The sequence below is a fragment of the Paraburkholderia sp. RAU6.4a genome (genome assembly GCF_050435625.1).
Lineage (GTDB): Bacteria > Pseudomonadota > Gammaproteobacteria > Burkholderiales > Burkholderiaceae > Paraburkholderia > Paraburkholderia tuberum.
This window is the reverse complement of sequence record NZ_JBNDKQ010000002.1, coordinates 1,267,460-1,382,802: the sequence shown is the minus strand read 5'-3', so window position 1 is coordinate 1,382,802 and position 115,343 is coordinate 1,267,460. Positions and strand designations below refer to the sequence as shown.

103 protein-coding genes, 6 tRNA genes and 1 pseudogene (2 of these 110 running past the window's edge) are annotated in these 115,343 nt (G+C 64.0%); 75 read left to right on the top strand and 35 right to left on the bottom strand.

Features of this window, described 5'->3' with window-relative positions; genetic code table 11:
• Positions 1-126: the 5' portion of a Maf-like protein gene (locus OKW40_RS11050; RefSeq protein WP_429489702.1), read on the bottom strand. Its footprint begins 492 nt before the window's first position; only the first 126 of its 618 coding nucleotides appear in the window; its start codon is at positions 124-126; its stop codon lies beyond the left edge, outside the window.
• A 308-nt stretch (positions 127-434) separates the two neighbouring features.
• On the opposite strand from OKW40_RS11050, the gene OKW40_RS11045 reads away from it, so the two are divergent.
• The 22 genes and pseudogenes from OKW40_RS11045 (at position 435) to nagZ (ending at position 20,813) form a co-directional block, all read left to right on the top strand.
• Positions 435-1,091, top strand: a complete 657-nt coding sequence (locus OKW40_RS11045) for a DUF177 domain-containing protein (RefSeq protein ID WP_187612377.1) — start codon at positions 435-437, stop codon at positions 1,089-1,091.
• Positions 1,092-1,193: 102 nt separating this feature from the next.
• On the top strand, positions 1,194-1,373 hold the full coding sequence (gene rpmF, locus OKW40_RS11040) for a 50S ribosomal protein L32 (RefSeq protein WP_027198353.1): 180 nt from the start codon (positions 1,194-1,196) through the stop codon (positions 1,371-1,373).
• Positions 1,374-1,496: 123 nt separating this feature from the next.
• Positions 1,497-2,603, top strand: coding sequence for a phosphate acyltransferase PlsX (gene plsX, locus OKW40_RS11035; RefSeq protein WP_090801179.1), 1,107 nt, complete (start codon positions 1,497-1,499; stop codon positions 2,601-2,603).
• Complete coding sequence (locus OKW40_RS11030) at positions 2,603-3,592, top strand: beta-ketoacyl-ACP synthase III (RefSeq protein WP_184028002.1); 990 nt, start codon at positions 2,603-2,605, stop codon at positions 3,590-3,592. Before plsX ends, OKW40_RS11030 begins: the two co-directional genes overlap by 1 nt.
• Positions 3,593-3,710: 118 nt before the next feature.
• Positions 3,711-4,646: an ACP S-malonyltransferase gene (fabD, locus tag OKW40_RS11025; RefSeq protein WP_184061405.1), complete on the top strand. Its 936-nt coding sequence runs from the start codon at positions 3,711-3,713 to the stop codon at positions 4,644-4,646.
• 114 nt (positions 4,647-4,760) lie between these two features.
• On the top strand, positions 4,761-5,510 hold the full coding sequence (gene fabG / locus OKW40_RS11020) for a 3-oxoacyl-ACP reductase FabG (protein WP_090801174.1): 750 nt from the start codon (positions 4,761-4,763) through the stop codon (positions 5,508-5,510).
• Between the two features lie 152 nt (positions 5,511-5,662).
• Entirely contained in the window at positions 5,663-5,902 is a 240-nt protein-coding gene (acpP, locus tag OKW40_RS11015) for an acyl carrier protein (RefSeq protein ID WP_004197638.1), read from the top strand.
• A gap of 256 nt (positions 5,903-6,158) precedes the next feature.
• Positions 6,159-7,415, top strand: coding sequence for a beta-ketoacyl-ACP synthase II (gene fabF, locus OKW40_RS11010; RefSeq protein WP_184061406.1), 1,257 nt, complete (start codon positions 6,159-6,161; stop codon positions 7,413-7,415).
• Between the two features lie 122 nt (positions 7,416-7,537).
• On the top strand, positions 7,538-7,933 hold the full coding sequence (locus tag OKW40_RS11005; RefSeq protein WP_429489700.1) for a hypothetical protein: 396 nt from the start codon (positions 7,538-7,540) through the stop codon (positions 7,931-7,933).
• Between the two features lie 106 nt (positions 7,934-8,039).
• Positions 8,040-8,639: an RNA polymerase sigma factor RpoE gene (gene rpoE / locus OKW40_RS11000; protein ID WP_006051939.1), complete on the top strand. Its 600-nt coding sequence runs from the start codon at positions 8,040-8,042 to the stop codon at positions 8,637-8,639.
• A gap of 93 nt (positions 8,640-8,732) precedes the next feature.
• Positions 8,733-9,347, top strand: coding sequence for a sigma-E factor negative regulatory protein (locus OKW40_RS10995; RefSeq protein WP_184061408.1), 615 nt, complete (start codon positions 8,733-8,735; stop codon positions 9,345-9,347).
• A 4-nt stretch (positions 9,348-9,351) separates the two neighbouring features.
• Entirely contained in the window at positions 9,352-10,392 is a 1,041-nt protein-coding gene (locus OKW40_RS10990; RefSeq protein WP_429489698.1) for a MucB/RseB C-terminal domain-containing protein, read from the top strand.
• Positions 10,393-10,429: 37 nt separating this feature from the next.
• Positions 10,430-11,941 carry a DegQ family serine endoprotease gene (locus tag OKW40_RS10985; RefSeq protein ID WP_184061410.1) on the top strand — a complete coding sequence of 504 codons (1,512 nt, stop codon included), beginning with the start codon at positions 10,430-10,432 and terminating at the stop codon, positions 11,939-11,941.
• Positions 11,938-12,210, top strand: a complete 273-nt coding sequence (locus OKW40_RS10980; protein ID WP_184061411.1) for a glutaredoxin family protein — start codon at positions 11,938-11,940, stop codon at positions 12,208-12,210. Before OKW40_RS10985 ends, OKW40_RS10980 begins: the two co-directional genes overlap by 4 nt.
• A 229-nt stretch (positions 12,211-12,439) precedes the next feature.
• The gene (lepA, locus tag OKW40_RS10975; protein WP_429355912.1) at positions 12,440-14,233 is read left to right on the top strand and encodes a translation elongation factor 4; all 1,794 of its coding nucleotides are present in this window, start codon (positions 12,440-12,442) and stop codon (positions 14,231-14,233) included.
• 18 nt (positions 14,234-14,251) lie between these two features.
• Positions 14,252-15,145, top strand: a complete 894-nt coding sequence (lepB, locus tag OKW40_RS10970) for a signal peptidase I (protein WP_184061413.1) — start codon at positions 14,252-14,254, stop codon at positions 15,143-15,145.
• 185 nt (positions 15,146-15,330) lie between these two features.
• Positions 15,331-16,611: a ribonuclease III gene (rnc, locus tag OKW40_RS10965; RefSeq protein WP_429489695.1), complete on the top strand. Its 1,281-nt coding sequence runs from the start codon at positions 15,331-15,333 to the stop codon at positions 16,609-16,611.
• Positions 16,612-16,665: 54 nt separating this feature from the next.
• The gene (gene era / locus OKW40_RS10960) at positions 16,666-17,565 is read left to right on the top strand and encodes a GTPase Era (protein WP_026225953.1); all 900 of its coding nucleotides are present in this window, start codon (positions 16,666-16,668) and stop codon (positions 17,563-17,565) included.
• The gene (gene recO, locus OKW40_RS10955; RefSeq protein WP_429489694.1) at positions 17,552-18,466 is read left to right on the top strand and encodes a DNA repair protein RecO; all 915 of its coding nucleotides are present in this window, start codon (positions 17,552-17,554) and stop codon (positions 18,464-18,466) included. The genes era and recO overlap by 14 nt, the downstream gene beginning before the upstream one ends.
• Positions 18,463-19,227, top strand: coding sequence for a pyridoxine 5'-phosphate synthase (gene pdxJ / locus OKW40_RS10950; protein WP_429335072.1), 765 nt, complete (start codon positions 18,463-18,465; stop codon positions 19,225-19,227). The genes recO and pdxJ overlap by 4 nt, the downstream gene beginning before the upstream one ends.
• Before the next feature lie 24 nt (positions 19,228-19,251).
• A pseudogene (acpS, locus tag OKW40_RS10945) lies at positions 19,252-19,720 on the top strand (holo-ACP synthase).
• Positions 19,721-19,784: 64 nt separating this feature from the next.
• Positions 19,785-20,813 (top strand): beta-N-acetylhexosaminidase, encoded by a 1,029-nt coding sequence (gene nagZ / locus OKW40_RS10940; protein WP_429489692.1) that lies wholly within the window; start codon positions 19,785-19,787, stop codon positions 20,811-20,813.
• A 110-nt stretch (positions 20,814-20,923) separates the two neighbouring features.
• Here nagZ and OKW40_RS10935 read toward each other — a convergent pair whose 3' ends face one another.
• The 4 genes from OKW40_RS10935 to earP all read right to left on the bottom strand — a co-directional run bounded on the left by OKW40_RS10935 (position 20,924) and on the right by earP (position 25,123).
• Complete coding sequence (locus tag OKW40_RS10935; RefSeq protein WP_184061420.1) at positions 20,924-22,306, bottom strand: sigma-54-dependent transcriptional regulator; 1,383 nt, start codon at positions 22,304-22,306, stop codon at positions 20,924-20,926.
• Between the two features lie 188 nt (positions 22,307-22,494).
• Positions 22,495-22,701 (bottom strand): CsbD family protein, encoded by a 207-nt coding sequence (locus OKW40_RS10930; protein ID WP_090801149.1) that lies wholly within the window; start codon positions 22,699-22,701, stop codon positions 22,495-22,497.
• Positions 22,702-22,975: 274 nt separating this feature from the next.
• Positions 22,976-23,533, bottom strand: a complete 558-nt coding sequence (gene efp, locus OKW40_RS10925) for an elongation factor P (RefSeq protein WP_094783325.1) — start codon at positions 23,531-23,533, stop codon at positions 22,976-22,978.
• A 396-nt stretch (positions 23,534-23,929) separates the two neighbouring features.
• Complete coding sequence (earP, locus tag OKW40_RS10920) at positions 23,930-25,123, bottom strand: elongation factor P maturation arginine rhamnosyltransferase EarP (RefSeq protein WP_429489689.1); 1,194 nt, start codon at positions 25,121-25,123, stop codon at positions 23,930-23,932.
• A 261-nt stretch (positions 25,124-25,384) separates the two neighbouring features.
• Between earP and uvrC the strand changes: the two genes are divergently transcribed.
• The 5 genes from uvrC (at position 25,385) to OKW40_RS10895 (ending at position 29,002) form a co-directional block, all read left to right on the top strand.
• Positions 25,385-27,652 (top strand): excinuclease ABC subunit UvrC, encoded by a 2,268-nt coding sequence (uvrC, locus tag OKW40_RS10915; protein WP_429489686.1) that lies wholly within the window; start codon positions 25,385-25,387, stop codon positions 27,650-27,652.
• 203 nt (positions 27,653-27,855) lie between these two features.
• Positions 27,856-28,449 (top strand): CDP-diacylglycerol--glycerol-3-phosphate 3-phosphatidyltransferase, encoded by a 594-nt coding sequence (gene pgsA, locus OKW40_RS10910; RefSeq protein ID WP_184061423.1) that lies wholly within the window; start codon positions 27,856-27,858, stop codon positions 28,447-28,449.
• 136 nt (positions 28,450-28,585) lie between these two features.
• Positions 28,586-28,661, top strand: a tRNA-Gly gene (locus tag OKW40_RS10905).
• Positions 28,662-28,722: 61 nt separating this feature from the next.
• A tRNA-Gly gene (locus OKW40_RS10900) sits at positions 28,723-28,800 on the top strand.
• Between the two features lie 128 nt (positions 28,801-28,928).
• Positions 28,929-29,002 (top strand) — tRNA-Cys (locus OKW40_RS10895).
• A gap of 142 nt (positions 29,003-29,144) precedes the next feature.
• On the opposite strand, the gene OKW40_RS10890 is transcribed toward OKW40_RS10895, so the two are convergent.
• Positions 29,145-29,345 carry a hypothetical protein gene (locus tag OKW40_RS10890; RefSeq protein ID WP_184061424.1) on the bottom strand — a complete coding sequence of 67 codons (201 nt, stop codon included), beginning with the start codon at positions 29,343-29,345 and terminating at the stop codon, positions 29,145-29,147.
• Positions 29,346-29,516: 171 nt separating this feature from the next.
• Between OKW40_RS10890 and OKW40_RS10885 the strand changes: the two genes are divergently transcribed.
• Positions 29,517-30,110 carry a TraB/GumN family protein gene (locus OKW40_RS10885; protein ID WP_429489684.1) on the top strand — a complete coding sequence of 198 codons (594 nt, stop codon included), beginning with the start codon at positions 29,517-29,519 and terminating at the stop codon, positions 30,108-30,110.
• Positions 30,111-30,249: 139 nt separating this feature from the next.
• Complete coding sequence (locus OKW40_RS10880) at positions 30,250-30,750, top strand: GNAT family N-acetyltransferase (protein WP_429489683.1); 501 nt, start codon at positions 30,250-30,252, stop codon at positions 30,748-30,750.
• An 11-nt stretch (positions 30,751-30,761) separates the two neighbouring features.
• Here OKW40_RS10880 and OKW40_RS10875 read toward each other — a convergent pair whose 3' ends face one another.
• The 3 genes from OKW40_RS10875 to OKW40_RS10865 are packed head-to-tail and all read right to left on the bottom strand — an operon-like array spanning position 30,762 to position 32,790.
• Positions 30,762-31,646, bottom strand: coding sequence for a cytochrome c oxidase assembly protein (locus tag OKW40_RS10875; protein ID WP_429355902.1), 885 nt, complete (start codon positions 31,644-31,646; stop codon positions 30,762-30,764).
• Positions 31,647-31,685: 39 nt separating this feature from the next.
• Positions 31,686-32,147 carry a copper chaperone PCu(A)C gene (locus tag OKW40_RS10870; protein WP_429355901.1) on the bottom strand — a complete coding sequence of 154 codons (462 nt, stop codon included), beginning with the start codon at positions 32,145-32,147 and terminating at the stop codon, positions 31,686-31,688.
• A 28-nt stretch (positions 32,148-32,175) separates the two neighbouring features.
• Positions 32,176-32,790, bottom strand: coding sequence for an SCO family protein (locus OKW40_RS10865; protein WP_429489681.1), 615 nt, complete (start codon positions 32,788-32,790; stop codon positions 32,176-32,178).
• Positions 32,791-32,994: 204 nt separating this feature from the next.
• On the opposite strand from OKW40_RS10865, the gene OKW40_RS10860 reads away from it, so the two are divergent.
• From OKW40_RS10860 to otsA, 3 genes are all read left to right on the top strand, one after another.
• Entirely contained in the window at positions 32,995-33,213 is a 219-nt protein-coding gene (locus OKW40_RS10860; RefSeq protein WP_429355899.1) for a hypothetical protein, read from the top strand.
• Positions 33,214-33,276: 63 nt separating this feature from the next.
• Positions 33,277-34,026 (top strand): trehalose-phosphatase, encoded by a 750-nt coding sequence (gene otsB / locus OKW40_RS10855; RefSeq protein ID WP_429355898.1) that lies wholly within the window; start codon positions 33,277-33,279, stop codon positions 34,024-34,026.
• 53 nt (positions 34,027-34,079) lie between these two features.
• Positions 34,080-35,558, top strand: a complete 1,479-nt coding sequence (otsA, locus tag OKW40_RS10850) for an alpha,alpha-trehalose-phosphate synthase (UDP-forming) (protein WP_429489679.1) — start codon at positions 34,080-34,082, stop codon at positions 35,556-35,558.
• Positions 35,559-35,648: 90 nt separating this feature from the next.
• Here otsA and OKW40_RS10845 read toward each other — a convergent pair whose 3' ends face one another.
• On the bottom strand, positions 35,649-37,484 hold the full coding sequence (locus tag OKW40_RS10845) for an ABC transporter ATP-binding protein (protein WP_184061429.1): 1,836 nt from the start codon (positions 37,482-37,484) through the stop codon (positions 35,649-35,651).
• Positions 37,485-37,554: 70 nt separating this feature from the next.
• Between OKW40_RS10845 and OKW40_RS10840 the strand changes: the two genes are divergently transcribed.
• From OKW40_RS10840 to OKW40_RS10825, 4 genes are all read left to right on the top strand, one after another.
• Entirely contained in the window at positions 37,555-37,716 is a 162-nt protein-coding gene (locus tag OKW40_RS10840) for a hypothetical protein (protein WP_429489677.1), read from the top strand.
• A 463-nt stretch (positions 37,717-38,179) separates the two neighbouring features.
• Complete coding sequence (locus OKW40_RS10835) at positions 38,180-39,244, top strand: glycosyltransferase family 4 protein (protein ID WP_090801132.1); 1,065 nt, start codon at positions 38,180-38,182, stop codon at positions 39,242-39,244.
• A 260-nt stretch (positions 39,245-39,504) separates the two neighbouring features.
• On the top strand, positions 39,505-40,353 hold the full coding sequence (locus OKW40_RS10830) for a hypothetical protein (RefSeq protein WP_429489675.1): 849 nt from the start codon (positions 39,505-39,507) through the stop codon (positions 40,351-40,353).
• 150 nt (positions 40,354-40,503) lie between these two features.
• A complete protein-coding gene (locus tag OKW40_RS10825) occupies positions 40,504-40,968 on the top strand; it encodes a DUF2214 family protein (protein WP_184006244.1) in 465 nt (154 codons plus the stop codon).
• Between the two features lie 84 nt (positions 40,969-41,052).
• Here the strand turns inward: OKW40_RS10825 and OKW40_RS10820 are convergent, their stop codons facing one another.
• The 5 genes from OKW40_RS10820 to OKW40_RS10800 form a co-directional block, all read right to left on the bottom strand.
• Positions 41,053-42,927, bottom strand: coding sequence for an ABC transporter ATP-binding protein (locus tag OKW40_RS10820; RefSeq protein ID WP_429489673.1), 1,875 nt, complete (start codon positions 42,925-42,927; stop codon positions 41,053-41,055).
• Between the two features lie 518 nt (positions 42,928-43,445).
• Positions 43,446-43,520: transfer RNA gene (locus OKW40_RS10815), tRNA-Val, on the bottom strand.
• A 48-nt stretch (positions 43,521-43,568) separates the two neighbouring features.
• On the bottom strand, positions 43,569-44,303 hold the full coding sequence (gene dnaQ, locus OKW40_RS10810; protein ID WP_184061433.1) for a DNA polymerase III subunit epsilon: 735 nt from the start codon (positions 44,301-44,303) through the stop codon (positions 43,569-43,571).
• Between the two features lie 83 nt (positions 44,304-44,386).
• Entirely contained in the window at positions 44,387-44,833 is a 447-nt protein-coding gene (gene rnhA, locus OKW40_RS10805) for a ribonuclease HI (RefSeq protein ID WP_184028269.1), read from the bottom strand.
• Positions 44,830-45,711, bottom strand: coding sequence for a class I SAM-dependent methyltransferase (locus tag OKW40_RS10800; RefSeq protein WP_429404949.1), 882 nt, complete (start codon positions 45,709-45,711; stop codon positions 44,830-44,832). Before OKW40_RS10800 ends, rnhA begins: the two co-directional genes overlap by 4 nt.
• 18 nt (positions 45,712-45,729) lie before the next feature.
• Here OKW40_RS10800 and gloB point away from each other — a divergent pair, with 18 nt between their 5' ends.
• The 7 genes from gloB (at position 45,730) to OKW40_RS10765 (ending at position 56,064) form a co-directional block, all read left to right on the top strand.
• Positions 45,730-46,521, top strand: coding sequence for a hydroxyacylglutathione hydrolase (gene gloB / locus OKW40_RS10795; RefSeq protein WP_090801121.1), 792 nt, complete (start codon positions 45,730-45,732; stop codon positions 46,519-46,521).
• A 157-nt stretch (positions 46,522-46,678) separates the two neighbouring features.
• The gene (locus OKW40_RS10790; protein ID WP_429489670.1) at positions 46,679-48,367 is read left to right on the top strand and encodes a transglycosylase SLT domain-containing protein; all 1,689 of its coding nucleotides are present in this window, start codon (positions 46,679-46,681) and stop codon (positions 48,365-48,367) included.
• A 263-nt stretch (positions 48,368-48,630) separates the two neighbouring features.
• On the top strand, positions 48,631-49,872 hold the full coding sequence (locus tag OKW40_RS10785) for an MFS transporter (RefSeq protein WP_429404955.1): 1,242 nt from the start codon (positions 48,631-48,633) through the stop codon (positions 49,870-49,872).
• A 464-nt stretch (positions 49,873-50,336) separates the two neighbouring features.
• A complete protein-coding gene (gene carA / locus OKW40_RS10780; protein WP_090801117.1) occupies positions 50,337-51,491 on the top strand; it encodes a glutamine-hydrolyzing carbamoyl-phosphate synthase small subunit in 1,155 nt (384 codons plus the stop codon).
• Positions 51,492-51,649: 158 nt separating this feature from the next.
• Complete coding sequence (gene carB, locus OKW40_RS10775; protein WP_429489668.1) at positions 51,650-54,904, top strand: carbamoyl-phosphate synthase large subunit; 3,255 nt, start codon at positions 51,650-51,652, stop codon at positions 54,902-54,904.
• A 153-nt stretch (positions 54,905-55,057) separates the two neighbouring features.
• Complete coding sequence (gene greA, locus OKW40_RS10770) at positions 55,058-55,534, top strand: transcription elongation factor GreA (protein ID WP_062127755.1); 477 nt, start codon at positions 55,058-55,060, stop codon at positions 55,532-55,534.
• A 20-nt stretch (positions 55,535-55,554) separates the two neighbouring features.
• Positions 55,555-56,064 (top strand): DUF4149 domain-containing protein, encoded by a 510-nt coding sequence (locus tag OKW40_RS10765; protein WP_026225946.1) that lies wholly within the window; start codon positions 55,555-55,557, stop codon positions 56,062-56,064.
• A gap of 201 nt (positions 56,065-56,265) precedes the next feature.
• On the opposite strand, the gene OKW40_RS10760 is transcribed toward OKW40_RS10765, so the two are convergent.
• Positions 56,266-56,793 (bottom strand): YhbY family RNA-binding protein, encoded by a 528-nt coding sequence (locus OKW40_RS10760; protein ID WP_026225945.1) that lies wholly within the window; start codon positions 56,791-56,793, stop codon positions 56,266-56,268.
• A gap of 197 nt (positions 56,794-56,990) precedes the next feature.
• Between OKW40_RS10760 and OKW40_RS10755 the strand changes: the two genes are divergently transcribed.
• The 11 genes from OKW40_RS10755 (at position 56,991) to phoR (ending at position 69,335) form a co-directional block, all read left to right on the top strand.
• Positions 56,991-57,653: an RlmE family RNA methyltransferase gene (locus OKW40_RS10755; RefSeq protein ID WP_184028328.1), complete on the top strand. Its 663-nt coding sequence runs from the start codon at positions 56,991-56,993 to the stop codon at positions 57,651-57,653.
• A gap of 190 nt (positions 57,654-57,843) precedes the next feature.
• On the top strand, positions 57,844-59,733 hold the full coding sequence (gene ftsH / locus OKW40_RS10750; protein WP_018421239.1) for an ATP-dependent zinc metalloprotease FtsH: 1,890 nt from the start codon (positions 57,844-57,846) through the stop codon (positions 59,731-59,733).
• An 83-nt stretch (positions 59,734-59,816) separates the two neighbouring features.
• Positions 59,817-60,716, top strand: a complete 900-nt coding sequence (gene folP, locus OKW40_RS10745) for a dihydropteroate synthase (RefSeq protein ID WP_409259409.1) — start codon at positions 59,817-59,819, stop codon at positions 60,714-60,716.
• Positions 60,717-60,745: 29 nt separating this feature from the next.
• Positions 60,746-62,104, top strand: a complete 1,359-nt coding sequence (gene glmM, locus OKW40_RS10740) for a phosphoglucosamine mutase (RefSeq protein WP_429489666.1) — start codon at positions 60,746-60,748, stop codon at positions 62,102-62,104.
• Between the two features lie 419 nt (positions 62,105-62,523).
• On the top strand, positions 62,524-63,555 hold the full coding sequence (gene pstS / locus OKW40_RS10735; RefSeq protein WP_184061442.1) for a phosphate ABC transporter substrate-binding protein PstS: 1,032 nt from the start codon (positions 62,524-62,526) through the stop codon (positions 63,553-63,555).
• Positions 63,556-63,715: 160 nt separating this feature from the next.
• The gene (gene pstC / locus OKW40_RS10730) at positions 63,716-64,717 is read left to right on the top strand and encodes a phosphate ABC transporter permease PstC (RefSeq protein WP_429489664.1); all 1,002 of its coding nucleotides are present in this window, start codon (positions 63,716-63,718) and stop codon (positions 64,715-64,717) included.
• Positions 64,714-65,610: a phosphate ABC transporter permease PstA gene (pstA, locus tag OKW40_RS10725; RefSeq protein WP_187610850.1), complete on the top strand. Its 897-nt coding sequence runs from the start codon at positions 64,714-64,716 to the stop codon at positions 65,608-65,610. The genes pstC and pstA overlap by 4 nt, the downstream gene beginning before the upstream one ends.
• A gap of 16 nt (positions 65,611-65,626) precedes the next feature.
• Entirely contained in the window at positions 65,627-66,475 is an 849-nt protein-coding gene (pstB, locus tag OKW40_RS10720; protein WP_184061444.1) for a phosphate ABC transporter ATP-binding protein PstB, read from the top strand.
• 28 nt (positions 66,476-66,503) lie between these two features.
• The gene (gene phoU, locus OKW40_RS10715; RefSeq protein ID WP_027198295.1) at positions 66,504-67,208 is read left to right on the top strand and encodes a phosphate signaling complex protein PhoU; all 705 of its coding nucleotides are present in this window, start codon (positions 66,504-66,506) and stop codon (positions 67,206-67,208) included.
• A 26-nt stretch (positions 67,209-67,234) separates the two neighbouring features.
• Positions 67,235-67,936: a phosphate regulon transcriptional regulator PhoB gene (gene phoB, locus OKW40_RS10710; RefSeq protein WP_085480866.1), complete on the top strand. Its 702-nt coding sequence runs from the start codon at positions 67,235-67,237 to the stop codon at positions 67,934-67,936.
• Positions 67,937-68,021: 85 nt separating this feature from the next.
• Positions 68,022-69,335, top strand: coding sequence for a phosphate regulon sensor histidine kinase PhoR (gene phoR / locus OKW40_RS10705; RefSeq protein WP_429489662.1), 1,314 nt, complete (start codon positions 68,022-68,024; stop codon positions 69,333-69,335).
• Positions 69,336-69,452: 117 nt separating this feature from the next.
• Here phoR and ppk1 read toward each other — a convergent pair whose 3' ends face one another.
• Positions 69,453-71,516: a polyphosphate kinase 1 gene (gene ppk1, locus OKW40_RS10700; RefSeq protein WP_090801097.1), complete on the bottom strand. Its 2,064-nt coding sequence runs from the start codon at positions 71,514-71,516 to the stop codon at positions 69,453-69,455.
• A gap of 204 nt (positions 71,517-71,720) precedes the next feature.
• Between ppk1 and ppx the strand changes: the two genes are divergently transcribed.
• Positions 71,721-73,373 (top strand): exopolyphosphatase, encoded by a 1,653-nt coding sequence (ppx, locus tag OKW40_RS10695; protein ID WP_184061446.1) that lies wholly within the window; start codon positions 71,721-71,723, stop codon positions 73,371-73,373.
• A gap of 93 nt (positions 73,374-73,466) precedes the next feature.
• On the opposite strand, the gene OKW40_RS10690 is transcribed toward ppx, so the two are convergent.
• The 5 genes from OKW40_RS10690 to OKW40_RS10670 all read right to left on the bottom strand — a co-directional run bounded on the left by OKW40_RS10690 (position 73,467) and on the right by OKW40_RS10670 (position 76,012).
• A complete protein-coding gene (locus OKW40_RS10690; protein ID WP_184028352.1) occupies positions 73,467-74,279 on the bottom strand; it encodes a GNAT family N-acetyltransferase in 813 nt (270 codons plus the stop codon).
• A gap of 155 nt (positions 74,280-74,434) precedes the next feature.
• A complete protein-coding gene (locus OKW40_RS10685) occupies positions 74,435-74,893 on the bottom strand; it encodes a SixA phosphatase family protein (RefSeq protein WP_184061447.1) in 459 nt (152 codons plus the stop codon).
• Between the two features lie 212 nt (positions 74,894-75,105).
• Positions 75,106-75,182: transfer RNA gene (locus OKW40_RS10680), tRNA-Pro, on the bottom strand.
• A gap of 110 nt (positions 75,183-75,292) precedes the next feature.
• Positions 75,293-75,451 (bottom strand): DUF3309 family protein, encoded by a 159-nt coding sequence (locus tag OKW40_RS10675; protein ID WP_090801093.1) that lies wholly within the window; start codon positions 75,449-75,451, stop codon positions 75,293-75,295.
• 384 nt (positions 75,452-75,835) lie between these two features.
• The gene (locus OKW40_RS10670) at positions 75,836-76,012 is read right to left on the bottom strand and encodes a hypothetical protein (RefSeq protein WP_018421224.1); all 177 of its coding nucleotides are present in this window, start codon (positions 76,010-76,012) and stop codon (positions 75,836-75,838) included.
• 178 nt (positions 76,013-76,190) lie between these two features.
• Here OKW40_RS10670 and OKW40_RS10665 point away from each other — a divergent pair, with 178 nt between their 5' ends.
• The gene (locus tag OKW40_RS10665; protein ID WP_167368601.1) at positions 76,191-76,358 is read left to right on the top strand and encodes a hypothetical protein; all 168 of its coding nucleotides are present in this window, start codon (positions 76,191-76,193) and stop codon (positions 76,356-76,358) included.
• Between the two features lie 213 nt (positions 76,359-76,571).
• Here OKW40_RS10665 and OKW40_RS10660 read toward each other — a convergent pair whose 3' ends face one another.
• The 5 genes from OKW40_RS10660 to OKW40_RS10640 all read right to left on the bottom strand — a co-directional run bounded on the left by OKW40_RS10660 (position 76,572) and on the right by OKW40_RS10640 (position 81,483).
• Positions 76,572-77,954: an MATE family efflux transporter gene (locus OKW40_RS10660; RefSeq protein ID WP_429491949.1), complete on the bottom strand. Its 1,383-nt coding sequence runs from the start codon at positions 77,952-77,954 to the stop codon at positions 76,572-76,574.
• A gap of 26 nt (positions 77,955-77,980) precedes the next feature.
• Positions 77,981-78,289, bottom strand: coding sequence for a DUF2288 domain-containing protein (locus tag OKW40_RS10655; protein WP_090801091.1), 309 nt, complete (start codon positions 78,287-78,289; stop codon positions 77,981-77,983).
• A 988-nt stretch (positions 78,290-79,277) separates the two neighbouring features.
• Positions 79,278-79,604 carry a hypothetical protein gene (locus OKW40_RS10650; RefSeq protein ID WP_018433468.1) on the bottom strand — a complete coding sequence of 109 codons (327 nt, stop codon included), beginning with the start codon at positions 79,602-79,604 and terminating at the stop codon, positions 79,278-79,280.
• A gap of 94 nt (positions 79,605-79,698) precedes the next feature.
• Positions 79,699-80,421, bottom strand: coding sequence for a peptidoglycan DD-metalloendopeptidase family protein (locus OKW40_RS10645; protein ID WP_090801087.1), 723 nt, complete (start codon positions 80,419-80,421; stop codon positions 79,699-79,701).
• Between the two features lie 153 nt (positions 80,422-80,574).
• Positions 80,575-81,483, bottom strand: coding sequence for an aldose epimerase (locus OKW40_RS10640; RefSeq protein WP_429489660.1), 909 nt, complete (start codon positions 81,481-81,483; stop codon positions 80,575-80,577).
• Positions 81,484-82,072: 589 nt separating this feature from the next.
• On the opposite strand from OKW40_RS10640, the gene OKW40_RS10635 reads away from it, so the two are divergent.
• The 7 genes from OKW40_RS10635 to OKW40_RS10605 all read left to right on the top strand — a co-directional run bounded on the left by OKW40_RS10635 (position 82,073) and on the right by OKW40_RS10605 (position 90,542).
• Positions 82,073-82,903, top strand: a complete 831-nt coding sequence (locus OKW40_RS10635; RefSeq protein ID WP_429355882.1) for an undecaprenyl-diphosphate phosphatase — start codon at positions 82,073-82,075, stop codon at positions 82,901-82,903.
• Between the two features lie 119 nt (positions 82,904-83,022).
• A tRNA-Arg gene (locus OKW40_RS10630) sits at positions 83,023-83,099 on the top strand.
• Positions 83,100-83,625: 526 nt separating this feature from the next.
• Positions 83,626-86,199, top strand: coding sequence for a cold shock domain-containing protein (locus OKW40_RS10625; RefSeq protein WP_429489659.1), 2,574 nt, complete (start codon positions 83,626-83,628; stop codon positions 86,197-86,199).
• The gene (locus OKW40_RS10620; RefSeq protein WP_429489657.1) at positions 86,192-87,751 is read left to right on the top strand and encodes a hypothetical protein; all 1,560 of its coding nucleotides are present in this window, start codon (positions 86,192-86,194) and stop codon (positions 87,749-87,751) included. The genes OKW40_RS10625 and OKW40_RS10620 overlap by 8 nt, the downstream gene beginning before the upstream one ends.
• A 231-nt stretch (positions 87,752-87,982) precedes the next feature.
• Positions 87,983-89,548 carry a methyl-accepting chemotaxis protein gene (locus tag OKW40_RS10615; protein WP_429489655.1) on the top strand — a complete coding sequence of 522 codons (1,566 nt, stop codon included), beginning with the start codon at positions 87,983-87,985 and terminating at the stop codon, positions 89,546-89,548.
• A gap of 114 nt (positions 89,549-89,662) precedes the next feature.
• Positions 89,663-90,046, top strand: coding sequence for an RT0821/Lpp0805 family surface protein (locus OKW40_RS10610; RefSeq protein ID WP_090801080.1), 384 nt, complete (start codon positions 89,663-89,665; stop codon positions 90,044-90,046).
• A 46-nt stretch (positions 90,047-90,092) separates the two neighbouring features.
• Positions 90,093-90,542, top strand: coding sequence for an NUDIX hydrolase (locus OKW40_RS10605; RefSeq protein ID WP_184061458.1), 450 nt, complete (start codon positions 90,093-90,095; stop codon positions 90,540-90,542).
• Positions 90,543-90,558: 16 nt separating this feature from the next.
• On the opposite strand, the gene OKW40_RS10600 is transcribed toward OKW40_RS10605, so the two are convergent.
• Positions 90,559-91,548, bottom strand: a complete 990-nt coding sequence (locus OKW40_RS10600; protein ID WP_429489653.1) for a transporter substrate-binding domain-containing protein — start codon at positions 91,546-91,548, stop codon at positions 90,559-90,561.
• A gap of 103 nt (positions 91,549-91,651) precedes the next feature.
• On the bottom strand, positions 91,652-93,361 hold the full coding sequence (locus tag OKW40_RS10595) for a glutamine--tRNA ligase/YqeY domain fusion protein (protein ID WP_429489651.1): 1,710 nt from the start codon (positions 93,359-93,361) through the stop codon (positions 91,652-91,654).
• Positions 93,362-93,711: 350 nt separating this feature from the next.
• On the opposite strand from OKW40_RS10595, the gene ggt reads away from it, so the two are divergent.
• A complete protein-coding gene (ggt, locus tag OKW40_RS10590) occupies positions 93,712-95,508 on the top strand; it encodes a gamma-glutamyltransferase (protein WP_429489649.1) in 1,797 nt (598 codons plus the stop codon).
• Positions 95,509-95,563: 55 nt separating this feature from the next.
• Positions 95,564-96,124, top strand: coding sequence for an RBBP9/YdeN family alpha/beta hydrolase (locus OKW40_RS10585; protein ID WP_429489647.1), 561 nt, complete (start codon positions 95,564-95,566; stop codon positions 96,122-96,124).
• An 18-nt stretch (positions 96,125-96,142) separates the two neighbouring features.
• On the opposite strand, the gene OKW40_RS10580 is transcribed toward OKW40_RS10585, so the two are convergent.
• Positions 96,143-97,363, bottom strand: coding sequence for a CaiB/BaiF CoA transferase family protein (locus OKW40_RS10580; protein ID WP_429491947.1), 1,221 nt, complete (start codon positions 97,361-97,363; stop codon positions 96,143-96,145).
• 289 nt (positions 97,364-97,652) lie between these two features.
• Here OKW40_RS10580 and alaS point away from each other — a divergent pair, with 289 nt between their 5' ends.
• The gene (gene alaS / locus OKW40_RS10575; protein WP_429489645.1) at positions 97,653-100,289 is read left to right on the top strand and encodes an alanine--tRNA ligase; all 2,637 of its coding nucleotides are present in this window, start codon (positions 97,653-97,655) and stop codon (positions 100,287-100,289) included.
• Between the two features lie 160 nt (positions 100,290-100,449).
• On the opposite strand, the gene OKW40_RS10570 is transcribed toward alaS, so the two are convergent.
• Positions 100,450-101,370, bottom strand: a complete 921-nt coding sequence (locus OKW40_RS10570; RefSeq protein ID WP_429489643.1) for a LysR family transcriptional regulator — start codon at positions 101,368-101,370, stop codon at positions 100,450-100,452.
• Between the two features lie 101 nt (positions 101,371-101,471).
• On the opposite strand from OKW40_RS10570, the gene OKW40_RS10565 reads away from it, so the two are divergent.
• The 9 genes from OKW40_RS10565 (at position 101,472) to OKW40_RS10525 (ending at position 110,179) form a co-directional block, all read left to right on the top strand.
• Complete coding sequence (locus tag OKW40_RS10565; protein ID WP_429489641.1) at positions 101,472-102,785, top strand: YbfB/YjiJ family MFS transporter; 1,314 nt, start codon at positions 101,472-101,474, stop codon at positions 102,783-102,785.
• Between the two features lie 87 nt (positions 102,786-102,872).
• Positions 102,873-103,904, top strand: a complete 1,032-nt coding sequence (locus OKW40_RS10560; protein ID WP_429355872.1) for a threonine aldolase family protein — start codon at positions 102,873-102,875, stop codon at positions 103,902-103,904.
• A 126-nt stretch (positions 103,905-104,030) separates the two neighbouring features.
• Positions 104,031-104,561: an NUDIX domain-containing protein gene (locus tag OKW40_RS10555; RefSeq protein ID WP_090801064.1), complete on the top strand. Its 531-nt coding sequence runs from the start codon at positions 104,031-104,033 to the stop codon at positions 104,559-104,561.
• A gap of 184 nt (positions 104,562-104,745) precedes the next feature.
• Entirely contained in the window at positions 104,746-105,894 is a 1,149-nt protein-coding gene (locus tag OKW40_RS10550) for an iron-containing alcohol dehydrogenase (RefSeq protein ID WP_429489639.1), read from the top strand.
• 28 nt (positions 105,895-105,922) lie between these two features.
• Positions 105,923-106,372, top strand: coding sequence for an acyl-CoA thioesterase (locus OKW40_RS10545; protein WP_429489637.1), 450 nt, complete (start codon positions 105,923-105,925; stop codon positions 106,370-106,372).
• Between the two features lie 4 nt (positions 106,373-106,376).
• Complete coding sequence (locus tag OKW40_RS10540) at positions 106,377-107,321, top strand: branched-chain amino acid ABC transporter permease (RefSeq protein ID WP_429489635.1); 945 nt, start codon at positions 106,377-106,379, stop codon at positions 107,319-107,321.
• Positions 107,314-108,660, top strand: a complete 1,347-nt coding sequence (locus OKW40_RS10535) for a branched-chain amino acid ABC transporter permease (RefSeq protein WP_429489633.1) — start codon at positions 107,314-107,316, stop codon at positions 108,658-108,660. Before OKW40_RS10540 ends, OKW40_RS10535 begins: the two co-directional genes overlap by 8 nt.
• A complete protein-coding gene (locus OKW40_RS10530) occupies positions 108,657-109,457 on the top strand; it encodes an ABC transporter ATP-binding protein (protein ID WP_429489631.1) in 801 nt (266 codons plus the stop codon). Before OKW40_RS10535 ends, OKW40_RS10530 begins: the two co-directional genes overlap by 4 nt.
• Positions 109,454-110,179 carry an ABC transporter ATP-binding protein gene (locus tag OKW40_RS10525; RefSeq protein ID WP_090801053.1) on the top strand — a complete coding sequence of 242 codons (726 nt, stop codon included), beginning with the start codon at positions 109,454-109,456 and terminating at the stop codon, positions 110,177-110,179. The genes OKW40_RS10530 and OKW40_RS10525 overlap by 4 nt, the downstream gene beginning before the upstream one ends.
• A 22-nt stretch (positions 110,180-110,201) precedes the next feature.
• Here the strand turns inward: OKW40_RS10525 and iolB are convergent, their stop codons facing one another.
• The 4 genes in view from iolB to OKW40_RS10505 are tightly spaced (at most 19 nt apart) and all read right to left on the bottom strand, a layout consistent with a single transcriptional unit that may run on beyond the window.
• Positions 110,202-111,002, bottom strand: a complete 801-nt coding sequence (gene iolB, locus OKW40_RS10520) for a 5-deoxy-glucuronate isomerase (RefSeq protein WP_429489630.1) — start codon at positions 111,000-111,002, stop codon at positions 110,202-110,204.
• Entirely contained in the window at positions 110,999-111,907 is a 909-nt protein-coding gene (gene iolE / locus OKW40_RS10515; RefSeq protein WP_429489628.1) for a myo-inosose-2 dehydratase, read from the bottom strand. Before iolE ends, iolB begins: the two co-directional genes overlap by 4 nt.
• A 19-nt stretch (positions 111,908-111,926) precedes the next feature.
• Entirely contained in the window at positions 111,927-113,906 is a 1,980-nt protein-coding gene (gene iolD / locus OKW40_RS10510) for a 3D-(3,5/4)-trihydroxycyclohexane-1,2-dione acylhydrolase (decyclizing) (RefSeq protein WP_429489626.1), read from the bottom strand.
• On the bottom strand, positions 113,903-115,343 hold the 3' portion of the coding sequence (locus OKW40_RS10505; RefSeq protein WP_429489625.1) for a bifunctional 5-dehydro-2-deoxygluconokinase/5-dehydro-2-deoxyphosphogluconate aldolase. The gene runs 584 nt beyond the window's last position; the window shows 1,441 of its 2,025 coding nt (coding positions 585-2,025); the start codon falls outside the window, past its right edge — the gene reads right to left on this strand; the stop codon is at positions 113,903-113,905. Before OKW40_RS10505 ends, iolD begins: the two co-directional genes overlap by 4 nt.

Sequence of the window (115,343 nt, the reverse complement as noted above, 5' to 3'; positions counted from 1 at the left end):
CGGGGTTTCGTCGATCGCAGGCACGACGACGTCGAACGGCACGCGCAGGCGTTCGAGCAACTCGCGGCGATACCGCGAACTCGACGCCAGAATCAGGCGTGGCGGGCGTTTGGAGGATTCAGGCATAGTTTGCGGGCAACGGGAGCGGCGGGTCGTACGGGGTCGCGCGAGGCTCCCGTACGTACGGGCTTAAGTGTTTGACTCGAAAAGACAAAACGGATATGATTTTGGGCTTTTCACGGTATGCTTGCACTTGAAGGGTCTCGGCGCGTTCAGCGGCTTTCGGCAGTCGGAAGGTTGAAGAAAGCCCGGCAGGGTGAACGCAACGGCCGCGGGCCCCACTGGCTGCCCCGCACACCGGATTATCTTCGCGGCGGATCTGATCATCCTTCGCGAATCACCCCGGCAACATGTTTGCCGACGCAGGAGCGCACATGACTCAACATCCTGGCAAACCTGCAGGTCTGTCCGACCCGCATGAACTCGATCTGTTCGAATTTGCGCGGAGCGGGCGTCAGGCCGCGGGTGTCGTGCGCGTCTCGCAACTGCCGCGCATGTTAAACGAAGTCCCGGCGGAAGCGCCAGATCGCGACACCGCGTTCACATGGCAGGCCGAAGGGACGATGCAGCCGGAATTGCAGGACGATGGCACCGAAGGTTCCCAGCCTTATCTGCGGCTGGCGATTCACGGTGCCGCGTGGCTCGAATGCCAGCGGTGCTTGACGCCGTATTCGCAGGCGTTCAACGTCGATGCAACTTACCGGATCGTCAATACGGAGGCGGAAGCCGAAGAGTTTCCGCTGGACGAGGATGAAGTCGAGGTGGTCGTCGGCTCGCGCCAGTTCGATCTCATCGACTTGATCGAAGAAGAGTTGCTGCTTTCCTTGCCGCTCGTGCCCAAACACGAGGTCTGTCCCGAAGTGCACGAGAGCCTTGTCTCGGGCACGGACGGTAGCGAAGGCGAGGGCGACGAAGCCGCGCAGGAAGAAGCTGGCGATGCCAGCAAGCCGGACCAGTCCAGCGAGCGGCGCAATCCGTTCGCGGCGCTCGAAAGTCTGAAACGCGACGAACCGGGCGGCAAGAAGCGCTAAACAGTTGCAGGGGGCGCGATGCGGGCGCATTGGCCATTCGGCCAGTGGTTAAGTCCGTGTCGGGCTGTGTTAGAATTCGGAAAATTTTTTGGAGTTTTAGTCATGGCAGTTCAACAAAACAAGAAGTCGCCGTCGAAGCGCGGCATGCACCGTTCGCACGATTTCCTGACGGCAGCGCCGATGGCCGTCGAGCCGAGCACGGGCGAAGTGCATCTACGTCACCACATTAGCCCGAACGGCTACTATCGCGGCAAGAAAGTCGTCAAGACGAAGAACGACTAATCGTTGACTGCGATGCGCCCTGTGGCGTTTCGCGTAGCGATCGGCTCGCTTGACATTTTCCCGGTTCGGCAAAAAGGCGGCATTCAACTGCCGCTTTTTTGTGTCTGAAATTCGTCGCACTCCATGACAGTAAAGCTCACGATAGATTGCATGGGAGGCGACCACGGCCCGTCCGTGACCGTTCCCGCTGCCGTCAACTTCGTTCGTTCGCATCCCGACGCGCAGTTGCTGCTCGTCGGCATTGAAAGTGCGATTCGTGCGCAGCTGAAGAAGCTCAAGGCTCAGGATCTGCCGGCGCTGACCGTCGTACCTGCTACCGAGGTCGTCGCGATGGACGACCCGGTCGAGGTCGCGCTGCGCAAGAAAAAAGATTCGTCGATGCGCGTGGCGCTGAACCGCGTCAAGGAAGGCGAGGCGCAAGCCTGCATTTCCGCCGGCAATACCGGCGCGTTGATGGCGGTCTCGCGCTATGTGCTGAAAACGCTGTCGGGCATCGAACGCCCGGCCATCGCGTTTGCCCTGCCTAATCCCACCGGCTATACGATGATGCTCGACCTGGGCGCCAACGTCGACTGCGAGCCGCAGCATCTGCTGCAGTTCGCCGAGATGGGGCACGCGCTCGTGTCCGCGCTCGAAGGAAAAGAGCGGCCCACCATCGGCCTGCTCAACATCGGCGAAGAAGTCATCAAGGGCAACGACATCATCAAGCGCGCCGGCGAACTGCTGCGTGCGAGTACACTCAACTTTCATGGCAATGTCGAAGGCGACGACATCTACAAGGGCACCGTCGACGTGATCGTCTGCGATGGCTTTGTCGGCAATGTCGCGCTGAAGACGTCGGAAGGCCTCGCGCAGATGCTGTCCAACATCATCAAGGAAGAGTTCGGCCGTTCGTGGCTGACCAAGGTGATGGCGGTGCTCGCGCTGCCGGTATTGATGCGCTTCAAGAAACGCGTCGATCATCGGCAATATAACGGCGCCGCGCTGCTCGGCTTGCGCGGTCTCGTGATCAAAAGCCACGGTTCAGCCGATGCCTACGCGTTTGAGTGGGCTATCAAACGCGGGTATGATGCCGTCAAAAACGGCGTGCTGGAGCGCCTTGCGCGAGCGATGGAAGAGAACGCGAGTTCTCTCGAACAGGCGGCGCGCGACGCAAGCGGTGCGGGTCACGCAAGCCCGATCGCAGGCCAGCCGGCCGAGCCCTACGCTGCGCAATCCTCGAAGGCATAATGGCTCAATCCACAATCTACTCCCGCGTGCTGGGCACCGGCAGCTGTCTGCCGCCCAACCGCGTCACCAATCAGGATCTGGCTGAGCGTCTCGCCAGGCAAGGCGTTGAAACGAGCGACGAATGGATCGTCGCGCGCACGGGCATCCATGCGCGTCACTTCGCCGAGCCGGACGTCACGACCAGCGACCTCGCGTTGATCGCCTCGCAGCGAGCGATCGAAGCGGCGGACATCGATCCGCAGTCCATCGACCTGATCGTCGTCGCCACCTCCACGCCGGACTTCGTGTTCCCGAGCACCGCCTGCCTGCTGCAGAACAAGCTCAGGATCAAGAATCACGGTGCCGCGTTCGACATACAGGCGGTCTGCTCCGGCTTCGCCTATGCGGTGGCGACGGTGGACGCCCTGATTCGCAGCGGCCAGCATCGCACGGCGCTCGTGGTCGGCGCGGAAACTTTCTCGCGCATTCTCGATTTCAACGACCGCACCACCTGCGTGCTGTTCGGCGACGGCGCCGGCGCAGTGATCCTGCAAGCGTCCGACGCACCGGGCGTGCTTTCGAGCGCGCTGCACGCGGACGGCAGCCATTCGAACATTCTGTGCACGCCGGGCAACGTGAATGGCGGCGTGGTCGCCGGCAGCGCCTTCCTGCACATGGACGGTCAGGCGGTGTTCAAGCTTGCCGTCAACGTGCTCGAGAAGGTCGCGATCGAAGCATTGGAAAAAGCCGATCTGAAGCCCGAGCAGATCGACTGGCTGATTCCGCATCAGGCCAACATCCGCATCATGCAAAGCACCTGCCGCAAGCTCGGCCTGCCGCAGGAGCGCATGGTCGTCACGGTGGGCGAGCACGGCAATACGTCGGCGGCGTCCATTCCGCTTGCACTCGACGTCGCGGTGCGCGACGGCCGCATCAAGCGTGGCCATAACGTGCTGATCGAAGGCGTCGGCGGCGGCTTCACGTGGGGCGCGTCGGTCATCCGCTACTGAGCGGGACGACGCATTCCGGGGCGTCGCTGGCGGCGCCCGTGCGGCCGGAATAACACCGCGCGCCATCTGGCAGCCGCGGCCGGCCGCCACATCCGATTAAACAGATTTTGGGGACGATATGAAATTCGCGTTCGTTTTTCCTGGGCAGGGTTCGCAGGCGGTCGGCATGCTCAACGCATTCGCCGATTACGCGATCGTGCGTGAGACGGTTCAGGAAGCCTCCGACGCACTCAACCAGGACCTCGGCAAGCTGATCGCCGAAGGCCCCGCCGAAGATCTCAATCTCACCACCAATACCCAGCCGGTCATGCTGACCGCGGCCTACGCTATCTATCGCGCGTGGCAGCAGGCGGGCGGCCCGGCGCCGGCGCTTGTCGCCGGCCATAGCCTTGGCGAATACACGGCGCTCGTCGCGGCCGGCGCGCTTGCGTTCCGCGACGCGGTGCCGCTCGTGCGTTTCCGTGCGCAGGCGATGCAAACCGCGGTACCGGTGGGCGAAGGCGGCATGGCCGCGATTCTCGGCCTCGACGACGACACGGTGCGCGCGGTCTGCGCGGAAGCGTCGGCGGCGGGCGTCGTCGAAGCGGTCAATTTCAATGCGCCGGCGCAAGTCGTGATCGCGGGCCACAAAGCCGCGGTCGAGAAAGCCTGCGAAGTCGCGAAGGCGAAGGGCGCGAAGCGCGCGCTACCGCTGCCGGTGTCGGCGCCGTTCCACTCGTCGCTGCTCAAGCCGGCGTCGGATCAATTGCGCGAATACCTCGCGAGCATCGACGTGCAGGTGCCGTCGATTCCCGTCATCAACAACGTCGACGTCGCCGTGGTCAACGAGCCGGCCAAAATCAAGGACGCGCTCGTGCGCCAGGCGGCTGGTGCGGTGCGCTGGGTCGAATGCGTACAGGCAATGGCAGCGCAGGGCGTCACGCACGTGATCGAATGCGGCCCGGGCAAGGTCCTTGCGGGTTTGACGAGGCGCATCGACGGCAATCTCGTCGGCGCGTCGGTGTTCGATCCGGCGTCGCTCGAAGAAACGCTGAAGCTCGTGACGGCAGACTGAGCGCGCATTCGCGAACGGGTATCGACAGAGCAATGCCGCGCTGGCGCGGCATCCCTCGACAGACGAATCAACAAGAATCAATGAGCCCTATTTGAAGGGCATCCGGACTGACAGATGGAAAAGACTCTCGACAAGCAGATCGCAATCGTGACGGGCGCATCGCGCGGCATCGGCCGTGCGATCGCGATGGAACTCGCGCGTCAGGGCGCGACGGTGATCGGCACCGCGACGAGCGAAAGCGGCGCGACGGCGATCACCGAAGCGTTCAAGGCGGCGGGCGTGAACGGCCGCGGCGCGGTGCTCGACGTCAACGACGCGGCCGCGGCCGAAGCGCTGATCGACGGCACCGTCAAGGAATTCGGCGCGCTGAACGTGCTGGTGAACAACGCCGGCATCACGCAGGATCAACTGGCGATGCGCATGAAGGACGACGACTGGGACGCCGTGGTCGACACCAACCTGAAGTCGGTGTTCCGTCTGTCGCGTGCGGTGCTGCGTCCGATGATGAAAGCGAAGGGCGGTCGGATTATCAATATTACGTCGGTGGTCGGCTCGGCCGGCAACCCGGGGCAGATCAACTACGCGGCCGCGAAGGCCGGCGTCGCGGGCATGACGCGCGCACTCGCGCGCGAGATCGGCAGCCGCGGCATCACGGTCAATTGCGTGGCACCTGGTTTCATCGATACCGACATGACGAAGGCGCTGCCCGAAGAGCAGCAGACCGCGCTGAAAACGCAGATTCCGCTCGGCCGTCTAGGCAGCCCGGAAGACATCGCGCACGCGGTCGCGTTCCTCGCGTCGCCGCAAGCGGGCTACATCACCGGCACGACGCTGCACGTGAACGGCGGCATGTATATGCAGTAACCAATTTCGGTTACTATCCGCGCCTTGATGCGTTTGCGGAAAGCACGAGGCGCATGCGTTGACAGGAACCCGATGCGCCGCTTTTTTGCCGGGTCAAACCTGATAAAATGCGCGCACCTGTATTTTTGAACTTCTTTTCCCTTGGAGGGGTAATGGACAATATCGAACAGCGCGTCAAGAAGATCGTCGCGGAACAACTGGGCGTTGCGGAAGCGGAAATCAAGAACGAAGCGTCGTTCGTGAACGATCTCGGCGCCGACTCGCTCGACACCGTTGAACTCGTGATGGCCCTCGAAGACGAATTCGGCATGGAAATTCCAGATGAAGAAGCCGAGAAGATCACCACCGTTCAGCAAGCGATCGACTACGCTCGCGCAAACGTCAAGGCCTAAGGTCATTCGCGCCTGCGTTTCTGCACGGGCCGCGCATGACGCCCTGCCGTGCCGCTTGCCGGCGCCAGCAGGGTCGACGCTATCGGGCGTGTCCATTGGCACACCATACGTCGCGCCGCTTGCCACGCAGGAGCCAGCGATGTTGACAGCGCAACTTTCCGCGCGATTGCCGACTTAAACAGCCACAGGGCACACAGGGCGATTCCTGTGGCCGCTGTGGCTTTTGCTTTTTGTCATCTATGAAAAAGGGGTTACCGTGAGCCGCCGTCGTGTTGTTGTTACAGGCCTGGGGCTGATTTCGCCTGTTGGCAATAATGTTGCCGATGGCTGGGCCAATCTGGTCGCCGGCAAGTCTGGGATTGCCAATATCACGAAGTTCGATGCGTCGAACTTCTCGACTCGTTTCGCCGGCGAGGTGAAGGGCTTCAATATCGAGGACTACATCCCCGGTAAGGAAGCGCGCCACATGGATACGTTCATCCATTACGGCGTGGCTGCGGGCATCCAGGCGATGCGGGACAGCGGCCTCGAAGTCACCGACGAGAATTCGGAGCGCATTGGCGTGGTGGTCGGTTCGGGCATCGGCGGTCTGCCGATGATCGAAATCACCCAAACCGAATTGCTCAATCGCGGCCCGCGTCGCATTTCGCCATTCTTCGTGCCGGCTTCGATCATCAACATGATCTCCGGCCACCTGTCGATCAAGTTCGGCATCAAGGGTCCGAATCTGTCGATCGTTACCGCGTGTACGACCGGTCTGCACTGCATCGGCGAGGCTTCGCGCCTGATCGAATATGGCGACGCCGACGTGATGATCGCGGGCGGCGCGGAATCGACCGTGTCGCCGCTCGGTATCGGCGGCTTTGCGGCGGCGCGCGCGCTGTCGCAACGCAATGACGATCCGGCTACCGCGAGCCGTCCGTGGGACATGGACCGCGACGGCTTCGTGCTGGGCGAAGGCGCCGGCGTAATGGTGCTCGAAGAATACGAGCACGCGAAGGCGCGTGGCGCGAAGATCTACGCGGAAATCGGCGGCTACGGCATGAGCGGCGATGCGTATCACATGACCGCGCCGCTCGAAGACGGTGACGGCGCACGCCGCTGCATGCTCGCAGCGCTGAAGAACGCGGGCATCAACGGCGATCAGGTGAGCTACCTGAACGCGCACGGCACGTCCACGCCACTCGGCGATCTGGCGGAAACGACCGGCATCAAGCGGGCGTTCGGCGACCACGCGAAGAACATGGTCGTCAACTCGACCAAGTCGATGACGGGTCACCTGCTGGGCGGCGCTGGCGGTCTGGAGTCGGTGTTCACGGTGCTCGCCGTGCATCACCAGGTGTCGCCTCCGACCATCAATATTTTCAACCAGGACCCGGCCTGTGATCTCGATTACTGCGCGAACACCGCGCGGGAAATGAAGATCGACGTCGCGCTGAAGAACTCGTTCGGGTTCGGCGGCACGAACGGCACGCTGGTGTTCAAGCGCGCCGGATCGCCTGATCTCGGGTGACGCGTCGGTTCACGACGCCGGCTTCGCCGGCGCTTTCCCCCGCACCGGCAACGTTGGGTAGGGCAGCGCAGCGGATCACGCTGCGTCGCTCCATCGCAATGCGTGCCGCGGTGGGAGCGTTCGTGCTGATTGCGACGTTAGCCGTTTATACCTGTCTCGCGCCGCGAGTGGGCGCTTGGCAGGCCGCTCCGTTGACGCTCGCCGTCGCAGCACTGCTCATGCTCTGCGCGGCGAGGCATGACGCGGCGCAGGCCATCGCGCTGCATGTCGCGATGGGCGAGATTTCCGCCTGGAACCACGCGGGTGAGTTGCTCGCGCGGGGCCGCATGGTCGGTTGCGCGCAGTGGAGCGGCCGTTTGCTGGTGCTTGAGCTCGATCCCGAGGGTGGTGGTCGAAGGCGCGGCCTCATACGCGCACCGACGGGTCGCAGGCGCTCCCTGCTGCTCGCCGCGGACGCGCTGCCGTCCACTGTTTTCCGCGAACTTTCCGTGCTGGGCCGGCGTGCGGCCGGCGCCTGACTGTAACGACTGTAACCGCTGTTACCGTAGTAACGTGCCCTCACGAGGGGGACGCTACAATGGTCCCCCGCCATGCGCCCTATAGTTAAGTTAACGGATTTATCAGGTGAGCGAAAAAGAAATTGATCAGGTGCTGGTCGAGCGCGTCCAGAAGGGCGACAAGGCCGCGTTCGAGCTTCTGGTCTCCAAATACCACCGCAAGATTCTCCGGCTGATCTCGCGTCTCGTGCGGGACCCCGCCGAAGTCGAAGACGTCGCGCAAGACGCTTTTATCAAGGCGTATCGCGCGTTGCCGCAGTTTCGCGGCGAGTCGGCGTTTTATACGTGGTTGTACCGGATTGCGGTCAATACCGCGAAGAACTACCTTGCCACCCAGGGCCGGCGCGCGCCGACCTCAACCGAAGCGGATGCTGAAGAAGCTGAAACTTTCTCCGATGCCGACCAACTAAGGGATATCAACACGCCTGAGTCGATGTTGATGAGCAAGCAGATCGCTGAGACGGTCAATGCTGCGATGGCGGTTTTACCGGAAGAATTGCGCACCGCCATTACTCTCCGAGAAATTGAGGGTTTGAGTTACGAGGAAATCGCCGAGATGATGGGTTGCCCGATTGGCACAGTCAGATCACGAATTTTCCGCGCTCGCGAAGCCATTGCGGCAAAATTGCGACCGTTGCTTGACACACCCGAAGGCAAGCGTTGGTAGACGTTTCCGAACGTCCAGCTGGCTTGGCGGGGCAGCGGTGCAATATCTGGATTAGTGGTGTCACTACGGGGTATTTGGAAGATGGGGAGCATCATGGGGTCGGTCTCGATGCAATCGCAAGCAGGCTCGCACGGCGAGCGTCTGTCCGCTTTCGTCGACGGTGAGTTGTTCGGCGAAGAGCATCTGAATCTGGACAAGTTTCTTGCGGAGCTGGGCGGCGATGATCGCGCTGCCTGGTCGAGCTACCACCTGATCGGCGACGCGCTACGTTCCGACGATCTGGCAGTCAGCCCCGCACGGAGCAGTGCCTTTCTGAGCGGGTTTGCCGTGCGTCTTGAAAGCGAGCCGCATGTGCTGGCGCCCGCCGCCGCGTCTGCATCGGTCGCGCGCCGCCTGCTCGGGCTGCGCCGCAGAGTCGTGCCGGCTCTTGCCGTCGCTGCCGCGGCCGCTACGCTGACCTGGATCGTCGTGCCGCAGCTGCAGGGCGTGCCGGGTGGTCCGGGTGCCCAGCTCGCTTCGCTCCAATCGCACGGCGACGCGGTGCAGCGTGTCGCCATGGCCTCGGTGCCCGCGCAAGACTCCAACATCATTCGCGACGCGAGCCTCGATCAGTACCTCGAAGCTCATCAGCAATTCGCGCAACAACCGGCGATGGCAGGCTCGATGCCGGTGATTCGCGCTGCCTCAGTCTCCACGCAGGGCCAATAGTTTGATGCAGACTCCGCGGTTCAATAAAACGACTATCTGGGGGCGGTTGCCAGCATTTCTGTTCTGCGCAGCCGTGTTGTTGTCCGCTGCACCGCGGGTCTTCGCACAAGACGATCCTGCCGTCGCCCGTCGCGCGGCCGCGGAACTGCTCGATCGCATCCATCAGGCCGCCCAGCAGCAGAACTACGAGGGCGCGTTCGTCTATCAGCGCGGCAGTTTCGTGCAGACGTCGCGCATCGCACATTACTCCACGCGTACGGACGGCGAGTTCGAGCAGCTCGAAAGCCTCGACGGCAAGCCGCGCAAAATGCTGCGTCACAACGACGACATGTACACGTTCTTGCCGGAGCGGCGTATCGTGGTCTTCGAAAAACGGCAGAACAAGGACTCATTCCCTGCGCTGCTGTCGGTGAACGGCGAGCAGGTGCTGTCCGTCTACGAGCCGAAGATGCTTGGCGACGACCGCGTCGCGGGCGTCGACAGCCTCGTGATGGAGCTCGAACCGAAAGACGCGTACCGGTTCGCGTACAAGCTGTGGGCCGACAAAAAGACCGGTCTGCTGTTGCGCGCGCAGACGCTCGACCCGAGCGGTCAGGTGCTCGAGCAGTTGTCGTTTTCGCAAGTCCGCATCGGCGTGCCGGTCGAAAAGACGGGCATCGTCAACGGCATCCGCAATCTCACGGGCTGGACGGTAGTGCGTCCGCCACTCGAGCCGGTCGACATGGCCGCGCAGGGTTGGCAAATCACGCCGTCGGTACCGGGCTTCCATCTGATCCGCCAGTTGCGTCGTCCGATGGCGTCGCGCGAGGCGGGGCAGCCTCCGATCCCGGTCGACCAGGCCGTGTTTTCCGACGGCCTCGCAGCGATTTCGGTGTTCGTCGAGCCCGTCGAGAAAAATACGCGTAAGGAAGGCACGGGCGATAGCGGCGCGACGCACGTACTGGTCAAGCGTCAGGGCGACTTCTGGATTACCCTGCTCGGTGAAGTGCCCCAAACCACATTGCAGCAGTTCGCGTCTGCCATAGAATACAAAGCTCCGAAGTAACCCTTCCGAATCCTGAAATCCCTCGGCTTGCTACGATATGACGACTTTCTCGGTGCGCAAATTCCTCGCGGCCGTAGTGGTGGCGGCGTGTTTGCCGCTTGTGCCGCATATGGCATCGGCGGCTCCCGCTGCCAACCTGCCCGACTTCACCGACCTCGTCGACAAGGTTGGCCCGGCGGTCGTCAACATTCGCACGACAACGCGCGTGTCGAACGGTAGTTCCCGCGGCGGCCTGCCGCCGGGTATGGACGACGGCGACATGTCGGAGTTCTTCCGGCGCTTCTTCGGGATTCCGTTGCCGCAGTCACCGCAATCGCCGCACGGGGGTGATAACGGGGGCGGCGGCGGCGGTAGTGGCGGCAGCCCGGATTCACCGGACAACTCGGACGCCGAACAGAACAGCGGGGTAGGCTCGGGCTTCATCCTGTCGGCGGACGGCTACGTGATGACCAACGCGCACGTCATCGACGACGCGGACACGATCTACGTGACGCTGACCGACAAGCGCGAATTCAAGGCGAAGCTGATCGGCGTCGACGACCGTACCGACGTCGCGGTCGTGAAGATCAACGCGTCGAACCTGCCGACCATCACGATCGGCGACTCGAACAAGGTGCGCGTCGGCGAATGGGTCGTCGCGATCGGTTCGCCGTTCGGTCTCGAAAACACGGTGACTGCCGGTATCGTCAGCGCGAAGGGACGCGACACCGGCGACTACCTGCCGTTCATCCAGACTGATGTGGCCGTCAATCCGGGCAATTCGGGCGGTCCGCTGATCAACATGCAGGGCGAGGTGATCGGCATCAATTCGCAGATCTATAGCCGCACCGGCGGGTTCATGGGCATTTCGTTCGCGATTCCGATCGACGAGGCGATGCGCGTGGCCGATCAGCTGAAGAGTTCGGGCAAGGTGGTGCGCGGCCGCATCGCGGTGGCGATTGGTGAAGTGACGAAGGACGTCGCCGAGTCGCTCGGTTTGCCGAAGGCGCAGGGCGCGCTTGTGAGCAGCGTGGAGCCGGGCGGACCCGCCGATAAGGCCGGCGTGCAGCCGGGCGACATCATCCTGAAGTTCAACGGTCATTCGGTCGACACGGCGACGGACCTGCCGCGCATGGTCGGCGATACGAAGCCGGGCACGAAGACGTCGATCACGATCTGGCGCAAGGGTCAAACGCGCGAACTGCCGGTCACGATCGCAGAAATGCAGCCGGACAAGGTCGCGAAGGCGGATCAGAAGAAGCCGCAAGCGCCGCAGCAGCGCGCGACCAACGCGCTCGGCATCGCGGTCAGCGACATTCCCGCCGATCAGCAGAAAGCGCTGAAGATTCAGAACGGCGTGCAGATCGACGCGGTCGACGGTCCGGCCGCGCGTGTCGGGCTCCAAAAGGGCGACATCATCCTGCGGATTGGCGATACGGATGTGACGAGCACGAAACAGTTCGACGAGCTGACCTCACACCTCGATTCGCAGAAGATGGTCGCGTTGCTGGTTCGTCGCGGCGACAACACGCAGTTCGTGCCGATTCGTCCGCGCAGCGCGCAGAAATGACGAAGACGGCATCGCTCACGCTCTATGGGCGCGCGTGGTGCCATCTGTGCGAGGACATGCGCGCTGCGCTCGAGCCAATGCTGGCCGAGTTCGGAGCGCAGCTGGCGGTGATCGACGTCGACAGCGATCCGTTGCTCGAAGCGCGTTACAACGAGTTGGTGCCGGTGCTGGTTTGCGATGGCGTCGAACTGTGCCACTATCATCTCGACGAAGCGCCCGTGCGGGCAGCATTGGCTGCACATGCGTCGCGTGTCGCGGCGGCATCCTGATACGCCCCCGCGGGGCATCTGGTTTCGCGCGATCCATGCGCATTTTTGCCGCGGCTCACTGCGATGCGCGCGGTAATTTTCTCGCATCCTCTACGCCGTCTTGAGGCCCGCGCTTCGCAAGATGCGCCGGCCGATGGGCTTTTCGGCTAAAATAGATAGGATTTTCACCTACTTACAAGGCGTGCTCCGCTATTGTCCGGGGCGCGCCTTTTCGCTTGATCGGCACTGAATGGATCATATTCGTAACTTCTCGATCATCGCGCACATCGACCATGGCAAGTCGACGCTCGCCGATCGCATCATCCAGATTTGTGGCGGTTTGTCCGACCGCGAGATGGAAGCTCAGGTGCTCGACTCGATGGATCTCGAGCGCGAGCGCGGCATTACTATCAAGGCGCAAACCGCCGCGTTGTCGTATCGCGCGCGCGATGGGCAGCTCTACAACCTGAACATGATCGACACCCCGGGGCACGTCGACTTCTCGTACGAAGTCAGCCGCTCGCTGTCCGCGTGCGAAGGCGCGCTGCTCGTCGTCGACGCGAGCCAGGGTGTGGAGGCGCAAACCGTCGCCAATTGCTACACGGCCATCGAACTCGGCGTCGAAGTGGTGCCGGTGTTGAACAAGATCGATCTGCCGGCGGCGAACCCCGAAAACGCGATCGCCGAGATCGAGGACGTGATCGGCATCGACGCGACCGACGCGACGCATTGCAGCGCGAAAACGGGCCTCGGCGTCGAAGACGTGCTCGAAGCGCTGATCGCGAAAGTGCCGCCGCCGAAGGGCGACCCGCAAGCGCCGCTGCAGGCTCTCATCATCGACTCGTGGTTCGACAACTACGTCGGCGTCGTGATGCTGGTGCGCATCGTCAACGGCACGCTGCGTCCGAAGGACAAGATCCGGCTGATGGTAACCGGCGCGCAGTATCCGGTTGAACATATCGGCGTGTTCACGCCGAAGTCGAAGGATCTCGAATCACTGTCGGCGGGGCAGGTGGGCTTCATCATCGCCGGCATCAAGGAACTCGCGGCGGCGAAGGTCGGCGACACGGTTACGCTCGTGAACCAGCCGGCGGCCGTGCCGCTGCCGGGTTTCAAGGAAGTGAAGCCGCAGGTGTTCGCGGGTCTGTATCCGGTCGAAGCGAATCAGTACGACGCGCTGCGCGATTCGCTCGAAAAGCTGAAGCTGAACGACGCGTCGCTGCAGTACGAACCGGAAGTGTCGCAGGCGCTCGGTTTCGGTTTCCGCTGCGGCTTCCTCGGTTTGTTGCACATGGAAATCGTGCAGGAACGTCTCGAACGTGAGTTCGACATGGACTTGATCACGACGGCGCCGACCGTGGTCTACGAAGTCCTGCAGCGCGACGGCACGACCCTGATGGTCGAGAATCCGGCCAAGATGCCGGAGCCGTCGAAGATCGAGGAAGTGCGCGAGCCGATCGTCACCGTGAACCTGTACATGCCGCAAGACTACGTCGGCGCGGTGATCACGTTGTGTACGCAGAAGCGCGGCAACCAGATCAACATGCAGTATCACGGTCGTCAGGTTCAGCTTACGTACGAAATTCCGATGGGTGAAGTCGTGCTCGATTTCTTCGACCGTCTGAAGTCGATTTCGCGCGGTTATGCGTCGATGGATTACGAGTTCAAGGAATACCGCGCGTCGGACGTCGTGAAGGTCGACATGCTGATCAACGGCGACAAGGTCGATGCGCTGTCGGTTATCGTGCACCGTTCGCAAAGCCAGTACCGCGGCCGCGAAGTGGCGGCGAAAATGCGCGAGCTGATTCCGCGTCAGATGTACGACGTAGCGGTTCAAGCCACGATCGGTTCGAATATCATTGCGCGCGAAAACATTAAAGCGTTGCGTAAGAACGTGCTGGCAAAATGCTACGGCGGTGATATCACGCGTAAGAAGAAGCTGCTTGAAAAGCAGAAGGCAGGCAAGAAGCGAATGAAGCAGGTGGGCTCGGTTGAAATCCCGCAAGAGGCTTTCCTCGCTATTCTGCGTGTCGAAGACAAATAAGTTGAATAACGGAACCCTATGAATTTTGCGTTGATTCTTTTTGTGCTCGTCGTTTTGACGGGTGTCGCATGGGTCGCGGACAAACTGGTTTTCCTGCCGAAACGGCGCCGCGAGGCGGAAGCCGCAGTCGCCGAATTCGATCGTCAGCAGGCACGCATCGGCGAGCGTTTCGCCGATGAAAACGCCGCGCAAACGCGCGCGCGTCTGCGCGACGACAAGCTGCGTCAGCCGTGGTGGCTCGAATATACGGCGAGCTTTTTTCCGGTGATTCTGGTGGTGTTCGCCGTGCGCTCGTTCGTGATCGAGCCGTTCAAGATCCCATCGGGCTCCATGGTGCCGACGCTGCTGGTGGGCGACTTCATCCTCGTCAATAAATTCGAATATGGTCTACGTTTGCCGATTACCAACACGAGGATCACGCAGGGCAGTCCGGTCCATCGCGGCGACGTGGTGGTGTTCCGTTATCCTAAAGACGAATCGGTCGACTACATCAAGCGCGTCATTGGTTTGCCCGGCGACGTGATCGAGTATCAGGACAAGAAACTCACGATCAACGGCAAGCCGGTGCCTGAAACGCCGTTGCCCGATTATCTCGACGAAGAGCGTCTCGGTTATGCGAAGCAGTTCCAGGAAGATATCGACGGCCGCAAGAACGCGATTCTGAATAATCCGGCGGTGCCGCCGTTCATCGTCGGTGCGGAAGATTATCCGTATCGCGACAACTGCCAGTACAACGCGCGTGGCGTGATCTGCAAAGTGCCGCCGGGCAATTTGTTCATGATGGGCGATAACCGCGACAACAGCGCGGATAGCCGGTACTGGGGTTTTGCGCCTGAACGCAATATCGTCGGCCGCGCATTTTTCATCTGGATGAACTTCAGCGATCTGCGGCGCATCGGCCCTTTCCAGTGAGTCGCGTGCATCGATCGCTTCCTGAGCGCTTCTCACACGCCGCGCGAATAACCGGCGCCCGGTTATCTCGGCCGCGGCGTGTTGTCATGCTACTTTAAGAACTCGCGGTAACGTCGTTTCACCACGCTTTTTCCGCTGGCGCCCCGTGTTTCCGCCGGGTCAGGCGCCCGCGTTATACTCTGCCCATGCCCCTATCTCCGTTGGAAAGCCGTTTGCGCTACGAATTTCGCAATGCGGAATTGCTGCGTCAGGCTCTAACACACCGCAGTCATAGCTCCACGCATAACGAACGGCTCGAATTTCTCGGCGACTCCGTTCTGAATTGCGCGGTGGCTGCGCTTTTGTTCCAACGTTTCGGCAAACTCGACGAAGGCGACCTGTCTCGCGTGCGCGCCAATCTGGTCAAACAGCAGTCCCTCTACGAGATTGCTCAGGCACTCAATATTTCTGAGGGCCTGCGCCTCGGCGAGGGCGAGTTGCGCAGCGGCGGCTTCCGCCGCCCGTCGATCCTCGCGGATACGCTCGAGGCGGTGCTCGGTGCGATATTTCTGGACGGCGGATTCGAGGCTGCGCAGACGGTCATCAAGCGCCTTTACGTACCGATTCTCGACCATATCGACCCGCGCACGCTTGGCAAGGACGCGAAGACGCTGCTGCAGGAGTATCTGCAAGGCCACAAGATCGCGTTGCCTACTTATACGGTCGTTGCCACGCATGGTGCGGCGCACAATCAGCAGTTCGAAGTGGAATGTACGGTGCCGAAGCTGGACGTCAAGGTGTCTGGCTCCGGCGCGAGCCGTCGCGCGGCGGAGCAGGCGGCCGCAAAGAAGGCGCTCGACGAAGTGATGGCCGCGGCGCCTGCCGTGGTCGCGAAGCCGAAGCGCTCGAAGGGCGCGCGTGCCGCGAAAAATGCCGAGCAGGAAATCGTGCCGGGCGTGACCGGCGTACAGGCCGCACTGGATTTGCGCACACCGGATCGCAAGAGCGCGCGCGGTGAAGGGCGCGCGCCTGTCGCGCTGGAGGCGCACGCCGACAAACCTTCCGTGGAAAAATCAGCCGCTGAAAGACCGGCGGCCGAGCGTGCCGCGCCGGGTCCCGCCGGTGCGCCGTTGGCTGTAATTCGTGCCGCGCATGTGGAGTACAGCGGACAGGACAAGCCGGAGCGCGCCGAAAAGTCCGAAAAGACGGAGAGGGCCGACAAGGTTTCGATCCACGCGGGCGAGAAACCTGTCGACAAGCCGGCCGAAAAACCCGCAGCGGACAAAACCCCCGACCTCAAAGCCGACACGTCGTCACACGCTCGCAGCACAGACCGTCAGCGCAGCCGCGAAGCCGCGCCGGGGACTGCTGCGTCGAGCGTGAGCGCCGCGCCCGCGTCGGTTGTCTCGGTGTCCCCGGCACCTGCCGAACACGAACCCGGCGTCGCCGACGCGGTGCAAACGCGCGTCGCCGATGCGGGCCATTGATTGCCATCGGCGTGCGCGTCGCGCGCGCCGAACTGAACCTGCCGTAGTCCGAATATGAACGCTCCCACTCCCACTGGTTTTCGCTGCGGCATGGTCGCGATCGTCGGCCGCCCGAATGTCGGCAAGTCCACGCTGATGAACGCGCTGGTCGGCCAGAAAGTCAGCATCACGTCGCGCAAGGCGCAGACCACGCGCCATCGCATTACCGGCATCAATACGCTCGAAGACGCCCAGTACATCTTCGTCGACACGCCCGGTTTTCAGACCAAACACAGCGGCGCCCTGAACCGCTCGCTGAATCGCGCCGTTACGTCGACGCTGACCTCGGTCGACGCGATCCTGTTCGTCATCGAAGCAGGCCGCTTCGGCCCTGACGACCAGAAGGTACTCGATCTGATCCCGGCGAAGGTCCCGACGCTGCTGATCGCGAACAAGCTCGATCGCGTGTCGGATAAAGACTCGCTGTTCCCGTTCATGCAGCAGATGAGCACGCTGCGCGAGTTCAACGAGATCGTGCCGCTGTCGGCGAAAAATTCCGACGACATCAAACGTCTGATGGCCACCGTCAAGCCGTTCCTGCCGGAAGGCGAGCCGATCTACGGCGAGGACGACCTGACCGATCGCAGCGAGCGCTTTCTTGCCGCCGAAATCCTGCGCGAGAAAGTCTTCCGCTGGACCGGCGACGAGCTGCCGTACACGAGCACCGTGCTGATCGAGAAGTTCGAAACCGAAGGGCGGCTGCGCCGTATCTTCGCGACGATCCTCGTCGATCGCGACATGCACAAGGCGATGATCATCGGCCAGAAGGGCGCGAAGCTGAAGCAGATCAGCACCGAGGCTCGCCTCGACATGGCAAAGCTGTTCGACGGGCCGGTGTACCTCGAAACCTTCGTCAAGGTGAAGAGCGGCTGGGCCGACAATGAAGCCGGGCTTCGTGCGTATGGGTACGAATGACGCGTGGATGACGCTCAATTCAGACGAGGCTTCGGATCAGCCGGAGCACGAACCGTCTCAGCCCGCGCGTAGCGCGAGGAAATCGTCGGCCGACGCAAAAAGCCCAAAAAGCGCGAAAAGCGCACCCGCCGACGATGGCGAGCCACGCAAAACGCCGGCACGCCGCGCGCCGCGCACCTCCACATCCGAATATCGGATCACCGAGCAGCCCGCGTTCGTGCTGCATAGCTATCCGTATCGCGAGACCAGCCTGATCATCGACGTGCTGTCGCGCGATCACGGCCGTCTCGCGCTGGTCGCAAAGGGCGCGAAGCGCCCGCACTCCGCGCTGCGGGGCGTGCTGCAAACGTTCCAGCCGCTGTCGCTCGCGTGGTCGGGCAAGTCCGAAATGCGCACGCTGACCGGCGCCGAATGGGTCGGCGGCATGCTGCCGCTGACCGGCGACGCGCTGCTGTGCGGTTTCTACGTCAACGAACTGCTGGTGCGCTTCTGCGCGCGCGAGGACCCGCATCCTCAGTTGTTCCATCACTACGTCGTCACGCTGACGCGGCTCGCGCACGATGAGCCGCCGGTGCAGGTGCTGCGCTCGTTCGAACGCGTGCTGCTACGCGAGACCGGTTACGCGATGGCGCTCGACCGCACGGTCGCACGCAAAGCGGTGCTCGCCGACGGCCGCTACGTGTTCGATCCCGAGCGCGGGGTACGCGAGGCATCGGACGAATGGCCCGCGCAGTGGCCGGTAGTGTCGGGACAAACCTTGCTCGATATGGAAAAGGACGATTACCATCGAGCGCAGACCGTCGCGCAAAGCAAAACGCTGATGCGCTTCCTGCTCAACACCTATCTCGGCGGCGCGCCGCTTGCTACCCGCCAGATCCTGATCGACCTGCAGAACCTATGAGCTTCTTCCTGACTTCGCCGACCGCGATCGACCTCGGCGTGAACATCGACCACGTCGCCACGCTGCGCAACGCGCGTGGCACGTCCTATCCCGATCCGATCCGCGCCGCGCTGATGGCCGAAGAAGCCGGCGCCGATGCGATCACGCTGCATCTACGCGAAGACCGCCGGCATATCGTCGACGCCGACGTACACAAGCTGCGTCCGCTGCTGAAAACTCGCATGAATCTCGAATGCGCGGTCACGCCGGAAATGCTCGACATCGCGTGCGAAGTGCAACCGCACGACGTCTGCCTCGTGCCGGAAAAGCGCGAGGAGCTGACGACCGAAGGCGGTCTTGACGTCGCCGGACAGTTCGAGGCGGTGCGCGCCGCGTGCAAGCAACTGGCGGACGCGAACTCGCGCGTGTCGCTCTTCATCGACCCCGAGGAGACGCAGATTCGCGCCGCGCACGAAGCCGGCGCGCCGGTGATCGAGCTGCACACAGGCCGTTACGCGGAAGCTCATGATCCCGCGGAACAGCAGCGCGAATACGAGCGCATCGTGCGAGCAGTCGAATTCGGCGCGACGCTCGGCCTCAAAGTGAACGCGGGCCACGGCCTGCACTACACGAACGTGCAGCAGATCGCGGCGATCGACGGCATCGTCGAACTCAACATCGGCCATGCGATCGTCGCGCATGCGATCTTCGCGGGCTGGGACAACGCGGTGCGCGAGATGAAGGCGATCATGGTCGCCGCGCGTCTCGGCGCGCGCGCGTAACGCAACCTGGCGACGGACGCACGCATGGCAATCTACGGAATCGGCACCGACATCGTTCAGGTCAGCGCGCGTAGCAGCGGTGATGACTCGCACCAATGGCCGTTTCGCGGAGAAGGTGCTCGGTCCCGACGAACTACGCGTGTACCACGCGCGCCACGCCCGTTCGGCGGCGCGCGGTCTCGCGTTTCTCGCGACGCGCTTCTCGGCGAAAGAGGCGTTCTCGAAGGCGATCGGCCTCGGCATGCACTGGCCGATGAGCTGGCGCGCGCTGCAAACGCTGAACCGGCCGAGCGGCGAGCCGATGGTGGTCGCCTCTGGCGAGCTGGCCGACTGGCTCGACGCGCGCGGCATCACGGCGCGCGTGACGATCAGCGACGAGCGCGACTACGCGGTGTCGTTCGTGATCGCGGAGACGCAGCGGCCGGGCGATACGGAAGGCTCGTTGGCGGCGTCGGCGTCGCGGGCTTCGTCCGCCCGTTCCGCCACAGAATGAAAAGGTTGAGAGCGGCCGCTGGCGGTCGCGTTTGTGTTGTCTCACAGTTTTCCCGCGGAATTCGATGAAAACCACACCCGGACCGGTGATGCTCGACGTGGTCGGCAAAACGCTGAACCGCGATGACAAAAGGCGTCTCGCTCACCCGATGACCGGCGGCGTGATCCTGTTCGCGCGCCACTACGAGAGCCGCGCGCAACTGGTCGGGCTGACCGCTGCCATCCGCGCGATTCGCCCGGATCTGCTGATCGCCGTCGATCACGAAGGCGGCCGCGTGCAGCGCTTTCGCACCGACGGCTTCACGGTGCTGCCGTCGATGGGTAAGCTCGGCGCGCTGTGGGACCAGGACGTGCTGCACGCGACCAAGGTGACGACCGCGGTCGGCTATATCCTCGCCGCGGAACTGCGCGCGTGCGGTATCGACATGAGCTTCACGCCGGTGCTCGACCTCGACTATGGACACTCGCAGGTGATCGGCGATCGCGCGTTCCATCGCGATGCGCGCGTGGTCGCGCTGCTCGCGAAGAGTTTGAACCACGGCCTCGCGCTCGCCGGCATGAGCAATTGCGGCAAGCATTTTCCAGGGCACGGATTCGCGCAGGCAGATTCGCACGTCGCAATGCCCGTCGACGAACGCCCGATCGAGGAAATCCTCGGCAACGACGTCGCGCCGTACGACTGGCTCGGTCTGTCGCTTGGCGCGGTGCTGCCCGCGCACGTCGTCTATCCGCGGGTCGATGCGAAGCCGGCCGGCTTCTCGCGCATCTGGTTGCAGGACATCCTGCGCGGCAAGCTTGGCTTCGAAGGCGCGATCTTCAGCGACGATCTGTCGATGGAAGCCGCGCGCCAGGGCGGCACGCTGACCGAAGGTGCGCAAGCGGCCCTGGAGGCCGGCTGCGACATGGTGCTGATCTGCAACCAGCCGGACGAAGCGGAGAAGGTGCTCGACGCGCTGCGCGTCACGCCGTCGAGGGAATCGCAGCGGCGGATGAAGCGCATGCGGCCGCGCGGTAAAGCGCTCACGTGGAGCAAGCTGATGGCCGAGCCACGGTACGCCGAAGCGCAGAGGCTGCTGCGCAGTACGTTTGCATAAAAGGAAATGGCGCCTTGAAGCAATTCAAGGCGCCATTTTTTATCAGCTTCGAACGGTGCGAGCCGCCGTCGAGCTCTGCTTGACAACCGCAGCACGCGCGATCCGATCGCTCAGTTCAAGCGCATGCGCTGCAACTTGTTGTACAGCGTCTTCGGGCTGATTCCGAGTAACGACGCCGCTCGATGCCGCGTGCCGCCGACCGCGTCGAGCGTCGCGCGGATCAGCATTTCTTCGACGTCCGCGAGGGGCGTACCGACGGTCACCTGCACGCGACTGCCGTTCAGATCGCGGCCGTTCGCCGTGCTGGCTTCGTCGGCGCGCAACGACTCGATCACGTCGCCCGATGCCTGATAAGCGCGCCGCACGCGCTCCTGCAGTTCGCGCACGTTGCCCGGCCAGTCGTACGTGAGGCATTCGCGCAGGAAATTCGGCGCCGCCTGCTTCGCGACCTCGGCCGTACCGCGCGCGGTCGCTTCCACATTCAGTTCGTCGACGGCTGCCTGCGCAATCAGCAGCGGATCTTCACCACGCTCGCGCAGCGGTGGCAGCATGACCGCGGCGGCTTCGAGGCGCAGCGAGAGGTCCTGATGCAGCGAGCCGTCCGCGACCGCCGCGCGCGGCGACTTGCGCGTCGACGCGATGAGCCGGAAGTCGGTCACGATCTGGCTGGTACCGCCCACGCGCATGAAGGTCTGCGAATCGAGCGCGCGCAACAGCGCTTCCTGCTGCGTGCGCGGCAGCTCGGTGATTTCGTTGATGAACAACGTGCCGCCGCTCGCCTGTTCGAAGAGGCCCGGCTCGCGCTGCTCGGCGCCGCCGAACGCTCCGCGTTCGTGACCGAGCAGCATGCTGTCGAGCGAGCGATTGAGCCCGCCCGCGGTCGCGCCGCGGCAATCGAACGTGACGAACGGGCCTTTGCGGCGGCGGCTCATGTCGTGCAGCGTGCGCGCGGCGATCTGCTTGCCGGTGCCAGCCTCGCCGGAGATCAGCACCGCGGCTTCTGTCGGCGCGAGACGCTCGATCGTGTCGTACACGTGCTGAATGGCGCCGCTGCGACCGAGCATCGAGCCGAAGCGCCCAAGCTGACGCAGCGCCGCGCGCAGCGCCTGGACCTCCTCGGTCAGCTCATAAGGCCGCGGAATGCGCGCGAGCAGGCTGCGCAGGCGCGGAATGTTGACCGGCTTCAGCAGATAGTCCCAGATACCGTGCCGCAAGCCCTCGATCGCACTCTCGACGGTCGCATTGCCGGTCATCACGATCACCGGAAGCGCGCCGCCCGGCGGATGCGCGGGCAGATGCTGCAACAGATCGAGGCCGCTGCCGTCCGGCAGATTCAGGTCGACGAGCACGACGTCGGGGATGAAGCGCGTCAATGCGCCGCGGGCCTCGGCGAGCGTGGTCGCGGTGTCGACTGAAAAGCCGTCGGCGGCGAGGATTGCCGACAGGCCGGACAGGCTATTGGGATCGTCTTCAACAATCAGGGCGTGTGGCATGGCGAGCGCAATTTTATGAATGGGTCGAATGCCCGGCGCGCCGCCAACGCTGATGGCGCGCACTCCGGGCTCTGAGGGCTCGATGACAGGGCTAAACCAACGGTCCTTGGGCGGTGAAAAAACGACAGCCGCCGGCACTGCGCCTTGAGTCGCGCGGGCCGGCGCCTGTAGTTCCTTCACTGGTCCTGTCAGAAATCCCGGTTGCTATCGAAAAACCGGCGCACTTCGAGTTCCGCCTGTTCACGGGTTTTGCCATAGCGTTCCTGAATCAGACCAGCGAGCTTGTCGGCCCGGCCTTCGGCCTTGGTCAACTCGTCGTCCGTCAGTTCGCCCCATGCGGTCTTCGCCTTGCCGATCATCTGTCTCCATTTACCTTCAGCGATGTCGTTGTTCATGGTGCCTCTCCCAGCAGTGGAAAATGAGCGATACTCGCGTAACTCTCTCCACCTAGCAGAGATCGTGCCAAAGAGCGTGGATGAAATCGATCAAGGGCTTGCCGCGCGCCCAACGCGAAATCCGGATGTCGCGATGGTAATTTTGAGAAATTTGCCGGTAAAGTTTTCCTAAACCATACACGGCGCGACAGAAAAGAAAAAGCGCCCAAAAATTGAGCGCTTTTTGTGCAGGCCGGCAGGGCGCCGGCGCTGGCGGGGTGACGCAGGCGGGCGCTTAGGCGCGGCTGCGGTATTCGTGCGTACGCGTGTCGATTTCGATCTTGTCGCCGATGTTGCAGAAGAGCGGCACTTGCAGTTCGAAGCCGGTGTTCAGCTTGGCGTTCTTCAGCACCTTGCCCGACGACGTATCGCCCTTGACGGCCGGTTCCGTGTAGATGATTTCGCGAACCAGCGTGGTCGGCAGTTCGACCGAGATCGCCTTCTCGTTGTAGAACACGACTTCGCAAGCCATGCCGTCTTCGAGGTAGTGCATCGCGTCGCCCATCATTTCGGCTTCGACTTCGTACTGGTTGTAGTCGGCGTCCATGAACACGTACATCGGGTCGGCGAAGTACGAGTACGTCACTTCCTTGCGCTCGAGCACGACGACGTCGAACTTGTCGTCCGCCTTGTACACGGATTCCATGCCTGCGCCGGTCAGCAGGTTCTTGAACTTCATCTTGACGACGGCGGAGTTACGGCCCGATTTGTTGTATTCGGCCTTTTGCACGACCATTGCGTCTGCGCCGATCATCACGACGTTGCCGGTGCGGAGTTCCTGTGCGGTCTTCATAAAACTGTCCTGTACGAGATAAATAGCTTAACTGTTGCTCAACGGCATACGGCGCAAGCGGCTTCGGCGTTTCGCCCACCGCCTGCCGCGCGCCGCGTGAAGCGGCCGCGCAGCCCGGATGCGTGAAACGGGATCGGCTCGCGGCGAAAACCCGGGAGCGTGATGCCTCGGCGTTCCACCTGTCCGTTACCTGATTTTTACCCTGTTCGGGCGTGTACACGAGGGGCGCCGATCTGCAACACGCCCAAACATACGTCCCTTTTTTGACATTCGCGTGCCCGACCGGAAGATTGGGGACGCGTGCTCTGTTTTTCGAGGGGACCGGTCAGACGGGCTTACCATGGGGTAGTTGGTCTAATCGGGCCGCGCTTGCGTCGTCGGCCGTTGGATAACCGCTTATTTTAACTGAGTTTTTGCGAACGAGGTCAGATTTCCGGCGAGATCGCCGACTTGCGCGAGTTCGACCGCCCAGCCGGCGGCGCGCCGTTTCAGGGCCGGATAGTGGCGCTGGAATTCCGCCCAGTCCGGCTGACCAGCGCCGTTCCACGCGTGCCAGAAGCGCTCGAGCGCGGCGCGCGCGTCAGCTGGGAGCGTGCGGGTGTAGTGCGCAAGTGCGGCGTCGAGCTTTGGCAGATGGGCGTCGTCGGCCTGCGGGTAGATGTGCCAGACGAACGGCTTGGCGGCCCACTGCGCGCGCACGAACGAGTCCTCGCCGCGGACGAAATTGACGTCGCTCGCCCAGAGCAGTGCGTCGTAGCCAGGCTGTTCGGTGAACGCGAGCGCGTGCGCGCTGAGGTTGCCGAGCGTCGCATGGGTGCCTGCTGCAAACGACGGTAGGCCGAAAAAGCGCGCCAGCGCGCCGGAAATGCGTCCTTCGGGCACCAGCAGCACGATCGGGCTTGCGTTGTCGCGCCATTGTTCGAGCAGGCTGTCGACGGCCGGGTTTTCGTAGGCGAACAGCGACACGACCGTCGCGTCGGCGGGCGGCGGCGCGTGGCCCGTGATGTTGCGCCACCAGTCGGTGCGCGCGGCGGGCGACGCTTCGAACGCGGCGCGCGTCGCGTCGAGATCGCGCTCCTTCAGGACACCTCCGGTGCCGGGGCCGAGTCCGGGGAAAAAGAAGGTCTTGCTGAGTGCGTAGCGCGGATGCGGCGATGGCCGCAGATGAAAATCGGCGATCCAGTCCTCGGCGCTCAGATATTCGAGGTTGAACCAGAGCGGCGCGCTCGCTCGCTCTGCCATCGCGGCGATATAGACGGGCGGCAGTTCGCAGGCGAACGCCTCGATCACGACGTCGGCGATTTCGAGCGCATCGCCAGCATGGGACGGCTCGTGCCAATGCTCGACGACGATGCCGTCGAGCGTCTGCCGCGCACGCTCCAGCTCGAGCGACGGGCACAGCCTCCTGAACGCATGCAGATCGTCGACGAACACGCGCACCTGCCAGCCGTGCTCGCGCGCGAGTTGGCGCGCAAGGCGCCAGCACACGCCGATGTCGCCGAAGTTGTCGATCACCGCGCAGAAGATATCGCAGGCGATCGGGTTGGCAGGGGCGGCGGGTGATCCGGAATCGGGCGCGACGGAGGACATGGCGGCTCGGCTGGCTCGGTGACTCCGGCGAACGGAGCGGTTCGAACGAATGCGGAATGTTCTAAACTGGCGATTCTAAAGCCTCGCTCGCGATCGCGCGCGCCCTTTGTCCGCCATGCGGGCCGCATCGGCGACGCGCGACATGACGCCCGGCGCACGATGCCGGGCACCCGGCGGCGCAATCGGTGCAATCAGTGCAACCGGTGCAATCGGTGCAAGCGGCGAGGCAGCGCGAGACAGTCCCACCCCAATCGATCCCGCATGACCGAACCCGAAGCCAGCGACGCCCCCGACACCTTCGAGCCGAAAACAGTGCTCGCCCAACTGCCGCATCTGCCCGGCGTCTACCGCTATTACGACACGAGTGGCGCGGTGCTCTACGTCGGCAAGGCGCGCGATCTGAAGAAGCGCGTATCGAGCTACTTCACGAAGACACAGCTGTCGCCGCGTATCGCGATGATGGTCACGCGCATCGCGCGCATCGAGACCACGGTCACGCGTTCCGAGGCCGAGGCGCTGCTGCTCGAAAACAACCTGATCAAGGCGCTCACGCCGCGTTACAACATCCTGTTTCGCGACGACAAGTCGTATCCCTATCTGAAGCTGACCGGCCACAAGTTTCCGCGCATGGCCTATTACCGCGGCTCGGTCGATCGCAAGAACCAGTACTTCGGCCCGTTCCCGAGCGCGTGGGCGGTGCGCGAGAGCATCCAGATCCTGCAGCGCGTGTTCCAGCTGCGCACCTGCGAAGACTCGGTGTTCAACAACCGCACGCGGCCGTGTCTGCTGCATCAGATCGGCCGTTGCACGGCGCCGTGCGTCGCGAACATCAGCGAGGAGGATTACGCGCGCGACGTCGCCAACGCGTCGCGCTTTCTGCTCGGCCGTCAGGGCGAGGTGATGAAGGAGCTCGAGCAGAAGATGCATGCGTTCGCGAGCGAGCTGAAGTTCGAGCAGGCCGCGGCGGTGCGCAACCAGATGAGTTCGCTGTCGACGGTGCTGCATCAGCAGGCAATCGAAGTCGGCAGCGACAGCGACGTCGACATTCTCGCGGTAGTCGCGCTGGGCGGCCGCGTGTGCGTGAATCTCGCGATGGTGCGCGGCGGACGACATCTCGGCGACAAGGCGTACTTTCCCACGCACGTGGAGAGCGCGTTGACGGCGGAGGAAGGCGGGCTCGAAGAAGACGGCGATCAGGACGATGCATCGGCGGATGCGCGAGCGGTCGCGCCATCGGCCGCGGCGGCGAGCGCCTCGGCCGATGCGCTCGCGATCGCTCAGGACATGCCGTCGGAAGACGAGGACGCCGATGGTATTGAAGAAGACGCGATCGACGAGGCTGCCGAAGCGACCCCGGACGCCGTCAGCGACGAAGGCGCGGACGAAGGCACCGACGGGAACGCAGAGTCCGGCCCCGCGGCGAAGCGCCGCAACGGCCGCGCGCCAGGCGGCATCGAATCCGAAGTGCTCGAAGCGTTCATCGCGCAGCATTACCTCGGCAATCGCGTGCCGCCGGTGCTGGTGGTCAGCCACGCGCCGGCGCGCGAACTCGTCGACGTGCTGATCGAGCAGGCGGGCCACAAGGTGACCGTACTGCGTCAACCGCAAGGACAGCGGCGCGCGTGGCTCGCGATGGCCGAGCAGAACGCGCGGCTCGCGCTCGCGCGCCTGCTCTCCGAGCAGGGCTCGCAGCAGGCGCGCACGCGCGCGTTGACCGACGCGCTCGGCATGGAGTGCGACGACCTCGCGCATCTGCGCATCGAATGCTTCGACATCAGTCACACGATGGGCGAGGCGACGCAGGCGTCCTGCGTCGTCTTTCACCACCACAAGATGCAGTCGTCCGAGTATCGCCGCTACAACATCGCCGGCATCACGCCCGGTGACGATTACGCGGCGATGCGCCAGGTGCTCACGCGCCGCTACGAAAAGATGGTCGCGCAGGCCGCCGCGAATGCGAGCGACGAAGCCGCCGAATCGCAAAGTGACGCGGCCGCCGATCCCGCGCTCGCCGCCGATCCCGCGCTCGCCGCCGATCCCGCGCTCGCCGCCGATGCCGCCGAGCCGGCCGCGGCCGGCGGCGTGCTGCCGACCATCGTGCTGATCGACGGCGGCAAGGGGCAGGTGGAGATCGCGCGGCAGGTGTTCACGGAGTTGGGGCTCGATACTGGCATGCTCGTCGGCGTCGCGAAGGGCGAGGGGCGCAAGGTCGGTCTCGAGACGCTGATTTTCGCGGACGGCCGCACGCCGCTCGAACTCGGCAAGGAAAGCGCCGCGCTGATGCTGGTCGCGCAGATCCGCGACGAAGCGCATCGTTTCGCGATCACCGGCATGCGCGCCAAACGCGGCAAGACGCGCCAGACCTCGCGGCTCGAAGAACTCGAAGGCGTAGGGGCGAAGCGGCGTCAGCGCCTGCTGGCGCGCTTTGGCGGCTTGCGCGGCGTGGTGGCCGCGAGCGTAGAGGATCTCGCGAGCGTCGAAGGCATTTCGCAGGCGCTCGCCGAGCAGATCTACCGGCAACTGCATTGAATTGGCGGGCCACGCCGGGCCGTGATCGGAACGACGGTTCGTCGGACCCGCGGCGTCGCGCTGCGGATGCGCTGGCTGCGAACGACGCGCCGGGGGCGGCTCGCTTGCCGCCCCCGCGCGGCCATGCCTGGGCGCGCTTGCTTGTGGCAGACCCTGTGACACGGCACAATTGCAACTCACTCGTCAGACGCTGCGCCTGCCCCATGCCGTTTAATTTCCCGATATTCCTGACCTGGCTGCGGATCGTGCTGATTCCGCTCGTCGTCGGTGTGTTCTATTTGCCCGACATGATGATGAGCCTCGCGCACCGCAATCTCGCGGCCGCGACGATCTTCATCCTGGCGGCGCTCACCGACTGGTTCGACGGCTTTCTGGCCCGCAAATGGAATCAGACCTCGGCATTCGGCGCGTTTCTCGATCCGGTCGCCGACAAGCTGATGGTGACCGCGGCGCTGCTCGTGCTCGTCCAACTCACGCGGATCGATTCCGCGATCGCGCTCGTGATCGTCGGACGTGAAATCGCGATCTCGGCGCTACGCGAATGGATGGCGCAGATCGGTGCGTCGAAGAGCGTCGCGGTGAACTCGCTCGGCAAGTTCAAGACCGCTTGCCAGATGGTCGCGATTCCGATGCTGCTGTTCTATGGCCCGCTGCCGCTCGGTGGCGGCGTGACGGTCGACACGCGCGTGTGGGGCCTGTGGCTGATCTATCTGGCTGCGTTCCTGACGATCTGGTCGATGCTGTACTACATGAAGCTCGCGTGGCCGCAGATTCGCGAGCGCGGCGGCATTGCGTGACGGTGTGAATAGAGAGAAATATTTTCTTTAACACAGACGGGCAAAGGGGTTGACACGTTTCAGTCGATTCTCCATAATCTCGTTTCTCCGATGCGCGCAACGCGAAACACCGGAGACGCAGTAAATGCAGCACAACGCGGGAATAGCTCAGTTGGTAGAGCGCAACCTTGCCAAGGTTGAGGTCGCGAGTTCGAGCCTCGTTTCCCGCTCCAGTATTCGAAGCATCGCGTTGTTTGGCGAAGTAAAAAAGGCAGCGCGGTGAAGCAGTTCAATGCGGGAGTAGCTCAGTTGGTAGAGCGCAACCTTGCCAAGGTTGAGGTCGCGAGTTCGAGCCTCGTCTCCCGAGCTCCATACATCAGGGGAAGCAGCGCTTCCCTTTTTGTTTGGAAGGCCGCTCGTTCTGAACTTCCAGAGCTTCGGTTCTTCTGGTTATCACCAGATAAATCTGCGAACCCGTGTCCAGGTTCCAGTCCGCTTGTGGCGCGATAGCAAAGCGGTTATGCAGCGGCCTGCAAAGCCGTTTAGGCCGGTTCGACTCCGGCTCGCGCCTCCAGTCTTTGATGTAAAGCGAAAGCCCCGACGTGTCGGGGCTTTTCTTTTTCTGTTCCTCTCTTCGCCAGCCTTGTCGATCGTCGTCATCAAGGTGAGCGGAGCGGTCGATCCGACTGCGTGCCGCAGACGTTCCTCCGAATCGATCAGAAATTGAGCGCGGATTTGATTGACTGCACGGCAGCGGGGTTCAGGAAGCAGTAGTGCTCTTGCGGCGTACCGCCTCCGAGCGGTGCTATCTGCATCGTTGTGCCGCTCCTGATCATGTAACCCGCGTAGATGCCGCCGTTGTTCTGGTAATACACGCGATAGTCGGTCGTGCTACCCCCGAGCACGCTGTTGGCCACCCATGCGCGAACGCCTTGCAACGTGACGAGCAGGGCGTCGGACTACTGCCTGTCGTAGCCGGTGAGATGCAGTCGTAAGTGTACAACTCGTCTCCGACCATTTGCCGCACCACCTTGATGTAGGCAGCGCCTGCTTGCCAGTTTGCCTGCGGGCTATACAGCGATTGCCCGTTGACCGTGTTCGTGATCAGGCCCAACGCGCTATTCGTGAAGAGTTCGGACGGCGTCGCCTGGAGGCAACTGCAGGCGCTGTGGCCGACCGATCGCCTGCTCGCGCCGCTTGAAACACTGCGTCCGTGGGCCGCGCTGATCGTCGCGCCGACGCTGCTGCAGCAGGTCGGCGAGGGTGTCGAGCCGCGCATGTTGCGCTCGGCGCTCGCGCAGGCGAAGCCGTATCGCTATCTCGAGTTCGCGCGGGACGTCGCAGTCGCGCTCGAATCGATTCCGCTCGAAGCCATTGCCGCGGCGCTCGACATGCTGATGGCCGACCGCGGCGAACCGCAGCGCACGCTCGAGCGGATGCACGCGGCGTGGCTGGAGGGCGATCTGCACGCGATACAGCAAATCGCCGTCGAAGCGCCGATGTTCAATCTGGCCGGCATCCGTCAGGCGATTCTCGACGTGCGCAATCGCGCGTGGGCCGCGCGGCTGAGCGAGTTGCTGGACGTTCGCGAGCGCACGCTGGTGGTCGTCGGCGCGCTGCATCTATGCGGCCCCGGCAATCTCCCCGACTGTCTCGCGCGACCCGTGCAAGCGGTGCTCTGAACGCGTGCGCGGCTTTCGCGACTGAAGACAGCCGTGTCGACCGCCCGGATGCCAGGCCTGCGCATGCTCGATGACGAGGCGCGCGGCATAATTGCGGATCGTTGCCCGCGCTGTCGCGCATTGACCCTGAAAGCTACCGATGACTGAACCGCAACACACCGCCGCCGCGCGGCTCGCCCAGCTCGAATGGCGCTGGAAGCCGTTCGGGAACCTCACGAGCGTCGAAGTCTATGAGATGCTGGCCGCCCGCAGCGCGGTGTTCGTCGTCGAACAGAACTGCGTGTATGGCGATATCGATGGGCTCGACGTCGAAGCCTGGCATCTGCTTGCGTATGGCACCGGCGGCGGTGCGGCGCTGCCGCCGTTGGCCGGCTATCTGCGCGTGTTGTTGCCCGATGCGGCGGATGCCGATGTGCGCATCGGCCGGGTGTTGACGACCGCGCCGTTTCGCGGCATCGGTCTCGGCAATGCGATGCTCGAACGCTCGCTCGCGCAAATCCGTGCGCAGTGGCCCGATACGCCGATCCGTCTGCACGCGCAGGCGCATCTGCAAGGTTTTTACGGTGCGTTCGGCTTCATGCCGATCTCGGAAATTCACGACGAAGACGGCATCCCGCATGTGTGGATGCGCGCGCTGTGAACGCGAACGGGTCAGCGGGGCACGTTCGTGGTCGTCGACGCCGCATGCGTGAGCCCGCGCGCCGCTTTTGCATGCCGCTCGGCGCGCAGGCGTCCGCGAGACGACAGCCGCATCCAGTGACGCAGCGCGATCAGCGCGCCGACCACGCTCATCATCGAACCCGGAATCCATAGCAGGAGCCCGCCGATCTGCTGATCGCGCATCGGGCTCAGCCACGTGAACGCGCGGCCGCAGATCGAGTAGATCGGATACAGCTCGTGCGTCGTAAAAAAGATGAATGCGCCGAGAACGATCTGCGGCGGAATCGCCGCGATCACGACGAGCACGCGTTTGCCCGGAGACAGACGCGCGGGCGGCGCCGGACGCGGATCGAGTACGAGCCACCAGAACAGCAGGCCGTCGATCGCCATGCTCCAGTTCATGACGCGATAGAGCCGCCAGTCGAGCATCGCGACGAAATGGATCGGCGACAGCAGCCAGAAATAGATCAGCCCGACGAATAGCGTGACCGCGACGACCGGGTGCATGACGACGTCGAGCGCCGTGCGCACGAGCGGTGTTTGCAGCGCGGGCCGCACGAAGCGCTGTCGCCAGCGCAACGGAATTCCCGCGCGCAACGCCGCGCCCGGATACGACAGCGCAATGAAGAACGGCCCGAGATGATGCAGCACCAGATGCTGCAAGCGATGCATGAAGAATTCATGCTCGAAGAAATAATCGAGCCGCGTATGCAGCACGACATACAGCGCGAGCAGCCCGAACCAGAATGACAGACGCCGCGCGAACGACAGCCGCGCCTTGCGTGCGCCGCGCACGAACAGGATCGCGGGGATCAGCAACGCGATCACGACGGTCGGCGAAAACTCCCAGGGATCGAGCCAGTAGAGCAGGTTCATGGCGATGGCGCGTGCGGTGGCGGCGGCTCGTCGTGCCGCTTACCTGGTCTGGCCCGGCGACTTGACCGCGAACGGCGCGCTCACTGTTTCGCCGTCGGAGAACTTCAGCGTCAGACGCACGGTGTCGCCCGGCGCGACCTTCTGCTTCGCGTCCTCGAGCATCACGTGATAGCCGCCCGGCGCGATCGCGACCTGGCCATGCGCGGGCACCGACAGCTTGTCGACCATCACCATCTTCTGCGTCGAACCGTTCGATACGGTTTGATGCAGCATCGCATCGCCGTAGTCGTCGCTCGATACATCGACGAGGTCGATCGGCTTGTCGCTCGCGTTGACGAGCGTCGCATAGCCGGCCGCGGGCAGGTTGTTCGGCAGCCAGCGCACCCACGCGTCCTTGATGCTGATCGCATGAGCATCGGCCGCTTGCGCGGCCGACGCGGCGCCGAGTGACAGCGCGAGCGCGCAGGCGAGGGAGGCGATTGGTTTGAGCTTGATCGTCATGATGGAATGGAGTGGGATCAAAGAAGAATCAGGATTGGTCATCGATGATGCGGCGCAGGTCCTGCGCGATCGCATCGGGCGTGTCGTGATCGGTGGCGAGCAGGCGCGCGCGGCCCCGGCTGTCGAACACATAGACGGCGGAGCTGTGCGTGACCTCGTAGTTGCCGTTCGAGTCGCGCTTTTCCATCTGATAAGCGACACGATAGCGCTTGGCCAGCGACTCGATCTGCCAGTCGGTGCCGCTCAGCCCTTCGGCGTGCTGTGCGTCGAACGCGCCGACATAGTCGTGCAAGGCCCGCGGCGTGTCGCGCGCGGGATCGACGGTGATGAACAGAATGCGCACTTTCTGCGCATCGGGACCGAGCTTGCCGAGCACCTGCATCAGACGGCCCATCGTTTCGGGACAGACGTCCGGGCAATGCGTGTAGCCGAAGTAAACCAGCGACGTGCGGCCCCTGAACGACGCGGCGTTGACGGGACGGCCGGTGTCGTCGGTCAAGGTGAAGTCCAGATCCGGCAGGTGGCCGGTCACGTTGGTCAACTGCCACGGCTCGGCGCGCTGTGTGCAACCGGTCAGCGCGGCGAGCGCGACCAGCATGCCCAGCGCAGTTGCCGCCGCAAACCGGCGTGCCAACCCGTGCATCAAGCGGTGCGTGAGTCGCTTGGGTCGTGAGCGGGACAGGTTCGGCCGCGGGCGCTGGGGTGGCAGGATCGGGAACAAAGCAGGGTTCAATGACTCGATTGAAGAGCAGGCAACACGAATCGATGGAGCAGGGGGCCGCACCGTCGCCCGATCATGCCGCGCAAGATTCGCGCGCGACACGCGATTGAGCAAGAGCGTGCAACGATGTCCATCACGCCGACGGTCCGCGTGGCAGCGACTGTAGCGCAAAATTGGCGCCAGCGTCGCGCAGCGCGCCGGGCGCACGATTTGCGGGTCAATTTGACGCAGCTTGCTGAAAGCCGGTTGAAGCCCGATCGTTGCGCTTTTGAACGCAATCGACAGAAGCGGATGGATCGATCGCCCATCGGGCTTGAGTCCCAGCTTACTTTCTCGAAAAATTGACGGATGCGCGGTAAGATGCGCACACTTTTCCGGCCATAGATGGCTGAAAGGCGAACCTAGGCGATGCAAGCACTTCCGGCTGTTCTGTCTCCGAGCGAGACGGCATTTTTCTTCGACTTCGATGGCACGCTCGTCGAACTCGCCCCCACACCGGAGGGCGTGCTGGTGCAGCCGCGCGTGATCGACCTGCTGCGCGAACTGCGCAGTCTGACGAATGGCGCGGTCGCGGTGGTGTCGGGGCGCGGCATCGACAGCATCGACAGTTTTCTCGGCATGCCCGATCTGCCGGTCGCGGGTCTGCACGGCGCCGAGCGGCGCGATGCGAATGGCGACACGCAGCGCATCGGCTTTCACGACGAGCGCCTGTTGCGCATGGAGCAGGTGCTCGCGCAGGTCGTCAACGAACATCCGGGCATGCTGCTCGAGATCAAGGGCGCGGCGCTCGCGCTGCACTACCGGAACGCGCCGGACCGCGAGCCGGTCGCGCGCGAGGCGACCGAGCGGCTCGTCGCCGATTACCCCGCTTCTTACGTGCTGCAGCCCGGCAAGATGGTCTACGAGATCAAGCCGAAGGACGTCGACAAGGGCCGCGCGACGCGCGCGTTCCTCGACGAGCTGCCGTTCACCGGCCGCACGCCGATATTCGCCGGCGACGATCTGACCGACGAGAAGGGCTTCGCGGTCGTCAACGAGCGCGGCGGTCTGTCGATCAAGGTCGGCGCGGGCGAAACGATGGCGCACACGCGCGTCGAATCGGTGTCGTCACTGCTCGACTGGCTCGAAACCATCGTCGCGGCGGCGCGCGGCGCATGACGCCGACGGCCCCGTTCAACGAAAACAACATACTGCATCGGGAATCGCGCTTCATGAGCCGACTGATCATTGTTTCGAACCGGGTGGCGCCTATTTCGGAGGGCGGTCCGGCGGCGGGCGGTCTGGCGGTCGGCGTGTACGACGCGCTGAAGGAGACCGGCGGCATGTGGTTCGGCTGGAGCGGCGACGTGCTGAGCTCCGGCCAGCCGCAGATCAAGCTCGAGGAGCGCGGTCCGGTGACCTTCGCGACCGTCCCGCTGATGCGCCGCGATTACGACCAGTACTACCGTGGTTTCTCGAACGCGACGCTGTGGCCCGCGTTCCACTATCGATCCGACCTGCTGCATTACGACCGGCACGACTTCGAAGGCTACTGCCGCGTCAACGCGTGGCTCGCGCAGCAACTCGTGCCGCTCCTGCGCGAGGACGACGTGATCTGGGTGCACGACTATCACCTGATTCCGTTCGCTCAGGCGCTGCGCTCGGCTGGCGTGAAGAACCGCATCGGTTTTTTTCTGCACATTCCGTTTCCGGCCGCGCAGGTGCTGCTGACGGTGCCGCCGCATCGCGAGCTCGTCGAGGCGCTGTGTTCGTTCGACCTGCTCGGCTTCCAGACCGGTCCCGATCTGCGCGCGTTCTGCGACTACGTGATCAACGAGGCGGGCGGCTCGATCGACGCGTCGGCGAAAGGACCGCTGAGTGTGCATGCGTTCGGTCGCACGTTGCGCGCCTCTGCGTATCCGATCGGCGTCTATCCGGACGAGATCGCCGAGCTCGCGAAGGCGGGCGAACGCGGCAAGCCGGTGCGCACGATGAAGGCGACGCTGCATTCGCGCAAGCTGATCATGAGTGTCGACCGGCTCGATTATTCGAAGGGGCTGGTCGAGCGATTCCGCGCGTTCGAGCGCCTGCTCGAGCATACGGCCGCGCAGCGCAACCAAGTGTCGTTCCTGCAGATCGCCCCGCCGACGCGCGCCGACCTGCACGCGTATCAAGACATCCGGCTGCAGCTCGAAGGCGAGTCGGGACGGATCAACGGACGTTTCGCCGAGCTGGACTGGACGCCGATCCTATACATCCACAAGCAGTACGAGCGCTCGGTGCTGGCGGCGCTGTTCCGTACCGCGCACGTCGGCTATGTGACGCCGTTGCGCGACGGCATGAACCTCGTTGCGAAGGAATACGTGTCGGCGCAGGATCCGGAGAATCCCGGCGTGCTGGTGCTGTCGCGCTTCGCGGGCGCGGCGCAGGAGCTCGACGGCGCGCTGATCGTCAATCCGGTCGATATCGACGGCATGGCCGAAGCGCTCGCGCGGGCGCTCGACATGCCGCTCGCCGAGCGCCAGGGGCGCTATCGCGACATGATGGCGCAGCTGCGCGAGAACAACGTGTCGGTGTGGCGCGATAACTTCATGCGCGATCTGCAGAGCGTCGAGGGCGCGAAGCGCGCCAGAAGCGGGAAAGCGCACGCGGCCACGGGTGCGGCGGGCGCCGCGCGCAAGAGGGCGGCGCGCGAGAGCGTGACCGGCTAAGCCAAGCCGGGCCGCGAGCCAGACAGCAAAAAGCCGCTCCAGGGAGCGGCTTTTTTTCAAGCGATGCGCAGCGCGTGGACCAGGCGTGCGTCAGGCTACGTGCTGTTCGTCGACCTTCTTGCCGCCGATATGCAGCGTCTGGCCCTTGCCATACTGCTTCGAGAGCAGGTCGCGATAGAGGCCCGGACGCTGGCGCAGTTCTTCCGGCGTGCCGTCGTCGATGACCTTGCCGGCGCTCATCACGATGATCCGGTCGAAGTTGTTCAGCGTCGACAGACGGTGCGCGATCGCGATCACGGTGCGGCCGACCATCAGGCGGTCGAGCGCCTTCTGGATCGCTTCCTCGGACGCGCTGTCGAGTGCGGACGTGGCTTCGTCGAGCAGCAGGATCGGCGCGTTTTTCAGAATCGCGCGCGCGATTGCGATGCGCTGGCGCTGACCGCCCGACAGCTTCACGCCGCGGTCGCCCACGATCGTGTCGTAGCCTTCCGGCATCGCTTCGATAAAGTCCACGCAACGCGCCTCGCGCGCGGCGGCGAGCACTTCCTCGCGGCTCGCGTCCGGGCGGCCGTACGCGATGTTCTCGTACACCGTGCGATGGAACAGCGAGATGTCCTGGGGCACCAGCGCGATCGCGTGGCGCAGGCTGTCCTGGGTAATCGACGCGATGTCCTGGCCGTCGATCTTGATCGCGCCACCCTGGGTCTCGTAGAAGCGCTGCAACAGCGCGAGCACGGTCGATTTGCCGGCGCCCGACTTGCCGATCAGCCCGACGCGCTGACCCGGTTCGATATCGAGGTCGAAGTGATCGAGAATCGGCCGGCGGCGCGGATAGGCGAACGTGACGCCGTCGAACGTGACGCGGCCGCCCTGCGGCACGAGTTCGGTCGCGTCGTCGCGATCGGGCATGCCGTGCGGTTCGAGCAGCGTGCGCACGGCCTCTGCGAGTCGCGCGACGTGCTGCGTGACGTCGACGAGCGCGACGGCGAGATCGCGCGTGCCGTGCAGGATCGTGAAGCCGAGCGAGCTGACGAGCACGATGTCGCCCGAGGTCGCGCGGCCCTGGTCCCACAGCCATAGCGCCCAGCCTAGCAGGCCGGCCGACAGCAGCGCGGTGACCACGGCGTGCAGCAGACGCAGCTTTTCCAGGTACAGCAGGCTTTGCTGGCGCGCGTCCATTTCCGACTTGACCGTCGAAGCAAAGCGGTGCTGTTCGCGGAACGTCATGCCGAAAGCGCGCACGAGCCCCATATTGCTGATCACGTCGACAAGCTCGCCGTCGACCGATGCCGCCTTGGTCGCGAAATTATGGTGACGCGCGGAACCGCGGCCCGCGAGCTTGTACAGCACGACCGACAGGATCGCCGAGCACAGCATCAGGCCGGCGGCCATCAGCGGGTTCACCGCGATGATCATCACGATCGCGCCGAGCACCGCGATGCACGGCGGCAGCACGTTCCACGCGGTGGTGTTTTCGGCGGTGTAGACGGCGTTCGAGGTCGCGGTGATCCGGCTTGCCAGCATGCCGGGCTGCTTTTCGGCGTAGTAGGTCGGCGAGTGGCCGCTCAGGTACTGAAACAGGTCGCGCCGCAAATCGCCCGTCACGGCGACGAACGTGTGCGCGGCGAACCAGCCGCCGATCCGCCACAACAGGTTGTCGGCAGCGATCAGGCCGACGAGGATCGCGAACGCGCCCCACAGCGGTCCCGGATGATGCCTGCCGCCGCCGAGCACGTCGATCAGATGTTTGATCGCGTACTGCGAAGCGAGTGCACAGCCCACGGCCGCAAACACGCTGCACAACACGATCGCATGCGCGAGCGGATGGCGGCGGATAAAGCGGAAGAGAAACGCAAGTGGCCGGTGCGCATAGCTCGCGAGCTTGGCGTTCTGGGCGTTACGCTGGGCGATGGTCAAGTGTTCCAATTGAGCTGAGATCGATGTGTTGCGGGTTGTGCATGCAATGCGCGGACCACACGGACAAGCATGGCTCTGCGTGAAGCCGATGCTTCGCATTGTAAACATGCAAAGGCGATTGCGCCCTGTGTATCCGGGCTTTGACGCGATTGATTTCGCGATGGACCGCCGCGATCTGCGTCGTCCCGACACACCAGCCGACGGGCCATTCAGGCAGATTGCGGAAAATTTCGAGATATGATTACAGATTGCATTCGACCGCGCTGCGGCAATTTTGCAATTCCTACCGGCAACGCTGATGGGCGAGAGCTAACAGACACGGTACCGCCGCGCCTCCCGAAACCTCGTGCATACTGTAGAACTGTCTTTGAAAACAAGGGTTTGCAAAGTGTTTCGCGTTTGTAACAACGTAAAGACTTTGAAATGCTGTGGTGCTGCAACAATCCAGGCATCGATAATGCGTGCTCGTTAGCCCGGCAATTTTTCTGACAGTTTGTCAACGTCGGTGCAACGGGCGCGTTTACTCGCACATGCCCAGTCGCTGATCCACTTGTCCGGGCTCGTTACCAAGCGATCCATCGCAGGATTTCTCAAAAGAATCAGGCCCGCGCCGGCATTTCCGGCCAGACTGCCCTGGCGAGCAAGCGAGTCGCTTTTTCCAAATGCAGTACTTTTGCCTGATTTTTTACTAGGAGTTCGTCAATATGCGAATCGCTCAAATCGCTCCGCTGCACGAGGCGGTTCCTCCCAAGCTGTACGGTGGTACGGAACGCGTGGTGTCCTATCTGACCGAGGCGCTGGTCGAGCAGGGCCACGACGTCACGCTGTTTGCAAGCGGTGATTCGCAAACCTCGGCGAAGCTCGAAGCTTTCTGGCCGCAGGCCCTGCGCCTCGACCCGACGATCCGCGACGTGATGGCGCCGCACATGCTGCTGCTCGAAGAAGTGCGCCGCCGCGCGGACGAATTCGACGTGCTGCATTTCCACATCGACTACTACCCGTTCTCGCTGTTCGCGCGTCAGCCTGTGCCGTTCGTCACGACGCTGCACGGCCGTCTCGATCTGCCTGAACTGCAGCCGATCTTCAACACGTTCAATGACGTGCCGGTCGTGTCGATCTCGGACAACCAGCGCATTCCGCTGCCGCAGGCGCACTGGCTGCAAACCGTCTATCACGGTTTGCCGGAAGACGTGCTCAAGCCGATTCCCAACGTCGAGCCCGGCTACCTCGCATTCCTGGGCCGCGTCTCGCCGGAGAAGGGGCTTGACAGGGCGATTCGCATCGCCGGGCAGGCAGGCATGAAGCTCAAGGTCGCCGCCAAGATCGACAAGGCCGACCGTGCCTACTACGAAGAAGTCATCAAGCCGCTGATGTCGTTGTCGCACGTCGAGTACATCGGCGAAATCGGCGAAGCTGAAAAGCGCGAGTTTCTCGGCAATGCGCACGCACTGGTGTTCCCGATCGACTGGCCGGAGCCCTTCGGTCTCGTGATGATCGAGGCGATGGCTTGCGGCACGCCGGTGATCGCGTTTAATCGCGGTTCGGTGCCGGAAGTGATCGAAAACGGCGTGTCGGGTTTCGTCGTCGAGGACGAAATCAGCGCGGTCGCTGCCGTCAAACGTCTGCACACGCTGCCCCGCGCTGGCGTGCGCAAGGCGTTCGAGGCGCGCTTCTCGTCGAAGGTGATGGCGCAGAACTACGTCGCCACCTATGAAGAACTGCTGCGCCGCAAACATCGCACGGTGCTGCGCGAAGTCAACGCGGGCTGATTGGCGATTATTTCGCCGCGGTTGTTTCGCGGTAGATAAAACGCTGTCGGCAGCAACTCGTTGCACGCTTCCTTCGTTGCTCTGAACGCCCCGCCGGCACGTCGCCGGCGGGGCGTTGTTGCATGCGCGCTGCGTTTTTCGTCGGTGCACCACTGAAAATACGGGTTTCCGCGCGGCGCGAACGAGCCAGTCTCGGTAATATCCCTATAATTGCCGTGCCGCAAATTGGGCTGCGGTGCCGCCGACGACAGGAGGATGCCTTGGCGAGAACGAAAGAGACGCGCGCGAACGCCGCGCCCGGCGCCGGAACGATTTTTACGTTGCGCGCCATCGGTCTCGTGCTCGCCGCCCGCTGGTTTTTCTCGATGTCCGAGATGAAGCTGACCACCGCGTTGACCGCGATGGCGTCTTCACCGTGGGCATGTATCAACCTCGTTTTTCTGTTCCTGCTGATCTTCCTGCCGGGCGCGCGCGCCATCGCGGAGCGTCCGTTCCATCCGTTGCCGCAATGGCTGCGTCAGGCGCTGCGCCTGTTCGCGTTCCTCGGGTTTCTGTTTGCGCTGTGGTCGGTCGGCGCGTTCGTCGCGAGCGCAGGCTGGCGTCGCGCGATGCAGGCGGTCGCGACCAGCAACGGTTGGCTCGTCGCGGCGCCGGTGCTGTATGCGACCGTCTTGTGGATCTGCCGGCCGCTGCCGTTGTGGCGCACCAATGTGGCGGCGCGGCGCTTTGCGATCGGCCGCTATGCGGTGTCGCTCGATCCGCTGACCCGCACCGTCGTCGTGTGGGCCGAGCGGCGCAAGGTGGGGCAATACGATGCGCGCGAATTGTCGGTGCGCTGGGCGAGCGGTTCCAATGCGCGCGCGACGCCGGCGCCCGCGGTCGCGTTCGGCGCGCCGGGCAAGGCCTGCGCGTCAGCGGCGCCGATAGGGTCGGTCGCGGCGCCGTCGCTTGCGCGCAGCGCGTTCGGCGTACGTCCGAAGGTCGAGTTGCTGTGGGATTCGCCGGCCGCCGCGGGTCATAACCGGCAGACCGTTTTCCGCGCCGCGCTGACGACCGAAGGCGATCGCGTCGCCGCTCGCGCGCTCGACACGACGCTGCGCCAGGTCTGACGCTGCATGTTTTGTGCTATCGGTCACATCGCGTGGCCGATGCACGCATCCCGAAGCGACGCTTCGTCGATAATGCAATCAAGGCGCCCGGCCTGCAGGCGGGCGAGTGGGACACTCATCGATCATATTGCGTCTTTCGCAGGAGTCGCCATGCTGGTTCGCTGGTTGCTTGCCGCCCTTCATCTGCTCGCTTATGGTTTTGCGCTCGCGTCGATTCTCAGACGCACGTGGTCGCTGCGTCGCGCGTCGGTGCCCGCCGCGTTGCGTTCGGTGTTCCGCGCCGATTCACGCTGGGGCATCGCCGCGCTGGTGCTGATCGTGACCGGCCTGATGCGCATGTTCGGTAGCTATGAGAAGGGCGCCGACTACTACCTGCACCAGCCGCTCTTTCACGTGAAGATGACGTTGCTGGTGCTGATCCTGATCCTCGAAGTGCCCACGATGCTCGGCCTGATGCGCTGGCGCGCGTCGATCCGCAGCGGCGCGGCGCCGAATCTGAAGAAGGCGCGATCTTACGCGCATTTCAGCGTGATCCAGACCGTGCTGCTGGTTCTGATGGTGTTTGCCGCGACCGGAATGGCGCGCGGCATCGGGTTGCCCGCCGGCGCGGTGTAGCGCGGCGGGCCTTCTATTGCCAGGGGCTGGTGGCGCCAGGCGTGGCATCGTTTGCCGCGAAGCCTGGTGCATGCCTGCGTCGCGCTAGCCGACCAACAAGCCAGAATCGTCGACCCGGTCGGCTTTGACCTTTGCCGACTCGCGCACGAGTTCCGGCTCGCCGAGACCCTTGATCAGCTCCAGCGCCTGACGCTCGAACAAGCGACGGTACAAGCCGTTGTCGCGTTTGATCAGCGCGTCGTGGCTGCCTTCCTCGATCACCTTGCCCTTGTCGAGCACGAGGAGCCGGTCGAGCGCGCGCACCGTCGACAGCCGATGCGCGACCACCAGCGTCGTGCGCCCCTGCATCAGCCGCTCCATCGCGCGCTGGATCAGCACTTCGCTTTCGCTGTCGAGGCTCGACGTGGCTTCGTCGAGAATCAGGATCGGCGCGTCGGCGAGAAAAGCCCGCGCGATCGCGACGCGTTGACGCTCGCCGCCCGATAGCTTGATGCCGCGTTCGCCGACCAGCGTGTCGTAGCCGTTCGGCAGCGCGGCGATGAAGTCGTGCGCGCTCGCGAGCCGCGCGGCCCGCTCGATGTCGGCGCGGCTCGCGCCGGGCCGTCCATACGCGATGTTCTCGGCAAGCGAGCGGTGAAACAATACCGGCTCCTGCTGGACGATCGCGATCTGGCTGCGCAGCGACGCTTGCTGGACCTGCGCGATGTCCTGGCCGTCGATCGTGATCCGCCCGCCCGAAATGTCGTGAAGGCGCTGGATCAGCTTGATGAAGGTTGTCTTGCCCGAGCCGGAATGACCGACCAGCCCGACGCGCTCGCCCGCCGCGATGCGGATGGAAAAGTCGTCGTAGAGCGGCCGGCTGTGCGCGCCATAGTGAAACGACACCTGCTCGAAGCGGATCTCGCCGTCGCGGATCGCGATGGCGCCGGCGCCGGGACGATCCTCGACGCCGAGCGACTGACTCTCGAGCGACACCAGTTCCTCCATGTCGTTGACCGAGCGCTGCAGGTTACGGATGTGCATGCCGATGTCACGCAGATAGCCTTGCAGCATGAAGAACATCGTCAGCGCGAACGTGATGTCGCCGACGCTCGCTTCGCCGCGTGCCCACAGCAGTAGCGCCACCCCGAGAATCGCCGCCTGGATCGCGGCCAGCATGCCGCCCTGGAGGCCGCCGTTGAGCGTGCCGCGCACCCACGTGCGGCGTGTGCGTTGCCGCCATTTGCCGATCACGTGCGCGAGGCGCGCTTCCTCGCGCGCTTCCGCGCCGAATGCCTTGACGACGCCGTTGCAGCTGACCGCATCGGCGAGCGCGCCGCCCATGCGTGTGTCCCACGCGTTCGCGAGACGCGCGGACGGCGCGACGAAGCCCAGCGACACCGTCACGGTCACGCCGATGTACAGCAGCGAGCCGATGCCGACGACGTTGCCCATCATGGGCCAGCGCGAGCCGAGCAGCAGGGTCGCGCCGATCAGCATCACCAGCGATGGCAGCAGCGCGATCAGCAGCGTGTCATTCAGCAGGTCGAGCGCCCACATGCCGCGCGTGATCTTGCGCACGGTCGAGCCGGCGAAGCTGTTCGCGTGCCAGTCGGTCGAAAAGCGCTGCACGCGATGAAACGCGCGCGCGGCGATCTCGCTCATCATCTTCAGCGTGAAGCGGATGATGTTGAAGTACACGCCCTGGCGCAGCAGCGTCGCGGTGAGGCCGAGCGCGGCGAGCGCGCCGAAGGCCGCAAGCGCGTGATGCCAGACGGGCGCCGACGACGCCGGACCGGCCGCGATCGCGTCGACGAGACGTCCGGCGAAGACCGGCGTCAGGATGTCCGCGCCCGCCGTGAACAGCGCGAGCGCCGCGATCACGACGATGCGCCCCGGCTGTTGCGCCCAGTGACGGAAGGTGAAGCCGAGGACATCCTTGAAGGCTTGTCCGCGAAAGTCGAGTTTTCTGTTAGCCATTTGCTTTGGGCCCGGCGAAGCACGAGCGCGCCGAGATTCCAGTCAGAAGCGAAAAAGGGGTAGACAGCCAGCGGATGCCGGAATCCGCGCGGGAACGCGCGAAAAAATATGACGGCAAACAACGGCAACGGAACAACGGACTGTCTGGAATGAACGCGGTGCGCCTGCCGAGGCGGCGGCGCATCAGCGACAACGCTGCGGCTTCAAGGTCGCATCGGTCGCGGCGGACGGGCCGGCGGTCGTGGAACCATGCGGGGGAGCGCGCGATGCACTGCAAACATGTGGCGCCTCCCTGAGATGGTTCAAGATGGAGAAACCGGACGGAGCCGGACCGGGCGAATGCCCGTTTGCCGAATATAGCAATAGTGCGGGGCGCTCGCCAACCTACGGAACGACGTGGTTCTATAGCCAACGATATCTCGTATGGCGCACGCGACGTATTTGCCGGCAAATAGAAAAAGGGCTTACGCATTGCTGCGTAAGCCCTTTTGTCTTCGGTGATCGACACACCAAGAATCTGGTGGGTAGTACTGGGATCGAACCAGTGACCCCTGCCGTGTGAAGGCAGTGCTCTACCGCTGAGCTAACCACCCGAAGAGATCGAAATTATGTCAGGGAATTTAGGGTTCGTCTAGTCTTTTTTAAGCAGTTTGCTCATCAGTTGCCGGCGCGGGTTCAAGACGCCATACGCTTGCGCCTTTGAGCGCTTTGTCGAGATCGTCGAGTACGGCTTCGTGCGCGGTGCTTTCGTCGTCGCTCGCAGCGATCACGACCAGTTCGAGCGAGTCGAGTGCGACACGCGGCGCGTGCGTATCGCCGCCGGCCTGCGCTTCGCCGAGCATGTCGATGACGAGGCTTTCCTGACCGCGCGTCATCGCCAGATAGACCTCGGCGAGCAGTTCCGAGTCGAGCAGCGCGCCGTGCAGCGTACGGTGCGCATTGCTGATGCCGAAGCGGTCGCACAGCGCATCGAGCGAATTGCGCTTGCCGGGGAACATCTGCTTGGCTTGCGCGAGCGTGTCGATGATCTCGCCGCAGTGCATGCTCACTGGCGGCAGACCGAGCAGCGCGAACTCGGCGTCGAGAAAGCCGATGTCGAATGGCGCGTTGTGGATGATCAGGTCCGCGTCCTGGATGAAATCGCGGAACTGGTCGATGATCTCCGCGAACTTCGGCTTATCGCTCAAAAATTCCGTGGTAAGGCCGTGCACCGCGAGCGCGCCCGGATCGCTGTCGCGCCCGGGGTTGATATAGAAGTGCAGGTTGTTGCCGGTCAGCCGGCGGTTCACGAGCTCGACGCAACCGAGTTCGAGAATCCGGTCGCCGCCGCGGGCGTTCAGGCCGGTAGTTTCGGTATCGAGGATCAGTTGACGCATGTCGGATTAGCCTGCTTCGAAAAAAAATTGCGGAAAAAAAGCGGGGAGGGCGGCGCGCGGTGTTGCCGATGCGCGCACGCTCTTTACATCTCGGCGAGCGATGCCACGCCGCGATTGGCCAACTGATCGGCGCGCTCGTTTTCCGGGTGGCCATTGTGGCCGCGCACCCAGCGCCATTCAATCTCGTGTTGCGCGACGAGCGCATCGAGCCGCTTCCACAGATCGGCGTTCTTGACCGGCTGTTTCGCCGCGGTGACCCAGCCTTTCTTCTTCCAGCCGTGAATCCACTCGCTGATGCCTTTCTGTACGTACTGCGAGTCGGTGTGCACGATCGCCTTGCACGGGCGCTTCAACGCCTCGAGCGCGGAAATCACGCCCATCAGCTCCATGCGATTGTTGGTCGTGTTGGCCTCGCCGCCGAACAGTTCTTTTTCCTGGCTGCCGAAGCGCAGCAACGCGCCCCAGCCGCCAGGGCCGGGATTGCCCTTGCAGGCGCCGTCGGTATAGATGTCGATGTGATCTGGAGTCATTCGGTGTGGTTTCGTGTGTTCGGGGTGGCGGCGGGCGCGAGGCCTGCCGCGAGCACGGGCTTTTTCACTTTGAGCGGCCCGACGAGATGCATGCCGCGCACGCGCTTGATCGCCTTGATCATGTAAGTGGCGCCGAAAATCGGCCACCAGCGGTCGCCGGCGGCTTCCATGAAGCCGTAACGCGCGAGCCATTGATCGCTCGCGAGCGGCGGACGATAGCAGCCGAAGCGCCCGCGTTCAAGGTCGAAGCCGAGCAGCTTGATCCAGTCCTTCAGGCGCGTGAACGCGATCAGATCGACGGCGGAGGGCACGAACGGGCGGCCTGTCATCTTGCCGATCGACTGCCGCACTCCCCACAGCGACAACGAGTTGAAGCCGAGGATGATCAGTTGGCCTTCAGGCACCAGCACGCGTTCGGCTTCGCGCAGCAGCCGGTGCGGGTCGCTGGTGAATTCGAGCGTATGCGGCATCACGAGCAGGTCGACGCTTTGCGCCTCGAACGGCAGATCGAGCAGGTCGCACCAGACCGCGCTGCGCCCGGCCGGCGCGTGCAGACCAGGGGCGCCTCGCGCGGCGTTCGCGGGGTTGTCGTCGCCAGCGTTGCCCGCGCTGCTGATGCCGCTCACGCTGCCACGACGTGCCCAGCGCGGATACGTGTACGGCGCGCTCGCGCCGCTCGCCGCGTCGAGCACGAGGCCGCGGCACGGCATGCGGTTCTCGCGCAGCGCGTCGAGCTGCGGCAGGCCGAGTTGCAGCGCATGATAGCCGAACACGTCCGACACCACGCGATCGAGCTGGGTTTGCTCCCAGTCGAGCACGTAGCGGCCTGGCGGCGAATCGGTCCAGGCGGGCCAGTCTATAATCGCTCGGTCAGTCATATTAAAAATGCGTCGCCTATGAATGCGCTCGAGTACGTACCGGTCCCGGCGTTTGAAGACAATTACATCTGGGTCATTGCCGACGGACACCACGCGGTCGTCGTCGATCCGGGCGAAGCCGCCCCTGTGCGCGCCTGTCTGGCCCAACGAGGCTGGCGGCTGAGCGCTATTTTACTCACGCACCATCATCAAGACCACGTCGGCGGGGTGGCCGATCTGCTGAACGGCCAGGACGTGCCGGTCTACGGCCCCGCCGGCGAAGCGATCGCGCACCTGACACATCGTCTCAAGAGTGGCGATCACGTGACGATCGCTGCACCCGCACTTGAATTCAGCGTGCTCGACGTGCCCGGACACACGAGCGGACACATCGCCTATTTCCAGGCGGCCGATACGCGCGGCACGCCGCACGTGTTTTGCGGCGACACACTGTTCGCGTGCGGTTGCGGGCGCCTTTTCGAAGGCACGCCGCAGCAGATGCTGAATTCGCTCGATGCGCTCGCCGCGCTGCCCGGCGCAACCGAAGTGCACTGCGCACACGAATACACGCTGTCGAACATTCGCTTCGCGCTCGCTTGCGAGCCGCACAATGCCGAACTGCAGGCGTGGCGCGACAAGGCGAACGAATTGCGCGCCCGCCACCAGCCGACGCTGCCGACCACGATTGCGCACGAGCTCGCGGTCAATCCGTTCCTGCGCGCAGGCGAGCCGGCGATCCAGTCGAACCTCGAAGCACGATTGCACGAAACGGTGTCTGACCGGCTGAAGGCCTTCACATTGATGCGCGAATGGAAGAACCGCTTCCGTTGATCCGGAGCGCATTCGGCGGTTCTTCACGCGATGAATCGGAAAAATTCGCCAAGCCCCAGATTTGGTTGATTTTTTTCTTGATTTTCCAATTGACGGAAACGTTGACGTTTCGTACTATCGGCTGCAAATTCCAGCCCTTGTGGAAACCGAGACGTTCATGCGATTTATCTTAAGTGCGTTATTGGTCCTGACACTCGCCGCGTGCGCGAGTCAGGGACCGACGACGAATACCGCCACTAACCCCGCCAGCCAGCAGGCCGTAGCCGACGCCCTTCGCAAGAACGCCACCGCTAAAGAAACCATCAACGTCGACCAGAGCTCCGTCAATCAGTTGACGAGCCAGGACGCCGATCTGTGGGGCCGCATTCGGCGTGGCTTCCAGATGCCGGACCTGCAGAGCGACCTCGTCGACATGCAGCTGAACTGGTATCTGCAGCGTCCCGATTACGTGCAGCGCATGACCGAGCGCTCGCAGAAATACCTGTATCACATCGTCGAGGAACTTGAGTCGCGCCATATGCCGACCGAGCTCGCGCTCTTGCCGTTCATCGAGTCTGCATATAGCCCGCAGGCTTTGTCGGTCGCCAAGGCTGCGGGTATGTGGCAGTTCATGCCGGGCACGGGCCGGACCTACAACCTTAAGCAGAACATGTGGCAGGACGAGCGCCGCGACGTGCTTGCGTCGACCAGTGCCGCGCTCGACTACCTGTCGAACCTGCACGACATGTTCGGCGACTGGCAGCTCGCGCTCGCTGCGTATAACTGGGGCGAGGGCAACGTGCAGCGCGCGATCGCGCGCAACGAGGCGGCGGGTCTGCCGACCGACTACATGAGCCTGCGTCTGCCGAACGAAACGCGCAACTACGTGCCGAAGCTGCAAGCGGTCAAGAACCTCGTGATGAACCCGCAGATGTACGGGCTCACCCTGCCGTCTATTCCGAACCACCCGTACTTCGTGACGGTCACGACCTCGCACGACATCGACGTCGACGTCGCCGCGCGGCTCGCCAATATGTCGACGGACGAGTTCCGTTCGCTGAACCCGTCGTTCAGGAAGCCGGTGATTCTCGGCGCGACGCAGCCGCAGATTCTGTTGCCTTTCGACAACGCGTCCGCGTTCGAGCGCAATCTGAAAACGTACTCGGGCTCGCTGTCGTCCTGGACCACCTACACGGTCGACGCACGCGCGACGCCCGCGGCGATCGCACAGAAGATCGGCGTCGACCCCGACACGCTGATGGAAGTGAACAAGATTCCGGTCGGTATGCGCCTGAAGCCGGGCTCGACGATCGTCGTGCCGCGCGGCTCGGACGACGACGAGGACATCAGCGCCGACGTCGCCGAAAGCGCGGTGCTCGCGATGGAACCCGACGTACCCGACACGCGCAAGATGCTGATCCGCGTGCGTCGCAATCAGTCGATGGCGGCCATCGCGGTGCGCTACGGCGTGTCGGTCGGTCAGCTGAAGGCGTGGAACAGGACGCATCGCGATCAGGTTTCGCGCGGCCAGGTGATCGTGCTGCACGTGCCGGTCGGCAAGCCGGTACCCAGCGAGCCGGGTCCGGAAAAGATCGCCGCCGATGTGCAAGGCGGCAGTGTGCAGAAGATTGGCGTCCACGTCGCAGACACACACGGTGAATCGCGCTACGATAAGAAGAAAGGGCGCGGCCACTCCGCCATCGTCAAGGTCTCCGAGCCGGGCGGCAAGGGTACCAAGCCGGCGGCGCCCGTTGCCAGCAAGGGCAAGGTCGAGAAGGTCTCGGCCTCGGAGCCCGGCAAGGCGTCGAAGGCCGCGGCTGAGAGCCGCCCGAAGACCGTGGCCAACGCGAAGAAGAAGGGTAAATAGACCAATAGCGGCTCTCACGGTAGTGACCACATGCGTTGCGGGGGCAGCGCATGGATTGCGCTCCGATCACGTACCGTGTTCATCCAACGCCGTCACCTCAGGGTGACGGCGTTTTTCATTGCGCGGACGATTCCTGCGCGTTTGCGGTATTTACTTTATTGTTCGTGCTTCGGCCGCGTTGGCCGCGGGGTGCCGGTCCGTCCTGATCCGTCCGAACCTCGGGAGAGGTTCTTAAGGTCATTTCCAGGTTTACTTCCTGATTTATGTCGTCGACCCAACTGCGCGTCTTTCTGCTTTTTTCCGCCGGCTACTTCGTCTCTTACGTGTTTCGCGGCGTCAATCTTGGTTTCGCGCCGTTCATCACGCGCGATCTCGGTCTGTCAGCCGCCGATCTGGGTGTGCTGACGAGTCTGTATTTCCTCGGTTTCGCGGGCGCGCAGATCCCCGCTGGCGTGCTGCTCGATCACTTCGGCGCGCGTCGCGTGACGTCCGTCACGCTGCTTTTTGCCGCGCTCGGCATCTGGGTATTCGGCGCCGCGCACAGTCTCGGCATGATGATGGTCGGGCGGCTGCTGATCGGCGTTGGCGTGTCGGTGTGTCTCGGCGCCGCGTTCAAGGCGCTCGCGCAGCATTTTCCGGTGGCGCGTTTGCCATTGATGAACGGGCTTGTAATGGCGATCGGCGGTTTCGGCGGCGTGATGGTCGGTTCGCCGCTCACGTGGGTGCTCGGTTTTTCCAGCTGGCGCCCGGTTTGCGTCGGACTCGGTGTGCTGACGGTAGCGGTTGCGCTCGCGCAATGGACGCTCGCTCCGGACGCGCGCGAAACGCATCGCCAGGCGAGCATCGTCGCGCAGTTCAAGGGTACGTGGCACATCCTGCGCAGCGCGGCATTCTGGAAAATCGCGTCGTTCTCGGTCGTTACGCAAGGCGTCTTCTACGCGATGCAGTCGTTGTGGGTCGGAGCATGGCTGCGCGATGTACAAGGCTTCGAGCCGCACCAGGCGGCGGCGCTCGTGTCGATTCTCGGCTTCGCGATGATGGCCGGCTGCGTCGGTTTCGGCGCGGCGGCGCGTACTCTCGAGCGGCGCGGCCTCTCGCTGTACGCGTTCTGCGGCATCGGCATGGCGCTATATGTGCTGACGCAGATGCTCATCATGTTTAACGCGCCGTTGCCGGCGAGCCTGTTGTGGGCCGCCTACGGCATCTTCGGCGGCACCGGGATTCTCAGCTACGCGGTGATGGCGCGGCATTTCCCGCCGCAGATGATCGGCCGCGTCAACACGACGCTGACGCTAATTATTTTTCTGCTGATCTTCGGTTTCCAGATCGGCGTTGGCGCGGTGCTGTCGCACTGGCCGGCGAGCGGCGGGCATTACCCGGCGCTCGCGCATCTGAGCGCGTGGAAAATCCTCGTCGCGCTGCAAGTGCTGAGTGCGATCTGGTACGTGTTGCCGGGTCGGCAGCTTGCCCGTTCGGGCGAGATGTGCGCGGAACAGGAGGCCTGAACGGCCGCGCCAGGCCTTGCGTCGGACCCGGAGGAGCCGCCACGGCGGTTCGGTCCCCGTCACAATAGTGGTGTCTCGACAGAACCGCATGGACAGGCGTGGCAAGTACCTGGCGACGCGGCCCGGCAAGGCTTTGAAGGTCCGCCCAGGCACGTCGCCTCAACGCCTCGTCCTATCTCCCATTTGGAGGGAACAGTGGATTCAGGCTATAATTTGAAGGTTTGAGCTTATCCACCCGCACCCTAGCGCCTACCTCCCCCATACCGTTCATCCGCCGCGCGCCATTGGCGTAGCAAGAAGGGCTCCACACCCAGCCGAGTCGTCCACACAATGGACCCATCGCGCCCCTTGCAGCGTCACCGGCAGCTCGCGAGCGAGTCTGCGCGCGCATCCACGATGTGTTTCGCTGCGGCTTGCAATTGGATAGACAGGTGGCAACAGGGTGTTCCCCCAAGGAGTCTCCCGTGTTGCCGTCATTTTCTCCCGCTCTACTCGCGCTCGCCGACGGCACGGTCTTTCGTGGTTATTCGATCGGCGCCCCCGGGCATACCATCGGTGAAGTCGTGTTCAACACTGCCATCACCGGCTATCAGGAAATCCTGACTGACCCGAGCTACGCGCGCCAGATCGTGACCCTCACGTACCCGCATATCGGCAACGTCGGCGTGAACGCCGAAGACGTCGAAGCGACGAAAGTCCATGCCGCCGGCCTGATCATCCGTGATCTGCCGGTTCTCGCGTCGAACTTCCGCATGGAGGGCACGCTCCCGCAATATCTGCAGGACGAAGGCGTGGTCGCCATCGCCGGCATCGACACTCGCAAGCTGACCCGCCTCCTGCGCGACAAGGGCGCGCAAAACGGCGCGATCCTCGCTGGTTCCGACGACGAAGCGAAGGCCATCGAACTCGCGCGCTCGTTCCCGGGTCTCGCCGGCATGGACCTCGCGAAGGTCGTGTCGACCCAGGAAACCTACGAGTGGACCAAAACCGAATGGCGTCTGGGCACGGGCTACGGCGAGCAGAAAGCGCCGACGTACCGCGTGGTCGCATTCGACTACGGCGTCAAGCAGAACATCCTGCGCATGCTGGCCGAGCGCGGCTGCCATGTCACCGTGCTGCCGGCGCAAGCGAGCGCCGCTGACGCGCTCGAGCTCAACCCCGACGGCGTGTTCCTGTCGAACGGCCCGGGCGACCCTGAGCCGTGCGACTACGCGATCGCGGCGACCAGGGAGTTCATCGAGCGCGGCATTCCGACCTTCGGCATTTGCCTGGGCCACCAGATCATGGGCCTCGCGGTCGGCGCGAAGACGATGAAGATGAAGACCGGCCATCACGGCGCGAACCATCCGGTCAAGGATCTCGAAGACGGCCGCGTGGTGATCACGTCGCAGAACCATGGTTTCGCGGTCGATGCCGACACGCTGCCCGCCAACGCGCGCGTGACCCACGTGTCGCTGTTCGACGGCACGCTGCAGGGCTTCGCGCTGACCGACAAGCCGGCGTTCTGCTTCCAGGGCCACCCGGAAGCATCGCCCGGTCCGAACGACATCGCGTACCTGTTCGACCGCTTCACCGCGTTGATGGACGCGCACAAGAACGGCAAGAGCGCAGCGGCTTGAAGTAGTACAGGCCGGCCGCAGGGGCCAGCCGGAAACGGCTCGCGGCGGCCGCCGCAGCCCGCGGCGCTACGCGGCGGGCATGCCGCGAAACAGCGCGCGCAACGTGAAAACGGCGCGCGCCGACGGAAAGAATTCAGGAATACATTAGCGAGAGCGTTATGCCCAAGCGGACAGACATCAAGAGCATCCTCATCATCGGCGCGGGTCCGATCATCATCGGTCAGGCGTGCGAGTTCGATTATTCGGGCGCGCAGGCATGCAAGGCGCTGCGTGAGGAAGGCTACAAGGTCATTCTCGTCAACAGCAATCCGGCGACGATCATGACCGACCCGAACACGGCCGACGTGACCTATATCGAGCCGATCACGTGGGAAGTGGTCGAGCGCATCATCGCGAAGGAGCGCCCGGACGCGATCCTGCCGACGATGGGCGGCCAGACCGCGCTGAACTGCGCGCTCGACCTGCACGCGCACGGCGTGCTGGCGAAGTACGAGGTCGAGCTGATCGGCGCATCGCCGGAAGCGATCGACAAGGCGGAAGACCGCCAGAAGTTCAAGGACGCGATGACCAAGATCGGCCTCGGTTCGGCCAAGTCGGGCACCGCGCATTCGATGGAAGAAGCGCTGCAGGTGCAGGCGAAGATCGCCGCGGAAACTGGCAGCGGCGGCTATCCGGTCGTGATCCGTCCGTCGTTCACGCTGGGCGGCTCGGGCGGCGGCATCGCGTACAACCGCGACGAGTTCGAAGAGATCTGCAAGCGTGGGCTCGACCTGTCGCCGACGCGCGAACTGCTGATCGAAGAGTCGCTGCTCGGCTGGAAAGAGTACGAGATGGAAGTGGTCCGCGACAAGGCGGATAACTGCATCATCGTCTGCTCGATCGAAAACCTCGACCCGATGGGCATCCATACCGGCGACTCGATCACGGTCGCGCCGGCGCAGACCCTGACCGACAAGGAATACCAGATTCTGCGTAACGCGTCGCTCGCGGTGCTGCGCGAGATCGGCGTCGACACGGGCGGCTCGAACGTGCAGTTCTCGATCAATCCGGAAGACGGCCGGATGATCGTGATCGAAATGAACCCGCGCGTGTCGCGTTCGTCGGCGCTGGCGTCGAAGGCAACCGGCTTCCCGATCGCGAAGGTGGCGGCGAAGCTCGCGGTCGGGTACACGCTGGATGAACTCAGGAACGAAATCACCGGCGGCCTGACCCCGGCGTCGTTCGAACCGACGATCGACTACGTCGTCACGAAGATCCCCCGTTTCGCGTTCGAGAAATTCCGTGAAGCCGATTCGCGCCTGACCACGCAGATGAAGTCGGTCGGCGAAGTGATGGCGATCGGCCGCACGTTCCAGGAGTCGTTCCAGAAGGCGCTGCGCGGCCTCGAAGTCGGCGTCGACGGTCTCGATGAAAAGACCGCCAATCGCGATGAGATCATCCGCGAGATCGGCGAAGCTGGTCCGGATCGCATCTGGTATGTTGGCGACGCGTTCCGTGTGGGCATGAGCGCGCAAGAGATCTTCGAGGAAACCGCGATCGACCCGTGGTTCCTCGCGCAGATCGAACAGATCGTGCTGAAGGAAAAGGCGCTGGCAGGCCGCGCGCTGGCGAGCCTGACGAAGGAGGAGCTGAAGTATCTGAAACAGAGCGGCTTCTCGGATCGTCGTCTGGCCAAGCTGCTCGGCGCGAAGCCGGCGGACGTGCGCGCGCGTCGTATCGAGTTGAACGTGCGTCCGGTGTATAAGCGCGTCGACACCTGCGCGGCCGAGTTCGCAACCAGGACCGCGTACATGTACTCGACGTACGAGGAAGAGTGCGAAGCGAATCCGACCAGCAACAGGAAGATCATGGTGCTGGGCGGCGGCCCGAACCGGATCGGCCAGGGTATCGAGTTCGACTACTGCTGCGTGCATGCCGCGCTCGCGATGCGCGAGGACGGCTATGAAACGATCATGGTCAACTGCAACCCCGAAACCGTGTCGACCGACTACGACACCTCCGACCGTCTGTACTTCGAATCGCTGACGCTCGAAGACGTGCTCGAAATCGTCGACAAGGAAAAACCCGTCGGCGTGATCGTGCAGTACGGCGGCCAGACGCCGCTGAAGCTCGCGCTCGACCTCGAGGCGAACGGTGTGCCGATCATCGGTACGTCGCCGGACATGATCGACGCGGCCGAAGACCGCGAGCGCTTCCAGAAGCTGCTGCAGGACCTCGGTCTGCGCCAGCCGCCGAACCGCACCGCGCGCGCCGAAGACGAAGCACTGAAGCTCGCCGACGAAATCGGCTATCCGCTCGTCGTGCGTCCGTCGTACGTGCTGGGCGGCCGCGCGATGGAAATCGTCCACGAGCCGCGAGATCTCGAGCGCTATATGCGCGAGGCGGTGAAGGTGTCGAACGACTCGCCGGTGCTGCTCGACCGCTTCCTGAACGACGCGATCGAATGCGACGTGGATTGCATTTCCGATGGCGATGCCGTGTTCATCGGCGGCGTGATGGAGCACATCGAACAGGCGGGCGTGCACTCGGGCGACTCGGCCTGCTCGCTGCCGCCGTATTCGCTATCGAGGGCGACCATCGCCGAACTGAAGCGCCAGACCGCTGCGATGGCGAAGGCGCTGAACGTGGTCGGCCTGATGAACGTGCAGTTCGCGATCCAGCAGGTACCGCAGGCTGACGGCTCGAAGGACGACATCATCTACGTGCTCGAAGTGAACCCGCGCGCGTCGCGCACGGTGCCGTACGTGTCGAAGGCGACCAGCCTGCCGCTCGCGAAGATCGCAGCGCGCGCGATGGTCGGCCAGAAGCTCGCCGCGCAAGGCGTGACGAAGGAAGTCGAGCCGCCGTACTTCAGCGTGAAGGAAGCGGTGTTCCCGTTCGTCAAGTTCCCGGCGGTCGACCCGGTGCTCGGACCTGAAATGCGTTCGACCGGCGAAGTGATGGGCGTCGGCCAGACGTTCGGCGAGGCTCTGTTCAAGTCACAGCTCGCGGCGGGTTCGCGTCTGCCCGAATCGGGCACGGTGCTGCTGACCGTGATGGACGCCGACAAACCGAAGGCAGTCGAAGTCGCGCGCATGCTGCACGAGCTCGGCTACCCGATCGTCGCGACCAAGGGCACGGCTGCCGCGATCGAAGCGGCCGGCGTGCCAGTCAAGGTCGTCAACAAGGTGAAGGACGGCCGTCCGCACATCGTCGACATGATCAAGAACGGCGAGATCGCGCTCGTCTTCACGACCGTCGACGAAACGCGCGCGGCGATCGCCGATTCGCGTTCGATCCGCATGAGCGCGCAGGCGAACAAGGTCACCTACTACACGACGATGTCGGGCGCACGCGCGGCGGTGGAGGGTCTTCGTTATCTGAAGAACCTGGAAGTCTATGATTTACAAGGACTCCATGCTCGCCTAAACTAAGGCTTCGACTAGCTGTCCAAGATGTAAGTGCCGCGGTTAAGCGGCGTTCCGCAGGTGTTGCGGCCCGGGTTTGTCCACGGGCGGCGGCTTTCGCGGAATGCACTTAACCGCGGTGATTTTTTTTATGGCCGTTTTTTGCCTCCAGAGTTGTTTATGAGCACTATTCCATTGACGAAGCGCGGCGCAGACATGCTGCGCGATGAATTGCAGCGCCTGAAATCGGTTGAACGTCCGGCCGTGATCAACTCGATCGCGGAAGCGCGCGCCCAAGGCGATCTGTCGGAAAACGCGGAATACGACGCTGCGAAGGAAAAGCAGGGCTTCATCGAAGGCCGTATCGCCGAAATCGAGTCGAAGCTCGCGGGCGCGCAGGTGATCGATCCGTCGCAAGTGGAAGCGGACGGCCGCGTGGTGTTCGGCGCGACGCTCGAGCTCGAAGACCTCGAGTCGGGCGCGTCGGTCAAATACCAGATCGTCGGCGACGACGAAGCGGACATCGACCACGGCCTGATCTCGATTAGCTCGCCGATCGCGCGTGCGCTGATCGGCAAGTCGGAAGGCGACGTCGCGTCGGTGCAAGCGCCGGGCGGCGTGCGCGAATACGAAATCATCGCGGTCAGCTACGTCTGAGGGTGGCGCCGGTGTCTTTGATGCCGCATCGTTTTTTCCGCCTGTTGACGGTGGTGTGGGTCGGTAGTCTGTTGACTATCGGCTATGCGGTTGCGCCCGTGCTGTTCACGACGCTCGACCGGATGACGGCGGGCGCCGTCGCCGCGCAGCTGTTTCGTATTCAGGGTGTGATTGGCGTCGTGTGCGGCATTTTGCTGCTCGGTCTCGCCAATTTGCTCGTGCGGCGCGGGAGTGGCGCATATCGCCGCTTGCGCTGGCTGCTCGCCGGTATGCTCGTATGCGTGCTGGTTGGCTATTTCGCGTTGCAGCCGTTCATGAACGCGATGCGCGTGGCGGCGCTCGAGGCGGGCAGCGACATCGGGCATTCCGTTTATGCGACGCGCTTCGGCATCCTGCATGGCGTGTCCAGTCTGTTCTACCTGATCGAGAGCCTGCTAGGGGTTGCGCTCGTTTGGCTGCTGCCGGCGCCTGTTGGTGCCGCGGCCGAGGAAGAGGGCGCGCGCGGCGTCACGGGCAAGGTGGCGGGCTGAAGCTCGCGGGTGGCTGATGGTGTGACGGTGCGCGTGCCATGGCCGCGGGGTCGATGCCGATGCTCGCGATGAACCTCACATTGCGACGAATCGTCGCGATTCCGGTGTCCAACTACGGTTCATTCGCGCTGCTTCGGGCCTCGCGCTCAAGGCCGCCAATGCGCAGTGCGGAGTCGGTCCGCACCTTGGGCGCGTGTTCTCTTACTTCGACTGATGCGAACGCTTTGCGCTGGTTTGACGCTTCTTCGCGCGCTTGATGTTGCCGCCCTGCGTCACGCGTTCATTGCCGCGCACCAGCACCGCTTTCGCTCGCGGCTTGCGCATCGGCACGTCGGTCGGCTTGGCGACCTTGACGATGCGGGGTGCGCGTCCCTTGGCCGGCCGGGTTTCTTCGGCTGCCGCTTCGCGGGCGCTCGGCAACGCGCCGCGCTTCGCTTTTGCCGCCGGCTGTGCCGATTCTGGCTTCCAGATCACGAGCAGCTTGCCGATATGCTGGATCGGTGCAGCGTTCAGCGCGTCGCAGATTTCTTCGTAGATAGCGATGCGCTCCTCGCGCTCATCGCCGAACACGCGAATTTTGATCAGTTGATGCGCGGCGAGGTGCACCTTGATTTCGGCGAGCACAGCGTCGGTCAAGCCTTCGGCGCCGACGAGCACGACCGGTTTGAGCGCATGTGCCTGGGAGCGCAACTCGGCGCGTTGGTCGGAAGAGACTTTGAGGGCTGGCATGGAAAGTGGAAGACTCGACTAAAATGGCGGCTCCTGCGTTTTCGTCCGATCGCCGAGCGATTCGGGCGACTCGATTCAGCAGGGCGCGCGTCAGAACAACAGAATCGCGGATCGCCGCCAGTCTGGCGGGGGCCGCGCGAATTAACCGCGTATTATCCCCTAAAGCGCGACCCGACGCAGCAATAGTTAAATCTTTAATGGCAAAAAACAAGTTCAATACCGCGTGGCTGCACGACCACATCAACGATCCGTACGTCAAAATGGCGCAGCGGGAAGGTTATCGCGCCCGCGCGGCCTACAAACTCAAGGAAATCGACGAGCAGGACAAGCTGATCCGTCCCGGGCAGGTGATCGTCGATCTCGGTTCCTCGCCGGGCAGCTGGAGCCAGTACGTGCGCAACAAGCTTGCGGGCGGCTCGCAGCGCAACGCGGAGCGCGAAGGTGGCATCGACGGCACGATCATCGCTTTGGACATTCTGCCGATGGAGCCGGTGGCCGACGTGCACTTCATCCAGGGCGATTTCCGCGAAGACTCGGTGCTGGTCCAGCTCGAAGAATTGGTCGGTGCGCGCCAGGTAGACCTTGTAATTTCGGATATGGCGCCCAACCTGTCGGGCGTGGCGATCGCGGATGCGGCGCGGATCGAGCATTTATGCGATCTCGCGCTCGAATTCGCGCAAAATCACCTGAAGCCGGATGGTGCCCTTTTAGTCAAATGCTTTCATGGCAGCGGATATAGTCAGATTGTCGAAAAGTTCAAACGCCAATTCAAGGTGGTGGCGGCCCGCAAGCCGAAGGCGTCGCGGGATAAATCGTCAGAAACATTTATTTTGGGTAAGCATCTGAAGCGTCCCGCATAGGGATGCGGCGAGCCGGTTCCATCTCTGCCAATAATTAGCCCGATGCGTCCGGAGACGGGCGTCAAGCCGGCCCGCTACCCTATTTCCGTGGTAGTGAAACCTTATGGCAGGGGTCTGCGGACTGGATTAGAATGCTTTCGTGGTGCCGCAAGGCAAATGTAGGCGCCCGTCTAAGTGAAGGAGTGGTGCTTTGAACAACAATATGTTTTCGAAAGCAGCAGTGTGGCTGGTGATCGCACTGGTGCTGTTTACGGTGTTCAAGCAGTTCGACAAGCCCCGTGTCCAGGAAGGCGTTTCCTATTCGCAGTTCATGGACGACGCGAAGAACGGCAAAGTCAAGAACGTCATTGTCCAGGGGCGGAACCTCACGGTCACTCCAGCAGACGGCCAGAAGTACCAGATCGTGTCGCCCGGCGACATCTGGATGGTCGGCGATCTGATGAAGTATGGCGTACAGGTGAGCGGCAAGGCTGACGACGAACCCAATGCACTGATGTCCGTGCTGTATTACCTCGGACCGACGATCCTGATCATCGGTTTCTGGTTTTACATGATGCGACAGATGCAGGGGGGCGGCAAAGGCGGGGCCTTCTCGTTTGGCAAGTCGCGCGCGCGACTGATCGACGAGAACAACAACGCAATCAATTTCACCGACGTCGCCGGTTGCGACGAAGCCAAGGAAGAAGTGTCGGAACTCGTCGACTTCCTGCGCGATCCGCAGAAATTCCAGAAGCTCGGTGGTCGTATTCCGCGCGGCGTGCTGCTCGTTGGCCCGCCGGGAACCGGTAAGACGCTGCTCGCGCGCGCCATCGCCGGCGAGGCGAAGGTGCCGTTCTTCAGCATTTCAGGTTCAGATTTCGTGGAAATGTTCGTCGGCGTCGGCGCGGCTCGCGTGCGCGACATGTTCGAGCAGGCCAAGAAGCACGCACCGTGTATCGTGTTCATCGACGAAATCGACGCGGTCGGCCGTCATCGAGGCGCCGGCATGGGCGGCGGTAACGACGAGCGCGAACAGACGCTGAACCAGATGCTCGTCGAAATGGACGGCTTCGAGGCGAACTCGGGCGTCATCGTCATCGCCGCGACGAACCGTTCGGATGTGCTCGACAAGGCGCTGTTGCGTCCGGGCCGTTTCGACCGTCAGGTGTACGTGGGTCTGCCCGATATTCGCGGCCGCGAGCACATCATGAAGGTGCACCTGCGCAAGGTGCCGATCTCGAACGACGTCGATGCGGCAGTGATCGCGCGCGGCACGCCGGGTTTCTCGGGCGCAGATCTCGCAAACCTCGTCAACGAAGCGGCACTGTTCGCGGCGCGCCGCGGCAAGCGCATCGTCGAAATGACGGACTTCGAGGACGCGAAGGACAAGATCTTCATGGGTCCAGAGCGCAAGTCGGCTGTGATCCGCGAAGAATCGAAGCGTGCTACCGCGTATCACGAATCGGGTCATGCGGTGATCGCGAAGCTGTTGCCGAAGGCCGATCCGGTGCACAAGGTCACGATCATTCCGCGCGGCCGTGCGCTGGGCGTCACATGGCAGTTGCCGGAGCATGACAACGAAACGTACTCGAAGGAATATCTGCTCGACCGTCTTGCCATCCTGTTCGGTGGCCGCGTCGCGGAAGAGCTGTTCCTGAACCTGATCAGCACCGGTGCGTCGGACGACTTCAACAAAGCGACGCAGACGGCTCGCGCAATGGTTGCCCGCTTCGGCATGACGGATGCGCTCGGACCGATGGTCTATGTCGATGACGAGAACGACGCTTCGCCGTTCGGCCGAGGCTTCACGCGGACCATTTCGGAAGCGACGCAACAGAAGGTCGACGCGGAAATCCGTCATGTGCTGGACGAGCAGTACAATCTCGCACGGCGCCTGCTCGAAGAGAACCGCGACAAGGTCGAAGCGATGACCGCCGCACTGATGGAGTGGGAGACGATCGACGCCGATCAGATCAACGACATCATGGCAGGCCGTCCGCCGCGTTCGCCGAAGAGCTCGCCGCCGTCGGCAAGCGACGCCTCGTCGGGCGGCAGCCCGGGCACCGAAGTCAAGCCGGGCAGCGCAACCGCGCCGGCCTGATCGGCAGCCAGTAGAAAGTGCGGGCCGGTGTGCTACACACCGGCCCGTTTTGCATTTATCCGTTCCAAGTGAAGCATTGCTACGTGTCGAAAGTCGATTCTTCTTCCGTACCCCTTCCAGAGCCGCTGCAGTGTGGCCGCTTCAAGCTGACGTTCGAACGCCCGTTGGTCATGGGCATCCTGAACGTCACTCCCGATTCCTTTTCCGATGGCGGCAAGTTCGCGACACGCGGCGATGCGCTGCGCCAGGCCGAGCGCATGATGCTCGAGGGCGCGGACATCATCGATATCGGCGGGGAATCGACGCGTCCTGGCGCGCCGCCGGTGCCGCTCGACGAAGAGCTGGAGCGCGTGTTGCCGCTCGTCGAGCAACTGCGTGGCGCGAACGTGCCATTGTCGGTTGATACGTACAAGCCGGAAGTGATGCGTCATGCGTTGAACGCGGGCGCCGACCTGATCAACGACATCTGGGGCTTCCGCATGCCCGGCGCGATCGACGCGGTGCGCGACAGCGACTGCGGCCTTTGTGTCATGCATATGCTAGGTGAGCCGCAGACCATGCAGCTGGGCGAGCCGCACTATGACGACGTCGTCGGCGAAGTGCGCCACTTCCTCGAGGAGCGTGTCGCGACGTTGCAGCAGGCGGGGATTGCGCGCGAGCGTATCAGCGTCGATCCGGGTTTCGGCTTCGGCAAGGTCGTCGTCGAGCATAACTACGCGCTGCTCGCGCATCTGCGCGACACGGCCCCGCGCGCCGCTTCGCCGTATCCGATTCTTGCGGGCATGTCGCGCAAGTCGATGGTTGGCGCGGTGACGGGGCGGCCGGCGCCGGAGCGCGTGGCCGGCAGCATCGCCGCGGCGGTGTGCGCGGCCGAACGGGGCGCCGCGATTCTGCGCGTACACGACGTCGCGCAAACAGTCGATGCATTGAAAGTATGGGCAACCCTGCGCGACGCGGACAAGCAGAGCCGCGCGCACGGTTGAACCCGCAGCCACGGACAGGGAGAACAAACATGGCACGTCGTTACTTCGGAACGGACGGCATTCGGGGCAAGGTCGGCGAAGGCCCGATCACGCCGGAATTCGTGTTGCGGCTCGGCTATGCGGCCGGCAAGGTGCTCGCGGGCGCCGATCAATGGGCGAAAACAGGCACCCGTCCGACCGTGCTGATCGGCAAGGACACGCGGGTGTCGGGCTACATGCTCGAAGCCGCGCTCGAATCGGGCTTCTCGGCCGCCGGCGTCGACGTGATGCTGGCCGGCCCGATGCCGACACCCGGCATCGCCTATCTGACGCGCGCACTGCGGCTTGCCGCGGGTGTCGTGATCAGCGCATCGCACAACCCGTACTACGACAACGGCATCAAGTTCTTCTCGGCCGACGGCAACAAGCTGCCGGACGACGTCGAGGCGCAGATCGAGGAGCAGCTCGAACTGCCGCTCGCGTGCGCGGCCTCCGAGCAACTGGGCAAAGCGCGCCGTCTCGATGACGCAGGTGGCCGCTACATCGAGTTCTGCAAGAGCACGTTCCCGGCCGCGTACGACCTGCGCGGCATGAAGCTCGTCGTCGATTGCGCGCATGGCGCCGCGTACGACGTCGCGCCGCACGTGTTCCATGAGCTCGGCGCGGAAGTGATCCCGATCGGCGTCTCGCCGAACGGCTTCAATATCAACGACGGCGTCGGCGCGACCGCGCCGGATGCGCTGGTTCGCGCGGTGCGCGCGAACCACGCGGACCTCGGTATCGCGCTCGATGGCGACGCCGACCGTCTGCAGGTCGTCGACGAGTCTGGCCGCCTTTTCAACGGCGACGAGCTGTTGTACGTGCTGGTCAAGGACCGTATCGCGACCGCCGGCCACGTGGAAGGAGCGGTCGGCACGCTGATGACCAACATGGCCGTGGAGGTCGCGCTGCAGAATGCCGGCGTCAAGTTCGTGCGCGCCGCGGTCGGCGACCGCTATGTGCTCGAACAGCTTCGCGAGCACGGCTGGCAGCTCGGCGCCGAAGGTTCAGGCCACATCCTGTCACTCGATCGCCATTCGACCGGCGACGGCATCGTGTCCGCTCTGCTCGTGCTGGCGGCGATGCAGCGCAGCGGCAAATCGCTCACGGATCTGCTCGACGGTGTCACCCTGTTTCCGCAGAAGCTGATCAACGTGCGCATGAAGCCCGGCTCGGACTGGAAGGGCAGCGAGACGATCCGCAGTGCGATCAAGGTGGCCGAAGGCGCGCTCGACGGCCGCGGCCGCGTGCTGATCCGCGCGTCGGGCACCGAGCCGGTACTGCGCGTGATGGTGGAGGCGCAGAACGCCGCGGACGCGCTCGAGCATTCTGAAGCGATTGCCGAAGCCGTGCGGGTAGCGACGGCCTGATCGATTCCCGAGTCGACGGCGGGCGGTGGCGACCGCTTGCCGCCTGCCTGAGCGTCGCAAGCAGAAGATTCAGCGGGCTCCATAAACTGGGCGGCCGGGCTTTCACACCCAACGAAGGCTCATTCCTCACCCCATCGAATCCACTCCGCAGCCGCCAAAAGGACGGCACATCCCGCACAAAAACGTCCTCCGCGCGCAGCGCAAACGTTCGCGCCCCATCTTTTTTGTCTACCTCGAAAAATGCGATGCAACGGGCATCGGCACAGCGGCAATTCGGCGGCTTCGGCACCTTTCACGGGGTAATATTACTGTCACATCTGATTCATTATCAGTCACGTTTTTGTCATAAAGAGACCCTAAGCTTCGCGGTGTTCGAGTTTCACGCTCACACCACACGCTCACACCCCCTTGGAGGTCTCATGAAATTGATGCAAACCGTGTTCGCTGGCGTCGCTGGCGCGCTCTTCGCAATCGCAGCGCAAGCCGCAGACATCACCGGCGCGGGCAGCACGTTCGCGGCACCGATTTACACGAAGTGGGCCGACGCTTATCAGAAGACCGGCGGCGGCAAGGTTAACTACCAAGGCATCGGTTCGTCGGGCGGCATCAAGCAGATCGAGGCGAAGACCGTCGATTTCGCAGGGTCGGACGCTCCGCTGAAGGACGACGAACTCGCGAAGGCAGGCCTGTTCCAGTTCCCGACGGTGGTCGGCGGCGTGGTGCCGGCAGTCAACGTGCCGGGCGTCAAGCCGGGCGAACTGGTGCTGTCGGGTGAAGTGCTCGGTGACATCTACCTGGGCAAGATCAAGAAGTGGAACGACCCGGCAATCGTCGCGCTGAACCCGAAGGTCAAGCTGCCGGATCTGGACATCGCCGTGGTGCGCCGCGCCGACGGTTCGGGCACCAGCTTCATCTGGACGAACTACCTGTCGAAGGTCAACCCGGAATGGAAGACGAAGGTCGGTGAAGGTGCGACGGTCAACTGGCCGACCGGCACGGGCGGCAAGGGCAACGACGGCGTCGCGGCTTTCGTGCAGCGTCTGCCGGGCGCGATCGGTTACGTCGAATGGGCGTACGCCAAGCAGAACCACATGAACTACGTCGCGATGAAGAACGAATCCGGCGCGGTGGTTCAGCCGGAGACCGACACGTTCAAGGCAGCGGCGGCTGGCGCCGACTGGTCGAAGTCGTTCTATCAGATCCTGACGAACGAGCCGGGCAAGAACGCATGGCCGATCGTTGGCGCGACGTTCGTGCTGCTGCACACGACGCAGGACAAGGCACCGCAAGGCTCGGAAACGCTGAAGTTCTTCGACTGGGCGTTCAAGAACGGCGGCCAGGCTGCGAACGATCTGGACTACATCTCGCTGCCGCAGTCGGTCGTCTCGGAAATCCGCACGCAGTGGAAGCAGAAGGTCAAGGATTCGGCAGGCAAGACGCTCGCCGAGTAACAGGCGTAAGCTGGCGCGGTCGATCTGGGCCGCGCCCTGTAGCACCCCGGCCGTCCTCGTGCGAGGACGGCCTGTGACTTTCACGCGGCATGCGCCGCATGCATCACCGACCGCCCGACATGTGTCGTCCGGCAACTGGAAACAGGTCCCTCAGGCTCTCATGTCCGATATTCATTTAGCGTCCGGCACGAGCCGGGCCACTCCGCCTGGCCGCGCGTCGCAGCAAAAAGCGCCTGGCCGCTCGGGCGATGTGATCTTCGGCGGCCTCGCACGCCTTTCCGCCATCGTCACGCTGCTGCTGCTCGGCGGCATCATCGTGTCGCTGATCGTCGCCTCGATGCCGTCGATTCGCGAGTTCGGTCTCGCGTTCCTGTGGACGGCGGTGTGGGATCCACCCAGCAACCAATTCGGCGCGCTCGTGCCGATCTACGGCACTCTCGCGACGTCGATCATCGCTCTCCTTATCGCGGTGCCCGTCAGCTTCGGTATCGCGCTATTTCTGACCGAACTGTCGCCCGCGTGGCTGCGCCGGCCGCTCGGCATCGCGATCGAGCTGCTCGCCGCGATTCCGTCGATCGTGTACGGCATGTGGGGTCTGCTCGTGTTCGCGCCGATCTTCGCGGTGTGGTTCCAGAAGCCGCTAGGCGCGGTGCTCGGCGGCATTCCGATCGTCGGCGCGCTGTTCGCCGGTCCGCCGATCGGCATCGGCATTCTGTGCGCGGGCGTGATCCTTGCGATCATGATCATCCCGTACATCGCAGCGGTGATGCGCGACGTGTTCGAAGTGACGCCGGTGCTGCTGAAGGAATCGGCGTACGGTATCGGCTGCACGACGTGGGAAGTGATGTGGAAGATCGTGCTGCCGTTCACCAGGAGCGGTGTGATCGGCGGCGTCATGCTCGGTCTCGGCCGCGCGCTGGGTGAGACGATGGCGGTCACGTTCGTAATCGGCAACACCAACCTGCTCGACAATATTTCGCTGTTTTCGCCGGGCAACAGCATCACGTCGGCGCTCGCCAACGAGTTCGCGGAAGCGGAGCCGGGCCTGCATACGTCGGCGCTGATGGAGCTCGGCCTGATCCTGTTCGTGATTACATTCATCGTGCTGGCGATTTCGAAAATGATGCTGCTGCGTCTCGAGAAAGGGGAGGGCGCGAAATGAGCGGGCCGTCCCTGAACATGCCGGGTCTGAAGGACGCCGCGACGCTGGAAACGATGCGCGTGCGTCTGCAAGGGCGCCGTCGCATGACCAACGCGCTTGCGCTGACGCTGTCGCTCGCGGCGATGGCGTTCGGCCTGCTGTGGCTCGTGTGGATTCTCTATACGACGCTGCGTCTCGGTATCGGTGGTCTGTCGATCGAGCTGTTCACGCAGTCGACGCCGCCGCCGAACACCGATGGCGGCGGTCTCGCCAATGCGATCGTCGGCAGCCTGTTGCTGGTCGGGCTCGCGACCTTCGTCGGCACGCCGATCGGCATCATGGCGGGCGTCTATCTCGCCGAATACGGCCAGAAAGGCTGGCTCGCGAACCTCACGCGCTTCATCAACGATATCCTGCTGTCGGCGCCGTCGATCGTCATCGGTCTGTTCGTCTACGCGCTCGTCGTCGTGAAGATGGGCCACTTCAGCGGCTGGGCCGGCGTGCTCTCACTGGCGCTGCTGCAGATTCCGATCGTGATTCGCACGACCGAAAACATGCTGAAGCTCGTGCCGAATGCGATGCGTGAAGCCGCGTTCGCGCTCGGCACGCCGAAGTGGAAGATGGTGCTGTCGATCACGCTGAAGGCGTCGATCGCGGGCATCGTCACCGGTGTGCTGCTCGGTGTCGCGCGAATTGCCGGCGAAACCGCACCGCTGCTCTTCACCGCTTTGTCGAACCAGTTCTTCTCGGTCGATATGGGTCAGCCGGTCGCGAACCTGCCGGTCACGATCTACAAGTTTGCGATGAGCCCGTTCGCGCAGTGGCAATCGCTCGCGTGGGCCGGCGTCTTTCTGATCACGCTCGCGGTGCTGGGACTGAACGTCCTCGCGCGCACGATCTTCTCGAACAAGTAAGGGCGGAGTGAATCCGATGAACATGGCAGAAACCCAACTCAATCCGATCGGGCACGCAGCCGCGCCCGCGGGCTCCGACCCCGAACACAGCGCTCAAGCGCAAACCCCGTCGCGTCCGAAGATCGAGGTCAAGGACCTCAACTTCTTCTACGGCAAGTATCACGCGCTGAAGAACATCAATCTGCAGATTCCCGAAGGCAAGGTGACCGCGTTCATCGGCCCGTCGGGCTGCGGCAAGTCCACGCTGCTGCGTACCTTCAACAAGATGTACGCGCTCTATCCGGAGCAGCGCGCGGAAGGCGAGATCGTGATGGACGGCGAAAACCTGCTGACCATGCGCCAGGACATTTCGCTGCTGCGCGCGCGCATCGGCATGGTGTTCCAGAAGCCGACGCCGTTCCCGATGTCGATCTACGACAACATCGCTTTCGGCGTGAAGATGTTCGAGAAGCTGTCGCGCTCGGAAATGGACGACCGCGTCGAATGGGCGCTGACCAAGGCGGCGCTGTGGAACGAGGTGAAGGACAAGCTCGGCCAGAGCGGCTACGGTTTGTCGGGCGGCCAGCAGCAGCGTCTGTGCATCGCGCGCGGTATTGCAATTCGCCCCGAAGTGCTGCTGCTCGACGAGCCGTGCTCGGCGCTCGACCCGATTTCGACGGGCCGTATCGAAGAGCTGATCGCTGAACTCAAGAGCGACTACACGGTGGTGATCGTCACGCACAACATGCAGCAGGCGGCCCGCTGTTCGGACTACACTGCCTATATGTACCTCGGCGAACTGATCGAATTCGGCGACACCGAAAAGATCTTCATCAAGCCGGTCCGCAAGGAAACCGAGGACTACATCACTGGCCGCTTCGGCTAATCCGCCGGGCAATACAACGGAGTACGACATGTCCGATAAACATCTGTCCAGCCAGTTCGACGCCGACCTCAACCTCGTTTCGTCGAAGGTGCTCGAAATGGGCGGTCTCGTCGAATCGCAGATCGTCAACGCGATGCAGGCGCTCAACGAATTCGACCTCGACATCGCCGAGCAGGTGATCGTCGCCGAAGACCGTCTGAACAAGATGGAAGTCGAGATCGACGAAGAGTGCAGCAACATCATCGCGCGCCGTCAGCCGGCCGCGCGCGATCTGCGCTTGCTGATCGCGATCTCGAAGACCATCACGAACCTCGAGCGCGCCGGCGACGAAGCCGAAAAGATCGCGAAGCGCACCAAGCGTCTGATGGAAGACGGCGCATCGCGCACCATCAACATCGCCGAGATCAAGCTGTCGGGCGAAATGGCCGTGTCGATCCTGCGCCGTGCGCTGGACGCGTTCGCGCGTCTGGACACGGTCGCCGCCGCGCAGATCGTGCGCGACGACAAGGCGATCGACGAGGAATTCCGCGCGTTCGTGCGCAAGCTGATTTCGTATATGACCGAAGATCCGCGTTCGATCTCGGTGGGCCTCGACTTCCTGTTCATCGCGAAGGCAATCGAGCGGATCGGCGACCACGCGAAGAACATCGCGGAATTCATCATCTACATCGTCAAGGGTACCGACGTGCGGCACCAGTCGCGCGACGCGCTCGAACGCGAAGCGCTCAGCTAATCCAGAGATAAGGAACAGAGGTGCCGATGCCCAGCAGCATTCTCGTCATTGAAGATGAGCCCGCCATTTCCGAACTGATTTCGGTCAATCTTCAACACGCCGGGCACTGCCCGATTCGCGCGTACAACGCGGAGCAGGCGCAAAACCTGATCAGCGACGTACTGCCCGATCTCGTGCTGCTCGACTGGATGTTGCCGGGTAAATCGGGTATTTCGTTCGCGCGCGATCTGCGCAACAACGAGCGTACGAAGCATATCCCGATCATCATGCTGACCGCGCGAGGCGACGAGCAGGACAAGGTGCTCGGCCTCGAGATCGGCGCCGACGACTACGTGACGAAGCCGTTCTCGCCGAAGGAACTGATGGCGCGCATCAAGGCGGTGCTGCGCCGCCGCGCGCCGCAGCTGACCGAAGACGTGGTCGCAATCAATGGCCTGAAGCTCGATCCGGCCACGCACCGCGTCGCCGCGCATGCGGAAGGCAGCGAGATCAAGCTCGATCTCGGCCCGACCGAATTCCGTCTGCTGCACTTCTTCATGACTCACCCGGAGCGCGTGCACAGCCGCACGCAACTGCTCGATCAGGTGTGGGGCGATCACGTGTTCGTCGAAGAGCGGACCGTCGACGTGCATATCAAGCGTCTGCGCGCGGCACTCAAGCCGGCCGGGTGCGATGCTATGATTGAAACGGTACGCGGCAGCGGTTACCGGCTGGCGAAGAGCGCCTGATAGCCGTCGGCGGCGCGCTGCATCGCATGGCGCTGTGCCGCCGTACCTCCCTCCTGCGCTGTATTTTCTCTTCGATCGCTAGACCATGAACATCATCTGGGCGCGCTCCATCGTGTCGGTCGTGCTGCTTGCTGTTCTGTGCGCGGTGGTCGGCGCACTGCTGAACGTCAAGGCAGGGCTCGCTCTCGCCATCGTCCTGCTGCTCGCACAGAGTGTCTTCAGTACCTTCCACAAGCAGCGTCTGTGGCGTCTGCTCGACGCGCCGGTGTACGGCGAAGTGCCGAGCGCCCCCGGCATCTGGGGCGAAATCTATTACCGTCTGCACAAGCTCGCGAAGCGCTGGCATGCCCAGGTGCGACAGGTCGAGCAGCAGCATTCGCGTTTCATCCAGGCGATCCAGGCGTCGCCTAACGGTGTCGCGATGCTCGACGATCATGATCAGATCGAGTGGTGCAACGCGATTTCCGAAAGCCACTTTGGGCTCGATGCGAAGCGCGATCTGCGTCAGCACATCACGCATCTGGTGCGTCATCCGGATTTCGTGCGCTATCTGAATTCGCATCGGTACGAGGAAATGCTGATCATGCGCGGCATGGGCGACAAGCGCCAGAACGTGCTGTCGGTGCAGGTGTTTCCTTACGGCGACAATCGCAAGCTCGTGCTGTCGCAGGACATCACCGAGCTCGAGCGCACCGATGCGATGCGGCGTGACTTCGTCGCCAACGTGTCGCACGAATTGAAAACGCCGCTCACGGTGTTGTCCGGCTTTCTCGAGACGATGCGCGAGCTGCCGTTGGGCGAAGCCGAGCGCGCGCGTTATCTCGAGCTGATGGAGCAGCAGGCGTCGCGCATGCGTCATATCGTCAGCGATCTGCTCGTGCTCGCGAAGCTCGAAGGCGACAACAAGCCGCCGAGCGATCAGATGATCGACATGCGCGCGGTATTGCGGCATCTGCATGACGACGCGCAGAGCCTGTCCAGCGATCATCACAAGATCGTCTTCGATGCCGACGAAGCACTGACCGTCACCGGCGTCGAAACCGAGATTTTCAGCGCATTCGGCAATCTGGTGACGAACGCGATCCGCTACACGCCGGACGGCGGCTCGATCAAGGTCAACTGGCGTGCGCAGGGTGGCCATGCGGTGTTCTCGGTCACCGATAGCGGCTTCGGCATTCCGGCCGCCGATATCCCGCGGCTCACCGAGCGCTTCTATCGCGTCGATCGCAGCCGTTCGCGCGACACGGGCGGCACCGGGCTCGGTCTCGCGATCGTCAAGCACGTACTGCAACGGCACGATGCGCAACTCGACGTGAAGAGCGAAGAAGGGCGCGGCAGCACGTTCACGGTGCGCTTTCCGGTGTATCGGACGGCGCGCGTTCAAACCGCACAGGTTTGAACGCGGCAGTCGTACGACTGGTCGACGCATAAAAAAACCGCCTGAAAAAGGCGGTTTTTTTATGCGCGCGGATCGTCGGGTGCCCGCCATCGCGGCGAGCACCCGAAACGCGGGCGACTACGAACAGAACTTGCCGAGCAGACTCATCTGAGCATTGCGCGACGCCTTGCCCGGCCGGCGCCGGCGATAGTGACCGTCGCTCTGCATCAACCAGGCCGACTGGTTGTCGCCGAGAAACGCCGACAGCCCTTCCGCGATCACGCGCCGCTTCAGTCGCCGGTTGTTGACCGGGAATGCGACTTCGACGCGCCGGAACAGATTGCGATCCATCCAGTCGGCGCTCGACAGATAGACCTGTTCCTTGCCGCCGTCGTAGAAGTAGTAGATGCGATGGTGTTCGAGAAAGCGCCCGACGATCGAGCGCACCGTGATGTTCTCGGAGAGCCCTTGCACGCCCGGCTGCAGCGAGCACACGCCGCGCACGATCAGATCGATCTTCACGCCGGCCTGCGATGCTTCGTACAGCTCGGCGATCACCGTCGGCTCGAGCAGCGCGTTCATCTTCGCGACGATGCGCGCCTTCTTGCCCGCGCGCGCATGCTCGGCTTCCTTGCGGATCGCGTCGACGAGCTTCGGATGCAGCGTGAACGGCGACTGCCACAGCTCGTGCAGCTTCAGCTCGCCGCCGATGCCGGTGAGCTGCTGGAACACATGGTGCACGTCCTCGCAGATCTTCTGATCGGCGGTCATCAGACCGAAATCGGTATAGAGGCGCGCGGTGCGCGGGTGATAGTTGCCCGTGCCGAGGTGCACGTAGCGCTTCAGGCTCGCCTTGCCGCCCGCCGACACGCGTCGCACGATCAGCATCATCTTCGCGTGGCACTTGTGGCCGACTACGCCGTAGACCACGTGCGCGCCGACCGCTTCGAGCTGCGAGGCCCAGTTGATGTTGGTTTCCTCGTCGAAGCGCGCGAGCAGCTCGACGACCACCGTGACTTCCTTGCCGTTGCGCGCGGCCTGCATCAGCGCATCCATCAGCGGCGAGTCGGTGCCGGTCCGATAGATGGTCTGCTTGATCGCGACCACGTTCGGGTCCTTGGCCGCCTGCAACAGCAGCTCGAGCACCGGCTGGAAGCTCTCGTACGGATGATGCAGCAGCACGTCGCCCTGATCGATCACGTCGAACATGCTCGCGCTGTTGGCGATCTGCCTCGGCGTCGACGGAATGTGCGGCACGAACTTCAGATCGGGCCGGTCGACCATCTCGGGCAGCTGCATCAGCCGCACCAGATTGACGGGGCCGTTCACGTAGTAGCAGTCCTTGTTCGACAGACCGCTTTCGTCGAGCAGGCGCCGCACCACATGCGTGGGCGTTTCCGCCGACACTTCGAGCCGCACCGCATTGCCCAGATGCCGCGCCGGCAGTTCGCCCTGCAACGCGACGCGCAGATTGGTGATTTCGTCTTCGTCGACGAACAGCTCGCTGTTGCGCGTGATGCGAAACTGATTGCAACTGCGCACGAAGAGATTCGGAAACAGCTCGCCGACAAAGTGTTGGAGCAGCGAGCTCAGCAGCACGAAGCCATGCGGATAACCCGACAGCTCCTGCGGCATGCGCACGAGTCGCGGCAGCGCGCGCGGCGCCTGCACGATGCCCATCATCGCCTGACGGCCGAACGCGTCCTTGCCCTCGAGCTCGACGACGAAGTTCAGGCTCTTGTTCAGCACGCGCGGAAACGGATGCGCGGGGTCGAGACCGATCGGCGTGAGCACCGGCAGCAGTTCGTTGAAGAAGTAGTTGCGCGCCCATTCGGTCTGCGCGTCGCTCCAGGCTTCGTTGCCGTGGAAATAGATGCCTTCCTGTTCGAGCGCGGTGAGCACCGTGTCGTGCAGCATCGTGTACTGGCGATGCACGAGCTTCTGCGCACGTTCGACCACGAGGTCGTACATGTGAAGCAGCGACATGCCGTCGGGCGACAATGCGCCGGGGTTGTCGCCCATCTGTTCCTGAAGCCCGGCCATGCGGACTTCGAAGAATTCGTCGAGGTTGCTACTGGTGATGCAGATAAAGCGGAGACGTTCGAGCAAGGGGACGGCGGGATCGGCGGCTTGCGCCAACACACGCTCGTTGAAACCCAGAATGCCCAGCTCGCGATTCAATAGGGGATAGCGGACGGACATCGGCGGCGAGATTGGAATGTCTGAAATGGAGACGGAAAGACGCTCGGAAATTCTCACGGTTTGATGACGTCCTGATGACATCGGCGATGTTTTTAACATTTTATGCCGCAATCGTCGTCTGTCGTCAATATGACGCGCTACCTATGCGACGATACCGAACTCCCTGCGCCGCGAGGTGACACCGTGAAGGCTGCTACGCTTAGAATGGCGTCTTTGAACAGTGCGGCTGGCCGCGACGCGCACCATGCGCCGAAGGCGCCGGGCCGGCGCGTGGCGCTGCCGGAGTCCGCCGCCACGCCCTCGGCCGCAGCCGCGGCGCTCGCGCGCATGGAGTACGCTTACCCGATGGTCAATATTCCTCATCTCCTCGCCGCCGTCGATCTCGGTTCGAACAGCTTCCGGCTCATCGTGGGCCGGGTCGAGGAAACCGACGCGGGCAGCCAGATCTATCAGGTCGACGCCTTGCGCGAGCCGGTGCGGCTCGCGGCCGGACTATCGAGCGACAAGATGCTCGATCGCGCATCGCAGGTGCGTGGCTGGGATGCGCTGAAGCGCTTCGGCGAGCGGTTGCGCGATTTTCATCCGGACCACGTGCGCGCGGTCGCGACCAATACGCTGCGCATCGCGAAGAATGCGGGCGAATTTCTCGGCGAGGCGGAGGCCGCGCTCGGTTTTCCGATCGAAGTGATCGCCGGGCGCGAGGAAGCACGCCTGATTTATGCGGGCGCCGCGCACTCGGTGCCGGCGAGCGCGGGCAAGCGGCTCGTCGTCGATATCGGCGGTGGCTCGACGGAATTCATCATCGGCTCGCACTACACGCCGATCATGATGGAGAGCTTGTATATCGGCTGCGTGAGCCATAGCCGCGCGTTTTTCCCGGCCGGCAACGTCGACGAGTACACGATGCGCCAGGCCGAGCTCGCCGCGCGCCGCGAAATCCAGATCATTTCCGCCGAATACAAGAAGACCGGCTGGGAGCAGGCGATCGGCTCGTCGGGCACCGCGCGCGCGCTCGCCGAACTGGTCGAGGCGAACAATTTCAACGATGCGGGCGTCACCCACGGCATTTCGCGCGGCGGCCTCGAGCGGCTCAAGCGCGCGCTGATCAAGGCCGAAAACGTCAACCGGCTGAAACTGATTGCGCTGAAGAGCGACCGCGTGCCGGTGCTCGCGGGCGGGCTGTCGATCATGATCGCGGTGTTCGACGAACTGGGCGTCGACTATGTCGACACCACCGACGGCGCGCTGCGCCTCGGCGTCATGTACGACCTGCTCGGCCGTTCGCAGCACGAGGACATGCGTACGGTGACGGTCGAGGGCTTCATGCGCCGCTATGGCATCGATCGCCCGCAGGCGGGGCGCATCCGCGATCTGTCGACGAGCTTCTACGACCAGTTCGTCGAACCGGACGAGGAACGCCGCGCGGAAAACCGCATGTTCATCGGCTGGGCGGCGTCGCTACACGAAATCGGCCTGTCGATCTCGCATAGCGCGTATCACAAACACTCGGCTTATATCGCGAGCAATGCCGACATGCCGGGCTTTTCGCGTACCGACCAGGCGCGCCTCGCCGCGCTCGTGCTCGGCCACGCGGGCAAGCTCGGCAAGCTGTCGCAGACGCGCGACGTCGAATGGCCGCTGCTGTTCTGTCTGCGGCTCGCGGCGTTGCTGTGCCGTCGACGCGCGGACGTCGGCCTGCCGGGCATCACGGTTGCTCAGGCGAACGGCGGTTACGAGGTGCGTTTGCCGAACGAGTGGGTCGCCAACAATCCGTTGACGGATTACAGCCTGATCCAGGAGGCGGCGGAGTGGGAGAAAGTCGGGATTCCGTACCGTGTCGTTTATACGGACGATTGACGCGATGCGGATCGACGCACGCGTCGATTCGCGGCGTGTGCACGAACAAAAAAAGCCCTGCAAATGCAGGGCTTTTTCGTATCTCGGCGCAGCTTATCGCGGCAACGCATCGCCGAGGAAGTGCCGCGCATAGCGCGCGTTGATATCGGACAGACGGAACAGCGTCAGGAAATCCGCGGTATTGAAGTCGGGGTCCCACGCCGGTGCGCCGCAAATCTTCGCGCCGAGACGCAAGTAGCCCTTCACGAGCGGGGGCGGCGCGACGGCGGCACCCGTCTGCAGTTCGTCGACCGGCAGCGGCGTATGCGGGAACGCGCGATATTCGGGCGCGGTCAGCGCGTTGTCGCGCAGCGAGCAATACAGGTTCGCCGCATAGTGGCCGCCGTCGGCCATCGCGACGCTCGCGCAGCCGAGCATCGTCTCGTAGCCGTTGTGCTTCATGTACGCGGCGAGCCCAGCCCATAGCGACATGATCACCGAGCCGCTGCGATAGTCCGGATGCACGCACGAGCGGCCGACCTCGACCATCTTCGCGCGCAGATGCGTGAGACGCGACACGTCGAACTCGCTTTCCGCATATAGACGGCCGATGCGCGCGGCCTGATGCGGCGGCAGGGCGCGATACGTGCCGACTACTTTCAACGTGTCGAGATCGCGTACCAGCAAATGGTCGCAGTACGAATCGAAGGCATCGACGTCGAGGCCCGCGGGGCCGCTGAGGCGTGCGCCCATTTCGTCGGCGAAGACGCGATAGCGTAGACGCTGCGCTTCACGCAGCTCTTCGTCGGTACGCGCCCACGACACTTGCAGGCGATGCTGCGCGGTGACCGTTTCCTCGGCGCGCGGCAGACGGCGCGGTTCGAAAAGCGAGGCGAAGGGCAGGGTGGGCGTCGGCAGTTCTCGCATTGGCTGTCCTGGTCGAAAAGAGTGAGGATTTCTTTTTTCGCCAATGTAGTAACGCGCGGTGACGCTCGCATGGCAAAGCCGTGACGATTGGATGACTGCCCGTAAGCCCTCGCGTGGGTGCCTGTAATGTCGGAGGTGTCGCGCGACACGCGCGCTCAGATCAGATCGGGGCTGATGGCGGCGCGCAACACCGCCTCATCTTCGCCGTTGCGCTCCCGGCTCTCGATCCACCAGATGCCGGCTTTTTTCAGTGGCCAGCTCGCGCGGCTGTCGCCGAGCAGTTGCGCGGCGACGTGGCCGAGCGTCGGTTGATGGCCGACGATCACGACGGTTTGCGCGATGCCGCCGGGCCAGCCGGCCGCTTCCAGGACGTCGTTCGCGCTCGCGTTCGGCGCGAGTTCGCGCACGACGCGGTACTGGTCGCTCAACGTCTCGGCGGTCTGGATGGTGCGCACGGCGGGGCTCGCGAGTATGACCGCGTCGTTGGGCAAACGGGCGCGCAGCCATTTCGCGGCGTTCTGCGCCTGCTTGCGGCCGCGCGTGGTGAGCGCGCGGGAGAGATCGCTCGCGGCGACATCTTCTGCTTCGGCGTGACGCCAGAGGATCAGGTCCATGGGAGTCTCCTTTTTGAGCGGCTTGGGATGGCGTTGCGGCGGGCTTGCGCGTCTTCGCAGCGAGGTACCTGCCTCAAGCACTGTCGCATGCGCAGGTGATGATTTGCAAGGCGAGTGCCTGACGGGTCGGCTGTCGGCGTCCACCTGAACGCGAGCCAAAAAAGCAAAAACCCGCGAAGCCGGAGGCTTCGCGGGTTTCGAGCTGCTTTTCGTGGTCGGAGCGATAGGATTCGAACCTACGACCCTCTGATCCCAAATCAGATGCGCTACCAGGCTGCGCTACGCTCCGACGAATCCGAGAGTATAGGGGGTGCGGGCAGGAGCGTCAATCCCTTGGCGGCCCTAACCGCATGGGCAACGACGTTCACCGTAGCGGGCTCGCGCCGGCCTCGCGGTGGGCTATATACGCCCCATCAACAGCAGAACGATCACGATGATCAGCACGACGCCGACGAGTCCAGTCGGCCGATAGCCCCAGCCGCTGCTATACGGCCAGCTTGGCAACGCGCCGATCAGCAGCAGGATGAGCACGATTAGCAGGATGGTTCCGACGGTCATGGCGTTCTCCTTTTTGAGGGGGCCGCGAAATCGCTGGCCGCATCTTCACGCTGGTTTGGCGCGCGCGCCGCGACAACAGACGCGCGTGTCGCGCGTCTGTTGCTGGATCGGAACCAGCAAGGCATGTGCCCATCACCCGTTAAGCTCGATGCAGTGAGGCCTTGGACGAAAGCGCAGAAGGAGAGAGCGACGCAGGAAGCGTCGTCGTTCGATGTAGGTATGCCCAAAGAACCGGAAAGGCGTTGCGCACGTCCAGCGGACCTCGATGCGCGCAGGCGCCGCAACGCCGGTCAACGCGTCATCGAGCGGACGCGCGACTGAGGTACCGTGACATGCCGGTGCCGCGGCCAGAGGCCATTCGGTCAGAGTTGAAGATCACCCGCATCAATGCCTTGGACGCCTCCAATGCGGCATATGTAGATGCTGATGCGTCCAGTGATGCAGCATGCCCTCGCCATCGTGTTCACGCCGGTAGGCCCGCGATTCGAAGATCGACAACGCCACCAGCACGATCAGGCCTATTGCGAGCCCGATCAGGCCCGCGATCGATTCACCGTCCATGGCAGTCTCCCGGTAGGTTCAGCCATGAACCCATAGTAGCGCAGGTCCGGTGAAATCTCACGAACTGGAACGGGCGACGCACGAGGTGTGTGATGGCGTCGCCGAACGCGCTTTGCGGTTAGACTCTCGGCGCGATGGCGGACCTCCGCCATCGCTTTGTCCCGGAGACGATTGCAAAATGACCCGCGTTCTGACTCTTGCCTTGCTGTTGTGCGCCGGCGTCGCCGGCTGTGCGGACAATCCGTCCGCGCATCGCGGCAGCCCACCACATGATCCCGCCGACTACCACGGCGTGCCCACCGACGATCGGCCGCCCGCGATGGTGCCCGCGCCCGTCGCGCAGTGAGCGCTCGTTGAAGTGAAAACGAGCGGGAAAGGGCGGGGAAAGCGAAGCACCGGCGCGGGCACGCCGGCACTTCTGACCCGTGCCGACTGTTCGCGCGGAGAGCACGGGCTGAGAGCATTCCAGGACGCGCTCGTTATGCGATATGTATGCGCTTGTTTCAAGCCGTAACGGTCTGTCGTCCGCCGAATAGCCAACGGTGCCCAGCGCACCGCGCTAGGCAGCCGCGATCCCCCGCGACACGCCCGGCAGGTAACGCGCGAGCGTTGCGCCACGCGTGGCCATGAAGATCAGCAGCGCGATCCACAGTCCGTGATTGCCGTGCCACGCGAGCAATGCCGACGACGCCGCCACGAACACCGCAAGCGACACCACCATCGACATCATCAGCTCGCGCGTTCGCGTCGCGCCGATGAACACGCCGTCGAGCAGGAAGCCCCACACCGAAATGACCGGCGACAGCGCCGCCCACGGCAGATAGGTTTCGGCCGCGGCACGCACGGCGGCCTGATCGGTCAGCCGCTCGATGATCCACGCGCCCGCGCCCCAGTACACGCACGAGAAGCCGATCGCGCCGAGCGCCGACCACAGCGCGGTGACCTTGACCGCCTGCGCGAACGAGTGACGATCGCGCGCGCCGATCGCCGCGCCGACCAGCGCCTCGGCCGCGTGCGCGAAACCGTCGAGCCCGTACGCCATGAAGGTCTGGAAATTGAGTAGCAATGCGTTCGCGGCGAGCGTCGCGTCGCCTTGCCGCGCGCCGAGATGCGCGAACCAGCCGAACGACGACAGCAGGCACAGCGTGCGCACGAAGATGTCGCGATTAAGCACGACGAGCCGCTTCAGCGCGGCGGCGTCGAACAAGGCGGCGCGATTCAGCGCGGGCAGGCCGCGCGGCCTGCCGTGCCATAGCAGGGCGAGCCCGAGCACGAAGCCGAGCGCGTCGGCGGTCGCGGTAGCCGCGCCGATGCCGGCCACGCCCCAATGAAACGCGTACACGTACAGCAGCACCGCAGCGATGTTCACGCTGTTGATGAAGACCTGCGACAGCAATGCGAGCCGCACCTGCTGCGTGCCGAGCAGCCAGCCGAGTATCACGTAGTTGCCGAGCGCGAGCGGCGCGGCCCAGATGCGCGCGTGGCAATAAACCTGCGCGTGCCGCTGCACGGCGTCGCTGCCGCCGATCGCCCCCAGCGCATAGTCGATCAGCGGTTGCTGCACGAGCAGCACCAGTGCGCCGATCGCGGCCGCCATCAGCAGTGCGCGCACGACGGTGTTGCGCAACTCGTCGCTGCGGCCCGCGCCGTGCGCCTGCGCGACGAGGCCGGTCGTGCCCATGCGCAGGAAGCCGAAGCCCCAGAACACGAAGTTGAAGAAGAGCCCGCCGAGCGCGACGCCGCCGAGGTAAGAGGCACTGTCCAGATGACCAGCGACGGCCGTGTCGACCGCGCCGAGGATCGGTTGCGTCAGATTCGCGAGGACGATCGGCAACGCGAGCGCGAGCACCCGGCGATGCCAGCGCACCGGCAGCGTCGGCGCGCTGGCTGGGTGTGCGGCGGTTTCGGATCGCGCGGCGGGGGGCATACCGGCATCGGGCATACCGGCATCGGGCGTCCTCGCGTCGTTCAAGAGCGCTCCTGCACGCACACCCAAGGAGAGACGACGACGGCCCACAGCTCGGGGTCGCGCGCGGCGAAATCGGCGGCCGTCTCCGACTGAACGCGCACGACGAGGCCGGAGGACAACCATTGGGCGACCCGGGTGGTGTCGTCGTTGGCGATTGCCTCGGCGACGCTCACGAGATCGAGGTCGCGCGCGACGTGCAGCAGTATGCCGCGCGCAAAAAAACGTTCGAGTTCGCTCCAGCCGATCTTGGCGGTTTCGCCGAGCAGCTTCGCATAAAGGGGGCTTTGGGAGGCGTCGTTGGAAGTCATCGTGGACAGGGTCGGACGGGGCCGTCACTATAAACTATTGGCAAGGACCGGCGGGCCGCGTGGCGGCCTTGCGCAACGTGCCGGGCGGTTTTTTATGCAGCGCTGACTGAATCGGATTCTGAACCTGGATGCCGGCGGATTCAACGACGGCGGCACACGAGGCGTGCCGCCCGTCAGCACCGGCTATTAATCGTCCGAATATTCAAAACTGAAACGAGTTTGAATGCGGTTTCAATATTGTCGGCGGAATTGTCAATGTTAAATATTTCACTATTCGCGAATTTATTGCGAAGCAGTATCGACGCTTATTCGGAAGAGTTGCCGCGACTAATCGATGCGTTACGTGCGTTTGCGCACCAAGTTAATATTCGCAAGCCAAAGCGGCGTTATTGCCGAATGAGTTAGTGTTATTCGGCCAGACGTCTTTCCTCTGCTGGTTTGGCGGGACTTTCCGCCGATAGCTCAGGAACATTAGCCGGTGCGATACTCCGACATTCCGGGTTTGAATGATTTGGCGTGTGGAGTATCCCAGCTGCGGCGCATTAAGCCGGTCTGATTCCGACATTTCCGATTCACGGATTGCGGAATCCGTACGCCGTGTAACATTGGCCGCAAAATTAATACATTGCGCTTGGAAATGCGGATTGTTAGATTTCGTTCTGGCGCATGGTGAACCGGTCCTTTGCCGATATGCGCCGAACCCCCGTTAGCCCGGCCTCGTGCCGGGCTTTTTTTTAATGGATTTACGCGGATGTTTAACCTGCCGCAGCGATCTTCACCGCGAATTCACATGTGCGGCCGATGATGGCGGATTATTTTTTTCGGCGCGAGACTCATGACCGGGGTGATCATTTTTGTCGGCGTGTGGCTAATCGCGCTCGCGTTGCTGGTGCGCTTCGCCGCGCGCATCGATCCGCGCTCCGGGCGCTGGCGACGCCGCTAAGCGGTGACGCTCGGCGGCCACGCGTGCCGCTCGGCGCGCTGCCTTTTACTGCTTGCAGCGGATGACCATCGAACGGTTTTTCACATTCGCGCCGAAAATCCCACCGATCGTGCCGCCCGACGTCGCGCCGTTGTCGACGTCTTTCGAAACCACGTCGTACCCGTAGTTGCCGCAGGTTTCGCCCGCGCGCTTGTAGCACTCGGCCCAGCTCGTGCTGGCGTCGCTGCCGCTGCAGTTGATCGCGAAGCCGGTGTCGCCGCTCGGCAGATAGGTCATCGTGGTCGTGGTCGAGCAGCCGCCGAGGCCGCCGAGCGTCAGGAGGCCAAGACTGATCGTCGCCGCCGTCGCGACGCGCGCCAATGGGCTTTTCATTTCAGATTCCTTGCAAATAACGGAAGGGCGTGGCGCGCAGCCACGCCGCTTCGAATTGAGCGTTTATAGCACGGCGGGTTCCCGCGCCCGCCGCCTAGCGCGGTGGCAGTTGTTTCGACGGATCGATCGAACGGCCCTGGTAGCGCAGTTCGAAATGCAGCATCACGCGATCGGTATCGGTGTCGCCCATTTCGGCGATTTTCTGGCCGCGCTTGACCGATTCGCCTTCCTTCACCAACAGCGCGCGGTTATGCGCGTAAGCGGTCAGATAGTCGGCGTTGTGCTTGAGGATCAGCAGATTGCCGTAGCCGCGCAGACCGTTGCCCGCATAGACGACGGTGCCAGGCGCCGCCGCGACGATGGGCGTGCCGGCCGCCGCGGCAATATCGATACCCTTCGAGTTGCCGCCGTCGAAACGGCGGAACACCGTGCCGTCGGCCGGCCATACCAGCGAGATCGGTGCGGGCGCGGTCGCCGGCGCAGTGTCCGCGGGCGCAGGACGCGGCGCGACCGCCGCGCTCGCGCTGCCACTGCTGCTACCGCCACCGCCGCTGCGGATCGCGCCGCTCGTCGACGCCGCGCCGCCTGGCGGCGCGACGCGCAGCACCTGGCCGACCTCGATGCTGTCGGGATTGGTCAGGTTGTTCCAGCGTGCGATGTTCTGCACCGATTGCCGGTTGCCGCGCGCGATTTTCGACAGCGTGTCGCCCCGTTCGACCCGGTAGTAGCCCGGCCCCACCGGCGCCGACCCGCACGCGGCGAGCAGCGCGAGCAATGCCGCGCAGCCGAGTCGTTTGATTCTTGTCGTTTCCAGCATTGGACCTCGCAAAGCACTGCCGCGCGCTGATCCCGATCACGCGGCACAGACTGACAAAGCGTTCGATTCTAACGGTTTTGTGTTGCGCCCCCCGGCGAGGGGAGCGAAGTGGCGGGCGGCCGCTTCGAGCGGCTCGCCGCCGGCGCCGGCGTATCAGCTGGTCTTCTCGACGGTAATGCGCAGTGCCGCCGTTTCGGTTTGTCCCGGCTCGAGCCAGCGCAAACCTCGGCCGTTGTGGATCGCATCGGGCAACCCGAGCCACGGCTCCACGCAGTAAAAGTCCGATTGCGGCGTTTCAGTCCACGTCGTCACCGCGTACCAGGGCACCGAGCCGGGCCGCTGCAGATCGATCGTGATCACGCGATCGATGTCCGGCGCATCGACCCTCACCGGTCGATCGGGCGTGCCGATCAGGCAATGGAAGCGGTCGTAGATCCGGTCTTCGTCGAGCGTGTAGCTCGCTTCGCCCGGCTCGGCGGGGCTGATCGAGCCGTCCTCGAGCTGACGGCACCGCTCGGTGCGCGGCAGTTCGAGCGTCGTTTGCGCGCGCTGCGTGTGCGGCAGCGTGAAGTAGAAGTGATGGCCGGCGTAGTAGGGCAGGCGCGCGTCGCCGGTATTGGTGGTGGTCAGCGTCACGTCGAGCGTGCGCGGATCGATGAGCTCGTAGGCGGCCTCGAAGCGGAAGCCGAACGGATAGGAGCCGCGGGTCGCTTCACTGTCGGTCAGAACCATCCGCAGGCCGGCGCCATGCACGTCGGCGTGAGGCTCGAACGGCAGGTCGCGCGCGAAGCCGTGCATCGGCAGCTCGCGCACGGTGCCCCGCGCGTCACGCCAATAGCCGATCTTGCCGCCGACGCGATGACGGCCGAGAAATGGAAACAGCAGCGGATTGCCGCCGCGAATCCGCGCGGGCACGCTCCAGTCGGCGTGCTCGGGCCAGTGAATCACCTCTTCGCCGTCGATCGTCCACGACAGCAGACGGCCGCCGGCTTGCGGCGAAAAACGGAGCACCGAAGCGTCATGGGCGATCTCGAGAATGTCCTGTTCCGGGGAGAGGGGCATGGTCAATAGCTAGCCAGATAGAGGTTGAGGGTCGCGCAAAGCGGCCGCGTGGGTCGGCGGCCGTTGCATCTGCATGGAAGCGGCGTTTTGCGCCATTCGCGGCGACTGCGTCTCGCGCGGCGAAACCGCGATTTTGCGCTGCTTTGCGCTACGGGGAAACCCTTCCCGGGAAATTGCGGGTGTCGGAAAAGGGCGAATCCTATTGATAATCCGTCGGAGCGTCCGGTCCATCCGACTCCCGGGCGAATCGGCTCAGGAGGCATCATGGATCTCGCAACGGCAATGGCGGTGGCCTTATTCGGTATATTCACCGCCAGCACGTACTACTTCTTCCACTCTCTCAAACGCTGATCCGCTGGTTTCATTCCCTGCTTTCACAGCACGCGCGCGACGAATCCGCCGCCCGCTTTCTTGCTCTCGCGTAACAACGGTGTCGAGTTGTGACGCGGCGCGTCAATATCTCTCCGAATGTGGCCTAACCGCTTGGCGCTGGGTGTGTAGCCAGGCATAATCGGTGCGCCTTTGACGCGCCGGCTCCCCGTTTTGTGCGGCGCGCAGTTCCCGACACTTTGCTTACAAGGACCGCCGCGTGAACCTGTCGTTTCTCATTTTTCTGAGCGTGCTGCAAGGCGTTACCGAACTGTTTCCGGTGAGCAGCCTTGGCCACACGCTGCTCGTGCCAGCCCTGTTCGACATGCATATCGACAAGCATGCGCCGCAACTGCTGCCGTTCCTCGTCGCCCTGCATCTCGGCACCGCGTTCGCGCTGCTGTGGTACTTCCGCGCGCGCTGGTATGCACTGGTGCGCGGTTTCTTCGCGTCGCTCGGCGGCCGCCGCAATGACGACGGTCACATGATGTGGGCGCTGATCATCGGTACGATTCCGGCGGGCCTCGTCGGTCTCGTGCTGGAAAAGCGCCTCGAGGCGCTTTTTCATGATCTGCGGATCGTCGCGATTGCGTTGATCGTGAATGGCGTTCTGCTGTGGTTCGGCGATCGTCTGCAACGCGCGCGCGCGCATCAGGCGCCGGAAAAGCTGACGTTGCGCCAGGCGTTCTTCGTCGGCCTCGCGCAGATCGGCGCGCTGATTCCGGGCTTCTCGCGCAGTGGCCTGACGATGATCGCCGGCAATGCGGCCGGCCTCACCACCGAGAAAGCCGCCGAGTTTTCGTTCTTGCTCGGCACGCCGATCATTTTCGCGGCTGGGGTACTCGAACTGCCGAAGCTGCTTCACGCGCCGAGCCAGCTTGCCGACGCAGTGCTCGGCGGCGTGCTGACCGCGATCGCAGCGTACCTGAGCGTGCGTTTCCTGATGCGCTATTTCGAAGGCCGCGGACGTCTCGCGTCGTTCGGCGCGTACTGCGCGATCGCGGGAATCCTGTTCCTCGGCTGGTTCATGCTGCATCCGCAGCCGGTCTGAGCGCGCCGGGCGATCGGTTATAATCCGGGCCCGGTTGGCTGCAGGTCAGTTAGAATTTTAGTTTGTGGGAAATCGGGCGGCTCGCCGCGAGTGCCGGTTTCATGCAGATATCGATCCATACGGCAGTAGCTCAGCTGGATAGAGCATCGGCCTTCTAAGCCGAGGGTCGGGGGTTCGAGCCCCTCCTGCCGTACCAGTAAATCAGGTACTAAGCCCAGCGTTCGCCCGCTGGGCTTTTTGCATTCTGAATCTGTGGAAGCGCAGATGTAAGCAAATTTCAGCAATACATAAGGCGGGGTCGCACCGCTCACCTGTTCGAGTGTCGGGATTGAGCAGTACGCCCGGCGTCCGAAGTCCCTCCCGCGCTTGCAAAACGCGTCGCGTGCCACGTCTTGAGTGGAGGCGCGCTCTTCACGTTGCGCCACCGCCCGCGCATGCCCGATCATTTCGCGATTGATTCTTCACATGCTGCGCAGTGAAGCGGAATGGATCCGCATAGTGCGGTGAATCAACGGTCAAGTGCGGGAAATTGAGACCGGTCCTTGAGAGTCTGTTTACGATGGAGGAACCGCCATTCGTCCAAGTAAAGTGCGGCCGCCGATTGTCGGCCATAGCTGATGCTTCCGTTCCTGAATTGCTCAGTTGGGCACGGCGCCGTGGCCGGCGTATTCGCGCTGCGCGATTCGCTATACTCTTCGCAAAACCTATCGCGAGAGAAAACGATGAAAGCATACGCTCGGGGCACTGTCGAAAACTACGATGATCGCGGCGGGTACGGATTTATTATCCCCGACGAGCCTGCGGACGGGGAGGAAAAGCTCATCGTGCATAGGCGATCGTTGCGATCCGTGGCGCTCGTACTGAGAAGTGGCGACCGCGTTGTATATCAGAAGGAAAGCGTTCCGCGCGGAACGCTGGCTACGGATGTTCACCAGGAAGTGCCGGACGAAACCAGCGAGTCTAGTGAGACGCGTGACGGCACTATTGCAACGATTGAGACGAGTCTTTCGTGTGGGACGATCCGCGATTCCGCCGGGGCGACAATATTTTTTAGCTTTGCAGAACTCCTCGACAAAGACGCATCGCCCCAGCCGGGTGATCGGGTCACATTCACCGTGGTCAAGAATGAACTCGGCTTCCAAGCACGTGATTTATCGCTCGACACTTCAGTTCAAGCCGAATCTAGAGGTACTGACCGCGAACCGGTTGCCCCAAAAGCCGCGGCAGAAATTCTAGCGCAAGCCATCCTCGCAAGAGATAACCGGCAATTCGCGGAAGCCGAAAGACTTTACGAACGGGGCTTGGAAAAATTCCCAACCGTGCAGTTGGCTACCAGCTATGCGGCGATGCAGAAAAATCGAAATCGCCGGGCGGAAGCAATGCGCATCTATCAAAAATGCATTGCGCTATTTCCAAATAATTCGAAGCTGCGCGATGACGCCGGAAATCTCGCATATTCCATGGGAGACAGTAATCTGGCGTTGCGCTATTTTGAGGAAGGACTTCGTCTTGCCCGGCAAAATGAGACGGCGAACGAGGGAATCTTTCTCCTGGCCATAGCCCGAATCTATATTAAGAAGGGCACGCATCTAGATCTTAAAAAAGCGCTTGAAACCTATCAAGCTGCCGAGCGGGTGCTGGCGCACAGTAAGACTGGAAAACAGGCGTTACCAAGATCCGATCTCTTGGCGATGCAAGTCGCTAGCGTGCGAATTCAACATCACCGTGGAAATGTGGCGTTTGAGTTCATCCAAAAAGCCGGATTCAAGGTGCTGCGAGCACAACTTTTCGACCAAGCTACTGCCGGAGCTGACTTTGTCGTTGAGGTTGATAGACCGGAACTTCTCGAGAGCTACGGCATAGCGGGTGGCCTACTTATTAGATGTTTTTTTAAATCAGACATTACTCGGTCAGATCTTGAAGGTATCGACAGAGTTGCGAAGATCGAAGGCGAATCGGGCTTGGTCGATGAGCAAGTCGCAATTGTGATCGTATCCTCTCTTCCTGAAACTCTACAAAGTACGCTATTTAGAAGGATTGAAGATCGCACTCGGTCGGTTCCGGCCATCGTGCCATTAACGCAGTCGGAATTGGAGACAAGTCTTGATGCGATGGCAACGCTTCGAACCGTGCTTGATCAATGGCTGTATCGCCGGGACCTATTTGCGCTGAATTCTCCCGTATCGGGACGTAGGTTTTTTGGTCGTGAAAAGCCGCTAGCGGAACTACGCGATGCGATATCTACTGGCACTGCGGCAGGTATCTTCGGACTCCGGAAAGTAGGCAAGACGTCTATATTGAAAGAGGTGGAGCGTCGTGGCACCGAGGCCGGCGACATAGTTTTGTACGTAGATTTGCTCCGGGTGCCAGCGGACGTCGCGAACACACGCTGGCTGTATTGGAAGCTTGGGGCCGAACTACATCGTTCGAGCATAAAGGTCGGCTTAAAAGGGGTGAAATGGCGCATCGGCCAAGCATTTCCGGATTTTCTTGACGTCCCCGCAGATTTTCCTATTGCCACGGCTTTCGATTCCGATTTGACGCAAGCACTAAAAGCTATTGAGCAAAGCGCGTCGAGTCCAAAACCAAAGATCGTTTTAATGTTGGATGAAATTGAGCGCTTGCTTCCGAACGGATTGGGGAAGGAAGGATTCGGTGGATTTTTTGATTTCTTCAGCTATATCCGAGGCGTTTCGCAGGAGTCGGCGGACTTCGTACCTATAGTTACGGGCGCGAATGCAGCAATTGCCGAAGTTTCTCAATTTGACAGAAAAGATAATCCTGTCTTCAATTTTTTCAGAGAAATATACCTTCCTTTGCTGCAACCAAAGGAACTTACAACAATGGTTCAGGTTTTGGGGCGGGGTATGGGCATTAATATCCCAGCAAACGCGTGCGAGCTTATTTTTCGATTGACTGGCGGGCATCCGTTCTTCACAAGGCAATTATGTAGCTTTTTGTCGGAACAGCATACGCAAAGGCCGCTTAATGTTCGCCCGGAAATGATCGAAAGTCTTACGGATCGGTATCTCGAGGTTGCAGGAAAGGATTTTCAAGAAGTATTGGATCGCTTCTCGCGTGACTATCCTGATGAGCTAGATGCATGCGTGGCTATCGTTGAGGCCGGTGGCACCTTACCAATTAAGGAGCTGGTAAAAAAATCTGGGGATAGTCGGGTAAATCTACGTCACCTTTTAGGTTATCAAATTGTAAAGTTGATGGACGACAACGCGTCGATATCAATTGAACTTTTGCGTCGTTGGTTGCAACTCGGCCAAGGAATTACTCGTGGATAAAAATTCGAACTCCAAGCAATCGACGTTGTGTGTCGGTCGTGATCAACTGATCAACGAAGTGGTAAGAGCGGCCAAAAAGCATGGGGCGGTCTTGTTGTTTGGTGGGCGTCAGTCTGGCAAAACGACTCTGCTCCGAAAGCTGACAGAAGTACTCTCTATGAAAAAGGCGAACGTCAGTACGCTAGCAAGTCTCGACGTACCAGTGTATGTCGATCTAATGCGTTTGCCTATCGAAGCAACATCTACTGATTTTTTCTCATTTCTAATTGAGGCCGCAGCAGCACAGTGCGCGCGGCAAATCGATGGATTCACTTTTTCCAATTCGAATGAGTCGGGATGCTCAGGCGACTCGCTGACACAGTTTATTTCGAATCTAGAAATTCTCGGTCGCGGCTGTGGTGAGGTGGATATCCATCTCATTTTTCTTCTTGACGAAGCCAAAAGAATTTTGAATGATCGGTTCACGAGAGGCTTCCAAGATAATCTTTTTGCTTTGCTGTACGGTGAAGCTGAACTTCGCCCGGTGTACTTGTCGTTTGTCTTCGCTGGTGCGCAGCACCTATATAAACTTTCAGAGGACAGCACTTCACCGATCGGCAGTCGAGCAGCTCCAATCACAATTAATAATTTGTCCAAGGATGACGTTGCGACATATTGTCGACACTCTCTCAACGGGAATGAATCGAATCAAGGGCTCTATGCCGATTTCGTTTATGCAGAAACCGGTGGTCACGCGGGACTAATGACCCGGTTTGTGGATGAATTGTCAGGAACTTTGATCACCGCCTTGGATACCGAGACGATTTCCGAAATCGTACTGTCCCGCAATAGAGGACTTTTGGATAATTGGATTGGATCGCTGACCCCTGAAGCTCTGTGTGTCGCAACCGCTCTATGCAATGTGCAGAATTTGAGTCTTGGTGATGTTGCTCAACGCTTGTTCAATGCGCGTCTTAATCAATTTACGGCCTCGCGGGTTATAGACGAGCTTTGCTATACCGGCGTTGCGCTCTTTTTGGAAAAGCGAGTGTTGCCGGCTAATCAGCTGTTCTGGTCTTATTTCAAATCTTCGCTCGTGGCGCACAGTGGTGAAGGGAAAACCCACGAGACTTGGCGTTTGATCGAGGAAGCTGAACTACTGCTCAGGGATGTCGTATTGCGCACGTACGTTGCTGCTTTTGGGCATAGCGCGTTGCCAACCATGCGAAAAATACTGGGCGACAAAACGTGGGAAAAAATTCTGGAGATCCAGGAGAAGAGCGCTAAGCAATACAGGCTAAGCAGACAGCCGGATAGTCGAGATATCATGTCGTGCATGTACATTGGTGATCTGCAAGCGTTAATTATAAGCAATGTGGCTTGGACACATTTTAAATCGCGATTCCGAGATAAAAGAGAATTTGAAGATATCATAAAGGCGATTGCTCCGGTGCGTAATGATCGCGCGCATTTCTCGGTGGTCCCCGAAAAGGAATTGGAGCGGTGTCGAATTGCCTGCGACGATTTGATCGTCTTGTTCGAGCGCTCTGACGATCCAGGCACCGTTGAATAGTGGTAAGAGCTGGTTGCCTTTAATGCGCGCGTCGATGAGCAGAATCATCGAAGGGTTGCAGGCCTCACGCCTGTAACCCTTTTTTGTTTTTGTGCAAATGTTGCGCCCCGGTGGCTGTCAGGCTGTCGCGTGTTCGTACGGCTCGCTTCGGGTGTTTCCCGACTCAGGAAATCGCGCGCGGCGCCGTTAATTCAACAGAACCGTGTGACGCGCCGCGATGGAGGAATCAGCGTGAACCGAATTAGCCTCAACACCAAACTCTGGCTCGCGCTGCTGATTACGTGGCTCGGCCTGCTCGGCCTCGGCGGCTGGGCCGCATGCCAGTCGCGCGCGACGATGCTGGCCGAGCGCAAGTCGGCGGTGCAGAACGTCGTGGAAAGCGCGTACGGTATCGTCGCCGACTACGCGCAGCGCGCCGACCAGCACGAGCTGACGCCCGAACAGGCGCGGCAGCAGGCGCTGGCGCGGCTCTCCGCGATGCGCTACCCCGGCAGCGGCTACATGATCGTGTCGACTGCCACGCCGGTCGTGATCATGCATCCGGTGCTCGCCGATCTGCGCAACAAGGACGTGTCGCACTACGCGGACAGCGACGGCAAGCTGCTGTTCGTCGAAATGGTCAAGGTCGCGCAGGCGCACGGGCAGGGCTTCGTCGATTACATGGGCCGCCTCGCCGGCAACAACGAGCGCGTGCCGAAGATCAGCTTCGTCAAGCGCTTTGCCGCGTGGGACTGGTATCTGATTTCGGGTGTCTACGTCAACGACATCGACGCGGCGTTCCGCGCCGACCTGCTGCGCTATCTGCTGACGATCCTCGTGATCGGCAGCTTCAGCACCGTCGCGCTCGTGCTGATCATCCGCAACGTGAAGCGCAGTCTCGGCGGCGAGCCCGCCTATGCGGCGAGCGTCGCGGAGACGATCGCCGACGGCGATCTGTCGTGCCCGGTCACGCTGGCCGGCGACGATCAGGAAAGCATGCTGTTCGCGATGCAGCGCATGCAAAGCCGCCTCGCCGACGCGATCCGGCGCATTCGCGGCGGCACCGAAACGATCACGGTCGCGGCCGAAGAGATCGCCGCGGGCAATCTCGATCTGTCGGCGCGAACGGAACAGCAGGCGTCGTCGCTCGGCGAAACGGCCGCGAGCATGGAGCAGCTGACGGCGACCGTCAAGCAGAACGCCGACAACGCGCTGCAGGCCAATCGCATGGCGCGCTCGGCGTCGCAGCTCGCGGGCGAGGGCGGCGAGGCCGTGCAGCACGTCGTCGCGAACATGCAGAGCATCGCGGCGAGCTCGGCGCGGGTGGTCGATATCATCGGCGTGATCGAAAGCATCGCGTTTCAGACCAACATCCTCGCGCTGAACGCGGCCGTCGAAGCCGCGCGCGCCGGCGAGGAGGGCCGCGGCTTCGCGGTCGTCGCGGGCGAGGTGCGCAACCTCGCGCGCCGCAGCGCCGACGCGGCCAAGGAGATCAAGACGTTGATCGAGGATTCGGTCGCGCGCGTCGGCAGCGGCAAGACGCTCGTCGAGAAGGCGGGCGGCACGATGGAGTCGCTCGTCGATGCGGTGAAGCGCGTGACCGACATCATCAGCGAGATTTCCGCCGCGTCCGACGAGCAGAGCCGCGGCATCGAGCAGGTCAATCTCGCGATTGCGCAGATGGACGAGACCACGCAGCAGAACGCGGCGATGGTCGAACAGGCGGCGGCCGCCGCGCAGTCGATGCAGGAGCAGGCGCAGATGCTGCGCGACGTCGTCAACACGTTCCGCCTGCAGGGGACGGCCGCCGCGCGTTGATGGGCGCGTCGATGGCGCGCTGCCTGCCGAAGTGTGCATGCTATGCTTTTGAGGTCAGGATCAAAAGCCGCCGTGCGCCCGTGCGCGCCGTGCACACTTCGAGGAGAGTCTTACATGTCGACGCGAACCCGTGTGCTGTTCCACCTCAGTGCCGCGAGCCTCCTGCTCGGTGCGGCGATCGGCGCGCAAGCGGCGAACCTCGGCTTTCTGAGCGACACGCCGATCACTTATATGAGACAGCGTGACAACGCCTCGATCAAGCATGCGGTCATGAGCGCGCTCAATGACAGGAAGGACGGCGAGAGCTTCACGTGGGTCAACGACGGCACCGGCAATAGCGTGAAGATCGACGCGACCATCTCGATGGACAGCACCTCGACCGACGGCGGACGCACCTGCCGCACCCTCGGGGTCGTACTCAATGCGAAAGGGCAATCGATGAACCTGCGTCCGAACTTCTGCAAGGAAGGTGGCGCCTGGCAACTGCAGAAGCGTTGAGTATGCGTGAGCGCGGCGCGAGAGGTGCATGCAGTGAGGCTGCGCGATGAGCCCGCGAATCGTCTCGTGCGGGATCGTGCTGCTCGATCCCGACGGACGCGTGCTGCTCGCGCACGCCACCGAAACGACGCACTGGGACATCCCGAAAGGCCAGGGCGAGGACGGCGAGGCGCCGCACGTGACGGCGCTGCGCGAGATGGTCGAGGAAACCGGCATCGCGCTCGAGGCCGATCGGCTGAAGGATCTCGGCCTGTTCGTCTACCGGCGCGACAAGGACCTGCATCTGTTCGCGGCGCGCGCGGGTGCCGGCGAGCTCGATCTGAGCACGTGCACCTGCACGTCGCTGTTTCCGCGCCGCTCGGACGGCACGCTGATCCCCGAAATGGACGACTACCGCTGGGCGTCGATCGAAGAGGTGCCGCGCTATGCGAGCCGTAGTCTGACGCGGCTCTTCGAGACGACGCTGTCGCTCGCGGAGTTGCACCGGTCGCTATAGACGGCGCACGCAGCCTTCAATCGAGCGCGTGGTCGTTCGGATGAGCGAACAACGCGCGGTTCTGCTCCGACAGCGGGAAATTGACGTTGATGCCATGCGGCGGAATCGGCTGCGTGAACCACTGCCGATACAGACGCTCGGCGTCGCCGGACGTCTGCGAGCGCACGATCACGCGATTCACGAGCGCGCGGAACGGCTCGTCGCCCTTGCGGAACATGCACGCATAAACCTCGTAGCCAAGCGGCGTGCCCGTCACGATGAAATCGTCGGGATGCGGGTCGGTCGCCTTGAAACCGTAGACGATCGGCTCGTCCATCACGAACGCCACCGCGTGACCGTCCTTCATCGCGTTGAAGGCGTCCTGATGGTCGCGCACGCTCATGATGCGCATGTTCAGCTGCTTGTCGGTGTTGAGGCTGCGCAGCAGGCGCTCGTCGGACGTGCCCGCGGTCGTCACGACCGGCTTGCCGGCCAGATCGGGGAAATCGGTGATGCCGCTGTTCCTGCGCGTGATCATGCGCACCGCGTACTGGAAAAAGCTGTCTGAAAACGCGGCGACGTTTTCGCGCTCGACCGTGTGTGTGGTCGAGCCGCATTCGAGATCGATCTGGTTGTTCAGCAGCATCGGCATGCGGTTCGACGACGTGACCGTGACTTCGTGAACCCGCAGCTGCGCCATGCCGAGCGTTTTCCTGATTTCATCGACGATCTGCATCGCGATCGCCTGCGAGTAGCCGACCGTGCGCTTGCCGTCGAAGTACGAGAACGGGATCGACGCCTCTCGCACGCCGAGCACGACGACGCCGTCGTCGTGGATCTTTCTCAGCGTGCCGGTCAGTTCATCCGCGCGGGCGGGGCCGGCGAACGCGAGCGCGCCGCAGGCGGTCAGCGTAAGCAGCACGCTGTGCATGCCGCGCAGCAGACGCGGGAAGCGTGAGCCGCACGCGCTCCGTGCGACGCGAACCCTACCTTCAGACCCTTCCCCGTGGCGGTCTGCAACCTTCATCGGACCTCCCGGAACGGCGCGCTCAGGCGAGCGCAGTGAGTGTCGATCGAAACATCCGGCAACCCGGATGGGCCCGCAACGCCGGGCCCTCGCTGGCGCGGGCTCAGGCCGGCTTGCCCCAACTGTCGCGCAGACTGACGATGCGGTTGAATACGGGCTTACCCGGCTTCGAATCGACGCGGTCGGCGACGAAGTAGCCGTGGCGCTCGAACTGGTAGCGCTGCTCCGGCAGCGCATGGCGCGCGCCGGTTTCGAGGTAGGCCTGGACCACGCGTTTCGAGTCCGGATTCAGCGCTTCGAGGAAGTCGCGGCCGCCGGCGTCCGGTTGCGGTTCCTTGAACAGCCGGTCGTAGATGCGCACTTCGGCCGGGCACGCGGCCGCCGCGCTGACCCAGTGGATGTTGCCCTTGACCTTGTAATTGTTCGCGCCTTCGGTGCCCGATTTGCTGTCCGGGAAGTAGTTGCAGTGCACCGCGACGATATTGCCGTTCTCGTCCTTGTCCGCGTGCGTGCATTCGATCACGTAGCCGTAGCGCAGCCGCACCTTGTTGCCCGGGAACAGGCGGAAGTAGCCCTTCGGCGGCGTCTCCGCGAAGTCCTCGCGCTCGATCCACAGCTCGCGCGAAATCGGAAACTCGCGCATGCCCTGTTCCGGATGATGCGGATGCACCGGTGCGTGGCACGGCTCGGTGAGGCGTTCGGGGAAGTTGTCGATGATCAGCCTGACCGGATCGAGCACGGCGGCGATGCGCGGCGCCTTCTCGTCGAGATCGTCGCGCAGCGCGCCTTCGAACACGCTCATGTCGATCCACGAGTCGACCTTGGTCACGCCGATGCGCTCGCAGAACAGCTGGATCGACTCGGGCGTGAAGCCACGCCGGCGCAAGCCGACGATGGTCGGCATGCGTGGGTCGTCCCAGCCTTCCACATGGCCTTCGTTGACGAGTTGCAGCAGCTTGCGCTTGCTGGTGATCGCATAGGTCAGGTTCAGACGCGAAAACTCGATTTGCTGCGGCAGCGGACGCCCGAAGACACCGGCCTCGGCGAGTTCGTTCAGGATCCAGTCGTACAGCGGCCGATGGTCTTCGAATTCGAGCGTGCACAGCGAATGCGTGATGTTTTCGAGCGCGTCCGAGATGCAGTGCGTGTAGTCGTACATCGGGTACACGCACCAGGTGTCGCCGGTACGGTAGTGATGCGCGAAACGGATGCGGTAGATGACCGGGTCGCGCATGTTGAAGTTCGGCGACGACATGTCGATCTTCGCGCGCAGCACGTGCTCGCCTTCCTTGAACTCGCCCGCCTTCATGCGGCGGAACAGGTCGAGGTTTTCCGCGACCGAACGCTCGCGGAAGCGCGACGGCGTGCCGACTTCGGCGGCCGAGCCGCGGTTCGCGCGGATTTCCTCGGCCGACTGGCTATCCACGTAAGCCTTGCCGCGCTGGATCAGCAGCTCCGCGAACTCGTACAGCTTGTCGTAGTAGTCGCTCGCGAAGTACAGATGCTCGGTGCGGTCCTTTTCCCATTCGAAGCCGAGCCAGCGCACCGAGTCGATGATCGACTCGACGTACTCGACGCTTTCCTTCTCCGGATTGGTGTCGTCGAAGCGCAGATGGCACACGCCGCCGTAGCTGCGCGCGACGCCGAAGTTCAGGCAGATGCTCTTGGCGTGACCGATGTGCAGATAGCCGTTCGGCTCCGGCGGGAAGCGCGTTTCGACGCGCTGGCTCCATTTGCCGGTGCGGTTGTCGTCGTCGATGATGTTGCGGATGAAATTGGATGTCGCGGGCGCGTCGTTGCGTTCGGTATTCATGCGAGAAGATGAGAGTCCGTGGGGGCGCGCAATGCGCCCGTGTAGCCGTCAATTCTACCTGACGAGCCCGTTCGCGGCAGGTGGTTGCGGCGCGCAGCCAACGGCGCAGTGGGTTTGGCGCGGCTGCCGGAGTCAGGGAAGCCGGCGCGCGGGGCTGTAACAGGAGGTAAAACGGGTTGGCGACGCGCGACGCGCCGACTTAGGATGCGCTGCTGCGCGCGGCCCGCGCGCCTGTGCTGGGCCTTCGCGCGGGGCGGGCTTGCCCGAGCCGTCCACGCTTTCCTTCATCTTCCTGCACGAGGCTCTGCTGCTCGTGCGCCATGCTCGCCTCGTTGCCGGAGTTTTATCGGATGTCTGTCCCGACGCACGGCGCGTTTCGCGCGCCCTTTGCCCGCGCTTTGGCTAGCGCCCGATTTTCTTGCCGTAACCGTCGTTTGCTCGCTTCGGCCTGGTTTGCCGCGCTTGCCGTGAACGTGGCCGCGCCGCTGTCCGCCGCCGCGAAAACACCGGCGCCGAAGCCGGCGCTCGATGCGTCGGCCGTCGCCGCGCCGGATAGCTACAGCGCTGACACCGCGCAGCAGATCTTCGCCGCAGGCGGCAACGCGGTCGATGCCGCGGTCGCGATGGCCTTCACGCTCGCCGTCACGCGGCCCGATGCGGGCAACCTCGGCGGCGGCGGTTTCATGACGCTGCTGGTCGACGGCAAGCCGTATTTTCTCGACTATCGCGAGCGCGCGCCGCAGCAGGCGACCCGCGACATGTACCTCGACGACAAGGGCAACGTGGCGCCGGGCATCAGCACGGTCGGGCATCGCGCGGTGGCCGTGCCGGGCACTGTCGATGGCATGTGGGAAGCGCAGCGGCGCTTCGGCAAGCTCAAATGGAAGCAGGTGCTCGCGCCCGCGATCCATTACGCGACCGACGGCTTCCAGGTCGACCCGCGGCTGCAGCAGCGACGCGACGCGGCCGCGAAGAGCTTCGCCGGCAAAACCAATTTCGACGCCTACTTCGCGAACCTGAAGGCGGGCGCGATGCTGCGCCAACCGGAACTCGCGCAGACGCTGGGGCGGATCGCGAGCGACGGCGGCCGCGAGTTTTACGAGGGCCGCACCGCTCAAATGATCGCCGCGCAGATGTACGGCCACGGCCTCATCACGAGCCAGGATCTGAGCCAGTACAAGGCTCTGTGGCGCGAGCCGCTCGCGGCCGACTGGCACGGCTACCGCGTGATCACCGCGCCGCCGCCGAGCTCGGGCGGCCTCGGGCTGATCCAGATGCTGAAGATGCGGGCCGATCTGCAGCCGGCGTTCGACGGCCTTGCGTTGAATTCAGCGCCGTACATCCATCTGATCGCGCAGATCGAGGATCGCGTGTTCGCGGACCGGCAGCGCCATATCGGCGACCCGGACGCATCGCCGGTGCCGGTCGCGAAGCTGATCGACGACGCCTACCTCGCGCAGCGCGCGGCCGAAGTCAAAGCCGACGAAGCGCCGGCTGCCGCGACGGTGAAACCCGGTGTCGACGGCGGCGCGGCGACGGAGAAGGCGCAAACCACGCATTTCTCGGTGGTCGACAAATGGGGCAACGCGGTGTCGAACACCTACACGCTGAACGGCGATTTCGGCTCGGGCGTCGTGGTGGACGGCGGCGGGTTCCTGCTGAACGATGCGATGGACGATTTCGTGATCAAGCCAGCCGTCGCTGGCGCGACGGGCGCGGCGTCGACACCCGGCGCCGCCGATGCCGAGCCGGATGCGATCGCGCCGGGCCGCCGCCCGATTTCGTCGATGACGCCCACGCTGCTGCTGAAGGACGGCAAGATCGCGCTAGCGATCGGCACGCCCGGCGGCTCTCGCATCCTGACGACGATCTTCCAGGTGATGACGAATCTGTACGACTTCGACATGTCACCGACGGACGCGCTCGCCGTGATGCGTTTCCATCATCAACTGCTGCCGCCAAAGACGATCTACTTCGAGCCGTACCGTCCCGCGCCGGATGAGCTCGCCACGCAATTGAAGGCGCTCGGCTTCACGGTCGAGCAGCAGTCGTTCAACGGCGACGTGCAGATGATCCGCGTGGACGGCACGACACCCGAGCCCGCGAGCGATCCCCGTGGTGGTGGCGTGGTACGCGTGATACGGTAGACGGCCCGCCGCGCTATCCCGCGAGCGGGCGATAAGCCGAATACGGGGAAGCACGATGAGCGAACACCAACCAACCACACTCGTACTGCCGGGCTATCTGGACTCCGGCCCAGGCCACTGGCAAACGCGCTGGGAAGCGCTCGATCCCGCGGTCGTCCGCGTGCAGATGCCGGACTGGGACCACCCTTCGCGCGACGCCTGGTGCCGCACGCTGGCCGCCGCGCTTGACGCCGTGGACGCGCCGGTCGTGTTCGCCGCTCACAGCCTCGGCTGTCTGACCACGGCGTTCTGGGCCTCGCAGTACGCAAGCGCGGCGCAGCTCGCGAAGGTGGCCGGCGCGCTGCTGGTCGCCGTGCCCGATCCGGACCAAGCGCACTTCCCGAGGGACGCGGGCGGCTTTGCGCCGGTGCCGCTCAACCGCCTGCCGTTTGCGACGATCGTGGTGGCGAGCAGCGACGATCCTTATGGCGGCGTGCCGTTTTCACGAACCTGCGCGAACGCGTGGGGCAGCCGCTGGATCGGGATCGGCGCGCGCGGCCACATCAACGCCGACAGCGGTCTCGACGATTGGGACGAGGGGCGCGGCTGGCTGGCTTCGCTAACGGCGATGCGCTGAGTCTCGCCGCCTCCTCGATCAGATCACCGCTTTGCGCTTCAACTCGGCAATCGTCTGCGCGTCGTATCCGAGCACGTCGCTCAGCACCCGCTCGGTATGCTCGCCGAGCAGCGGCGGATGGCTCAGCGCCTGCGGCGGCGTGCCGGTCATGGTGATCGGGTTGCGCACGAGCTTGACCGTGCCGCCCGACGGATGCGGCAGATCGACCTGCAGACCGCGCGCGACCACCTGCTCGTTGTCGAACACTTCGTCGAGGTTGTTGATCGGCCCGCACGGCACGCCGGCCGCTTCGAGCGCTGCGATCCATTGCTGCTTGCCCTGCAGGCGGACCATGTCCGCGAGCATCGGCACGAGCAGTTCGCGGTTGCGCACGCGCGCGGGGTTGGTTGCGAAACGCTCGTCGTCGCCGAGTTCCGGGCGGCCGCCCACTTCGACGAACTTGCGGAACTGTCCGTCGTTGCCGACCGCGACGATGATCCAGCCGTCGCTGGTCTGGAAGGTCTGGTAGGGCACGATGTTCGGATGCGCATTGCCCCAGCGCGCCGGCGGCTGGCCGCTCGCGAGATAGTTCGAGTTCATGTTGGCGAGCATCGCGACCTGCACGTCGAGCAGCGCCATGTCGATGTATTGGCCAACGCCCGTGCGGTCGCGGTGCGTGAGCGCGGTCAGCACCGCGATCGTCGAGTACATGCCGGTCATCAGGTCGGCGATCGCGACGCCGGCCTTCTGCGGGCCGCCGCCCGGCTGAGCGTCACGCTCGCCGGTGATGCTCATGAAGCCGCCGATCCCCTGCACGATGAAGTCGTAACCGGCGCGCTGCGCATACGGGCCGGTCTGCCCGAAGCCCGTCACCGAGCAGTAGATCAGGTCGGGCTTGACCTCTTTGAGCGAGTCATAGTCGAGGCCGTACTTCTTCAACTGGCCGACCTTGTAGTTCTCGAGCACGACGTCGCTTTGCGCGGCCAGTTCGCGCACGATCCGCTGACCCTCGGGCGACGCGATGTCGAGCGTGACCGAGCGCTTGTTGCGGTTCGCCGCGAGATAGTAGGCGGCCTCGCGCGTGTCCGCGCCGTCCGGCGTTTTCAGATAGGGAGGCCCCCAGTGGCGCGTGTCGTCGCCGACCTCGGGGCGTTCGATCTTGATGACGTCGGCGCCGAAATCGGCGAGCGTCTGCGCGCACCACGGACCGGCGAGCACGCGGGTGAGATCCAGCACGCGGATGTGACTGAGAGCGCCCATGTTCCTGAATGTCTCCTGATGGTTGCAGGCCGCGCGGCGAGCTGCCATGCGTTATTTCGCGCGAAGTCTCGTGGAAGTCATCTTAAGCGATTCGCGCTCGCGGGCGCAGTCAGCCGAACGTCATGGCGCGGATCGGACGAGCGAACACGCGAGCGCCAACCAGGCGGCGCGCGGTGCCGCGCGCGCTTGCCGATCCCGTATAATCAGTCGTTTAAAGAAACAGACAGTTGGCGCATCCCACCGACCGCCAGTCTCCGTCAGGAACCGTCAGGACCGCCCCCCGCCCGCTATGAAAGCCGCTGAAATCCGCGAGAAATTCCTCAAGTTCTTCGAATCGAAGGGCCATACGATCGTCCGTTCGTCGAGCCTCGTGCCCGGCAACGACCCGACACTGCTCTTCACCAATTCGGGGATGGTGCAGTTCAAAGATGTGTTCCTCGGCGCGGAATCGCGTCCGTATTCGCGGGCCACGACAGCGCAGCGCAGCGTGCGCGCCGGCGGCAAGCACAACGACCTCGAGAACGTCGGCTACACCGCGCGTCACCACACGTTCTTCGAGATGCTCGGCAACTTCTCGTTCGGCGACTACTTCAAGCGCGACGCGATCCACTACGCGTGGGAGCTGCTGACCGGCGTCTACCAACTGCCCAAAGACAAGCTCTGGGTCACCGTCTACCAGGAAGACGACGAAGCGCACGACATCTGGGCGAAGGAAGTGGGCGTGCCGGTCGAGCGCATCGTCCGCATCGGCGACAACAAGGGCGCGCGCTACGCATCGGACAACTTCTGGCAGATGGCCGACACCGGCCCGTGCGGCCCGTGCTCGGAAATCTTCTACGACCACGGCCCGGACGTGTGGGGCGGGCCGCCGGGATCGCCCGAGGAAGACGGCGACCGCTACATCGAAATCTGGAACCTCGTGTTCATGCAGTTCAACCGCGACGCGCAGGGCAACATGACGCCGCTGCCGAAGCAATGCGTGGACACCGGCATGGGCCTCGAGCGCATCGCCGCGGTGCTGCAGCACGTGCACAGCAACTACGAGATCGACCTGTTCCAGGCGCTTATTCAAGCCGCTGGCCGCGAAACCGGCGTGACCGATCTGGGCAACAACTCGCTGAAGGTGATCGCCGATCACATCCGCGCGTGCTCGTTCCTGATCGTCGACGGCGTGATTCCGGGCAACGAAGGCCGCGGCTACGTGCTGCGCCGTATCGTGCGCCGCGCGATCCGCCACGGCTACAAGCTCGGCAAGAAGGGTTCGTTCTTCCATCGCCTCGTCGCCGACCTGGTCGCGCAGATGGGCGACGCTTACCCTGAACTGAAGCAGGCCGAGCAGCGCGTGACCGACGTGCTGCGTCAGGAAGAAGAGCGCTTCTTCGAGACGATCGAACACGGCATGTCGATTCTCGAAGCCGCTTTGGCCGATCTCGACGCCGCAGGTGGCAAAACCAGCGGCAAGACGCTCGACGGCGAACTCGCGTTCAAGCTGCACGACACCTACGGCTTCCCGCTCGACCTGACCGCGGACGTCTGCCGCGAGCGCGAAGTGACGGTCGACGAATCCGCGTTCGACGACGCGATGGCGCGTCAGCGCGAGCAGGCTCGCGCGGCGGGCAAGTTCAAGATGGCGCAGGGCCTCGAATACTCGGGTGCGAAGACCACCTTCCACGGCTACGAAGAAATCGTCTTCGACGACGCAAAGGTCGTCGCGCTGTACGTCGATGGCGCGTCGGTGCAGCAGGCGCAGGCCGGCCAGCAGGCGGTCGTCGTGCTCGATCACACGCCGTTCTACGCGGAGTCGGGCGGCCAGGTCGGCGACCAGGGCGTGCTCGCGAACGCCAGCACGCGCTTTGCGGTCGTCGATACGCTGAAGGTTCGGGCCGACGTGGTCGGCCACCACGGCACGCTCGAGCAGGGCACGCTGAAGCTCGGCGACATCGTCAAGGCCGAAATCGACGCGGTGCGCCGCGCCCGCACGGCGCGCAACCACTCGGCCACGCACCTGATGCACAAGGCGTTGCGCGAAGTGCTCGGTTCGCACGTGCAGCAGAAGGGCTCGCTCGTCGACGCCGACAAGACCCGCTTCGACTTCGCGCACAACGCGCCGATGACGGACACGCAGATCCGCCGCGTCGAGGAAATCGTCAACGCCGAAGTGCTGGCGAACGCGCCCGGCATCGTGCGTGTGATGTCGTACGACGAGGCGGTGAAGGGCGGCGCAATGGCGCTGTTCGGCGAAAAGTACGGCGACGAAGTGCGCGTGCTCGACCTCGGCTTCTCGCGCGAGCTGTGCGGCGGTACGCACGTGAATCGCTCGGGCGACATCGGTTTCTTCAAGATCGTGATGGAAGGTGGCGTCGCGGCCGGTATCCGTCGCGTCGAGGCGATCACCGGCGACAACGCGGTGCGCTACGTGCAGGAGCTCGAAGCGCGCGTCAACGCGGCCGCGGCCGTGCTGAAGGCACAACCGGCGGAACTCACGCAGCGCATCGGCCAGGTGCAAGACCAGGTGAAGGCGCTCGAGAAGGAACTGGGCGCGCTGAAGTCGAAGATGGCGTCGAGCCAGGGCGACGAACTCGCGGGCCAGGCGATCGAAGTCGGCGGCGTGCATGTGCTCGCGGCGACGCTCGAAGGCGCGGACGTGAAGACGCTGCGCGAAACGGTCGACAAGCTCAAGGACAAGCTGAAGAGCGCGGCGATCGTGCTCGCGTCGGTGGAAGGCGGCAAGGTCAGCCTGATCGCGGGTGTGACCGCCGACGCCAGCAAGAAGGTCAAGGCGGGCGAACTGGTCAACTTCGTGGCCCAGCAGGTGGGCGGCAAGGGCGGCGGCCGTCCGGACATGGCGCAGGCCGGCGGTACCGAGCCGGCCAACCTGCCGGCGGCGCTCGCGGGCGTCAAGGGCTGGGTCGAAGGGCAGCTTTGATTCTGATGGTCGGTTGAGTCCGGCTCGACGCGAAGTCGAGCCGGGTTCGACGAAGGGGCCACGCGGTGCGCCAGCAGGACTGGCGCGTTGCGTGGCCCCTTCGCTTTTGCCGAAGCCGACCGGGTTGCGTCGAACCTGGTCGGCGGGGCGGATTCAACGATCAGACCACATTCGCATCCGCGGACGCCACCGCATCCACCTCGGCCGTCCCTTCCTGCGACGCCACCAGCGTGCGTCGCAGCGCATTGAGCGCCGACGAAAAATGCCCGCGTCGCCACACCAGCAGCGTGTCGATCATGCCGATATCGGGCAATTCGTGCACCGCGATATTGCTCCTGTCGGTCGCCAGATCGAGCACCGAGCGCGGTGCGACCGCGACGCCCGCGCCGGCCGCCACGCACGCGACGATCGCGTGATACGAGCCGAGCTCCAGCACCCGTTGCGGCCGCGTGCCGTGCTCCAGATACCACTTCTCGATATACGCGCGATAAGCGCAGCCCCGCTCGAACGCGATCAGCGTCGATAGCGCGATGTCGCGCACTTCGCGGATCGGCCGATGACCGCGCGGCGTCAGCATCACGAGTTCCTCGCGGAAGATCGGCACGGTCTCGAACAGATCGCCGAGCGTGGCCGGATCGAGCGGCGTCGCGACCAGCGCCGCATCGACCTCGAACTCGCGCACCCGCTCGATCAGCCTGCCGGTCGTGCCGGTCTCCAATTCCAGTTCGACGGCCGGCCATTGCTGGTGATATTGCGCGAGCAGGCCCGGCAGACGCGTCGCCGCGACGCTTTCCATCGTGCCGAGACGCAGACGCCCGCTCGGACGATCCTCGCGCACCGCGTGCCGGGCCTCGTCGGCGAGCGCGAGCAGCCGTTCCGCGTAGGGCAGCAGCGTCTCGCCGGCCGGCGTCAGCACGAGGCGGCGGCCGTCGCGGATGAACAGCTCGGTGCCGAGCTGCTCCTCGAGCTGCTTGATGCGCGTGGTCACGTTCGATTGCACGCGATTGAGCTTCGCCGCGGCGCGCGTCACGCCGTTTTCGCGCACGACCGCGCGAAAGATGGTCAAAGCGGCCAGATCCATGATTCTCTCCCGGCGATGAATAACATCGTAATTATTCATTTTTCGTGATTTAAAGGTCAAGCTAATATGGATTCATACCATCGCCGATTGACCGTCCGATCATGAACGATCTCGCTTCCCACGCGTACCCGCGCTTCCACGAGCCGCACGCCGCCCGGCGCGCGGCGCTCGCCTGCATGGTCACGCTGGCCGTCGCGCTCGGTATCGGGCGCTTCGCATTCACGCCGCTGCTGCCGCTGATGCTGCACGGCGCCGCACTCGGCCAGCCGCAGATCGATATCCAGCATGGCGGCTGGCTCGCGTCGTTCAATTACGCCGGCTATTTCGCCGGCGCGATGACCTGCGCGGCGCTGCGGGTCGAGCCCGCGCGGATGGTGCGCGTCGGACTCGCCGCGACCGTGCTGCTGACGCTCGCGATGGGCGTCACCGGCCAGTTCTGGGTGTGGGCGCTGGTGCGCTTCGTCGCCGGCGCGGTCAGCGCATGGACCTTCGTGTTCGCGTCGCAGTGGGGCTTGCGGCGGCTCGCCGAACTCGGCGCGCAGGCGTGGAGCGGCGTCATCTATACGGGGCCGGGCTTGGGCATCGTCGGCACCGGCTTGCTGGTCAGCGTCGCGGGCGGCTATGGCGCGGTGGTCGGATGGATCGGCTTTGCGGTGATCGGCGCGGTGCTGTCGGTGCTGGTGTGGCCGGTGTTTGGCGAAGCGCGGCGTGCGGGAACAGCGAAGCCTGCCGCTGCAAGCTCCGCAACCGCAAAGCCCGCCACCGGATCGCGCGCCAGCGCAAACCAGCCGCCTCGTACGGCCGGCATTCAGACGAGCCATGCCGTCCACCGCGCCGACGCGTTCTGGCTGGTCGTGCTCTACGGTATCCCGGGCTTCGGCTACATCATCACCGCGACCTTTTTGCCGGTCATCGCGCGCCACGCGTTGCCGGGCTCGGCGTGGCCGGACCTGTTCTGGCCGATGTTCGGTGCGGCGCTGATCGTCGGCGCGTTGCTCGCCGCGCGTTTGCCCGTGCATTGGGACAACCGCGCGCTGCTCGCGGGCTCGTATGTGCTGCAGGCGCTCGGCATCGCGCTGGGCATCGTATGGCCGACGGCGGGCGGGTTCTCGCTCGGCAGCATCCTGATCGGCCTGCCGTTCACCGCGATCACGCTATTCGCGATGCGCGAGGCGCGGCGTCTGCGCGGCGACGACGCGGCCGGGCTGATGGGTTATGCGACGGCGGCCTATGGCATCGGTCAGATCGCGGGTCCGTTGGTGGCCGCGCCGATTGCCGCGCACACGGGGTCGTTTTCGCTGGCGCTGTGGCTTGCCGCGGGCGCGCTGCTGGCGGGGGCGGCGGGCCTGATCGCAGTGACGCGCGTGCCGCGTGGCCCGCGCCGTGGCCGCATGCCGGATTGCGGTTGCAGCTAAGACGCGAAAACAAATCTCGCACGAGCGCACTAAAATGACCGCTTTCCGTCATTCCCTCGCGCCTGTCGCCGGGCGCGTCGCTCGACCATGCAACATTTCGCGTCCGACAACTACGCCGGCATCTGTCCCGAAGCGCTCGACGCGCTGATCGCAGCCAACAACAGCGGCCACGAGCCGTCCTACGGCGACGACTCCTGGACCAACCAGGTCTGCGACCGTCTGCGCGACCTGTTTCAGACCGATTGCGAAGTGTTCTTCGTGTTCAACGGCACGGCGGCCAATTCGCTCGCGCTCGCGTCGCTGTGCCAGTCGTACCACTCGGTGATTTGCCACGAACTCGCGCACATCGAGACCGACGAGTGCGGCGGTCCCGAGTTCTTTTCGGGCGGCTCGAAACTGCTGACGGCGCCGGGCATCGCCGGCAAGCTCACGCCCGATGCGATCGAGTCCATCGTCACGCGGCGCGCCGATATCCACTATCCGAAGCCCAAGGTCGTCACGCTGACGCAGTCCACCGAGGTCGGCACCGTCTACAGCGTCGAGGAAGTGCGCGCCATCGCGGCGATCGCGAAGCGTCGTCATCTGAAGGTGCACATGGACGGCGCGCGCTTCGCGAACGCGGTCGCCGCGCTCGACGTGCATCCGTCGGAAATCACATGGCGCGCGGGCGTCGACGTGCTGTGTTTCGGCGGCACCAAGAACGGCTTGCCGGTCGGCGAGGCGGTGGTGTTCTTCGACCGCGCGCTCGCCGACGATTTCGCCTATCGGCTGAAGCAGGCGGGGCAGCTCGCATCGAAGATGCGCTTCATCTCCGCGCCGTGGCTCGGCCTGCTCGACAACGACGTGTGGTTGCGCAATGCGCGTCACGCGAACGCGATGGCGCGTCTGCTGGAGACGCGGTTGCAGGAAATCCCCGGCGTGAGCATCATGTTTGCGAGCGAATCGAACGCGGTGTTCGCGCAGTTGCCGCCGCATGCCGCGAAGGCGATGCGCGCGCGCGGCTGGAAGTTCTACGAGTTCATCGGCGCGGGCGGTTGCCGGCTGATGTGCGCGTGGGACACGCAGCCCGACACGGTCGAGCGTTTCGCCGCCGACGTGCGTGAGCTGTGCGTCGCGTGATGGAAGACGCGTGAGCTTGCTGGAACCCGAGTTACCACCGGCGCCTCGATGCACCACTCGGCACACGCGCAAAGCCACCCAACTACGCCCCGCCAGAAAACACGAAACAAAGAGACGTCCCCCGCCATGACCGAGTACCGATTCTGTCCCCGCTGCGCGAAACCCTTGACCGAACGCGCCGACCCCGACCACGAGGGCGGCCGCGTCCGTCAGAGCTGTCCCGATACCGAGTGCGGCTACGTCCATTGGAATAATCCGCTGCCGGTCGTCGCGGCGATCGTCGAGTACGAGGGCAAGATCCTGCTTGCGCGCAATGCCGCGTGGCCCGAGGGCATGTTCGCGCTGATCACCGGCTTCCTCGAAAACGGCGAGACGCCGGAGCAGGGCATCGCGCGCGAAGTAATGGAGGAGACGTCGCTGCACGCCGGGTCGGTCGAGCTGATCGGCGTGTACGAATTCATCCGCAAGAACGAGCTGATCATCGCGTATCACGTAAAGGCGCATGGGACGATCGCGCTGTCGCCCGAACTGCTCGAATACCGGCTCGTCGAGCCCGCGAAGCTGCGGCCGTGGCGCGCGGGCACCGGCCAGGCGCTCGGCGAATGGATGCGGCGACGCGGGTTGCCGTTCGAATTCGTCGAGCGGCCGGGGCAGTGAGGCGTTCGGCCCATCGAGCCGCAACATTAGCCAGCACACAGCCGACGCAGAAATCACAGCCAACATGGAGACAGCCCACAACGCACGCGACACCACACGACTCGGCACATCCATCGACGCATCACCGAACCGATCATCCACGTCAATCGGCGGTCAATGAGCGCACGCTCAGGGAGAAAACGGCATGGCCTACATCTACTACCTGACCCATATTCATCTGGGCTACGACGCACTGTCGCAACTGTCGTCCGAGTGCACGCGCATCGGCATCGAGCGGCCTCTGGTGATCAGCGACAAGGGCGTCGTCGCGGCCGGCATTGCGCGGCAGGCACTCGACGCGCTGAAGCTCGGCGACGTGCCGCTGTTCGACGACACGCCGTCGAACCCGACCGAGGAAATGGTGCTCGCGGCCGCCCAGGTGTATCGCGACGAGCGCTGCGACGGGCTGATCGCGGTGGGCGGCGGTTCGTCGATCGATCTCGCGAAGGGCGTCGCGATCGCGGCCACGCATCCGGGGCCGCTCACGCAGTACGCGACGATCGAAGGCGGCAGCGCGAAGATCACCGACGCCGTCGCGCCGCTGATTGCGATTCCGACCACGGCCGGCACTGGCAGCGAAGTCGCGCGCGGCGCGATCGTGATCCTGAACGACGGCCGCAAGCTCGGCTTTCACTCGTGGAATCTCCTGCCGAAATCGGCGCTGTGCGATCCCGGTCTCACGCTCGGCCTGCCGCCGGGGCTGACCGCCGCGACCGGCATGGACGCGATCGCGCATTGCATCGAGACCTTCCTCGCGCCGGCCTTCAATCCGCCCGCCGACGGTATCGCGCTCGACGGCCTCGAACGCGCGTGGCACAGCATCGAGCGCGCGTGCGCGGACGGCCGCGATCGCGAGGCGCGCCTGAACATGATGAGCGCGTCGATGCAGGGCGGGATGGCGTTCCAGAAGGGCCTCGGCTGTGTGCACTCGCTGTCGCATCCGCTGGGCGGCCTGAAGGTGAACGGCCGCACGTCGCTGCATCACGGCACGCTGAACGCGGTCGTGCTGCCCGCGGTGCTGCGCTTCAACGAGCGCGCGCCGAGCGTGGTGGCCGAGCGTCGCTATGCGCGCATGCGTCGCGTGATGGGGGTGCCCGAGCATACGGATCTCGCGCAGGCGCTGTTCGACATGACGGCGCGGCTTGGACTGCCGACCGGCCTCAGGCAAATGGGCGTCGACGAAAGCATGTTCGACAAGGTCGTGCAGGGCGCGCTGGTCGACCATTGTCATCGCACGAATCCGCGCGAGGCGAGCGCCGACGACTATCGCCGCATGCTGACCGAGTCGCTGTGATCCTCGCCTCCACCCACCGCCACGTCCGATGAACAAACCCGCCCCCGCCGGCCGCGCCGCGTACCCGCACTTCCTGCCGATCACCACGCGCTGGATGGACAACGACGTCTACGGCCACGTGAACAACGTCGTCTACTACAGCTATTTCGACACCGTCGTGAACGAGTATCTGGTCCGCGCGCGCGTACTCGATTTCGAACACGGCACGACGATCGGGCTGGTCGTCGAGACGCAGTGCAACTACTTCGCGCCGCTCGTGTTTCCCGATCGCATCGACGCGGGCTTGCGCGTCGCGCGGCTCGGCGCGTCGAGCGTGCGCTACGAGGTGGGGCTATTTCGTGACGGCGACGCCGAGCCCGCCGCGCAAGGGCACTTCGTGCACGTCTACGTGGATCGCGCGACGCGCCGTCCCGTGAACCTGCCCGCCGAGCTGCGCGCGGCGCTCGAACCGTTGTGCGTCGTCGGGCCGGCGGACTAGACGCGTGCAGTCGTTCATCATCACTCTGCTCAACGGCCTGAGCTACGGGCTGTTGCTGTTCATGCTGTCGGCCGGGCTGACGCTGATCTTCAGCATGCTCGGCGTGCTCAACTTCGCGCATGCGAGCTTCTATATGCTCGGCGCGTACGTCGGCTTTTCGGTGGCGGCGCGCGCCGGCTTCTGGAGCGCGTTGGTGGTTGCGCCGCTCCTCGTCGGGCTGCTCGGCGCGGCGCTCGAACGCTGGCTGCTGCGGCGCGTGCGCGGGCGCGGGCACGGGCATCTGCCCGAACTGCTGCTGACGTTCGGCGCGGCCTATCTGCTCGGCGAATTCGTCAAGCTCGGCTGGGGGCTCGGTTCGCTGTCGGCGAGGATTCCGGCGGTGCTCGACGGTCCGCTGTTCTCGCTGTACGGTGCGGTCTTCACGCGCTACCGCGCGTTCATGATGGCGGTGTCGCTCGCGATGCTCGCGGCGCTCGTCGCGATGCTGCGCGTGTCGAAGACGGGCTTGATCGTGCGCGCCGCGCTCACGCATGCGCAGGCCGTCGAAGCGCTCGGGCACGACGTGCCGCGCGTGTTCACCGGCGTGTTCGCGGCCGGCACCGCGCTCGCCGCGCTGGCCGGCGTGATCGGCGCGCCGCTGTTCGTCATCGAGCCGGCGATGGCGGAGTCGCTCGGCTCGATCGTGTTCGTCGTCGTCGTGATCGGCGGGCTCGGGTCGCTGAGCGGGGCGCTCGTCGCGTCGCTGCTGGTGGGGTGCCTGCAAACGCTGGCGGTCGCGAGCGATCTGTCGTTGGGCGACGTGGTGTCGCTCGCCGGCGCCGTGCTGCCGCCCGCATGGGATGCGCTGACGCTCGCGCAACTGGCGCCGCTGCTGCCTTACCTGCTGCTCGTCGCGGTGCTGGCGACGAGGCCGCGCGGGCTGTTCGGACGGCGTGACGATCATGCGTAAGCGGAGCGGGTCGTCAAGCGCGCTGGAAAGCGAGGTGCCGCCTCGCGGGGGCGGCCGTGCGCTCGCGCCGTGGCTCGCGCTCGTCGCCTTTCTGGCCGTACCGCCTTTCATCTGGCCGCACGGCTGGCTGCTCGGCTATCTCGCGCAAAGCGCGACGATGATCGTGTTCGCGCTGTCGTACAACCTGCTGCTCGGCGGGACCGGGCTGCTGTCGTTCGGGCACGCCGCTTATGCGGGGCTTGGCGCGTTGATCGCCGCGCGGGTGTTCAACGCGGGCGGCATGCCGCTGGTGCTGCTGCCGTTGGTCGGCGGCATCGGCGGCGCGCTGTGCGGCGTGCTGTTCGGCTTCATCGCGACGCGCCGTGCCGGCACCGCATTCGCGATGATCACGCTCGGTCTCGGCGAGCTCGTCGTCGCGGCCGCGTGGACGCTGCCGGGCTGGTTCGGCGGCGAGGCGGGCGTCGCGATCGATCGCGCGAGCGGGCCACTCTTCGGCGGCTGGAGCTTCGGTCCGGCGCGCGAGGCCTATGCGCTGATCGCGCTTTGGTGCGTCGTCGCCAGTGTCGCGATGTTCGCGCTGTCGCGCACACCGTTCATGCGGCTCGCGAACGCTGTGCGCGACAACCCGGCGCGCGCGGCGGCGATCGGCTGCTATCCGCGGCGGGTTCGCTATGGCGTGATCGTGCTGTCGGCGTTTTTCGCGGGCGTCGCGGGCACGCTCGGGCTGATCAATATCGAGCTCGTATCGACTGAGAGCGTCGGCATGATGCGCTCGGGCGCGGTGCTGATCGCGACCGTGATCGGCGGCACGGCGGCGTTCTTCGGGCCGGTCGCGGGGGCGATCGTGCTGACGTTTTTCAGCGTGGTGGTCGCCAGTGTCACGCGGGCGTGGCTGTTCTATCTCGGGCTGTTTTTCGTCGTCGTCGTGCTGGCCGCGCCGGATGGGCTCGCCGGCTTTGCCTCGCGGCAGACGGCGCGGATTGCCGCCAACGGCTGGCGACGTTGTCGCGCCGCGTATTGGTGGAGCGCGGCGGCGGGGTTGCTGTGGCTCGCGGCCATCGTGTTCGCGGTGCAGTGGGCCTATGCGGCGCAGTTCGGCGCGGACGAAGGTGCGGCTTCAGGTGGGTTGTTCGGCGCATGGTTCGGCGCCGGTGCAGGTGCGGGCGCTGGCGCGGGTACCGATGTCACCGTCGCGCCGCCGCTGTCGCCGCTTCCTCTTGCGCTGGCGCTCGTTGCGCTCGCCGCTCTGGCTGCGCTGACCACGCGCCATGCGCTGCGCGCGCATGCGCGCGTCACGGCCCACGCACGCGCGGCACGATTCCCCGGAGCCGCACGATGATCCCCGCACTCGCGCTCCACGGCATCGAAAAGCGTTTCGGCTCGACGCAAATTCTGCGCGGCGTCGATCTCGCGATCGAGCCAGGCGAGCGGCACGCGCTGATCGGCCCGAACGGCGCGGGCAAGTCCACGCTGTTCAACCTGATCGGGGGCGGCGCGCGGCCGAGCGCGGGGCGTATCGACCTGTTCGGCGCGGACATCACGCGGCTCGCGCCGGCCGCGATCGCGCGCCGTGGCCTCGCGCGCAGCTTTCAGAGCACCAGCGTGTTCGCGCGGCTATCAGTGTTCGACAACCTGCGCTGCGCGGCGCAGCTTGCCGAGCGCGATCGCACGCGCTGGTGGCAGCGTCTGACCGGCACGGCCGCGGTCGATGCGCGCGCGGCCGACGTGCTCGACGCGGTCGGCCTCGGCGCGCGCCGCGACGTCGCGGCCGGCACGCTCAGCTACGCGGAGCAGCGCGCGCTCGACCTCGGCATCGCGCTCGCGGGCGGCGCGCACACGCTGCTGCTCGACGAACCGACGGCGGGCATGAACCGCGCGGAAGCGGCACGCGCGATCGAGCTGATCCGCGACACCACCGCCGGCCGCACGCTGCTGATGGTCGAGCACGACATGGATGCGGTGTTCGCGATCGCCGATCGCATTTCGGTGCTGGTGCAAGGGCGCATCATCGCAAGTGGATCGCCGGCCGCGATTCGCGCCGACGCGGCGGTACGGGCCGCGTATCTGGGTGAACGCTTCGACGTCGGCTCAGGCGCGCGGGCGGGTGATGAACCGGACCACGGAGCAGGCCGATGAGCGCGCTGCTCGACATTTGCGACCTGAATGCGTGGTATGGCGCGAGCCAGGCGTTGCACGGCGTCACGCTGAGCATCGAGCCCGGCGAAGTGGTCGCGCTGGTCGGCCGCAACGGCTCGGGCCGCTCGACGCTCGCACGCGCGATCATGGGCCTCGTGCGCTGCGAGGGCGAACTGCGTTTCGCGGGGCGTTCGCTCGCCGGTCGGCGCACGTTCGAGATCGCGCGGCTCGGGCTCGGCTATGTGGCCGAGCATCGCGACGTGTTCGCCGCGCTGAGCGTGCATGAAAACCTGCTGCTCGGCATTGCGCCGGCTGCCGCATCGCGTGCGCGCGGCCGCGCGCCGCGCTTCACGCTCGACGACGCGTACGCGCTTTTTCCCGTGCTCGCCGGGCGCAAGCGCACGCGCGCCGGCGCGCTGTCGGGCGGCGAGCAACAGATGCTCGCGCTCGCGCGGGCGCTGCTCGGAGATCCCGATCTGCTGTTGATCGACGAGCCCGGCGAAGGTCTCGCGAGTCTCGTGATGCAGCAGGTCGCCGCCTGTCTGCACGCGCTGCGCGAGCGTGGCGTCGCGATGTTGCTGATCGAGCAGCGGCTCGTGATCGCGCGGGACATCGCGTGCCGCGTCGCGGTGATGGGGCACGGCGAGATCGTGTTCGACGGCGCGCTGGCGTCGTTTATGTCGCGCGACGACGTGATGCGCGAATGGCTCGGGGTTGGCTGACGCGCGACTACGAACAAATTAGTCAAGCATCCTTGTTGATGATCCATTCGTGCGCCGGATCGTTATGGAAATGCCAGACCCGCTGGCTGCCCGCCATCACGTTCAGATAATACGAGTCGTAGCCGTACGGCACGATGACCGGGTGATAGCCGCGCGGCACCATCACGACGTCGTGATCCTCGACGGCCATCGATTCGTCGATATCGCGTGAGTCGGTGTACACGCGTTGGAATGCGAAGCCTTGCGGCGGATCGAGCCGGTGGTAATAGGTTTCTTCGAGCGAGCTTTCGAGCGGGATATTGTCGGTGTCGTGCTTGTGCGGCGGGTAGCTCGACGCGTGACCGCCCGGCGTTCTCACTTCGACCACCAGCAGCGATTCCGCCGGCTCGGTGTGCGGAAGAATGTCGCATACGTAACGCGTATTCAGCGCCTTACCGCGCGTCGAGCGCTTCATCGACGCCGGCTCGATCAGCCGCGCCGGATACTCGCCCCTGGCCGGCGCGCTCGCGACACCGATCTCCGCGTCGCGGCATGCGCGCACCGTCGCGCGCACATTCGGCGGCACATACACCGCGTACGGCGCCGCGTCTTCGAACACGCTGTCGCGTGAACCGAGCGAGCTCCACGTCGTGCCCGGCGTTTCGATATCGACCGCGCCGCTCAGCACGACGATGCACGCTTCACGCGCCGGCTCGAACACGTAGACGAGTTCGTTCGCGCCGAGCCGGTACGCGGCGAATCCCACATAGCGCCAGCAGGCCGACTGCGGCGTCACGCGCGCGATCGTCTGGCCTTCGCGCTCTGCCTTCACTAATAAGCTCATGCTGCCTCCTTGCCGAGCGGCGCATCGACGAGCGCCCGCAAAGTTCCATATCCCTTCTGCGCATAGTCGAACGGCGGCGCGACCACCGGGTCCTGCTCCGCTTCGACGACGAGCCAGCCGCAATAACCGTGCCGCTTCAACCGGTCGATCAGCGCCGGAAAATCGACCGCGCCGTCGCCGGGCACCGTGAACGCACCGGCGATCACCGCATCCAGAAAACTCCAGTTGCGATTGCGGGCGAGCTTCATCACGGCGGGGCGCACGTCCTTGCAGTGCACGTGGCAAACGCGCGCGATGTGTTGGTCGAGCACGGCCAACGGATCGCCGCCCGCCAACGTGATGTGCCCGGCGTCGAACAGCAGGCCGACCGCGTCGCCGGTGCGCGCCATCAACTGATCGACGTCGGCCGGCGTTTCGACGTACGCGCCCATATGATGATGATAGGCGAGCCGCACGCCGCGACTCAGCGTATAACGCGCGAATTCATCGACGCGTGCCGCGTAGCCGGCCCATTGCGCGTCGCTGAAAAAGCGCGGCCGTTGATACAGCGGGCGCGGCGCGCCCTGGATCGAATCGGCGACTTCGCCATACACCATCACGGTCGCGCCGTTCTGCGCGAGCAACTCCAGATGCGCGCCGACCGCGTCGATTTCTTCGGCGACGCTGCGCCTGGCCAGTTGTCCCGAGTACCAGCCGGACACGAGCGCGAGGTCGTATTGCGCGAGGAGCGTTTTCAGCGCTTGCGGCTCGCGAGGAAACTTGTTGCCGAGTTCGAAGCCCTGATAGCCGATCTGGCGACCCTCGGTCAGCGCGACTTCGAGCGGCGTCTCGCCGCCGAGCGACGGCAGGTCGTCGTTCATCCACGACAGCGGGTTGATGCCGATGCGTACGTCGAAAGCAGTCATGCCGGAGTCCTCATGGTTCTCAGTCACGATCGGCACCCTGTGACGGCGCAGGCGTCGCGGGCGGCGCCGCGCGCGCGGCGAGCTGCGCGTCGTACTTCGCGCGGGCGTCGCGTACCTCGGTGCGCGTCGACACTTCGGGCACCGCGACTTCCCACCACCAGCCACCGTCTTCGGTGGTGCGAGCCGGGTCGGTGTCGATGCTGATCACGTATGTGCCTCGCGCGGCGCGCGCGCGTTGCAGTGCCGCTTCGAGCTCGGCGAGATTGCGCGCATGCTCGGCTTGCGCGCCGAGCGCGCGCGCGTGCGCGGCGAAGTCGATGCGCGGCGCGCCTTCCGGTGCGTGCACGCAATCGTCGAGCAGATTGTTGAACGGTGCGCCACCGCAAGCCTGTTGCAGTCGATTGATGCAGCCGAAGCCGCGATTGTCGAGCACGACGACGATCAGCTTCGCGCCGAGCATCACCGAGCTCGCGATCTCGCTGTTCATCATCAGATAGCTGCCGTCGCCGAGAATCACGATCACCTCGCGCTCGGGCCGCGCGAGCTTGACGCCGAGGCCGCCCGCGATCTCGTAGCCCATGCACGAATAGCCGTATTCGACGTGATACGCGCCGGGCCGGCCCGCGCGCCATAGCTTGTGCAGATCGGCGGGCAGCGTGCCGGCCGCGCAGACGACGATGTCGTCGCTCGGCGAGTGCGCGCTCGAACGCTGCACCGCGCCGATCACGTCGCCCTCATAGGGCAGTACCGCGTCGCGTTGCGGCGCATGGGTGAGCGTTTGCACGGTGTCGCGCCAGCTCGCCGCGAGCTTGTGTGCGCGCGCGGTCCAGCTGCGCTCGGCGTGCCAGCCTTGCAGCGGCCCCGTTAGCGCATCGAGCGCGAGTTTCACATCGGCTTCGACGACGAAGCCGCGATGCTTGAGCGCGTCGAATCCGTTCGCGTTGATCGCGATCACGTCGGCTTGCGTGAACAGCGTGTTCGAGCCGGTCGTGAAGTCCTGCAGCCGCGTGCCGAGCGCGAGCACGCAGTCGGCGTCATGCGCAAGCGCGTTGGCAGCCGCTGAGCCGGTCACCCCGAGCGCGCCGGCATTCAGCGGATCGTTCCACGCGAGCGAGCTTTTGCCGGCCTGCGTTTCCGCGACCGGCACGCCATGCGCGCTCGCGAAGCGGTGCAGCGCATCGGCCGCGCGGCTGTACAGCACGCCGCCGCCCGCGACGATCAACGGACGCTTCGCGTGCCGCAAGCGCGCGCACGCGGCGTCGATATCGTCGCTACGCGGCGCGGGTGCGTGAAAGCGCACGACACGCGGCGTGAAAAAGTCCTCCGGGAAGTCCCACGCCTGCGCCTGCACGTCCTGCGGCAGCGCCAGCGTGACGGGGCCGCACAACGCGGCATCGGTGAGCACGCGGATCGCGCGCGGCAGCGCGCTCAGCAATTGCGCAGGATGCACGATGCGGTCGAAGTAGCGCGACAGCGGCTTGAATGCGTCATTCGCGGACACGCCGCCATCGTTGAAATCCTCGACCTGCTGCAAGACCGGATCGGGCGCGCGCGACACGAAGATGTCGCCGGGCAACAGCAGCACCGGCAAACGGTTCACGTGCGCGAGCGCGGCCGCGGTCAACAGATTGGTGGCACCTGGGCCGATCGACGTCGTCACGGCCATCATGCGGCGGCGAAAGTGCGCCTTCGCGTAGGCGATCGCACTGTGCGCCATCGCCTGCTCGTTGTGCGCGCGCAAGGTCGGCAGCGCGTCGCGATGCTGATACAGCGCCTCGCCGATGCCCGCGACGTTGCCGTGACCGAAAATCGCGAACACGCCGCCGAACAGCGGTTCGACGTTGGTGCCGTCTTCGCTGGCGACGCGTTGCGCGGCCAGATAGCGCACGAGCGCCTGCGCCATCGTCAGGCGAATCGTGCCGCCGCTGCGCGCAGGCGCTTGCGCTTGCGTCGCGCCGCTGGCGGATGGGGTGTCGTCATGCATGATGCGCTCGTTCATGCGGCCTGCTCCTGATGAGCGTGATGAGGTGTGCCATGCGCCGCCGGTTCGCCGCGCGCACCGCGCCATGCGGCGATCAGCGTTTCGAACGTGAGGCGCACGCGCGCGATCAGTTCGTCGTCGCCAATTTCACCGGCGAGCCACGCATGACTCGGTTCGTGAAAGATCGTGCGGCCGACCGTGAAGCCGCGGCACGTCGCCGCTTGCGCGGCCGCGCGAAAGCCCTCGCTCAATTGCTCGACCGCCGCCGATAAACCGAGCAGCACGACGCCACGGCAATACGGATCGCGCCCGGCGATCAGCGCGTCGATGGCCTGCCATTGCGCGGCGTCCATCGGTTCGAGCTTCCACCACTCGGGGTAGATGCCGAGGTTGTAGATGCGCTTTAACGCGCGATACACGATATCCGGTCCCTGCGGCAGCGACGCATGCTTCGGAGGAATCACTTCCAGCAGCAGTTCGTGGCCGCTTGCCTGGGTCGCGTCATACAGCGTGCGCAGTTGCGCCTCCTGTTCGAGCCGCTGCTCGATCGGCTCGTCGGGATGAAACTGCACGAGGCATTTCACGACGTGTTCCTGCGGCCACGCGATCAACGTGGTGCCGATCGAACGACCATGATCGAACACGAGCGGCACGGAGCCGGGCAGTTCGACCGGGCGGCCGATCCACCAGCCGCGACCGGTCGCGGCATTCAGCGCGTCCTGACCATAGCGGTCGTCGATCAGTACGCCGATGCGTCCCTGCAAGTTCAATGCACGTTCGGTTTGCGCGACCGCTTCGACGAACAGGCCCTTCAACCGGGCAATGCGCGCTTCGTCGGCACCGGTCTGCTGCGCGAGTTCGAAGAACGGGTTGCGATGATCGAAAGCGAAGCCGAGCACCTCGTGCCACGCTTTGCGCGCCGGCGACACGCGATGCAGTCTTGCGAGCTTCGCATCGCGATCGGGGCGGCGCATGCGTTGCGGATCGGCCTGCGCTTCGCGCAGGAAGTAGTCGAGTTCGGCCGGTGTCGGCATCGCCGGAGCGCAGCCGTGCCGAGACACGACCAGCGCGCCGCTCGCATTCGCGGCGCGCGCGCAGGCGTCGAGCGGCTGATCGCGCAGCCAGCCGGACAGGAAGCCGGAAGCGAACGCGTCGCCCGCGCCGAGCACGTTCAGCACTTCGACTTCGACGCCGCCATGAACCGGCGCATCGTCGAGCGATGCAGGCACCTCGCCGTCGATGATCTGACAGCCGAGCGGCCCGCGTTTCAGCACGAGCGTGGCCGGCGTCACCGCGCGCACCATCGCGAGCGCGTCGGCGAGGTCGGCCTTGCCGCCGGCGATGCGAAACTCTTCCTCGGTGCCGATCACCAGATCGAACAGCGGCAGAATCCGCTGCAAATGCGCGCTGACGCCTTCGCTCGCCACGAAACGCGTCTCGCCGTCGGCCCTGCCC

Bases quoted from the DNA above. Each gene is read 5' to 3' on its own strand.
- OKW40_RS11045 (WP_187612377.1), top strand. From the start codon at position 435: ATGACTCAACATCCTGGCAAACCTGCAGGTCTGTCCGACCCGCATGAA.
- rpmF (WP_027198353.1), top strand. From the start codon at position 1,194: ATGGCAGTTCAACAAAACAAGAAGTCGCCGTCGAAGCGCGGCATGCAC.
- plsX (WP_090801179.1), top strand. From the start codon at position 1,497: ATGACAGTAAAGCTCACGATAGATTGCATGGGAGGCGACCACGGCCCG.
- OKW40_RS11030 (WP_184028002.1), top strand. From the start codon at position 2,603: ATGGCTCAATCCACAATCTACTCCCGCGTGCTGGGCACCGGCAGCTGT.
- fabD (WP_184061405.1), top strand. From the start codon at position 3,711: ATGAAATTCGCGTTCGTTTTTCCTGGGCAGGGTTCGCAGGCGGTCGGC.
- fabG (WP_090801174.1), top strand. From the start codon at position 4,761: ATGGAAAAGACTCTCGACAAGCAGATCGCAATCGTGACGGGCGCATCG.
- acpP (WP_004197638.1), top strand. From the start codon at position 5,663: ATGGACAATATCGAACAGCGCGTCAAGAAGATCGTCGCGGAACAACTG.
- OKW40_RS10995 (WP_184061408.1), top strand. From the start codon at position 8,733: ATGGGGTCGGTCTCGATGCAATCGCAAGCAGGCTCGCACGGCGAGCGT.
- OKW40_RS10990 (WP_429489698.1), top strand. From the start codon at position 9,352: ATGCAGACTCCGCGGTTCAATAAAACGACTATCTGGGGGCGGTTGCCA.
- OKW40_RS10985 (WP_184061410.1), top strand. From the start codon at position 10,430: ATGACGACTTTCTCGGTGCGCAAATTCCTCGCGGCCGTAGTGGTGGCG.
- OKW40_RS10980 (WP_184061411.1), top strand. From the start codon at position 11,938: ATGACGAAGACGGCATCGCTCACGCTCTATGGGCGCGCGTGGTGCCAT.
- lepA (WP_429355912.1), top strand. From the start codon at position 12,440: ATGGATCATATTCGTAACTTCTCGATCATCGCGCACATCGACCATGGC.
- lepB (WP_184061413.1), top strand. From the start codon at position 14,252: ATGAATTTTGCGTTGATTCTTTTTGTGCTCGTCGTTTTGACGGGTGTC.
- rnc (WP_429489695.1), top strand. From the start codon at position 15,331: ATGCCCCTATCTCCGTTGGAAAGCCGTTTGCGCTACGAATTTCGCAAT.
- era (WP_026225953.1), top strand. From the start codon at position 16,666: ATGAACGCTCCCACTCCCACTGGTTTTCGCTGCGGCATGGTCGCGATC.
- recO (WP_429489694.1), top strand. From the start codon at position 17,552: ATGGGTACGAATGACGCGTGGATGACGCTCAATTCAGACGAGGCTTCG.
- pdxJ (WP_429335072.1), top strand. From the start codon at position 18,463: ATGAGCTTCTTCCTGACTTCGCCGACCGCGATCGACCTCGGCGTGAAC.
- nagZ (WP_429489692.1), top strand. From the start codon at position 19,785: ATGAAAACCACACCCGGACCGGTGATGCTCGACGTGGTCGGCAAAACG.
- OKW40_RS10935 (WP_184061420.1), bottom strand. From the start codon at position 22,306: ATGCCACACGCCCTGATTGTTGAAGACGATCCCAATAGCCTGTCCGGC.
- OKW40_RS10930 (WP_090801149.1), bottom strand. From the start codon at position 22,701: ATGAACAACGACATCGCTGAAGGTAAATGGAGACAGATGATCGGCAAG.
- efp (WP_094783325.1), bottom strand. From the start codon at position 23,533: ATGAAGACCGCACAGGAACTCCGCACCGGCAACGTCGTGATGATCGGC.
- earP (WP_429489689.1), bottom strand. From the start codon at position 25,123: ATGTCCTCCGTCGCGCCCGATTCCGGATCACCCGCCGCCCCTGCCAAC.
- uvrC (WP_429489686.1), top strand. From the start codon at position 25,385: ATGACCGAACCCGAAGCCAGCGACGCCCCCGACACCTTCGAGCCGAAA.
- pgsA (WP_184061423.1), top strand. From the start codon at position 27,856: ATGCCGTTTAATTTCCCGATATTCCTGACCTGGCTGCGGATCGTGCTG.
- OKW40_RS10880 (WP_429489683.1), top strand. From the start codon at position 30,250: ATGACTGAACCGCAACACACCGCCGCCGCGCGGCTCGCCCAGCTCGAA.
- OKW40_RS10875 (WP_429355902.1), bottom strand. From the start codon at position 31,646: ATGAACCTGCTCTACTGGCTCGATCCCTGGGAGTTTTCGCCGACCGTC.
- OKW40_RS10870 (WP_429355901.1), bottom strand. From the start codon at position 32,147: ATGACGATCAAGCTCAAACCAATCGCCTCCCTCGCCTGCGCGCTCGCG.
- OKW40_RS10865 (WP_429489681.1), bottom strand. From the start codon at position 32,790: ATGCACGGGTTGGCACGCCGGTTTGCGGCGGCAACTGCGCTGGGCATG.
- OKW40_RS10860 (WP_429355899.1), top strand. From the start codon at position 32,995: ATGTCCATCACGCCGACGGTCCGCGTGGCAGCGACTGTAGCGCAAAAT.
- otsB (WP_429355898.1), top strand. From the start codon at position 33,277: ATGCAAGCACTTCCGGCTGTTCTGTCTCCGAGCGAGACGGCATTTTTC.
- otsA (WP_429489679.1), top strand. From the start codon at position 34,080: ATGAGCCGACTGATCATTGTTTCGAACCGGGTGGCGCCTATTTCGGAG.
- OKW40_RS10835 (WP_090801132.1), top strand. From the start codon at position 38,180: ATGCGAATCGCTCAAATCGCTCCGCTGCACGAGGCGGTTCCTCCCAAG.
- OKW40_RS10825 (WP_184006244.1), top strand. From the start codon at position 40,504: ATGCTGGTTCGCTGGTTGCTTGCCGCCCTTCATCTGCTCGCTTATGGT.
- OKW40_RS10820 (WP_429489673.1), bottom strand. From the start codon at position 42,927: ATGGCTAACAGAAAACTCGACTTTCGCGGACAAGCCTTCAAGGATGTC.
- dnaQ (WP_184061433.1), bottom strand. From the start codon at position 44,303: ATGCGTCAACTGATCCTCGATACCGAAACTACCGGCCTGAACGCCCGC.
- rnhA (WP_184028269.1), bottom strand. From the start codon at position 44,833: ATGACTCCAGATCACATCGACATCTATACCGACGGCGCCTGCAAGGGC.
- OKW40_RS10800 (WP_429404949.1), bottom strand. From the start codon at position 45,711: ATGACTGACCGAGCGATTATAGACTGGCCCGCCTGGACCGATTCGCCG.
- gloB (WP_090801121.1), top strand. From the start codon at position 45,730: ATGAATGCGCTCGAGTACGTACCGGTCCCGGCGTTTGAAGACAATTAC.
- OKW40_RS10790 (WP_429489670.1), top strand. From the start codon at position 46,679: ATGCGATTTATCTTAAGTGCGTTATTGGTCCTGACACTCGCCGCGTGC.
- OKW40_RS10785 (WP_429404955.1), top strand. From the start codon at position 48,631: ATGTCGTCGACCCAACTGCGCGTCTTTCTGCTTTTTTCCGCCGGCTAC.
- carB (WP_429489668.1), top strand. From the start codon at position 51,650: ATGCCCAAGCGGACAGACATCAAGAGCATCCTCATCATCGGCGCGGGT.
- greA (WP_062127755.1), top strand. From the start codon at position 55,058: ATGAGCACTATTCCATTGACGAAGCGCGGCGCAGACATGCTGCGCGAT.
- OKW40_RS10765 (WP_026225946.1), top strand. From the start codon at position 55,555: ATGCCGCATCGTTTTTTCCGCCTGTTGACGGTGGTGTGGGTCGGTAGT.
- OKW40_RS10760 (WP_026225945.1), bottom strand. From the start codon at position 56,793: ATGCCAGCCCTCAAAGTCTCTTCCGACCAACGCGCCGAGTTGCGCTCC.
- OKW40_RS10755 (WP_184028328.1), top strand. From the start codon at position 56,991: ATGGCAAAAAACAAGTTCAATACCGCGTGGCTGCACGACCACATCAAC.
- glmM (WP_429489666.1), top strand. From the start codon at position 60,746: ATGGCACGTCGTTACTTCGGAACGGACGGCATTCGGGGCAAGGTCGGC.
- pstS (WP_184061442.1), top strand. From the start codon at position 62,524: ATGAAATTGATGCAAACCGTGTTCGCTGGCGTCGCTGGCGCGCTCTTC.
- pstC (WP_429489664.1), top strand. From the start codon at position 63,716: ATGTCCGATATTCATTTAGCGTCCGGCACGAGCCGGGCCACTCCGCCT.
- pstA (WP_187610850.1), top strand. From the start codon at position 64,714: ATGAGCGGGCCGTCCCTGAACATGCCGGGTCTGAAGGACGCCGCGACG.
- pstB (WP_184061444.1), top strand. From the start codon at position 65,627: ATGAACATGGCAGAAACCCAACTCAATCCGATCGGGCACGCAGCCGCG.
- phoU (WP_027198295.1), top strand. From the start codon at position 66,504: ATGTCCGATAAACATCTGTCCAGCCAGTTCGACGCCGACCTCAACCTC.
- phoB (WP_085480866.1), top strand. From the start codon at position 67,235: ATGCCCAGCAGCATTCTCGTCATTGAAGATGAGCCCGCCATTTCCGAA.
- phoR (WP_429489662.1), top strand. From the start codon at position 68,022: ATGAACATCATCTGGGCGCGCTCCATCGTGTCGGTCGTGCTGCTTGCT.
- ppk1 (WP_090801097.1), bottom strand. From the start codon at position 71,516: ATGTCCGTCCGCTATCCCCTATTGAATCGCGAGCTGGGCATTCTGGGT.
- ppx (WP_184061446.1), top strand. From the start codon at position 71,721: ATGGCGTCTTTGAACAGTGCGGCTGGCCGCGACGCGCACCATGCGCCG.
- OKW40_RS10690 (WP_184028352.1), bottom strand. From the start codon at position 74,279: ATGCGAGAACTGCCGACGCCCACCCTGCCCTTCGCCTCGCTTTTCGAA.
- OKW40_RS10685 (WP_184061447.1), bottom strand. From the start codon at position 74,893: ATGGACCTGATCCTCTGGCGTCACGCCGAAGCAGAAGATGTCGCCGCG.
- OKW40_RS10675 (WP_090801093.1), bottom strand. From the start codon at position 75,451: ATGACCGTCGGAACCATCCTGCTAATCGTGCTCATCCTGCTGCTGATC.
- OKW40_RS10670 (WP_018421224.1), bottom strand. From the start codon at position 76,012: ATGGACGGTGAATCGATCGCGGGCCTGATCGGGCTCGCAATAGGCCTG.
- OKW40_RS10665 (WP_167368601.1), top strand. From the start codon at position 76,191: ATGACCCGCGTTCTGACTCTTGCCTTGCTGTTGTGCGCCGGCGTCGCC.
- OKW40_RS10660 (WP_429491949.1), bottom strand. From the start codon at position 77,954: ATGCCCGATGCCGGTATGCCCCCCGCCGCGCGATCCGAAACCGCCGCA.
- OKW40_RS10655 (WP_090801091.1), bottom strand. From the start codon at position 78,289: ATGACTTCCAACGACGCCTCCCAAAGCCCCCTTTATGCGAAGCTGCTC.
- OKW40_RS10650 (WP_018433468.1), bottom strand. From the start codon at position 79,604: ATGAAAAGCCCATTGGCGCGCGTCGCGACGGCGGCGACGATCAGTCTT.
- OKW40_RS10645 (WP_090801087.1), bottom strand. From the start codon at position 80,421: ATGCTGGAAACGACAAGAATCAAACGACTCGGCTGCGCGGCATTGCTC.
- OKW40_RS10640 (WP_429489660.1), bottom strand. From the start codon at position 81,483: ATGCCCCTCTCCCCGGAACAGGACATTCTCGAGATCGCCCATGACGCT.
- OKW40_RS10625 (WP_429489659.1), top strand. From the start codon at position 83,626: ATGAAAGCATACGCTCGGGGCACTGTCGAAAACTACGATGATCGCGGC.
- OKW40_RS10610 (WP_090801080.1), top strand. From the start codon at position 89,663: ATGTCGACGCGAACCCGTGTGCTGTTCCACCTCAGTGCCGCGAGCCTC.
- OKW40_RS10605 (WP_184061458.1), top strand. From the start codon at position 90,093: ATGAGCCCGCGAATCGTCTCGTGCGGGATCGTGCTGCTCGATCCCGAC.
- OKW40_RS10600 (WP_429489653.1), bottom strand. From the start codon at position 91,548: ATGAAGGTTGCAGACCGCCACGGGGAAGGGTCTGAAGGTAGGGTTCGC.
- OKW40_RS10595 (WP_429489651.1), bottom strand. From the start codon at position 93,361: ATGAATACCGAACGCAACGACGCGCCCGCGACATCCAATTTCATCCGC.
- ggt (WP_429489649.1), top strand. From the start codon at position 93,712: ATGTCTGTCCCGACGCACGGCGCGTTTCGCGCGCCCTTTGCCCGCGCT.
- OKW40_RS10585 (WP_429489647.1), top strand. From the start codon at position 95,564: ATGAGCGAACACCAACCAACCACACTCGTACTGCCGGGCTATCTGGAC.
- OKW40_RS10580 (WP_429491947.1), bottom strand. From the start codon at position 97,363: ATGGGCGCTCTCAGTCACATCCGCGTGCTGGATCTCACCCGCGTGCTC.
- alaS (WP_429489645.1), top strand. From the start codon at position 97,653: ATGAAAGCCGCTGAAATCCGCGAGAAATTCCTCAAGTTCTTCGAATCG.
- OKW40_RS10570 (WP_429489643.1), bottom strand. From the start codon at position 101,370: ATGGATCTGGCCGCTTTGACCATCTTTCGCGCGGTCGTGCGCGAAAAC.
- OKW40_RS10565 (WP_429489641.1), top strand. From the start codon at position 101,472: ATGAACGATCTCGCTTCCCACGCGTACCCGCGCTTCCACGAGCCGCAC.
- OKW40_RS10560 (WP_429355872.1), top strand. From the start codon at position 102,873: ATGCAACATTTCGCGTCCGACAACTACGCCGGCATCTGTCCCGAAGCG.
- OKW40_RS10555 (WP_090801064.1), top strand. From the start codon at position 104,031: ATGACCGAGTACCGATTCTGTCCCCGCTGCGCGAAACCCTTGACCGAA.
- OKW40_RS10550 (WP_429489639.1), top strand. From the start codon at position 104,746: ATGGCCTACATCTACTACCTGACCCATATTCATCTGGGCTACGACGCA.
- OKW40_RS10545 (WP_429489637.1), top strand. From the start codon at position 105,923: ATGAACAAACCCGCCCCCGCCGGCCGCGCCGCGTACCCGCACTTCCTG.
- OKW40_RS10535 (WP_429489633.1), top strand. From the start codon at position 107,314: ATGCGTAAGCGGAGCGGGTCGTCAAGCGCGCTGGAAAGCGAGGTGCCG.
- OKW40_RS10530 (WP_429489631.1), top strand. From the start codon at position 108,657: ATGATCCCCGCACTCGCGCTCCACGGCATCGAAAAGCGTTTCGGCTCG.
- OKW40_RS10525 (WP_090801053.1), top strand. From the start codon at position 109,454: ATGAGCGCGCTGCTCGACATTTGCGACCTGAATGCGTGGTATGGCGCG.
- iolB (WP_429489630.1), bottom strand. From the start codon at position 111,002: ATGAGCTTATTAGTGAAGGCAGAGCGCGAAGGCCAGACGATCGCGCGC.
- iolE (WP_429489628.1), bottom strand. From the start codon at position 111,907: ATGACTGCTTTCGACGTACGCATCGGCATCAACCCGCTGTCGTGGATG.
- iolD (WP_429489626.1), bottom strand. From the start codon at position 113,906: ATGAACGAGCGCATCATGCATGACGACACCCCATCCGCCAGCGGCGCG.